The organism is Pseudomonas sp. GW821-FHT03E01, from assembly GCF_059420765.1.
Genome location: NZ_JBWKUI010000006.1, coordinates 201,183 through 311,309 on the forward strand (window position 1 = coordinate 201,183; position 110,127 = coordinate 311,309).

121 protein-coding genes and 3 pseudogenes (2 of these 124 running past the window's edge) are annotated in these 110,127 nt (G+C 58.2%); 52 read left to right on the top strand and 72 right to left on the bottom strand.

Annotation, left to right across the window (positions count from 1 at the left end):
* The 6 genes from AC07VO_RS12365 to AC07VO_RS12390 form a co-directional block, all read right to left on the bottom strand.
* Window positions 1–849: the 5' portion of a glycosyltransferase family 4 protein gene (locus AC07VO_RS12365; protein ID WP_310398223.1), read on the bottom strand. 255 nt of this gene lie to the left of the window's left edge; only the first 849 of its 1,104 coding nucleotides appear in the window; the start codon lies at window positions 847–849; its stop codon lies beyond the left edge, outside the window.
* A gap of 890 nt (window positions 850–1,739) precedes the next feature.
* A complete protein-coding gene (locus AC07VO_RS12370; protein ID WP_310398226.1) occupies window positions 1,740–2,978 on the bottom strand; it encodes a lipopolysaccharide biosynthesis protein in 1,239 nt (412 codons plus the stop codon).
* Window positions 2,979–3,040: 62 nt separating this feature from the next.
* Entirely contained in the window at window positions 3,041–4,378 is a 1,338-nt protein-coding gene (locus AC07VO_RS12375) for a hypothetical protein (protein ID WP_495007521.1), read from the bottom strand.
* Between the two features lie 81 nt (window positions 4,379–4,459).
* Complete coding sequence (locus AC07VO_RS12380) at window positions 4,460–5,785, bottom strand: UDP-glucose dehydrogenase family protein (RefSeq protein WP_310398230.1); 1,326 nt, start codon at window positions 5,783–5,785, stop codon at window positions 4,460–4,462.
* 308 nt (window positions 5,786–6,093) lie between these two features.
* Window positions 6,094–8,319, bottom strand: coding sequence for a polysaccharide biosynthesis tyrosine autokinase (locus AC07VO_RS12385; protein ID WP_310398233.1), 2,226 nt, complete (start codon window positions 8,317–8,319; stop codon window positions 6,094–6,096).
* A 45-nt stretch (window positions 8,320–8,364) separates the two neighbouring features.
* Window positions 8,365–8,805 (bottom strand): low molecular weight protein-tyrosine-phosphatase, encoded by a 441-nt coding sequence (locus AC07VO_RS12390; protein ID WP_172901207.1) that lies wholly within the window; start codon window positions 8,803–8,805, stop codon window positions 8,365–8,367.
* Here AC07VO_RS12390 and AC07VO_RS12395 point away from each other — a divergent pair.
* The 4 genes from AC07VO_RS12395 (at window position 8,719) to rfaH (ending at window position 11,282) form a co-directional block, all read left to right on the top strand.
* Window positions 8,719–8,994 carry a hypothetical protein gene (locus AC07VO_RS12395; protein ID WP_064621216.1) on the top strand — a complete coding sequence of 92 codons (276 nt, stop codon included), beginning with the start codon at window positions 8,719–8,721 and terminating at the stop codon, window positions 8,992–8,994. The two genes, AC07VO_RS12390 and AC07VO_RS12395, sit on opposite strands and share 87 nt — an antisense overlap.
* A 470-nt stretch (window positions 8,995–9,464) precedes the next feature.
* A complete protein-coding gene (galU, locus tag AC07VO_RS12400) occupies window positions 9,465–10,298 on the top strand; it encodes a UTP--glucose-1-phosphate uridylyltransferase GalU (protein ID WP_018928284.1) in 834 nt (277 codons plus the stop codon).
* A 49-nt stretch (window positions 10,299–10,347) separates the two neighbouring features.
* Window positions 10,348–10,779 carry a hypothetical protein gene (locus AC07VO_RS12405; protein ID WP_018928285.1) on the top strand — a complete coding sequence of 144 codons (432 nt, stop codon included), beginning with the start codon at window positions 10,348–10,350 and terminating at the stop codon, window positions 10,777–10,779.
* Window positions 10,776–11,282 (top strand): transcription/translation regulatory transformer protein RfaH, encoded by a 507-nt coding sequence (gene rfaH, locus AC07VO_RS12410; protein ID WP_019581966.1) that lies wholly within the window; start codon window positions 10,776–10,778, stop codon window positions 11,280–11,282. Before AC07VO_RS12405 ends, rfaH begins: the two co-directional genes overlap by 4 nt.
* Before the next feature lie 69 nt (window positions 11,283–11,351).
* On the opposite strand, the gene AC07VO_RS12415 is transcribed toward rfaH, so the two are convergent.
* The gene (locus AC07VO_RS12415) at window positions 11,352–12,188 is read right to left on the bottom strand and encodes an undecaprenyl-diphosphate phosphatase (RefSeq protein ID WP_019581965.1); all 837 of its coding nucleotides are present in this window, start codon (window positions 12,186–12,188) and stop codon (window positions 11,352–11,354) included.
* 380 nt (window positions 12,189–12,568) lie between these two features.
* Here AC07VO_RS12415 and AC07VO_RS12420 point away from each other — a divergent pair, with 380 nt between their 5' ends.
* A complete protein-coding gene (locus AC07VO_RS12420) occupies window positions 12,569–12,985 on the top strand; it encodes a hypothetical protein (protein WP_018928288.1) in 417 nt (138 codons plus the stop codon).
* Here AC07VO_RS12420 and AC07VO_RS12425 read toward each other — a convergent pair.
* The 5 genes from AC07VO_RS12425 to AC07VO_RS12445 all read right to left on the bottom strand — a co-directional run bounded on the left by AC07VO_RS12425 (window position 12,979) and on the right by AC07VO_RS12445 (window position 17,652).
* Window positions 12,979–13,881, bottom strand: coding sequence for a universal stress protein (locus tag AC07VO_RS12425; RefSeq protein WP_310398237.1), 903 nt, complete (start codon window positions 13,879–13,881; stop codon window positions 12,979–12,981). The genes AC07VO_RS12420 and AC07VO_RS12425 overlap by 7 nt on opposite strands.
* Window positions 13,882–14,070: 189 nt before the next feature.
* Entirely contained in the window at window positions 14,071–14,670 is a 600-nt protein-coding gene (locus AC07VO_RS12430) for a trypsin-like peptidase domain-containing protein (protein ID WP_018928290.1), read from the bottom strand.
* A 338-nt stretch (window positions 14,671–15,008) separates the two neighbouring features.
* On the bottom strand, window positions 15,009–16,229 hold the full coding sequence (gene arsJ / locus AC07VO_RS12435) for an organoarsenical effux MFS transporter ArsJ (protein WP_064616862.1): 1,221 nt from the start codon (window positions 16,227–16,229) through the stop codon (window positions 15,009–15,011).
* Between the two features lie 9 nt (window positions 16,230–16,238).
* Window positions 16,239–17,243, bottom strand: a complete 1,005-nt coding sequence (locus AC07VO_RS12440) for an ArsJ-associated glyceraldehyde-3-phosphate dehydrogenase (RefSeq protein WP_018928292.1) — start codon at window positions 17,241–17,243, stop codon at window positions 16,239–16,241.
* A 43-nt stretch (window positions 17,244–17,286) separates the two neighbouring features.
* Window positions 17,287–17,652, bottom strand: a complete 366-nt coding sequence (locus AC07VO_RS12445) for a metalloregulator ArsR/SmtB family transcription factor (RefSeq protein ID WP_086945530.1) — start codon at window positions 17,650–17,652, stop codon at window positions 17,287–17,289.
* Between the two features lie 222 nt (window positions 17,653–17,874).
* Here AC07VO_RS12445 and AC07VO_RS12450 point away from each other — a divergent pair, with 222 nt between their 5' ends.
* The 16 genes from AC07VO_RS12450 to AC07VO_RS12525 all read left to right on the top strand — a co-directional run bounded on the left by AC07VO_RS12450 (window position 17,875) and on the right by AC07VO_RS12525 (window position 34,173).
* A complete protein-coding gene (locus AC07VO_RS12450) occupies window positions 17,875–18,546 on the top strand; it encodes a GntR family transcriptional regulator (RefSeq protein ID WP_007935506.1) in 672 nt (223 codons plus the stop codon).
* Between the two features lie 105 nt (window positions 18,547–18,651).
* Window positions 18,652–19,584, top strand: a complete 933-nt coding sequence (locus AC07VO_RS12455; protein WP_192351439.1) for a 4-hydroxyproline epimerase — start codon at window positions 18,652–18,654, stop codon at window positions 19,582–19,584.
* Window positions 19,581–20,696: an NAD(P)/FAD-dependent oxidoreductase gene (locus tag AC07VO_RS12460; protein ID WP_192351442.1), complete on the top strand. Its 1,116-nt coding sequence runs from the start codon at window positions 19,581–19,583 to the stop codon at window positions 20,694–20,696. Before AC07VO_RS12455 ends, AC07VO_RS12460 begins: the two co-directional genes overlap by 4 nt.
* Window positions 20,689–20,925, top strand: coding sequence for a (2Fe-2S)-binding protein (locus AC07VO_RS12465; RefSeq protein ID WP_008074690.1), 237 nt, complete (start codon window positions 20,689–20,691; stop codon window positions 20,923–20,925). Before AC07VO_RS12460 ends, AC07VO_RS12465 begins: the two co-directional genes overlap by 8 nt.
* Window positions 20,922–22,175 (top strand): NAD(P)/FAD-dependent oxidoreductase, encoded by a 1,254-nt coding sequence (locus AC07VO_RS12470; RefSeq protein ID WP_192351519.1) that lies wholly within the window; start codon window positions 20,922–20,924, stop codon window positions 22,173–22,175. The genes AC07VO_RS12465 and AC07VO_RS12470 overlap by 4 nt, the downstream gene beginning before the upstream one ends.
* Window positions 22,176–22,246: 71 nt before the next feature.
* Window positions 22,247–22,996, top strand: coding sequence for an AraC family transcriptional regulator (locus tag AC07VO_RS12475; RefSeq protein ID WP_019581955.1), 750 nt, complete (start codon window positions 22,247–22,249; stop codon window positions 22,994–22,996).
* Between the two features lie 408 nt (window positions 22,997–23,404).
* Window positions 23,405–23,764 (top strand): DUF6124 family protein, encoded by a 360-nt coding sequence (locus AC07VO_RS12480; RefSeq protein WP_192351444.1) that lies wholly within the window; start codon window positions 23,405–23,407, stop codon window positions 23,762–23,764.
* Between the two features lie 426 nt (window positions 23,765–24,190).
* A complete protein-coding gene (locus AC07VO_RS12485; protein WP_018928300.1) occupies window positions 24,191–25,009 on the top strand; it encodes an ABC transporter substrate-binding protein in 819 nt (272 codons plus the stop codon).
* Window positions 25,010–25,019: 10 nt separating this feature from the next.
* On the top strand, window positions 25,020–26,798 hold the full coding sequence (gene lhpI / locus AC07VO_RS12490) for a cis-3-hydroxy-L-proline dehydratase (protein ID WP_192351446.1): 1,779 nt from the start codon (window positions 25,020–25,022) through the stop codon (window positions 26,796–26,798).
* A complete protein-coding gene (locus tag AC07VO_RS12495) occupies window positions 26,791–27,456 on the top strand; it encodes an amino acid ABC transporter permease (protein ID WP_018928302.1) in 666 nt (221 codons plus the stop codon). Before lhpI ends, AC07VO_RS12495 begins: the two co-directional genes overlap by 8 nt.
* A 10-nt stretch (window positions 27,457–27,466) precedes the next feature.
* Window positions 27,467–28,117, top strand: coding sequence for an amino acid ABC transporter permease (locus AC07VO_RS12500; protein WP_064616855.1), 651 nt, complete (start codon window positions 27,467–27,469; stop codon window positions 28,115–28,117).
* Window positions 28,110–28,832 carry an amino acid ABC transporter ATP-binding protein gene (locus tag AC07VO_RS12505; protein ID WP_018928304.1) on the top strand — a complete coding sequence of 241 codons (723 nt, stop codon included), beginning with the start codon at window positions 28,110–28,112 and terminating at the stop codon, window positions 28,830–28,832. The genes AC07VO_RS12500 and AC07VO_RS12505 overlap by 8 nt, the downstream gene beginning before the upstream one ends.
* A 25-nt stretch (window positions 28,833–28,857) precedes the next feature.
* Window positions 28,858–29,886, top strand: a complete 1,029-nt coding sequence (locus AC07VO_RS12510) for a trans-3-hydroxy-L-proline dehydratase (RefSeq protein ID WP_096480776.1) — start codon at window positions 28,858–28,860, stop codon at window positions 29,884–29,886.
* 113 nt (window positions 29,887–29,999) lie between these two features.
* Window positions 30,000–30,917 carry a dihydrodipicolinate synthase family protein gene (locus tag AC07VO_RS12515; protein ID WP_018928306.1) on the top strand — a complete coding sequence of 306 codons (918 nt, stop codon included), beginning with the start codon at window positions 30,000–30,002 and terminating at the stop codon, window positions 30,915–30,917.
* A 71-nt stretch (window positions 30,918–30,988) separates the two neighbouring features.
* Window positions 30,989–32,386, top strand: coding sequence for a fosfomycin efflux MFS transporter AbaF (gene abaF / locus AC07VO_RS12520; RefSeq protein WP_192351448.1), 1,398 nt, complete (start codon window positions 30,989–30,991; stop codon window positions 32,384–32,386).
* A gap of 206 nt (window positions 32,387–32,592) precedes the next feature.
* Entirely contained in the window at window positions 32,593–34,173 is a 1,581-nt protein-coding gene (locus tag AC07VO_RS12525; protein WP_192351450.1) for an aldehyde dehydrogenase (NADP(+)), read from the top strand.
* Window positions 34,174–34,284: 111 nt separating this feature from the next.
* Here the strand turns inward: AC07VO_RS12525 and AC07VO_RS12530 are convergent, their stop codons facing one another.
* The 7 genes from AC07VO_RS12530 to AC07VO_RS12560 form a co-directional block, all read right to left on the bottom strand.
* Window positions 34,285–35,292: an Ldh family oxidoreductase gene (locus tag AC07VO_RS12530; RefSeq protein ID WP_192351452.1), complete on the bottom strand. Its 1,008-nt coding sequence runs from the start codon at window positions 35,290–35,292 to the stop codon at window positions 34,285–34,287.
* Between the two features lie 103 nt (window positions 35,293–35,395).
* Window positions 35,396–37,174 carry an acyl-CoA dehydrogenase C-terminal domain-containing protein gene (locus AC07VO_RS12535; RefSeq protein WP_192351454.1) on the bottom strand — a complete coding sequence of 593 codons (1,779 nt, stop codon included), beginning with the start codon at window positions 37,172–37,174 and terminating at the stop codon, window positions 35,396–35,398.
* A gap of 7 nt (window positions 37,175–37,181) precedes the next feature.
* Window positions 37,182–39,698 carry an efflux RND transporter permease subunit gene (locus AC07VO_RS12540; RefSeq protein ID WP_064616849.1) on the bottom strand — a complete coding sequence of 839 codons (2,517 nt, stop codon included), beginning with the start codon at window positions 39,696–39,698 and terminating at the stop codon, window positions 37,182–37,184.
* A 31-nt stretch (window positions 39,699–39,729) separates the two neighbouring features.
* A complete protein-coding gene (locus tag AC07VO_RS12545) occupies window positions 39,730–40,803 on the bottom strand; it encodes a WD40/YVTN/BNR-like repeat-containing protein (RefSeq protein WP_192351456.1) in 1,074 nt (357 codons plus the stop codon).
* 150 nt (window positions 40,804–40,953) lie between these two features.
* Window positions 40,954–42,312, bottom strand: a complete 1,359-nt coding sequence (locus tag AC07VO_RS12550; protein ID WP_192351458.1) for a DUF1329 domain-containing protein — start codon at window positions 42,310–42,312, stop codon at window positions 40,954–40,956.
* 41 nt (window positions 42,313–42,353) lie between these two features.
* Window positions 42,354–44,366: a DUF1302 domain-containing protein gene (locus AC07VO_RS12555; RefSeq protein ID WP_192351460.1), complete on the bottom strand. Its 2,013-nt coding sequence runs from the start codon at window positions 44,364–44,366 to the stop codon at window positions 42,354–42,356.
* Window positions 44,367–44,493: 127 nt separating this feature from the next.
* Complete coding sequence (locus tag AC07VO_RS12560) at window positions 44,494–45,060, bottom strand: RBBP9/YdeN family alpha/beta hydrolase (protein WP_192351462.1); 567 nt, start codon at window positions 45,058–45,060, stop codon at window positions 44,494–44,496.
* Between the two features lie 356 nt (window positions 45,061–45,416).
* On the opposite strand from AC07VO_RS12560, the gene AC07VO_RS12565 reads away from it, so the two are divergent.
* Entirely contained in the window at window positions 45,417–46,469 is a 1,053-nt protein-coding gene (locus tag AC07VO_RS12565) for an AraC family transcriptional regulator (protein ID WP_018928316.1), read from the top strand.
* Window positions 46,470–46,584: 115 nt separating this feature from the next.
* On the opposite strand, the gene AC07VO_RS12570 is transcribed toward AC07VO_RS12565, so the two are convergent.
* The 7 genes from AC07VO_RS12570 to AC07VO_RS12600 all read right to left on the bottom strand — a co-directional run bounded on the left by AC07VO_RS12570 (window position 46,585) and on the right by AC07VO_RS12600 (window position 53,021).
* A complete protein-coding gene (locus AC07VO_RS12570; RefSeq protein WP_064616844.1) occupies window positions 46,585–47,595 on the bottom strand; it encodes a YeiH family protein in 1,011 nt (336 codons plus the stop codon).
* Window positions 47,592–47,918: a Rieske (2Fe-2S) protein gene (locus tag AC07VO_RS12575; RefSeq protein ID WP_026286598.1), complete on the bottom strand. Its 327-nt coding sequence runs from the start codon at window positions 47,916–47,918 to the stop codon at window positions 47,592–47,594. The genes AC07VO_RS12570 and AC07VO_RS12575 overlap by 4 nt, the downstream gene beginning before the upstream one ends.
* The gene (locus tag AC07VO_RS12580; protein ID WP_192351463.1) at window positions 47,915–48,595 is read right to left on the bottom strand and encodes a DsbA family oxidoreductase; all 681 of its coding nucleotides are present in this window, start codon (window positions 48,593–48,595) and stop codon (window positions 47,915–47,917) included. The genes AC07VO_RS12575 and AC07VO_RS12580 overlap by 4 nt, the downstream gene beginning before the upstream one ends.
* Window positions 48,592–49,923: an MFS transporter gene (locus AC07VO_RS12585; RefSeq protein WP_018928320.1), complete on the bottom strand. Its 1,332-nt coding sequence runs from the start codon at window positions 49,921–49,923 to the stop codon at window positions 48,592–48,594. Before AC07VO_RS12585 ends, AC07VO_RS12580 begins: the two co-directional genes overlap by 4 nt.
* 116 nt (window positions 49,924–50,039) lie before the next feature.
* Window positions 50,040–51,092 (bottom strand): beta-keto acid cleavage family enzyme, encoded by a 1,053-nt coding sequence (locus tag AC07VO_RS12590; RefSeq protein WP_192351464.1) that lies wholly within the window; start codon window positions 51,090–51,092, stop codon window positions 50,040–50,042.
* 88 nt (window positions 51,093–51,180) lie between these two features.
* Window positions 51,181–52,026, bottom strand: coding sequence for a TauD/TfdA dioxygenase family protein (locus AC07VO_RS12595; protein ID WP_018928322.1), 846 nt, complete (start codon window positions 52,024–52,026; stop codon window positions 51,181–51,183).
* A 14-nt stretch (window positions 52,027–52,040) separates the two neighbouring features.
* Window positions 52,041–53,021 (bottom strand): quinone oxidoreductase family protein, encoded by a 981-nt coding sequence (locus AC07VO_RS12600; RefSeq protein ID WP_192351465.1) that lies wholly within the window; start codon window positions 53,019–53,021, stop codon window positions 52,041–52,043.
* Between the two features lie 283 nt (window positions 53,022–53,304).
* Here AC07VO_RS12600 and AC07VO_RS12605 point away from each other — a divergent pair, with 283 nt between their 5' ends.
* The 10 genes from AC07VO_RS12605 (at window position 53,305) to AC07VO_RS12650 (ending at window position 60,941) form a co-directional block, all read left to right on the top strand.
* A complete protein-coding gene (locus AC07VO_RS12605) occupies window positions 53,305–53,757 on the top strand; it encodes an Ohr family peroxiredoxin (protein WP_086945290.1) in 453 nt (150 codons plus the stop codon).
* A 148-nt stretch (window positions 53,758–53,905) separates the two neighbouring features.
* Window positions 53,906–54,367, top strand: coding sequence for a MarR family winged helix-turn-helix transcriptional regulator (locus AC07VO_RS12610; RefSeq protein WP_192351466.1), 462 nt, complete (start codon window positions 53,906–53,908; stop codon window positions 54,365–54,367).
* 264 nt (window positions 54,368–54,631) lie between these two features.
* Window positions 54,632–55,408 carry an ABC transporter substrate-binding protein gene (locus AC07VO_RS12615; protein WP_096480788.1) on the top strand — a complete coding sequence of 259 codons (777 nt, stop codon included), beginning with the start codon at window positions 54,632–54,634 and terminating at the stop codon, window positions 55,406–55,408.
* Between the two features lie 91 nt (window positions 55,409–55,499).
* On the top strand, window positions 55,500–56,189 hold the full coding sequence (locus AC07VO_RS12620; RefSeq protein ID WP_192351467.1) for an ABC transporter permease: 690 nt from the start codon (window positions 55,500–55,502) through the stop codon (window positions 56,187–56,189).
* A gap of 14 nt (window positions 56,190–56,203) precedes the next feature.
* Window positions 56,204–56,902, top strand: a complete 699-nt coding sequence (locus AC07VO_RS12625) for an ABC transporter permease (protein WP_192351468.1) — start codon at window positions 56,204–56,206, stop codon at window positions 56,900–56,902.
* A 9-nt stretch (window positions 56,903–56,911) separates the two neighbouring features.
* Window positions 56,912–58,024, top strand: a complete 1,113-nt coding sequence (locus AC07VO_RS12630) for a succinylglutamate desuccinylase/aspartoacylase family protein (RefSeq protein ID WP_192351469.1) — start codon at window positions 56,912–56,914, stop codon at window positions 58,022–58,024.
* Between the two features lie 18 nt (window positions 58,025–58,042).
* Window positions 58,043–58,807, top strand: a complete 765-nt coding sequence (locus AC07VO_RS12635; RefSeq protein WP_192351470.1) for an ABC transporter ATP-binding protein — start codon at window positions 58,043–58,045, stop codon at window positions 58,805–58,807.
* A gap of 178 nt (window positions 58,808–58,985) precedes the next feature.
* Window positions 58,986–59,894, top strand: coding sequence for a MurR/RpiR family transcriptional regulator (locus AC07VO_RS12640; RefSeq protein WP_007940239.1), 909 nt, complete (start codon window positions 58,986–58,988; stop codon window positions 59,892–59,894).
* Window positions 59,895–59,981: 87 nt separating this feature from the next.
* Window positions 59,982–60,188: a hypothetical protein gene (locus AC07VO_RS12645; protein WP_192351472.1), complete on the top strand. Its 207-nt coding sequence runs from the start codon at window positions 59,982–59,984 to the stop codon at window positions 60,186–60,188.
* A 126-nt stretch (window positions 60,189–60,314) separates the two neighbouring features.
* On the top strand, window positions 60,315–60,941 hold the full coding sequence (locus tag AC07VO_RS12650; RefSeq protein ID WP_207238826.1) for a LysE family translocator: 627 nt from the start codon (window positions 60,315–60,317) through the stop codon (window positions 60,939–60,941).
* A gap of 163 nt (window positions 60,942–61,104) precedes the next feature.
* On the opposite strand, the gene AC07VO_RS12655 is transcribed toward AC07VO_RS12650, so the two are convergent.
* A complete protein-coding gene (locus AC07VO_RS12655; RefSeq protein ID WP_018930269.1) occupies window positions 61,105–61,512 on the bottom strand; it encodes a DUF3224 domain-containing protein in 408 nt (135 codons plus the stop codon).
* Window positions 61,513–62,021: 509 nt separating this feature from the next.
* On the opposite strand from AC07VO_RS12655, the gene AC07VO_RS12660 reads away from it, so the two are divergent.
* The 6 genes from AC07VO_RS12660 (at window position 62,022) to AC07VO_RS12685 (ending at window position 65,736) form a co-directional block, all read left to right on the top strand.
* Window positions 62,022–62,384, top strand: a complete 363-nt coding sequence (locus AC07VO_RS12660) for a DUF6124 family protein (protein ID WP_102668530.1) — start codon at window positions 62,022–62,024, stop codon at window positions 62,382–62,384.
* Between the two features lie 158 nt (window positions 62,385–62,542).
* The gene (locus tag AC07VO_RS12665) at window positions 62,543–63,058 is read left to right on the top strand and encodes a hypothetical protein (protein WP_086945282.1); all 516 of its coding nucleotides are present in this window, start codon (window positions 62,543–62,545) and stop codon (window positions 63,056–63,058) included.
* Between the two features lie 392 nt (window positions 63,059–63,450).
* A complete protein-coding gene (locus AC07VO_RS12670; RefSeq protein ID WP_192379279.1) occupies window positions 63,451–64,122 on the top strand; it encodes a hypothetical protein in 672 nt (223 codons plus the stop codon).
* 21 nt (window positions 64,123–64,143) lie between these two features.
* Window positions 64,144–64,641, top strand: a complete 498-nt coding sequence (locus tag AC07VO_RS12675) for a PAAR domain-containing protein (protein ID WP_192351478.1) — start codon at window positions 64,144–64,146, stop codon at window positions 64,639–64,641.
* A gap of 133 nt (window positions 64,642–64,774) precedes the next feature.
* Complete coding sequence (locus tag AC07VO_RS12680) at window positions 64,775–65,398, top strand: lysozyme family protein (protein WP_192351479.1); 624 nt, start codon at window positions 64,775–64,777, stop codon at window positions 65,396–65,398.
* A complete protein-coding gene (locus AC07VO_RS12685; protein ID WP_225609277.1) occupies window positions 65,395–65,736 on the top strand; it encodes a hypothetical protein in 342 nt (113 codons plus the stop codon). Before AC07VO_RS12680 ends, AC07VO_RS12685 begins: the two co-directional genes overlap by 4 nt.
* Before the next feature lie 215 nt (window positions 65,737–65,951).
* On the opposite strand, the gene AC07VO_RS12690 is transcribed toward AC07VO_RS12685, so the two are convergent.
* Complete coding sequence (locus tag AC07VO_RS12690; RefSeq protein WP_192351481.1) at window positions 65,952–66,476, bottom strand: hypothetical protein; 525 nt, start codon at window positions 66,474–66,476, stop codon at window positions 65,952–65,954.
* 224 nt (window positions 66,477–66,700) lie between these two features.
* Here AC07VO_RS12690 and AC07VO_RS12695 point away from each other — a divergent pair, with 224 nt between their 5' ends.
* Window positions 66,701–67,957: a hypothetical protein gene (locus tag AC07VO_RS12695; protein ID WP_192351483.1), complete on the top strand. Its 1,257-nt coding sequence runs from the start codon at window positions 66,701–66,703 to the stop codon at window positions 67,955–67,957.
* Between the two features lie 160 nt (window positions 67,958–68,117).
* Here the strand turns inward: AC07VO_RS12695 and AC07VO_RS12700 are convergent, their stop codons facing one another.
* The 3 genes and pseudogenes from AC07VO_RS12700 to AC07VO_RS12710 all read right to left on the bottom strand — a co-directional run bounded on the left by AC07VO_RS12700 (window position 68,118) and on the right by AC07VO_RS12710 (window position 70,327).
* On the bottom strand, window positions 68,118–69,140 hold the full coding sequence (locus AC07VO_RS12700; protein ID WP_192351485.1) for a P63C domain-containing protein: 1,023 nt from the start codon (window positions 69,138–69,140) through the stop codon (window positions 68,118–68,120).
* Window positions 69,141–69,511: 371 nt separating this feature from the next.
* Complete coding sequence (locus AC07VO_RS12705; RefSeq protein ID WP_192351487.1) at window positions 69,512–70,057, bottom strand: DUF4410 domain-containing protein; 546 nt, start codon at window positions 70,055–70,057, stop codon at window positions 69,512–69,514.
* Between the two features lie 61 nt (window positions 70,058–70,118).
* Window positions 70,119–70,327: pseudogene (locus AC07VO_RS12710) on the bottom strand (hypothetical protein).
* Window positions 70,328–70,505: 178 nt separating this feature from the next.
* On the opposite strand from AC07VO_RS12710, the pseudogene AC07VO_RS12715 reads away from it, so the two are divergent.
* Both AC07VO_RS12715 and AC07VO_RS12720 read left to right on the top strand, forming a co-directional pair.
* A pseudogene (locus tag AC07VO_RS12715) lies at window positions 70,506–70,724 on the top strand (tyrosine-type recombinase/integrase); the annotation flags it as partial.
* A gap of 294 nt (window positions 70,725–71,018) precedes the next feature.
* Window positions 71,019–71,178 (top strand): annotated as a pseudogene (locus AC07VO_RS12720) (DUF159 family protein); the annotation flags it as partial.
* 50 nt (window positions 71,179–71,228) lie between these two features.
* On the opposite strand, the gene AC07VO_RS12725 reads toward AC07VO_RS12720, so the two are convergent.
* Both AC07VO_RS12725 and AC07VO_RS12730 read right to left on the bottom strand, forming a co-directional pair.
* Window positions 71,229–71,381 (bottom strand): hypothetical protein, encoded by a 153-nt coding sequence (locus AC07VO_RS12725; RefSeq protein WP_495007522.1) that lies wholly within the window; start codon window positions 71,379–71,381, stop codon window positions 71,229–71,231.
* 2 nt (window positions 71,382–71,383) lie between these two features.
* A complete protein-coding gene (locus tag AC07VO_RS12730) occupies window positions 71,384–72,115 on the bottom strand; it encodes a zeta toxin family protein (RefSeq protein WP_495007523.1) in 732 nt (243 codons plus the stop codon).
* 432 nt (window positions 72,116–72,547) lie between these two features.
* Between AC07VO_RS12730 and AC07VO_RS12735 the strand changes: the two genes are divergently transcribed.
* Together AC07VO_RS12735 and AC07VO_RS12740 are read left to right on the top strand one after the other, a co-directional pair.
* Window positions 72,548–73,879: a pyocin-S2/colicin E7-DNase domain-containing protein gene (locus AC07VO_RS12735; RefSeq protein WP_310398254.1), complete on the top strand. Its 1,332-nt coding sequence runs from the start codon at window positions 72,548–72,550 to the stop codon at window positions 73,877–73,879.
* Entirely contained in the window at window positions 73,879–74,130 is a 252-nt protein-coding gene (locus AC07VO_RS12740; RefSeq protein WP_310398255.1) for a bacteriocin immunity protein, read from the top strand. Before AC07VO_RS12735 ends, AC07VO_RS12740 begins: the two co-directional genes overlap by 1 nt.
* Before the next feature lie 62 nt (window positions 74,131–74,192).
* Here AC07VO_RS12740 and AC07VO_RS12745 read toward each other — a convergent pair whose 3' ends face one another.
* The 35 genes from AC07VO_RS12745 to AC07VO_RS12915 all read right to left on the bottom strand — a co-directional run bounded on the left by AC07VO_RS12745 (window position 74,193) and on the right by AC07VO_RS12915 (window position 102,132).
* Complete coding sequence (locus tag AC07VO_RS12745) at window positions 74,193–74,735, bottom strand: lysis protein (protein ID WP_495007524.1); 543 nt, start codon at window positions 74,733–74,735, stop codon at window positions 74,193–74,195.
* Window positions 74,717–75,280, bottom strand: a complete 564-nt coding sequence (locus tag AC07VO_RS12750; RefSeq protein WP_495007525.1) for a glycoside hydrolase family 19 protein — start codon at window positions 75,278–75,280, stop codon at window positions 74,717–74,719. Before AC07VO_RS12750 ends, AC07VO_RS12745 begins: the two co-directional genes overlap by 19 nt.
* Before the next feature lie 54 nt (window positions 75,281–75,334).
* A complete protein-coding gene (locus AC07VO_RS12755) occupies window positions 75,335–76,384 on the bottom strand; it encodes a phage late control D family protein (protein ID WP_495007526.1) in 1,050 nt (349 codons plus the stop codon).
* 95 nt (window positions 76,385–76,479) lie between these two features.
* Window positions 76,480–76,686, bottom strand: coding sequence for a tail protein X (locus AC07VO_RS12760; protein WP_495007527.1), 207 nt, complete (start codon window positions 76,684–76,686; stop codon window positions 76,480–76,482).
* Window positions 76,661–77,506, bottom strand: a complete 846-nt coding sequence (locus tag AC07VO_RS12765; protein WP_436275278.1) for a phage tail protein — start codon at window positions 77,504–77,506, stop codon at window positions 76,661–76,663. Before AC07VO_RS12765 ends, AC07VO_RS12760 begins: the two co-directional genes overlap by 26 nt.
* 12 nt (window positions 77,507–77,518) lie before the next feature.
* A complete protein-coding gene (locus tag AC07VO_RS12770; protein WP_495007528.1) occupies window positions 77,519–80,017 on the bottom strand; it encodes a phage tail tape measure protein in 2,499 nt (832 codons plus the stop codon).
* Between the two features lie 147 nt (window positions 80,018–80,164).
* Window positions 80,165–80,476 (bottom strand): phage tail assembly protein, encoded by a 312-nt coding sequence (locus AC07VO_RS12775; protein ID WP_436275276.1) that lies wholly within the window; start codon window positions 80,474–80,476, stop codon window positions 80,165–80,167.
* 11 nt (window positions 80,477–80,487) lie between these two features.
* Window positions 80,488–80,991, bottom strand: coding sequence for a phage major tail tube protein (locus AC07VO_RS12780; RefSeq protein ID WP_495007529.1), 504 nt, complete (start codon window positions 80,989–80,991; stop codon window positions 80,488–80,490).
* Window positions 80,992–81,003: 12 nt separating this feature from the next.
* Window positions 81,004–82,170: a phage tail sheath subtilisin-like domain-containing protein gene (locus tag AC07VO_RS12785; protein ID WP_495007530.1), complete on the bottom strand. Its 1,167-nt coding sequence runs from the start codon at window positions 82,168–82,170 to the stop codon at window positions 81,004–81,006.
* 103 nt (window positions 82,171–82,273) lie between these two features.
* Window positions 82,274–82,828: a phage tail assembly chaperone gene (locus AC07VO_RS12790; RefSeq protein WP_495007531.1), complete on the bottom strand. Its 555-nt coding sequence runs from the start codon at window positions 82,826–82,828 to the stop codon at window positions 82,274–82,276.
* 7 nt (window positions 82,829–82,835) lie between these two features.
* Window positions 82,836–84,602, bottom strand: coding sequence for a phage tail protein (locus AC07VO_RS12795; protein WP_495007532.1), 1,767 nt, complete (start codon window positions 84,600–84,602; stop codon window positions 82,836–82,838).
* Entirely contained in the window at window positions 84,595–85,203 is a 609-nt protein-coding gene (locus AC07VO_RS12800; RefSeq protein ID WP_495007533.1) for a phage tail protein I, read from the bottom strand. Before AC07VO_RS12800 ends, AC07VO_RS12795 begins: the two co-directional genes overlap by 8 nt.
* Window positions 85,200–86,087 carry a baseplate assembly protein gene (locus AC07VO_RS12805; RefSeq protein ID WP_495007534.1) on the bottom strand — a complete coding sequence of 296 codons (888 nt, stop codon included), beginning with the start codon at window positions 86,085–86,087 and terminating at the stop codon, window positions 85,200–85,202. The genes AC07VO_RS12800 and AC07VO_RS12805 overlap by 4 nt, the downstream gene beginning before the upstream one ends.
* A complete protein-coding gene (locus tag AC07VO_RS12810; protein ID WP_436275270.1) occupies window positions 86,084–86,410 on the bottom strand; it encodes a GPW/gp25 family protein in 327 nt (108 codons plus the stop codon). Before AC07VO_RS12810 ends, AC07VO_RS12805 begins: the two co-directional genes overlap by 4 nt.
* Window positions 86,411–86,415: 5 nt before the next feature.
* A complete protein-coding gene (locus tag AC07VO_RS12815; RefSeq protein ID WP_495007535.1) occupies window positions 86,416–86,631 on the bottom strand; it encodes a hypothetical protein in 216 nt (71 codons plus the stop codon).
* Between the two features lie 56 nt (window positions 86,632–86,687).
* A complete protein-coding gene (locus AC07VO_RS12820; protein ID WP_495007536.1) occupies window positions 86,688–87,245 on the bottom strand; it encodes a phage baseplate assembly protein V in 558 nt (185 codons plus the stop codon).
* Window positions 87,242–87,754 carry a hypothetical protein gene (locus AC07VO_RS12825; protein ID WP_495007537.1) on the bottom strand — a complete coding sequence of 171 codons (513 nt, stop codon included), beginning with the start codon at window positions 87,752–87,754 and terminating at the stop codon, window positions 87,242–87,244. The genes AC07VO_RS12820 and AC07VO_RS12825 overlap by 4 nt, the downstream gene beginning before the upstream one ends.
* Window positions 87,729–88,088, bottom strand: a complete 360-nt coding sequence (locus AC07VO_RS12830; protein WP_495007538.1) for a head-tail joining protein — start codon at window positions 88,086–88,088, stop codon at window positions 87,729–87,731. Before AC07VO_RS12830 ends, AC07VO_RS12825 begins: the two co-directional genes overlap by 26 nt.
* Before the next feature lie 23 nt (window positions 88,089–88,111).
* Window positions 88,112–88,426 (bottom strand): hypothetical protein, encoded by a 315-nt coding sequence (locus tag AC07VO_RS12835; RefSeq protein WP_495007539.1) that lies wholly within the window; start codon window positions 88,424–88,426, stop codon window positions 88,112–88,114.
* Window positions 88,427–88,494: 68 nt separating this feature from the next.
* Complete coding sequence (locus AC07VO_RS12840) at window positions 88,495–90,519, bottom strand: ClpP-like prohead protease/major capsid protein fusion protein (protein ID WP_495007569.1); 2,025 nt, start codon at window positions 90,517–90,519, stop codon at window positions 88,495–88,497.
* Window positions 90,485–92,020, bottom strand: coding sequence for a phage portal protein (locus AC07VO_RS12845; RefSeq protein WP_495007540.1), 1,536 nt, complete (start codon window positions 92,018–92,020; stop codon window positions 90,485–90,487). The genes AC07VO_RS12840 and AC07VO_RS12845 overlap by 35 nt, the downstream gene beginning before the upstream one ends.
* Window positions 92,020–92,226: a DUF6148 family protein gene (locus AC07VO_RS12850; protein ID WP_495007541.1), complete on the bottom strand. Its 207-nt coding sequence runs from the start codon at window positions 92,224–92,226 to the stop codon at window positions 92,020–92,022. The genes AC07VO_RS12845 and AC07VO_RS12850 overlap by 1 nt, the downstream gene beginning before the upstream one ends.
* Entirely contained in the window at window positions 92,214–94,283 is a 2,070-nt protein-coding gene (locus tag AC07VO_RS12855) for a phage terminase large subunit family protein (RefSeq protein ID WP_495007542.1), read from the bottom strand. Before AC07VO_RS12855 ends, AC07VO_RS12850 begins: the two co-directional genes overlap by 13 nt.
* On the bottom strand, window positions 94,246–94,791 hold the full coding sequence (locus AC07VO_RS12860; RefSeq protein WP_436275260.1) for a terminase small subunit: 546 nt from the start codon (window positions 94,789–94,791) through the stop codon (window positions 94,246–94,248). The genes AC07VO_RS12855 and AC07VO_RS12860 overlap by 38 nt, the downstream gene beginning before the upstream one ends.
* A gap of 188 nt (window positions 94,792–94,979) precedes the next feature.
* Window positions 94,980–95,720, bottom strand: coding sequence for a hypothetical protein (locus AC07VO_RS12865; protein WP_495007543.1), 741 nt, complete (start codon window positions 95,718–95,720; stop codon window positions 94,980–94,982).
* Window positions 95,721–95,744: 24 nt separating this feature from the next.
* Complete coding sequence (locus AC07VO_RS12870; protein ID WP_495007544.1) at window positions 95,745–96,089, bottom strand: phage holin family protein; 345 nt, start codon at window positions 96,087–96,089, stop codon at window positions 95,745–95,747.
* A gap of 281 nt (window positions 96,090–96,370) precedes the next feature.
* Window positions 96,371–97,204 (bottom strand): DUF2971 domain-containing protein, encoded by an 834-nt coding sequence (locus AC07VO_RS12875; protein WP_495007545.1) that lies wholly within the window; start codon window positions 97,202–97,204, stop codon window positions 96,371–96,373.
* 93 nt (window positions 97,205–97,297) lie between these two features.
* Complete coding sequence (locus AC07VO_RS12880) at window positions 97,298–97,645, bottom strand: antiterminator Q family protein (protein WP_495007546.1); 348 nt, start codon at window positions 97,643–97,645, stop codon at window positions 97,298–97,300.
* Window positions 97,646–97,647: 2 nt separating this feature from the next.
* Window positions 97,648–97,971: a hypothetical protein gene (locus AC07VO_RS12885; RefSeq protein ID WP_495007547.1), complete on the bottom strand. Its 324-nt coding sequence runs from the start codon at window positions 97,969–97,971 to the stop codon at window positions 97,648–97,650.
* 2 nt (window positions 97,972–97,973) lie between these two features.
* Entirely contained in the window at window positions 97,974–99,269 is a 1,296-nt protein-coding gene (locus AC07VO_RS12890; protein WP_495007548.1) for a tyrosine-type recombinase/integrase, read from the bottom strand.
* Window positions 99,266–99,475 (bottom strand): hypothetical protein, encoded by a 210-nt coding sequence (locus AC07VO_RS12895; RefSeq protein ID WP_495007549.1) that lies wholly within the window; start codon window positions 99,473–99,475, stop codon window positions 99,266–99,268. Before AC07VO_RS12895 ends, AC07VO_RS12890 begins: the two co-directional genes overlap by 4 nt.
* The gene (locus tag AC07VO_RS12900) at window positions 99,468–100,256 is read right to left on the bottom strand and encodes a forkhead box protein (RefSeq protein WP_495007550.1); all 789 of its coding nucleotides are present in this window, start codon (window positions 100,254–100,256) and stop codon (window positions 99,468–99,470) included. Before AC07VO_RS12900 ends, AC07VO_RS12895 begins: the two co-directional genes overlap by 8 nt.
* Entirely contained in the window at window positions 100,249–101,112 is an 864-nt protein-coding gene (locus tag AC07VO_RS12905; protein ID WP_495007551.1) for a helix-turn-helix domain-containing protein, read from the bottom strand. The genes AC07VO_RS12900 and AC07VO_RS12905 overlap by 8 nt, the downstream gene beginning before the upstream one ends.
* A complete protein-coding gene (locus tag AC07VO_RS12910) occupies window positions 101,109–101,810 on the bottom strand; it encodes a phage antirepressor KilAC domain-containing protein (RefSeq protein WP_495007552.1) in 702 nt (233 codons plus the stop codon). The genes AC07VO_RS12905 and AC07VO_RS12910 overlap by 4 nt, the downstream gene beginning before the upstream one ends.
* Before the next feature lie 145 nt (window positions 101,811–101,955).
* On the bottom strand, window positions 101,956–102,132 hold the full coding sequence (locus AC07VO_RS12915; RefSeq protein ID WP_495007553.1) for a Cro/CI family transcriptional regulator: 177 nt from the start codon (window positions 102,130–102,132) through the stop codon (window positions 101,956–101,958).
* Between the two features lie 88 nt (window positions 102,133–102,220).
* Between AC07VO_RS12915 and AC07VO_RS12920 the strand changes: the two genes are divergently transcribed.
* Entirely contained in the window at window positions 102,221–103,084 is an 864-nt protein-coding gene (locus AC07VO_RS12920) for a S24 family peptidase (protein ID WP_495007554.1), read from the top strand.
* Between the two features lie 61 nt (window positions 103,085–103,145).
* Here AC07VO_RS12920 and AC07VO_RS12925 read toward each other — a convergent pair whose 3' ends face one another.
* A complete protein-coding gene (locus AC07VO_RS12925) occupies window positions 103,146–103,463 on the bottom strand; it encodes a DUF1654 domain-containing protein (protein ID WP_495007555.1) in 318 nt (105 codons plus the stop codon).
* Window positions 103,464–103,780: 317 nt separating this feature from the next.
* On the opposite strand from AC07VO_RS12925, the gene AC07VO_RS12930 reads away from it, so the two are divergent.
* The 4 genes from AC07VO_RS12930 to AC07VO_RS12945 all read left to right on the top strand — a co-directional run bounded on the left by AC07VO_RS12930 (window position 103,781) and on the right by AC07VO_RS12945 (window position 105,525).
* Window positions 103,781–104,164, top strand: coding sequence for a response regulator transcription factor (locus AC07VO_RS12930; RefSeq protein WP_495007556.1), 384 nt, complete (start codon window positions 103,781–103,783; stop codon window positions 104,162–104,164).
* 147 nt (window positions 104,165–104,311) lie between these two features.
* Complete coding sequence (locus tag AC07VO_RS12935) at window positions 104,312–104,725, top strand: hypothetical protein (protein WP_495007557.1); 414 nt, start codon at window positions 104,312–104,314, stop codon at window positions 104,723–104,725.
* The gene (locus AC07VO_RS12940) at window positions 104,722–105,036 is read left to right on the top strand and encodes a hypothetical protein (protein WP_495007558.1); all 315 of its coding nucleotides are present in this window, start codon (window positions 104,722–104,724) and stop codon (window positions 105,034–105,036) included. Before AC07VO_RS12935 ends, AC07VO_RS12940 begins: the two co-directional genes overlap by 4 nt.
* Before the next feature lie 81 nt (window positions 105,037–105,117).
* Window positions 105,118–105,525, top strand: a complete 408-nt coding sequence (locus AC07VO_RS12945; RefSeq protein ID WP_495007559.1) for a hypothetical protein — start codon at window positions 105,118–105,120, stop codon at window positions 105,523–105,525.
* Between the two features lie 94 nt (window positions 105,526–105,619).
* On the opposite strand, the gene AC07VO_RS12950 is transcribed toward AC07VO_RS12945, so the two are convergent.
* Window positions 105,620–106,219: a DUF6338 family protein gene (locus tag AC07VO_RS12950; RefSeq protein ID WP_495007560.1), complete on the bottom strand. Its 600-nt coding sequence runs from the start codon at window positions 106,217–106,219 to the stop codon at window positions 105,620–105,622.
* Between the two features lie 107 nt (window positions 106,220–106,326).
* Between AC07VO_RS12950 and AC07VO_RS12955 the strand changes: the two genes are divergently transcribed.
* The gene (locus AC07VO_RS12955; RefSeq protein WP_495007561.1) at window positions 106,327–106,635 is read left to right on the top strand and encodes a hypothetical protein; all 309 of its coding nucleotides are present in this window, start codon (window positions 106,327–106,329) and stop codon (window positions 106,633–106,635) included.
* 4 nt (window positions 106,636–106,639) lie between these two features.
* Window positions 106,640–107,002 carry a hypothetical protein gene (locus AC07VO_RS12960; RefSeq protein WP_495007562.1) on the top strand — a complete coding sequence of 121 codons (363 nt, stop codon included), beginning with the start codon at window positions 106,640–106,642 and terminating at the stop codon, window positions 107,000–107,002.
* A gap of 11 nt (window positions 107,003–107,013) precedes the next feature.
* Here the strand turns inward: AC07VO_RS12960 and AC07VO_RS12965 are convergent, their stop codons facing one another.
* A complete protein-coding gene (locus tag AC07VO_RS12965; protein ID WP_495007563.1) occupies window positions 107,014–107,199 on the bottom strand; it encodes a hypothetical protein in 186 nt (61 codons plus the stop codon).
* Between the two features lie 79 nt (window positions 107,200–107,278).
* On the opposite strand from AC07VO_RS12965, the gene AC07VO_RS12970 reads away from it, so the two are divergent.
* Window positions 107,279–109,192 carry a DNA cytosine methyltransferase gene (locus AC07VO_RS12970; protein WP_495007564.1) on the top strand — a complete coding sequence of 638 codons (1,914 nt, stop codon included), beginning with the start codon at window positions 107,279–107,281 and terminating at the stop codon, window positions 109,190–109,192.
* Between the two features lie 227 nt (window positions 109,193–109,419).
* A complete protein-coding gene (locus tag AC07VO_RS12975) occupies window positions 109,420–110,058 on the top strand; it encodes a phiTE_072 family protein (protein WP_495007565.1) in 639 nt (212 codons plus the stop codon).
* Window positions 110,059–110,123: 65 nt separating this feature from the next.
* Here AC07VO_RS12975 and AC07VO_RS12980 read toward each other — a convergent pair whose 3' ends face one another.
* Window positions 110,124–110,127, bottom strand: the 3' end of a protein-coding gene (locus AC07VO_RS12980; RefSeq protein ID WP_429543918.1) for a hypothetical protein. Its footprint extends 542 nt past the window's final position; only the last 4 of its 546 coding nucleotides appear in the window; its start codon lies off the right edge, out of view — the gene reads right to left on this strand; its stop codon occupies window positions 110,124–110,126.

A 110,127-nucleotide genomic window follows, 5' to 3' on the forward strand; every position in this document is an offset into this window, starting at 1 on the left:
TTCTATCGCTACTCGACCGAACGGCTCCGGCTTCGTAGAGGGGACAACAACATAGCTTGCCCATTGAAAGTGCTCGGTAGGGTCCGAGCAAAAAGGGAAAAATTCGACGTTGTCGGAGATCCCATATGATTTTACTTTTTCGATTAAATCCTTTTCCAGATATTCGTACCCCTCAAAAGGGCTACCCACTATCCTTATGCGAAAGTCATTTCTTGCGTTATTGGCCAATTTTCCAATGACATCAATGAAAAAGTCTTGCCCTTTCCAGGTGTTTATCCTGCCGATCAGAAGTAGATTCTTACAGTCTCTTTCAGTACGCAGCGATGGGACGTTGTAAAGGGGGGCTACACCATTATAAATTACTGTTCCCGGAAGATTAAAAGCGGATTTCGTAGCCTCGGAATTGAATATTAGTTTTGCACCTGAGAACCGTAGGAGTAAACGGAAGATCCCAATGAGTTTTTTGTCGGGAATTTCTCTGATATGGCAAAAGAAACTTTTCTTGGAAAATCTATAAAATCCGGCAGCGACCAGCGCGGACAACATAACGGTCGTATTTATGTATATTGCATTAAACGCCTTATATTTTTTTGCATAATACAAGGTCGCCTTGATGAGCTCCATGCTATAGCTGAATGGTTTTTTTAGCTTCTGCTTTCTCAGTATTCCATAGGGGTAATACTCTATTTCGGCCCCCATGCTATTAACTAGCGGAGAGAGGTCCCCAAGAAAAGGCAGAATGCAGTAAATTCTCTTTTTTACGGAGATCGACTCAATTGCCGTAAGGAAACTTCGATCTGAACCGTACAGCTCGGAGCTTTGATGAAGGCAAAGTATTTCATCTCGCATATGATTTCCTTGGACTCAGCACATGTAGCGCAAGTAACATCAGTGATAAATACCTGATATTTCTTTCTTTAAGGCATGTATTCAGGCTAAAGAACAACACATATAATGATATTTTAAATTTATGATATTTTACGTAATCGAAAACCAATGGCCTCGACAGTATGAGGTTTCGGAATCGCTGAACCTTTTTGGCATAAGCTTGTCCGCCCTCTCTGAGTGCCGAGCTATGGGGAATTGATGTCTTGAGAATAAATATTTCGTTATAGCAGTTCGCGTAGTCGATGAAAAATCGTGTATCAACCCCATAGAAACTCAAGCGCTCATCAAACTTTAGCCCTCGCGACAGCGCTTCTTTAGATATGACAGTCCCGCTCATCATTGCCACTATATTTTTAGATGGGACGGGACCTGTCGTCAAACTCTGTAAGTTCAATGCTCTGCCACGAACTCCCTTTATGGTTCCAGGTGATATAAGGCTGTGATTGAACAAAATTTGAGGCACCGCCACTGGCACACGGCTCCTGAAAAACAAATCCAAACTTGATATATAATCATTAGTTATGCTGGAGTCGTCATCCAACACTATAAAATAGTCCGAGCCTGCACTATTGGAGATCAGAGTGTTGTATACCTTCGAAAGGTGCTCGTTTTTTCCACTGTGGTGATACGTTATTTGGCCAGGCAATGTTGGGATTGATGCCTCTCCGAATCCCTGCTCAGAATTATCCCAAATTGAAAACTTTGGGATAATTCCTGCCGACTGAAAATCCAGGGTAGCTAACGATTTGAGCGTAGTGGTTAAACTAGGGTTGGTAGAGTAAACCACAACAAGGAAGTTAACTTGTACAAGCTGGCTCTGTGTGAGTGTCATGACAAACCTGAAGGTTTAGCTACGATTGAGTTGAACTAATGACATTTGTCGATGTGCGCCGATTAAGGTCTAGTGTTGCTAGAGGGAATAAGATTACATTAACGCATGCAATGGTACTCCCAATGGCAACTGCTGCACCCAACGTGCCCCAGCCCCCTAAAAGCCAATAAGTCACGAACGGAGATAGTGCGACAGTCAGATACAGCGCCACGTTAAGATGGTGAATATTTGAAGCGTTCTGGTAATAATATCCGCACACTGATGTAGAGCAATTTACAAAAAAGCCTAACAATACGATGTAGCATGCGACGTGGAAGCTTTCCGGTATTTGTTCACTAAACCTGACTAACGCCAGCAGCGAAACCAAATAAATGCAGGAGAAGGAAGTCAACTTCTTTGTATTGGACCAAAATATTTTTTTTATGGCTCGATAGTCTGATCGACTGGCAAGCTCTGAAAATCGAGGCGCAGATATAGAATTTATTGATACCGATATGAAGGTTGAAAGCATTGCCAGTCTTTGGAGTATGTTGAAGACGGAAGCAAATGAAGCTCCTAAAAGCAAGGAGGCCAACAGATATGGCAACCAACCTACTAGCTGCGTTCCTATTGTTGCGGATGCATACTTCAATTGTGAAGCTAGAATTTTATTGAGTGGCTTTTTAGATAGCGCAGATATCGGAGCCCACGTCATATTTGCTTTTCTTGCAAACACAACAGATATAATCAGGTAAATTAAAATGGAGGCGTAGAAGGAGACTACAATGGTTGTGTCGGGAGCTAACGATAGAAAATCAAGGTGGGTTGCGAGCTTAATCGCCAGATAAAAAGCCAAAAAAGCCCAGGGCTGAATGACATTTATACCCAGGATTTGGGTGACGGTCTTATGCCTTGCTTGATATATAAAAAAAACAGTATTAGCGGCGGAAAATACAGGAATCAGTATAAAAATAAGAAGTATTGACGAGTGATCACTACTAGCGCTTGATAGGCTACTCCAGTGCTGGACATAGAAATCTCCAAGGAAATATGTAATAGGGCTCAGTATTGACCCCATCAGAAGGCTAACTACTACTGATTGATTGAAGCAGTCCTGTACTGTCTCGCTTGACTGCTTATAATAATTTCTTACCAGATGGATGTCCGATCCGAAGCGTGCTATAACTGCGGAAATCTGAAATATAGTATAAGCAACAAGAAACAGCCCTGCCAAATCACTGCTTTCTATTTTCAGAATAACAATATTCGCAAGCAGCACGGCTATAGCGCCGACAATTCGAATGCATAGCAAGTGGAGTGACTTCGACTTTAGTATGTTCATTATGGTCTTGGCAGCCTATTGTTTAAGTAGTTGACTTCAATAGCCTGATCACTTTTGCGTCTGACCAAGTTGGCGGAGATGACCAGCAAGATCCAAGTCATATAGTAGTATACGGATCCAGACAGATGCTGGAACAGGGATATGATCGCAGCGGAGATAGAAATACCGAAAGCGAATATTATGATTATTTCATATTCTGGCAACCTGGGTGCAGGCCTGAATGCAGAACTGAACAACCTCGAGTAAACAAAAGGAATCATAAAAAATGCAATCCCGAAAGTCATTGTTCCATACACAAAGTACGAGTCAAACTGCCCTCTATACTTACCAAGACCGGCACCAACAATAGTAAACTCAGACATTGCTTTTAAATACTGAGGGGCTCTTCCTGCTGCCGAACTATCCAGCGCATTTCCCCCGTAAAAGAAAAGAACAAACAAAATTAAAGCATAGCTAGAAACTATTAAGAAAGCGGATTTTTTAATGTCAAATACTATAGAGCGCTTGGTTCTTTTGACAAAGAAGAAAAAAGCAGCAATGCATATCGCCAGTATCATGAGCGATGCTCGTACTTGGCTCACCACAATCCCAGCGGAAAGAACCATGAAGGCAGCTGTGTAGATGGCTCGCATTAGAAGTTTCTTTCTTTGTTCTAGAAAAAGCTTGAGGAACAGGTAGAAAGCAGCCATTGCGGCGATGTAAGAATACTGCAAGGCACTTACAAAGATACCCGACGCTCGAAGCTTATCATCCCGAACGATCTGATAATTTACGAAGCGCTCTTCAGTGTTCGACTCGTTATTTTGCCTGGCATCTATAAGGAAGTTGTATCGCCAAGATGATTCCGCATTCCCATCAAATGAGCTGTACTGGTAAATCGCCAACATGGAATTTAAGATTGTCAAGAGGCAGAAAAACTCTATCGCCTTGCGGGTGGTACGATGATCTAAAATATTACTATGTACAAGCAAGAAAGCTAACGCGATAGGGAGAATCGAACTACGCCAATCTAGAATAGCATTTAATGCTCCGTTTTTTGCTATCCCTACAATTAGAAACGCAATGGCAAACAACAAAATTAAAAGTGCGATTTTTTTTGCTTTTTTGCTTTTCGCGGCATGGGCTATATATCTTAGCGATGAAAACACAAAAAGAATCTCGATGTAAAGCTTTACGAGATATCCGGATACTGACGAGCCTATATTGAAGTAATAGTTCGTATAATCTAGCGTAAACAAAAACAGTATCAGAGCGCAAACTGGAAGTACTTTATATTTCCTGGAAAATACAAGAGCGGCAACCATTGTGCTTAATATGAATATGATAGCTTGAATCATTGGCTGCTGGTCTATACCCGTAACATTATCAGGAGGGTTTATTTGAAGCGGAGGCCAAAGCCTCCACTTCAATTTGTAATGTTACTGGCGGCCTATGGAGTAATATTTAATACCTTTATCTTTAAGCTTTTGAGGATCGAAAAGGTTTCTTCCATCAAATATTATAGGCTCGCTAAGTTGGCTTGCAATTTGATCCAGATCGGGTGCCTTGAAGGCTTGCCATTCAGTTATTATGATTAAGGCATCGCTTTCTTTTAAAGCTTCTTCTTTGGTTCCGCACAAACTCAAGTCATCACGATTATTGTAAATTCGCTGAGTTTCTTCCATCGCCTCCGGATCATACGCTCTCACCTTGGCGCCGTTTTTCCACAGTGCCTCCATCAGTACTCGACTGGGTGCTTCACGCATATCATCAGTATTGGGTTTAAAGCTCAAACCCCAAAGAGCGAATGTTTTTCCTGCGATATCCCCATTGTAGTGATTAATTATTTTCCTGAAAATTACACTCTTTTGCTCATTATTCCTTGCTTCTACGGACTTCAGAATTACTGCATCAAAGTCCAGTTGCTCGGATGTCTTAATGAGGGCTTGTACATCTTTAGGAAAACAAGAGCCACCATACCCGGATCCTGCATAGATGAAGTGGTAACCAATCCTGGGATCTGAACCTATGCCCTTTCGCACCATTTCGATATCAGCACCGAGCATTTCTGACAAGTTAGAAATCTCATTCATGAAGCTGATTTTTGTTGCAAGCATGCAGTTGGCTGCATATTTCGTCAGCTCAGCGCTGCGAACGTCCATGACGATTATTTTTTCGTGATTACGGTTGAAAGGAGCATAGAGGTCACGTATGACTTCTTCTGTACTCGCCTGTTCCGTACCAATAACTATCCGATCCGGACGCATGCAGTCCGATACTGCAGAACCTTCCTTTAAAAATTCTGGATTCGATGCAACGTCAAATGAGAGATCAGTACGGCCGCGTTGAGCCAGTACGCTCGCAACTCGATCCCTCACTTTATCGGCTGTTCCAACAGGAACGGTAGACTTGTTAATGATAATGCAATTGCTTTCAATATTATTTGCTATCGTTTCGGCAACAGCCAGCACATATTTTAGATCCGCAGATCCGTCCTCATCAGGCGGTGTGCCTACCGCAATGAATTGAACCTTTCCATGCTTCACTGCTGATGCAGCGTCCGTCGTGAACTTCAACCTTCCGGCGGTGTAGTTCTCTTTGACTAAAACTTCCAGTCCAGGCTCATAGATTGGAATAATCCCCTGCTCCAGATTTCTTACTTTTTGTTCATCTACGTCCACACAAATTACATCGTGGCCAATCTCGGCTAGCACCGCCCCTTGAACAAGGCCTACGTAGCCAATTCCGAATACAGTGACTTTCATGATGATTACCTTGGTACAAATGTTGGTTTTTGGCTCACGCCACCCACTTGGAAACCCAAGGAATCCTGGATTCCTTGCTAGCCTTCAAGTCCGGCGGCAAGAATGGCCGGTGAGGAGGGACGTGGCATTAAGCACGCTACCGCCCCAGGATTTTTCGTCATCTTCCTCAGGACGTGGTGCTTTCATGAACTATCGGTTTGATCATGCCTATTGGCTAGTGATCCAGCGCAGCAATAAACGACAAAAACTCAAGAACAACAGCAATACCGTAAAAATCTGAACGGATGACGCGACCTGTTCAATACCCTTTAGTTTTTGTCGGAGGCGTAGGCATAGTGGTAATAACCATAATCACTGTAGCCATACTTGTTGGAAGCCTTTCTCTCTACGCCATTAAAAATCGCACCTTTAATGGCAACTCCGTTCTGGGTGAACCGGCGCACTGTCAACTCGATTTCTTTCGCCGGGTTCAGGCCATAGCGCGTCACGATCAGATTGGTCCCGGACAGACGCCCGACAATCGCCGCATCTGTCACCGCCAGTAGTGGCGGCGTATCGAGAATCACCAGATCGTATTGCTTGCTCACCTGCTCCAATAGCGCGCTGAAATTGGCGTGCATCAGTAACTCGGAAGGATTGGGCGGAATCAGGCCTCGACTGACAAAATCAAAGTTATCGACCGGGGTCTTGTGGATGGCGGTGGCCATATCACAGCGCCGGGCCAGGATATCGGAGAGCCCGTTGTCTGAGGAGACACCTAACACTTTGTGCAAATAGCCTTTGCGCATGTCGACATCGATCAACAATACCCGCAGCCCGGTTTGTGCTATCACCGCCGCGAGGTTGACCGAGACAAACGTTTTACCGACCTGAGGGCTGGGCCCGGAAATCATCAGGCGGTTGTTGTCGGCCTCATGCATGGCGAAGTGCAGACTGGTACGCAAACTGCGCAATGCCTCGATTGCCAGATCGGTAGGATGAGTGACGGCCAGCAATGAAGTCCCATTGGAGCGCCCTCGTCCGCGGGAGACTTTATCTTCTTCGGCTTTCTGCAGAATGCTGTAGGGAATCGACGCATAGACCGGCAACCCAAGTTGCTCGATGGCTTCCGGACTCTCCAGCCCGCGGTTCAGTGCCTTGCGTACCAGCACCAGGGCCACTGCCAGGAAGCCGCCAAGAATAGTGGCGATCAATACAATCAGGATTTTTTTCGGCTTGACCGGTTTGAGGAAATTGACGTCCGCAGTGTCGATCAGGCGTACGTTACCGACGGTGCCCGCGCGCATCACATCCAGTTCCTGAGACTTATTCAGCAGCTGGGTGTAAATGGCCGTACCGACCTCTACATCCCGGGTAAGGCTCAGCAATTCTTGTTGGGTAGAGGGAAGGCTCTCCACTTTGGACGCCAAACTTTTCTGCTTGCTGCTCAACTCACCGATCTGGGTCAACAATGCGCGATAGGCAGGATGTTGACGGGTGAACTTGCGGTCCATCTCGGCTTGCTGCAACTTCAACTCGGAAATATTGGTATCGAGCCCGACTATCTGATCAAGAATGGCTTTGGTTTCGAGCGTGATGTCCACGGACTTGCTGCGCGTCTGGTACTCATTCAACGCATTTCCGGCTTTTTCCAGATCCTTCTTGACCTCAGGAAGTTGCTCTTTGAGAAACGCCAGGCTCTGCGCAGCCTCTGCTGAAGTGCGCTCTACGTTTTGCCGTACATATATAGCGGCGATTTCATTGAGTATTTTAATCGCCTGGTCCGGATCTGTGCTTTCCAGCGCCAGACCGATCATGCCCGACTCTTTTCCGCGCTCAACTACATCCAGGGCCTCTTGATAGTCGAGGATACTGGTCAGGCGGGAGTTACGGATAATGCGGAAGCGGGTACCAGGATTGGCGTGCAGTTCCTCTATTTGAAACGTTACGCCATTTTTTTCGAAAAGCTCTCCGGCCCGGCTGGCCGCCAATAGGTTGTCATCTTCATCCACCAACGTGAAATGACCATTTTCACCCGTGGTCAGGGTCAATTTCTTGCCCAGTTGCGAATCGGGGAGATCCAGTTTGAAGATCTTCAGCGACTCCCCTCCCCAGGCGAAACTGTTCAACCCCAACAAGGGCTCGGCTATTTCACCGGGATTATTATTCTGGAATCGACGCGCCAGGAACTCACCGAAAACCGGGAAATACTTTGGCTGTATGACAATATCAAGTTTCAAGTTATCGACAGTTTTACCAATCACGGAGCGGGACTGGATCAACTCGATTTCGGTGGCCGAAGGAGACTCCTTGCCCAGCATGCTGCCGATATCCGAGAAGCCCAATAAGTCGTTCTTCTTCGCTTCGACCTGCAACAGCGCATTCGCCTGAAATACCGGTGTCGCCAGCACTGCGTACGCGGCCCCTGCGACCATGAAGGCGCCTGTAACCGCGGCAATCAGCCATTTATGGTCGATGAGTGTTCCAAACAGGCCGAGAAGATCAATCTCGTCATTGTCGTCGTCCCGCACGTTGACTACCGGTGCTTGCTGCATAAGTCGGATTCTTTGCCTTGATTACGATTCAAAAAGGAGTGGCCATCAGCGTGCCAGACGCTGTGCCCATGCGTGTACGGCTTCTTCGATCAACGCATAAGCGTGCACAAAAGCAGGTTTGCCTTGACGGTAGGGGTCGCTGATCTCTCGATCGTCCTGCCATTTGCCCAACAGCAACACTTTGCCCCGCGCTTCAGGGGCAATGTTGAGCACGCCACTGACATGTCGCCGCTCCATCACCAGAATCAAGTCCGCCTCACTGACGGCTTGAGAAGTGAGCTGAACGGCCTGGTGCTCATGGGGCAGATGACCATGCTCTGTGAGCACGGCGTGTGCTGTCGGCTCGATGGGCTTGCCCGTCAGGGCGGCAAGGCCGGCTGAACTGACCTGAATATCGGAATGGACGAGTGCCCCACGCAGCAAATGCTCCGCGGTGGGACTGCGGCATATATTGCCAACACAGACAATCAAAACCCTTTTAAGCAAGATGACCTTCCCCGTCTTGTCAACATTGGCGGTGACCTAGCACTTGCCGAACATAAGAGCTTTAAATTACGAATGAGCCCGGGCATTTATAACGACCAGGAACTGCGACTGAAACTTTCAAACAATCAATGCGTATTTATTACCATGACGCTTGAACAGCCCTCAACTTTTTATCCAGACAAAAAATAACATCGCACTCTCCAGAGTACAAAAATAACAGTTAGTGAATTTATTCAGACAATTTCTAACGGTTGTCGTTTTCTGGCGACTGTTCAATCTAAATTATACTGAAATAGCGAATGACTAATGTATAGCCGTTCCGCTACTGCATTGCCAGGGTGTCGAACATTTGGTTAGTAGTTGGGTAAGGGACGCCTTGGGCAATAACTCTATTTACAGCGGGTTACGTCACGAGCATGCCGTGGAACAACCGGGCATGCTCGCCGGCCAATCGGCTGCTCGATGTCTCCCCTGCCCGCGCCTGGCGAGAAGCATGGCGTGCAGACCATTCGCAGCCCCTGGCGCGTTGCGAACATTGTTCTTGAGTGACCGGGCCGCTTCGAGCCCGCACTCCCCAGCGTGACCGGTTCGGCCAGCCTGGATCGAATCTTTCCTACTGCCATCAGCTATTCCATCAGTCTACTTTCAAGGACGCTTCCATGATTCGTAAATGCCTGTTCCCCGCCGCCGGTTATGGGACCCGCTTTTTACCCGCCACCAAGGCCATGCCGAAGGAGATGCTGCCGATCGTCAGTAAGCCGCTGATCCAGTATGCCGTCGAGGAAGCGCGTGACGCCGGCCTGCAACACATGGCCATCGTCACCGGTCGCGGCAAGCGCGCGCTGGAGGATCATTTCGATACCAGCTACGAGCTGGAGCATCAGATTCGTGGCACCGATAAGGAAAAGTTCCTGCACGGCACTCGCGAGCTGATCGATACCTGCAGTTTTTCCTACACTCGTCAGGTGGAAATGAAAGGCCTGGGGCACGCCATTCTCAGCGGCCGCTCGTTGATCGGTGATGAGCCATTCGCCGTGGTGCTGGCCGACGACCTGTGCCTGAACCTGGAGGGGGATGGAGTTCTGGCGCAAATGCTCAAGCTTTATGAGCAGTTCCGCTGTTCGATCGTGGCGATCCAGGAAGTACCCCGCGAGCAGACTCAGAAGTACGGCGTGATTGCCGGCGAGTTGATTCGCGAGGGGATTTACCGGGTCAACAGCATGGTCGAAAAGCCCCGTCCGGAAGACGCTCCGTCCAACCTGGCGATCATCGGTCGATACATTCTGACCCCCGACATCTTCGACCTGATCGCTGACACCGAACCTGGCAAGGGCGGTGAAATCCAGATCACCGATGCGCTGATGAAGCAGGCCCAGAACGGTTGCGTACTGGCTTACAAGTTCGAGGGTCGACGCTTCGACTGTGGCGGTGCCGAAGGTTATATCGAAGCCACCAACTTCTGCTTCGAGCATCTGCATCAAAACGCCCTGTGATGTTGCTGTCCCCCGATATGGTCTTTATCACCTTATGGACGAAGCCTCTATGAATACGTTGAGCGGTTTCAAGGCAGATGACAGTCGCCACCCGTATAGCGCTGACCTTAAGCACAACCTCGCGTACCGCATCGTGCGCGCCTATGCGTCGGAACTGATTTTCCCCCGCGTGCGAAAACCACCGGTACTGCTGGTGGAACGCATCGGCGCGTTCCCCTCCTCCGGGGAGATCCGCCGCCAAGTCAAGGATGGTCCGGCGCTGCTGGCGAGCATCAAGCAGCGTTATGCCCGCGACGCCCTTGACCTCAACGAGAGCAGCGGGCTGAACCTGGTCTTTGCCGACTGGCGCTTCAGCTTGCGCCTCTCGGGCGAGGGTTGCGTAGCTTGCCTGACCGTGGAAAGTCGGGGCGACAGCTCGCTCCTGCAGCGCAAAACCGCCGAGCTGCTGGGGCAGATCGATGCAGGGAGGGCATTTGAATGAACGCGATTGCCGAACACGCCACCAAAGCCTGGTACCTGGTCCAGTGCAAGCCCAAACAAGATGAGCGCGCCGAAGAACATTTGCAGCGCCAAGGCTATGCATGCTTTCGCAAGACTTACAGACGTGAGCGCATGTTGCGCGGGCAACGTCGAGTGATCAGCGAGTCGCTGTTTCCGGGCTACCTGTTTATTCAACTGAGCCTTCAGGACAGCTGGGGTCCACTGCGCTCGACCCGCGGCGTTTCGCGGGTCGTCGGGTTTGGCGGTCAGCCATTGCCGATCCGCGATGCGCTGATCGACGAACTCCAGGAACCGGACAGCCAGGCGATCGTGACCACGCTGTTGAAACACGGAGATGCGGTGCGCATCACTGAAGGTCCGTTCTGCGATCTCGAAGCGGTGTTCCTGGCCATGGACGGTGAAGAACGGGTACTGCTGATGATGAATTTGCTGCAGCGTGAACAGCAAATTAGCCTGCCACTGGCGCGGGTCAACAAGCTTTAGACGCTTTTAGCTGCTTACACAAAAACGCCGCTCAACAACAAGCGGCGTTTTTTATCAACACAGGAAAACCTACGCCCCTTCCGAGAGGTGATTCCAGTCCACCCAACCCAAAAACCACGTCGCCAGAATCAGTAAACCGAAGGCGATCCGGTACCAGGCAAACACCGCATAACTATGGTTGGCGATGAACTTGAGCAACCCGCGCACGGCAATCATCGCAAAGACGAAAGCGGCGACAAATCCCAGGGCAAACACCGGCAAATCTGCGGCCTGGAACAGGTCGCGATATTTATAGCCCGAGTACACCGCGGCCCCCACCATTGTCGGCATCGCCAGGAAGAACGAAAACTCGGTGGCCGTCTTGCGTGACAGGCCAAACAGCAACCCGCCGATAATCGTCGATCCCGAACGCGAAGTGCCGGGAATCATCGCCAGGCATTGTGCACATCCGACTTTCAAGGCATCGGTCCAGCGCATCTCGTCAACGTGATCGACCACTACCACGTGCTCGCGCTGTTCAGCCCACAACATGATGATCCCGCCGATCACCAGCGCCACGGCCACGGTGATCGGGTTGAACAGATATTGATGGATTTTGTCGGCGAACATCACCCCCAGCACCACCGCCGGCAAGAAACCGATCAGCAAATTCAGAGTAAAACGTTGCGCATTACGCTGGGTCGGCAAACCCGTGGTGATGTCCAGAATCTTGCGACGGAACTCCCAGACGACCGCCAGAATAGCGCCCAACTGAATAATGATATTGAACGCCATGGCTCGCTCACCGCCAAAGTCGAGCAAGTCCGCGGCAATAATCTGATGGCCTGTACTGGAGATCGGCAAAAACTCTGTGAGTCCTTCAACCAGCCCTAGAATCGATACTTGCGTGGTGGTCCAGAAGTCCATTAATCCCCCGTTAACCCCTTTCGGCTGAAAGGTCTGTTGTTGGTTCCGAGCAGCTGTCGGGTCAACGGAGAATTAAAACGCATTACCTGCCGGCTTGAGGCAAACGTTATAAAACGTCCATGACCAGGGCTATGACCACCTCGACAGCCCTACCCGCCTGCTACGCTTTGCGTTCATGACTGGAGGAATAACCATGCCGGACGATCCTCCCCCCGCCCTGCTCGACGCTTGATGGGCGCCTGAAGATGAAATTGACCTGGAAGACTGACACTTGTGTATCGCAAATCCATGGCTGCCACTCATCGTCAGCTCGTTGACGTTTTGAGTTTGGGCGCGCGCAATGTCTACCCCCAAAATGATCGCCCAAGAGAACATTCCACATGGCAAAGATCATAGTGCTCGCTGGTGACTTCCCGCAGTGCGACGGGGAATATCACTCGGGTACCATCACGCTCAAAACGGCCCTTAAGCCACGACTGGGGAAAAGCTTCCCGGTCTCGGAATTTAAAGATCTAACGATCCAGAACACGGACTCCAACAAGAATATAAAGAGCGCCATCGGCCTGGGCATTGCGGGCGCGATGTTGTTGGGGCCGGTCGGTGCCATCGCTGGCTATCTGCTCGCGGGCAACAACACGGAAGTGACCTTCATGGCCACCCTGAAGGACGGTGGCAAGCTCCTGGCGGCAACCGATAGCGATACCTTCGAGGACATCTCGGCACGTGCCCACAAAAAAAACCGCCCCGGTCGCCGAGGCGTCCCTCGCGAATCATTTAACAACGACTCCATTCACTGATCCGCTGCCCCCGTGACCGCGAAGATGTTGCAGGGCACTCGATACAGAACATGCTCCGTCGTACTGCCCACCCACTTGCCCAACCCCTTGCGATGCGCATTGCCCATGACGATCACATCGGCCCGGTGATGCGCTGCAAAGTCAGCCAGCGCTTTGCCGGGCGGGCCCGCAACGAAGTGTTGTCGCTCGGTGGGCACGCCAAAGTGGTCGGCCAATGCGATGAATGACTGATGCAGAGACTTGCGCAGGTCACTGTTGAAGCCTGGCATCGTCACTGCACCCGCGCCTGCGTCGGCTATATGCGTCAGCGACAGATCATAGGCATGCAGCAAATGCAGTTCTGCGTTGCATTGCATGGCCAGTCCGTTCGCTGCCTGGATGATGCGGTCGTTGATGCCGGTGATCTGCGTATCGGGTTGCGACGGATCGACCGCCGCCACGATCACCCGCGGCAGCGGACACCTGACTTCGCTGACCAGATGCACAGGCACCGGACATTCGCGCAACAGGTGCCAATCCAGAGGTGTAACGAAAACACGCTTGAGTGCAGACTCGTGCTGCACGTCCTTGATCACCAGATCCGGCTGCATTTCTGCCACGTGCCGAAGGATTTCTTGCAACGCGCTGCGGGTTACAAGCACTTCGGTGCTTACCGTGACCCCGCGCCCGCGTATCAGATCTGCTTCATCCTTCAGCCACTTTTCGTTCTCTTGCTGACAGGCCTCACGAAACCGCGCACCGGCGCTCATCAACCCCAAAAGGTGAGAGTCTTCGATAAACACCGTGATGTGCAGCGCTGCGCCAGTGGCTTCGGCGATGGCGACAGCTCGTTCCAACGCCGGGGTGTGACGCATGGCTGGGCCGGCTATCAGAAAGAGTCGTTGATATTGGCTCATGTAACACCTCCAAACGTTCCGGGATATCTAACTCCCCCCAACGCTCTCGCCTGTCACACCACCGACGATTGGCTATCGCCTCAACTAACGGGATCGACACTATCAATATACGCCTTGATTGAATAAGCGAGTGATAGACGCGCCACGTCACACCGAATCCGATGTTCCGGATTCGGTGATGACCCAACACTACTTCTGCGCGTATTTCGTGCCGTGCGAATCGTTAAGCTGTGCCTGCATCAGCCCCCACTCACGTTGAATGATCGAGTAAGGAATAAAGATACTGATCCGCTCAGCGCCCTTTACCCCAGGGTGAAAACTCACATCGTGAAGTGTGGTGGAGAAGAATCCGACATTAATACCGACAATGCTGCCGTCATTGGCGATAACCGGCCCACCCGACATCCCCTTGATCATCGGGGCATCATGGATGGCATAGCGTTCGCCGCTGCCTTCATCACTGTTGATGAAAGGCGCCGGATACACCTTGCCTTGCCCGCTGACCGTTGTCATATACGGGCTCGTTCCCACGGCAGTGATGTGCTCACCCACGCGCGGTGCGCGCCATGACGGATAATGGCCGTCAGCCTTGTGCTTGATGAAGACCAGGTCGCAACCGGTGCTGCAGCTGTATATCACGTTGCGAATGAGTGGGGTGTGGCGGGTGGTGACGGCGTAATCCTCGTTCCATTGCACGGCCGAGGCGGTGTACAGATAGGGCAAGGGAAAGCCTGAGAAGACTGAGAAATATGAATCGTTGGCAGGTCCCGACAAGTCGGGTTTTACCATACCGTTGCATCCTGCAATACCAGCTCCTATTAAAAAGTAGGCCATGATTTTAATCATGATGTTCACCGACTTATAAGGAGATTTTAGTTTTTGTTGTGTCAGGTTTTTAGTGATCAGGTTGTTGTAGTTGTTCCTCGCTGCCTGTTCTGGTGCGTAATGTATGGCTTAGGTTGTAAGCGTGTGTATGAATTTATTGCGCTAAGAACAATCGCTTTTCGTTACATATAAAAAACTTCAAATATTTGGCGCCTGAAAAATGTCACATGCGCCAAAATAAATATAAATGGAAGTTGCACTTAATAAGTGTAAAACGCGTGAAACAGTACTTTTAGAGCGATTTAGAGCACGTTGGAATGCCGCGGCAACCTAACAGAAATCAGTGCCGCGAAAATAACAAATGCGCTGGATATCCATAAACACGCTTCCAGCCCGAAGACCTGAAAAACCCAACCGGAGAGCACGGTGCCGATCAGCCGTCCCATGGCGTTGGACATGTAGTAGAAGCCCACATCCAGCGATACGCCGTCTTCCTTGGCGTAGGACACGATCAGGTAGCTGTGCAGCGAGGAATTCACCGCGAACAACGCACCAAAGATCATCAAACCACCCAACAGCACCCACTGCGGCGACAACCCGGTATTCAGCCCCAGCGCGATTGCCGCCGGCAGGCCTGCCAAGGCAACCGCCCAAAGAAACGCCGCGCGGCCATCCGGGACATGCCCTCGTTGCTTGCCGGTGATCCGCGGCGCGAGCGATTGCACGATGCCGTAGCCAATCACCCAGGCCGCCAGGAATCCACCGACCTTCCAGAAGTCCCAGCCAAAAACGCTGCTCAAGTACACCGGTAAAGCCACGACGAACCAGACATCGCGGGCACCGAACAGGAACATCCGTGCCGCCGACAAGATGTTGATGGCCCGGCTCTTGGACAGGATGTCACGGAACCTGGGCTTGGCTTTCGCCTTACCCAGGTCCTTTTTCAACAGGATCAGGCTGCCGAGCCAGATCAGCGAAAGAACGCCTGCCATGGCCAGCAGCGCCCCTCTGAAACCGATCAGGGCGAGCAATGCCCCGCCGAGAAAGAAACCGACGCCCTTGAGGGCATTCTTCGAGCCGGTGAGGATGGCTATCCATTGATAAAGCGTGCCCTGTTGCCCGTCGGGCACCAGAAGCTTGATCGAGCTTTTGGCGCTCATCTTGTTCAGGTCTTTGGCGATCCCCGACAGTGCCTGCGCCCCCATCACCCAAGGAATCGTCAGCCAAGCGACTGGCACCGTCAGCATCAACAGCGCCACCACCTGCATCCCCAGCCCGATGTTCATGGTCCGGTTCAGCCCCAGTCGCGCGCCGAGATAACCGCCCAGCAGGTTGGTGATCACGCCAAAGAGTTCGTAGAACAGAAACAACGCCGCGATTTGCAACGGGCTGTAGCCCAACCCGTGAAAGTGCAGCACCACCAACATGCGCAAGGCACCGTCGGTGAGGGTAAAAGCCCAGTAATTGCCCGTAACAAGCAGGTATTGCCGCACTGACGGCGCGAGGGCTGACAAGGCTTTCATCAACGCTCCTTAAACGGCCAGACCGACCATCCTGGCCAATTCGACGGTGCGGTTCGCGTACCCCCATTCATTGTCGTACCAGGCATAGATTTTGACCTGGGTGCCGTTGATGACCATGGTCGACAGCGCATCGATGATCGATGAGCGCGGATCGGTGCGGTAGTCGATGGACACCAGCGGACGCTCCTCGAAACCGAGAATACCTTTGAGTTCGTTCTCGGACGCGTCCTTGAGAAACCGATTCACTTCGTCAACCGTGGTGACGCGATCGACCTCAAACACACAATCAGTCAGCGAAGCATTGGCCAACGGTACGCGCACCGCGTGACCATTCAGACGTCCGCGCAGCTCCGGGAAAATTTCCGCGATGGCGGTGGCCGAACCGGTGCTGGTCGGGATCAGGCTCATGCCCGAAGCCCGCGCACGGCGCAGATCCTTGTGGGGTTGGTCGAGAATGCTTTGGGTGTTGGTCAAGTCGTGAATGGTGGTGATCGAGCCGTGGCGAATGCCTAGCGCTTCATGGATCACCTTGACCACTGGCGCGAGGCAATTGGTGGTGCACGACGCCGCGGTAACGATGCGATGCTCCGCCGGATTGAACAGTTGATGGTTGACGCCCATGACGATGTTCAGCGCGCCCTCTTCTTTCACCGGAGCGCTGACCACCACGCGCTTGACGCCCTGGTCGAGGTACGCCTGAAGCACCGCGACAGTCTTCATCTTGCCGCTGGCTTCAATCACCAGATCGCAGCCCGACCAATCGGTATCGGCAATCGCCTTGTTGGCGGAAACCTTGATGCGCTTGCCGTCGATGACAATGCAGTTGCCCTCGGCGCTGGCTTGATCATTCCAGCGACCATGCACCGAATCGAAGTTCAGCAGGTGCGCATGCGTCGCCGCGTCGCCTGCCGGGTCGTTGATCTGCACGAACTCAAACTCCGGCCAGTGCCAGGCGGCGCGCATGGCGAGACGACCGATGCGGCCAAAACCATTGATGCCCACTTTGATAGTCATGTTGGTGTGCTCTGTATCTGTTGTCAGGGATAGGCTCTTGAAATTATCGAACCGGACAGCAGGCGGCTGCCCGTTCAGGGCGCTCACCCATGTCTTCAAGACGTTTGGCATCAGCGCTTAGCCAATGCTGGTTGGTTTCAAGCACGACAGTCAGCATTTGAAGCACCCAGTCAGGAAGGCTCGGGTGCAACCGGTAGTAAACCCATTGGCCTTGTCGACGGTCCGACAGCAATCCACTGGTGCGCAACTGCGCCAGGTGCCTGGAGACTTTCGGCTGGCTCTCATCCAACGCACAGGTCAGCTCGCAGACACACAACTCTCCCTCGCGGGCGATGAGCAGCATCATGCGAACACGGTTGTCGTCAGCCAGGCATTTGAAAACAGTGGTCGGCGTCAGAGAGTCAGCCATTTCGGGTCTCGGCGTTTGGGTTTCATACAGCAACACGGGCTTCGCGACACAGGCAAGCCTCATCAATATGCGTTTTGCCGAATATATGTTTTTCCGTATATGCGGTAAAGCAGCAAATCTTCGACCAACACAACCAGCGTCCTGACGTTCGTGCGGTCCCGGGAAGATCAGCGAAAGGATTTCGTATACCCTATCGCTATCTCACTCCAAACGATCGCCGCCGTGAACCTACCCAAACTCAACGCTCCCGACCTTGGCAATACGCCTTCGACCTCGGAAATCATCACCCGTCATCTGCGCGACGCGATCGTCGCCGGGCATTTCGCCGAAGATGAGCCGATTCGCCAGGACGACATTGCCCGCCAGTTCAACGTCAGCAAGATTCCGGTGCGCGAGGCCCTCAAGCGGCTGGAAGCCGAAGGGTTGGTGATGTTCCAGCGCAATCGCGGGGCGATGGTCACGCGGGTTTCCGATGCCGAGCTGGCGCAGATGTTCGAAGTGCGCATGTTGCTGGAAGACAAAATACTGCGCCTGGCCATCCCCAACATGACCGAAGAAACCTTCGCCCGTGCCGAGCGCATCTGTCAGGAATTCATCGGCGAGGACGACGTGGGCCGCTGGGCCGAGCTCAATTGGGAGCTGCACGCCTGCCTCTATGAACCGGCGCAACGGCCGTTTCTGGTCAGCCTGATTCGTTCGGTCAACGACAAGCTGGAGCGCTACCTGCGCATGCAAATGAGCCTGTCGGCTGGCAAGGAACGGGCCGATCACGAACACCGTGAGATCCTCGCGGCCTGCCGTGCCGGCGATGTGGAGCTGGCGGTGAAGCTGCTGGACGAACACATTGCCGGGGTCTGCAAGACCCTGTTCGAGCACCTGCCTCACGCCCACTGACCGCTGTGCCGATTTCGTCATCGGCACAGGATAAATCCATCAAGCCGCCCCCCCGCTACACAGGCCACTCTTGCGTTCACTCATCTGAACGGACGTGGCCCTCCCATGAAACGCATCACCGTGATCGACTCCCACACCGGCGGCGAACCGACCCGCCTGGTGACCGCCGGTTTTCCTGACCTGGGCACCGGCAGCATGGCTGAACGACGTAAGTTGCTGGCCGACCATCACGATCAATGGCGCGCGGCCTGCGTGCTGGAACCACGAGGCAGCGACGTGCTGGTGGGTGCCCTCCTCTGCACACCGGTAGACCCGAGCGCCTGTGCCGGAGTGATTTTCTTCAACAACAGCGGTTACCTGGGCATGTGCGGCCACGGCACCATCGGCCTGGTGGCGTCGTTGGCGCATCTGGGCAAAATCGGCCCCGGCGTGCACCGCATCGAGACGCCAGTGGGGACGGTGCAGGCGACCCTGCACGAAGACCATTCGGTGAGCGTGCGCAATGTGCCGGCCTACCGTTACCGCAAGGCGTTGGTGTTGCAGGTGCCGGGCATCGGCCAGGTGGTCGGCGATATTGCCTGGGGTGGCAACTGGTTTTTCCTGATCGCCGAGCATGGCCTGAGAGTCGCCGGCGATAACCTCGACGCGCTGACTGCTTATACCTACGCCGTGCAACAAGCGCTGGAAGCCCAGGGCATTCGTGGCGAAGACGACGGGTTGATCGACCATATCGAACTGTTCGCCGATGACGATCACGCCGACAGCCGCAACTTCGTGCTCTGCCCCGGCAAGGCCTATGACCGCTCACCGTGCGGCACCGGCACCAGTGCCAAACTGGCCTGCCTGGCCGCCGACGACAAGTTGCAACCGGGGCAGATCTGGCGTCAGGCCAGTGTCATCGGCAGCGAGTTCGAAGGCTCTTACGAATGGCAAGGCGAGCGCATCGTGCCGACCATTCGTGGCCATGCCTTTATCAGCGCTGAAGCCAGTTTGATCATCGAACAAGATGACCCGTTCGCCTGGGGCATTCGCCCATGAGCGAGGGCCTGGTGGCCGATGTAATCGTGATCGGCGCCGGCATCATCGGCGCCGCCTGCGCCCAGGCACTGGCCCGTCGTGGCTTGCAGGTGTTGGTGCTGGACGCCGGCCTGCACGGTGCGACGGCGGCAGGCATGGGCCACCTGCTGGTGCTCGATGACAACCCGGCCGAACTGGCCCTGAGCCAATATTCCCTGCAACGCTGGCGTGAACTGGCGCCGGACCTGCCCGACGGCTGCGCTTACCGCAACAACGGCACACTGTGGCTGGCGGCCAACGCCGAGGAAATGGCGGTCGCCCACAGCAAATACCTGAACCTGAAAGCCCAGGGCGTGGCGTGTGAACTGGTCAGCGCCAGCGCCTTGCGTCAGCGTGAACCGGAACTGCGCGAGGATCTGGAAGGCGGCTTGCTCATCAATGGCGACGGCATTCTGTATGCGCCGGCGACGGCCCGCTGGATGCTCGACACACCGAACATCCGTCAGCACCGGGCGCGGGTCAGCGCGGTCGATGGCAATCGCGTTTACCTCGATGACGGCCATTGGTTGCGGGCCGAAGCCGTGGTGTTGGCCAACGGCATTCAGGCCAGCGACCTGTGCCCGGAGTTACCCATCGAGCCGAAAAAAGGTCACCTGCTGATTACCGACCGCTACCCCGGCACCGTCACCCACACCTTGGTGGAGTTGGGTTACGTCACCAGCGCGCACAACGCCACCGGCCCATCGACCGCCTGCAATATTCAGCCGCGCCCCACCGGGCAATTGTTCATCGGTGCCTCGCGGCAATTCGGCACCACCGACCCACAGGTCGAAGGCTGGATGCTGGCGAAAATGCTCAAGCGTGCCGCCGAGTACATGCCAGGCCTGGCCCGGCTCAACGGCATCCGCGCCTGGACCGGTTTTCGCGCCGCCAGCCCCGACGGCCTGCCGCTGGTGGGCCAGCACCCACAGCAGCAGGGCTTGTGGCTGGCGGTCGGGCACGAAGGATTGGGCGTCACCACGGCCCCCGGCACGGCCGACTTGCTGGTGGCGCAGCTGTTCAACGAAACCCCGCCACTGACCGCGCAACCGTATCTGCCCCAGCGTTTCCTCGGAGAACCTGTCTATGCCTGAATTATTGCTGGACGGCCGCGCCTTGAAGGTGGCCGAGGGCACCAGCGTCGCCGCAGCCTTGGCGCTGGGCAGCGACGGATGCACACGCACTTCGGTCAGTGGCCAACGCCGCGCACCGCTGTGCGGCATGGGCATTTGCCAGGAATGCCGGGTGACCATCGACGGCCGGCGACGCCTGGCCTGCCAGACTCTGTGCCGTGACGGCATGCAGGTGCAGACATGCCCATGAACGAATACGCCGATCTGCTGATCATCGGTGCTGGCCCCGCTGGCATGGCCGCTGCTCTTGCCGCTGCCCCCAGTGGCGCACGCATCGTCATGCTCGACGACAATCCGCTGCCGGGCGGGCAAATCTGGCGTGACGGCCCTCAAGCCAATGTGCCCGATCAGGCCCGTCGCCTGCGTGAGCGATTGCATGCGTGCAGCAACATTCGCCGTCACGCCGCCACCCGGGTGATCGCCAGTCCCGGTCCGAAACAGCTGCTGGTCGAAAATGACGATGACGGCTGGCTGATCAGTTATCACCGATTGATTCTGTGCACCGGCGCCCGCGAGTTGCTGCTGCCCTTCCCCGGCTGGACGTTGCCCGGCGTGACCGGCGCTGGTGGCTTGCAGGCGCTGATCAAGGCGGGCCTGCCGGTGCAGGGTGAGCGCGTGGTGATCGCCGGCAGCGGCCCGTTGTTACTGGCGACTGCCGCCACCGCGAAAAAACACGGCGCGCAGATCCAGCGCATCGCCGAGCAAGCCTCGCGCACCGCCGTCGCCGGTTTCGCCGCACAACTGCCCCGCTGGCCTGGCAAATGGCTGCAATCGTTCAGCCTGTTCGACCGCCATTACCGCACCGCGACGCATGTGCTGGCCGCCCTTGGCACTGACCGACTGGAAGGTGTGCGCCTGCAACAGCAGGGCAAAATCGTCGAACTGGCCTGTGATCGGCTGGCCTGTGGTTTCGGCTTGATCCCGAACATTCAATTGGGCCAGGCACTGGGTTACGCCATCGAGGGTCAGGCGTTGGCCGTGGATGCCTGGCAGGCCAGTCGCGTCGATCATTATGCGGCGGGAGAATGCACCGGGTTTGGTGGCAGTGAACTGGCGTTGGTCGAAGGTGCCATTGCGGGCCACGCGGCGGTCGGTGACCTTGAAGCGGCACGCCAGTTGTGGCCACGTCGAGCGCGCTGGCAGGGTTTTGCCAAGGCACTGAATCAGGCCTTCGCCCTCGACCCACAACTCAAATCCCTGGCCCGCCCCGACACCCTGGTCTGCCGCTGCGAAGACGTGCCCTACGGCGCATTGACCGGGCACACCGACTGGCGTGAAGCCAAACTGGCCAGTCGCTGTGGCATGGGCGCCTGTCAGGGCCGGGTGTGTGGTGGCGCGGTGCAGCACCTGTTTGGCTGGCAACCCTCGGCGCCCCGTCCGCCCTTCAGCCCGGCCCGAATCGAGACCTTGATGTGCCTGGACGACACCCCGCCAGCCTGAAACCCCCTCGGGGGTTTCAGCCGCGCTGTCGAGCCTCTATGATCCCGGGGTCGCCCTCAGACCCCAGCGCCATGTACCCCTCGCTCAGCACCTTCAAACCCTGCGACCTGCCCACGCTGTTGAACAGCCTGCAGCCGATTGCGCCGCTGCTCGACACCCTGGCGGACGTGGTGTTTTTCATCAAGGACCGCGAAGCCCGCTACGCCTTCGTCAACCAGACCCTGGCCCGGCGTTGCGGCTTCAAACATCGCGAGGATCTGCTGGGGCTCACCGCTGAAATGGTCTTCCCCGAACGCTTCGGCCCGCTGTACACCGAACAGGATCGGCGGGTGTTGTCCAGCGGTCGCGAGATGGCCGACCAACTGGAACTGCACCTGTATTACGGCAACCAGCCGATCTGGTGCCTGACCCACAAACTCGCCTTGAAGGATGAACAGGGTCACATCGTGGGCCTGGCCGGGATCTCCCGCGACCTGCAATCGCCGCAGTCCAATCACCCCGCGTTCCAGAAACTCGCCGCCGTGGACGCGCACATCCGCAGCCACTTCGCCCGCCCCATCAGCCTCGCCGAACTGACCGCCATCGCCGGTTACTCCGTGGCGCAACTGGAGCGTCACTGCAAGCGGGTGTTCCAGCTCACGCCACGGCAGATGATCAACAAGGCGCGCCTGGATGAAGGTTCTCGGCTGTTGCTGCACAGCGACCTGCCGATCACCGAGATCGCCCTGCGCTGCGGTTACACCGACCACAGTGCGTTCAGCCGGCAGTTTCGTGCGTTGACCGGTTTGTCGCCGAGTCAGTATCGCGATACTCAGCGCTAAGGATCGTTCCCACGCGGAGCATGGGAATGATCAACCCACAGTAAGACCAATAAACAGGCGATGTTTAATAGACATCTCCAGACACTCACCCAGGCTACACATCCTTGCGCCTCTGCCTACGACTACGCCAGAATCCGCCGGCTAGTGCGCCTGTGGCCCGGGCTATATCGTTTCCCTGTCGCTGAAAAAAACAGCGATCGGGTTTGGTAGCCCGCCGTTCACATGTCGCATAGCTTCACCTTATGCAGGTGCTTCTTCAGCATTTGTATTTATGGTGGCCATGCGTAGGGTGCCCTCGGGCACGCCGGTTTTGCCATGTGGGCCGGTCTACCAACCTTCGTATGGCCACCACCTCTTCGTTTGGTAGCGAGAGTGATGGCTCCTCTAATCACATATGGAGTTCCATCTATGTTCAAACCAACACCCAATCCACCGGCACCCGACGACGTTTCCCCCTACGAATCCCTCGATTCCAAAAAACTCCACGAAGCCGCCGACCGCGCCCTCGATCACTACCTCAAACCACCCATCCCCAAAGACACCCAGCGCAAACCCAGCACCATTTACCATGTCGGTGAAAAGGTCGATAACGAAACCCTGCTGGTCAACGCCTGCGAATCCCTGGCGTCAGCGAGCATGATGCTCAGTGAGTTCGCCGGGTTGATGGACATGCCCCATCGCAACATCATGTTGGGGATTCAATCGGTGGTCATGCTCGGGGAGCTGGCCGTCAACCGGGTGCTGGATAATTTCGATCCACAAGACTGACACTGGATCTGAAGTGATTGGGCATCTGTGGCGAGGGAGCTTGCTCCCGCTCGGCTGCGCAGCAGTCGCAAAACCGGCATATGCGGTGTGCCAGAAAAATGCGGTTGCTGGATTTGGGGTCGCTTCGCAACCCAGCGGGAGCAAGCTCCCTCGCCACATGGGTGTGTCAGAGCACGGGGTGATCGCAGGGCGCCGATGTTCCCTAAAGGGGCGCCCCGCACAACCATTGCTCCCATCTGTAACACCCACCATCGCGGCCCCCGCCCCTCACGGCGTCACTCTGACGCACCGCAACACCTCTACTCCAAGGTCTGCCAACAAATTCACGCCTCGGCCTGGAAACGGGCACGTTGATTGCTATATTTAATATCGTATACGAAATCCCCAATACGATATCCAACAGCACTTCACATCAACGAGGCCTCTATGAAAAACCCCGCATTTGCCGTAGCCCTCAGCGCTGTTCTCAGTACCTCCTTCATTGCCACCGCCCAGGCCGACAAGCTCGACGACATCATCGGTTCGGGCAAGCTGCGCTGCGCCGTGACCCTGGACTTCCCGCCCATGGGTTTCCGCGATGCCGGTAACAACCCGGCCGGTTTCGACGTGGACTATTGCCATGACCTGGCGAAAATCCTCGGGGTCGAGGCCGAAGTGGTCGAGACGCCGTTCCCGGACCGTATTCCGGCGCTGGTCTCCGGGCGGGCCGATGTGATCGTCGCCTCCACTTCCGACACCCTCGAACGGGCCAAGACCGTCGGCCTCACCGTGCCCTACTTCGCCTTCCAGATGGTGGTGCTGACCCGCGACGACACCGGCATCAACAGCTTCGATGACCTCAAGGGCAAACCCGTGGGTAACACCAGCGGCACCTATGAGGCCATCGCGCTAGAGAAAGACGTGAAGAACTGGGGCACCGGCACCTTCCGCGCCTATCAGTCGCAGAACGACACCCTGCTGGCGGTTGCCCAAGGCCATATCGACGCCACCGTGGTCACCAACACCGTGGCCGCCGCCACCCTCAAATCGGGCAAATACAAAAACCTGAAAGTCGCCGGTAACGCGCCGTACGTGATCGACTACGTCTCCCTCGGCGCCAAGCGTAACGAGTATGGCCTGCTCAACTACCTCAACCTGTTCGTCAACCAACAGGTGCGCACCGGTCGTTACAAAGAGCTGTTCGTCAAATGGGTCGGCACTGAAATCCCGCCGACCAACCTGACCGTGCCACAGGTCTACTACTGAGGTGTCCGGCATGCCTAGGCCCACTTCTCTGACCGGTCGCAGCCTGGTCGCGGGCGCCGCCGAGGGCGCCCTGCTGTTCGCCGATATCGGGTTGAGTTTCTGGGGCGGGGTCGATCCGTTTAGCGGCGAGATCATTGACCGTCACCACCCGCTCAGCGGCGAATACCTGGCCGGCCGCGTGCTGGCCATTCCCAGCGGTCGCGGCTCGTGCACCGGCAGCAGCGTGTTGATGGAACTGATCAGCAACGGCCACGCACCGGCAGCACTGGTGCTGGCTGAGCCCGATGAGATCCTGACCCTGGGCGTGCTCGTGGCGCAGACGATTTTCGAGCGTTCCCTGCCGGTGCTGTGCATCGGCCGGGAGGCCTTCGCCGCGTTGCGCGGCAAGGCCTTCGCTCGGGTCGACGGCGCCTCGGTAACCGTGTTCGAACACCTGCCGGGTGATGCCTGGCAGGCACTCGACAGCCCATTGCAAACGCAAGATCCAAGCGCCCCGCTCGAACTCACCGAACACGATCGGGCGCTGCTCGACGGCCAGCATGGCAAGGCTGCGCAAGTGGCCATGCAGATTGTTCTGCGCATGGCCGAACTACAAGGTGCCCGCCGCCTGGTGGATGTCACCCAGGCGCACATCGACGGCTGCATCTACACCGGACCTGCGAGCCTGCGCTTTGCCGAACAACTGGTGCAATGGGGCGCCAACGTGCGGGTGCCCACCACCCTCAATTCGATTTCCGTGGACCAGCGCCGCTGGCGCGAATTGGGCATCGACCCGGCGCTTGGCGAACCGGCCAGCGCCTTGGGCGATGCCTATATGGCGATGGGTGCGCAACTCAGTTTCACCTGTGCGCCCTACCTGCTCGACAGCGCACCCAAGGCGGGCGAGCAGATCGTCTGGGCCGAATCCAACGCTGTGGTCTACGCCAACAGCGTGCTGGGGGCACGCACCCTGAAGTACCCGGACTACCTGGATATCTGCATCGCCCTGACCGGCCGCGCCCCGTTGATCGGCTGCCACCTGGACGCACAACGCAAGGCCCGACTGCAGGTCGAGGTGCCCGCCCTGGGTGAACTGGACGATGCCTTCTACCCGCTGCTCGGTTACCACATCGGCGCGTTGGCGGGCAGCCGGATTCCACTGGTGCGCGGGTTGGAAAACCGCAAACCGAGCCTGGACGACCTCAAGGCGTTCGGCGCGGCGTTTGCCACCACCTCTGCCGCTCCCTTGTTCCATATCGCCGGGATCACCCCGGAAGCTATCGACCCGGCGCAGGTGCTGGAGGGAGATGTAGCCCTGCCCGTGGAAACAATCCGTCTGAAGGATCTATTGGTCAGTTGGCGCGAACTCAACAGTGCCCGCGACAGCCGGGTGGATGTGGTCTCGCTGGGTAACCCGCATTTCTCTCTCAGCGAGTTCGCTCACCTGGCGCGACTGTGCCTCGGTCGGCACAAACACCCCGACGTGGTCCTCGCCATTACTTGCGGCCGCGCCGTGCTGGAGCAGGCTCGCGAAGCCGGGCATATCGCCGTGATCGAAGCCTTCGGCGCGACCCTGGTCACCGATACCTGCTGGTGCATGCTCGGCGAACCGGTGATCCCGCCGGGTGCAAAAACCTTGATGACCAACTCCGGCAAATACGCCCATTACGCACCCGGCCTGGTGGGTCGCAAGGTGCATTTCGCCAGCCTGGCTGAATGCGTCGATACCGCTTGCAGTGCCACGGCCAGCGGTCGTCTGCCGGCCTGGCTGAACATTGCCACCCCTCAGGAGACGCTCGCGCATGTTTGATTACACTTTCCAATGGCGCGCCACCCTGCGCGCCCTGCCGGACATGCTCGCCGGCGCCTGGGTCACTTTCGAGACCGCCGCGTTGTCGATGATCTTCGGCGTGCTGATCGCCCTGGCCCTGACGGTGATGCGCGAAAGCAAAACCCCGCTGCTGCGCGGCATCGGCAACGGCTGGGTATCGATCGCGCGCAACACCCCGTCGCTGTTCCAGATCTACGTCCTCTACTTCGGCCTCGGCTCGCTGGGCTTGCACGTCAGCTCATGGTTCGCCCTGCTCGCCGGGATCACCTTCAACAATGCCGGGTATCTGGCGGAGAACTTTCGCGGCGGCCTCAAGGCCGTACCCGACACGCAAGTGCGCGCCGCGCGTTCGCTGGGCATGAGTGCCTTCCAGGCCTACCGCATGATCATCGTCCCGCAGCTGTTGCGGATCGTCTTCTACCCGCTGACCAATCAGATGGTCTGGGCGGTGCTGATGACGTCGCTGGGGGTGATCGTCGGGCTGAACAATGACCTGACCGGGGTGACCCAGGACTACAACGTCAAAACGTTCCGCACCTTCGAATACTTCGCTATCGCCGCCGCGCTGTATTACCTGATTGCCAAGGCGATCGTCGCGTCAGCCCGGCTGATGGCCTGGCGGTTGTTCCGTTACTGAGGGCTTGACCATGTTTTCCACCAGTTTTTCCTGGAATGACCTGCTGTTCCTGCTCGATGGCGCCTGGGTCACCCTGCAACTGACGTTCTGGTCGATCATCCTCGGCTCCTTCGCCGGGCTGTTGTTTGGCCTGCTGCGAGCGCTGTTGCCACGCGCCAGCCTGCCCCTGGCCTGGGTGCTGGATGTGTTTCGCAGCGTGCCGCTGTTGATCCAGTTCGTGCTGTTCAACTCGCTCAAAAGCATCGTCGGCTTGAACATCAGTGCCTTCAGCGTCGGCTGCATTGTGCTGGGGGTCTACACCGCCGCGTACTTCACCGAGATCGTGCGCAGCGGCGTGCTGTCGGTGCCGTTCACCCTGCGGCGGGCCAGTCGTTCGCTGGGCCTGAGCTTTTTGCAGGACCTGCGCTGGATCGTCCTGCCGATGGCCACCCGCGTGGCTTTCCCCGGCTGGCTGAACCTGGTGCTCGGTGTGATGAAAGACACCGCGCTGGTGATGTGGATCGGCATCGTCGAACTGCTGCGCGCCTCGCAAACCATCGTCACCCGCATTCAGGAACCGTTGCTGGTGCTGTGCGTCGCGGGCCTTATCTATTACGTCATGAGCCTGGTGGTTGCACGCCTGGGCGCTCGTCTGGAAAGAAGGTGGCAAGAAAATGATTGAGATCGACAACGTACATAAATCCTTCGGCGATCTGGCCGTGGTCAAGGGTGTCAGCCTGACGGTGGACAAGGGCGAAGTGGTGTCGATCATCGGCGGCTCGGGCTCCGGCAAATCGACCCTGCTGATGTGCATCAACGGCCTGGAGCCGATCCAGAAAGGCAACATCCGCGTCGATGGCGTCGAGGTTCATCACAGCGCCACCGACCTCAACCGCCTGCGGCAGAAAATCGGCATCGTGTTCCAGCAATGGAATGCCTTCCCGCACCTGACCGTGCTGGAAAACGTGATGCTGGCACCGCGCAAGGTCTTGGGCAAAAGCAAGGCCGACGCCGAGGCGCTGGCGGTGCAGCAACTGACCCACGTGGGCCTTGGCGACAAGCTCAAGACCTTCCCCGGCAAGTTGTCCGGAGGCCAGCAGCAACGCATGGCCATCGCCCGCGCCCTGGCCATGTCACCGGACTACATGCTGTTCGACGAAGCCACCTCGGCCCTCGACCCGCAACTGGTCGGCGAGGTGCTGGACACCATGCGCATGCTCGCCGAAGACGGCATGACCATGGTGCTGGTGACCCACGAAATCCGCTTTGCCCGCGATGTGTCCGACCGTGTGGCGTTCTTTCGCAATGGCCTGGTGCACGAGATCGGCTCGCCGGATCAGGTGATTGGCAATCCGATACATGCGGAAACGGCGGCGTTTCTCAAATCAGTGAAATAACGACCGGCGATAAAAGGAGTCAGCCATGCGTTCATCGAAAGTCATTCATGTGGTCAGTTGCCACGCCGAAGGCGAAGTCGGCGATGTGATCGTCGGCGGTGTCGCCCCACCGCCCGGCGCCACCGTGTGGGAGCAATCGCGCTGGATCGCCAAGGATGAAACCCTGCGCAATTTCGTCCTCAACGAACCCCGTGGTGGCGTGTTCCGCCACGTCAACCTGCTGGTGCCGGCCAAGGACCCTCGGGCGCAAATGGCCTGGATCATCATGGAACCGGCCGACACGCCACCGATGTCCGGCTCCAACTCGCTGTGCGTCGCCACGGTGCTGCTCGACAGCGGCATCCTGCCGATGACCGAACCGCAAACCCGGCTGGTGCTCGAAGCGCCCGGCGGCTTGATCGAGGCCGTGGCCGATTGCCGCGACGGCAAGGTCGAACGGGTGGAAATCAAGAACGTGCCCTCCTTCGCTGACCGCCTCGACGCCTGGATCGAAGTCGAAGGCCTCGGCTCGTTACAGGTCGACACCGCGTACGGTGGCGACAGTTTTGTCATCGCCGACGCCAAACGCCTGGGCTTTTCCATCCGCCCTGACGAGGCGGCCGAGCTGGTCGAGGTCGGGTTGAAAATCACCCGCGCGGCCAATGAACAACTGGGCTTCGTCCATCCGCTGAACCCCGAGTGGTCGCATATTTCCTTCTGCCAGATTGCCGCGCCCATCGTGGTTGAAAATGGCATCGCCACCGGGGCTAACGCCGTGGTGATTCAACCCGGCAAGATCGACCGCTCGCCCACCGGCACTGGTTGTTCGGCGCGTATGGCAGTGTTGCAGGCCAAGGGATTGATGCAGGTTGGCGAGCGCTTTATCGGCCGTTCGATCCTCGGTTCCGAATTCCATTGCCGCATCGATTCGATGACCGAAGTGGCCGGCCGCCCGGCGATCTACCCGTGCATTTCCGGCCGGGCCTGGATCACCGGCACCCACCAATTGCTGCTCGACCCCAGCGATCCCTGGCCACAGGGCTATCGCCTGTCAGACACCTGGCCCGGCGCCTGAAACTCCCCCAGACCAACGGCTATAAAAAACCCTGATTGATTGAAAAAACCACTGGCCGAGTATCGGCATTTAAAATATCGTATACGAAATACAAAAACGAACCGGAGGCAACAATGAGCAAGCGCATTAACTGGAGTGGCGTCTTCCCCGCGGTGACCACTCAATTCAACGATGACTTCTCCATCAACCTGGAAAAAACCCACCAGGTGATTTCCAACGTGATCCGTGACGGCGTATCGGGCCTGGTGGTGTGTGGTTCGGTGGGGGAAAACACCTCATTGACCGCCGAAGAAAAAATCGCCGTGACCGAAGTTGCGGTCGACGCTTCCCGCGGCCGCGTGCCGGTGATTTGCGGTGTGGCCGAGTTCACCAGTGTGCAAGCGGCCAAGGTGGCCAACGCGGTGCGCAGGGTCGGTGTCGACGGCGTGATGCTGATGCCGGCGCTGGTCTACGGTTCCAAGCCGTTCGAGACCGCCGAGCATTACCGCTACGTGGCGAAGAACGCCGACGTACCGTTGATGGTTTACAACAACCCGCCGATCTACAAAAACGACGTCACCCCGGACATCCTGATTTCCCTGGCCGACTGCGACAACGTGGTGTGCTTCAAGGATTCCTCCGGCGATACCCGCCGTTTCATCGACGTGCGCAATGAAGTCGGCGACCGTTTCGTGCTGTTCGCAGGTCTCGATGACGTGGTGCTGGAAAGCATCGCGGTGGGGGCCGAAGGCTGGGTCTCGGGCATGTCGAACGTATTCCCGAAAGAAGGCGAGACCATCTTCCGCCTGGCCAAGGCCGGTCGCTTCGCCGAAGCCATGCCGATCTACGAATGGCTGATGCCGATCCTGCACCTCGATGCCCGTGCCGACCTGGTGCAGTGCATCAAACTCTGCGAAGCCATCGCCGGTCGCGGCAGCGCCCTGACCCGTCCGCCACGCCTGGCACTGCCGCAAGCTGATCGGGAGTTCGTCGAACAGATCATGGCCAAGGCCATGGCCAACCGTCCGGAATTGCCGGACGTCGGTCTCTGAGTGATTGCCGGGCGGATCCTCGCGGGTCCGGCCCGGCTACCTGTTTTCGCGCCTCTACAGGAAACGTCAGCATGTCCAATCCTCACAGCACCTCCAGCGCAACCACACCCTCGGGACTCAAACGCGTGGTGGCCGCCGCCATGGCCGGCACTGTCGCCGAGTGGTATGAATTCTTTCTCTACGGCACCGCCTCGGCCTTGGTCTTCGGCCAGCTGTTCTTCCGTCAGACCGACAGTCCGATCGACGGCATCATCGCCGCCTTCGCCCTGTACGCCGTCGGCTTCCTCGCCCGTCCGTTGGGCGGTCTGGTGTTCGGTCACTACGGTGACAAATTCGGCCGCAAGCGCCTGCTGCAACTGAGCCTGGTGGTGGTTGGCATCACCACGTTCCTGATGGGTTGCCTGCCCGGCTTCGACAGCATCGGCTATGCCGCGCCGGTGTTATTGGTGCTGCTACGGCTGATCCAGGGCTTTGCCTTCGGTGGCGAATGGGGTGGCGCGATTCTGCTGGTGTCCGAACACTGCCCGGACAATCGCCGGGGCTTCTGGGCCAGTTGGCCGCAAGCCGGGGTGCCGGCCGGTAACCTGGTGGCGACCGTCGCCCTGCTGCTGTTGTCGTCAAACCTGTCGGAGCAACAATTCCTCGCCTGGGGCTGGCGCGTGGCGTTCTGGTTCTCGGCGGTGGTGGTGCTGATCGGCTACTGGATTCGCACCAGCGTCGATGACGCGCCGATTTTCAAGGAGGCCCAGGCCCGGCAAGCGCAGACCAAGCAGCAACAACTGGGCGTGGTAGAAGTGCTGCGTCATCACTGGCGTTCGGTGCTGGTGGGGATCGGCGCGCGGTTTGCCGAGAACATCCTCTATTACACAGTGGTCACCTTTTCGATCACCTACCTGAAACTGGTGGTGCACAAGGACACCTCAGAGATTCTATTGCTGATGTTCGGCGCGCACCTGCTGCACTTTTTCCTGATTCCGTTGATGGGCTATCTGTCGGATATCGTGGGCCGCAAACCGGTGTACCTGATCGGCGCGGTGCTCACTGCGTTCTGGGGCTTCATCGGCTTCCCGATGATGGACACCGGCAACAACTGGCTGATCATCGGGGCCATCACCCTGGGCCTGGCCATCGAGTCGATGACCTATGCGCCCTACTCGGCGCTGATGGCCGAAATGTTCCCGACCCACGTGCGCTACACCGCCCTTTCGCTGTGCTACCAGGTGGCGCCGATCTTCGCCGGATCCCTCGCGCCGCTGATCGCCATCACCCTGCTCAACAAGTACCACAGCTCGACACCGATCGCCTGGTACCTGGTGGGCGCTGCGCTGATCTCCATCGTGGCTGTCGGCCTGACCCGGGAAACCCGTGGCAAGTCGTTGCACCAGGTGGATGCCGAATCCGCTGCGCGTATTGCTGCGCTGGATAACGCCGTGCCGGCCGCTGCACGCCGGGGTGATTCGCTGGCTTGAACCTGACACACCCCACACCCTGTGGCGAGGGAGCTTGCTCCCGCTCGAGTGCGCAGCACTCGCAAAATAGGCAATGGTTGCCACTATTTTGGGGCCGCTACGCAGCCCAACGCGAGCAAGCTCGCTCGCCACAAAACAGCGCACGACTCCATACCCTTGATTGACCTACAAGGGGCCTGCCCCACCTTTTTCGACAGGAGTTTTCCATGCCCGAGATCATCGGCCACAACTACATCGGCGGTGCCCGCAGCGCCGCTGGCAACATCGCGATGCAGAGCCATGACGCCAGCACCGGCGCAGTACTGCCCTATTCGTTCATGCAAGCCACCGCCGAGGAAGTGCACGCCGCAGCCCAAGCCGCCGCTGCCGCTTACCCTACCTTTCGTAGCTTGCCGGCGACACGCCGTGCAGAATTTCTCGAGGCCATCGCCGCGCAACTGGATGCCCTGGATGACGAATTCGTCGCCCTGGTCACCCGCGAAACTGCCCTGCCGACCGCACGCATCCAGGGTGAACGCAGCCGTACCAGCGGCCAGATGCGCCTGTTCGCCCAGGTGCTGCGCCGGGGCGATTTCTATGGGGCGCGTATCGACCGCGCGTTGCCCGAACGTCAGCCTCTGCCACGGGTCGACCTGCGCCAATACCGGATCGGCGTCGGTCCGGTGGCCGTGTTCGGCGCCAGTAACTTCCCGCTGGCCTTTTCCACCGCTGGCGGTGATACCGCGGCTGCTCTGGCCGCCGGTTGCCCGGTGGTGTTCAAGGCCCACAGCGGACACATGGCGACCGCTGAACACGTGGCCGACGCAATCATCCGCGCCGCCGAGCAAACCGACATGCCTAAAGGCGTGTTCAACATGATCTACGGCGCGGGCGTCGGTGAAACGCTGGTCAAGCATCCGGCGATCCAGGCCGTCGGTTTCACCGGCTCGCTCAAAGGCGGTCGCGCCCTCTGTGACATGGCCGCCGCACGGCCACAACCGATTCCCGTATTCGCCGAAATGAGCAGCATCAACCCGGTGCTGGTATTGCCTGAAGCCCTGCGCGCAAGGGGCGAAAAAATCGCCGGTGAACTGGTGGCGTCGGTGGTTCAGGGGTGCGGTCAGTTCTGTACCAATCCGGGGTTGGTAATCGGTATTGGCTCACCACAGTTCAGCGCGTTCACCGCTCGGCTCAGTGCCTTGATGGCCGAACAGCCGGCGCAAACCATGCTCAACGCCGGCACCCTCGCCAGCTACGAAAAAGGTGTGCAGGCGTTAGTCGACCATCCAGGGATAAGCCATCTGGCAGGCCAGGACCAGCACGGTAATCAAGCCCGGCCGCAACTGTTCAAGGCCGACGTCAGCCTGCTGCTCAAGGGTGATCCGCTGTTGCAGGAAGAAGTGTTCGGCCCGACCACCCTCGTCGTCGAAGTGGCCGATAAAGCCGAGTTACAACAAGCGCTGAACAGTTTGCACGGTCAACTCACCGCCACTTTGATTGGCGAAGAACAGGACCTGAAGGAACACGCCGATCTGCTGGTGCTGCTGGAACAAAAGGTCGGCCGGGTACTGTTCAATGGCTACCCCACCGGCGTTGAAGTGTGCGATGCGATGGTGCATGGCGGTCCTTACCCGGCGACCTCCGACGCCCGTGGCACGTCGGTCGGCAGCCTGGCCATCGAGCGTTTCCTGCGCCCGGTGTGCTACCAGAACTGCCCGGATGCCTTGCTGCCCGACGCCCTGAAAAACGCCAACCCGCTGGGCATTGCCCGCCTGGTTGATGGCAACATCCAGCACGCCTCGCTGTAACACAATCTGTAGGAGCGAGACTTGCCCGCGAAGAATGCACCGCGATTTTCAGGTATTACGCGTCGTCGTTCTTCGCGGGCAAGCCTCGCTCCTACAGGATTTTCATCGCATTCAAGTCAGCAGTGCTTTCAGATCGTTGTACAGCGCCTCGGGAATCTGCACGCCCTCCACCAAACTGTGCGCCCGTGCCGCATAACGCCGTTGCGACGGCAAGCGCGCGCCCTGCCCTTCAATCCCTTGAAACAACACCTCGGCCCGGGCCAAGTGCTCTTCAGTGGCCGCTCCCAGAAAACGTCGCGGATCCAGCGCGATGATCAACTCGCCATGGTAGGGCGATGACTTGCTGCCCGCGTCGTAAGCCAGTGACTCGGCACTGGTCAGGTCACCGATCAAAGGCCCGGCAATCAACTCCACCATCGCCGCCAGCGCCGAGCCCTTGTGCCCACCGAACGTCAGCATCGCGCCGCTATCGAGCACCACGTTGGCATCGGTGCTCGGCCGCCCCTCGGCGTCCACGCCCCAGCCCTCGGGAATCGCCTTGCCGGCACGCCGATGCAACTCGACATCGCCACGGGCAATTGCACTGGTGGCGAAGTCGAACACAAACGGATCCTGCCCCACGCGTGGCCAGCCAAAGGCAATGGGATTGGTGCCGAACACCGGCACCCGTCCCCCGGCCGGCGCCACCCAGGCATGACTCGGATTACACGCCAGCGCCACCAGCCCGGCGGCGGTCAACTGTTCGATCTCCACCCACAGCGCCGAGAAATGCACGCAGCGATTGATCGCCAACGCCGCAATCCCGTTGGCCCGGGTTTTCTCCGCCAGTAACGGCAGCCCCGCCTGGAACGCCAACTGCGAAAAACCACCCCCGGCATCCACCCGTACAATCGACGGTGCCTGGTCGATCACCCGTGGCTCGGCGTTGGCCGACACCTTGCCGGCCCGCAGGGAATTCACGCAGCCCAGAATCCGGTACAAACCGTGGGACGCACAGCCATCGCGCTCGCCAGCGATCACCGTCGCCGCCACCGCTTGCGCATGGGCCAGGTTAAAACCGTTGTGCAACAGGATCGATTCGGCCAATTCACGGGCTTCGATCAGGGTCAGTCGAATCATGGTCATCTCCTTGGACAGACCGTTCAGCGTGGTCTATCCAAGGAGCGGTGGCTTGATCGGTTTAGGGACGGAGGGTGACGAAATGGGCACAGTGCCCTTTCGATCAGAACTGCGCTGCTTCCAGTTCAAAGAGGCATTCGCTACCGGCCCTGGCCGATGCACTCAGCGAGTGGATGCGCGGCAGCAGGCGGGCGAAGTAGAAGCGCGCGGTGGCCAGTTTACTGGCATAGAAAACGTCCTTGGAGTGCGTACTCATCGCAGTCTTGGCCATTCGCGTCCACATGTAGGCGTACGCGGTGTAGCCGAACACATGCAGGTACTCGACCGAGGCCGCGCCGATTTCATTCGGGTTGCTCTGGGCTCGATCCAGCAGCCACGCGGTCAGTTCGTCAAGGGTGTCCATCGCGGCGTTCAACGGTTTGGTGAACTCACCCAGGTCAGCGCAGGCGTTGGCGGTGTAGTGGCGAACTTCGGCGGCGAACAAGCGGTAGAGCGCCCCGCCGCTGGCGACTATTTTGCGCCCGACCAGATCCAGCGACTGAATGCCGTTGGTGCCTTCGTAGATCTGAGTGATGCGCACATCGCGAACCAATTGCTCCTGGCCCCATTCGCGGATGTAACCGTGGCCGCCGAAGATTTGCTGGCCGTGCACCGTGGTTTCCAGCCCCATGTCGGTGAGGAACGCCTTGGCCACAGGTGTCAGCAGCGACACCAGTTCCTGGGCACGGGTGCGGGTTGGCGCGTCATCGCTGTACCTGGCGGTATCCAGTTGCAGGGCCACGTAGCTGGAAAACGCCCGCCCGCCTTCGTTCAAGGCCTTCATGGTCAACAGCATCCGCCGTACATCCGGATGCACGATGATCGGATCGGCAGACTTGTCCTTGCTCTGCGCGCCCGTCGGCGAACGGCTTTGCAGACGGTCACGGGCGTATGCGACGGCGTTCTGGTACGAGCGCTCACCCAACGCCAGGCCCTGGATACCCACACCCAGGCGTTCGTAGTTCATCATGGTGAACATCGCCGCCAGCCCCTTGTTCGGCGCATCGACGATCCAGCCAGTGGCGCCGTCAAAGTTCATCACGCAGGTCGCGGACGCCTTGATGCCCATCTTGTGTTCGATTGAACCGCAGGACAGTGCATTGCGTTCACCCAGCGAGCCATCGGCATTCACCAGCACCTTGGGCACCAGGAACAGTGAAATGCCCTTGGGGCCGGCGGGTGCATCCGGCAGTCTGGCCAACACCAGGTGAATGATGTTTTCGGTCAGGTCGTGCTCGCCGCCGGTGATGAAAATCTTGCTGCCACTGATCTTGAAACTGCCGTCGGCCTGAGGCTCGGCTCGGGTGCGAATCAGGCCCAGGTCGGTGCCGGCATGCGCCTCGGTCAGGCACATGGAACCGGTCCAGGTGCCGGCATACATGTTCGGCAGATAGCGTTCCTTGAGTTCCTGGCTAGCGTGGGCATTGATCGACAGGCACGCCCCGGCGGTCAACATCGGGTACAGGCCGAACGATAGACTCGCCGAGTTGACCATCTCCTCGACCTGAGCCGAAATGGCCTTGGGCATGCCCATGCCACCGAACTGTGGATCACCGCCGACACCCACCCAACCGCCTGCGGCGAACGCTTGATAAGCCGCGACAAAACCTTCGGGAGCGATGACGATGCCATTGCTCCAGGTGCAGCCCTGCTCATCGCTGCTGCGGTTCAGTGGCGCGACCACCTCGGCACTGATCTTGCCGGCCTCTTCAAGGATCGCGGCGGCCGTTTCTTCATCGATCACCTCGACCAGGCCAGGCAATCTGGCCCAGAGCCGGGACACCTGGAAGACCTCGTTGAGTACGAAGCGCATGTCGCGCAAGGGAGCTTTGTAATCAGACATAGTTGGCTTACTCAGAAGTGGTCAGGGCATGCGACATGGCCTGACGTTGGGTTGTATCGGTTTCAGCGGTTTGCGCCACATCAGCTTGCGCAACGGGGTGACGCAGCAAGAAGTACGACAGGGCCGGGATCAGGATCAGCGCGCCGAGCATGTTCCACAGGAACATGAAGGTCAGCAGGATGCCCATGTCGGCCTGGAACTTGATCGGCGACCAGACCCAGCACACCACGCCCGCCGCGAGGGTGATGCCCACCAGGCCCACCACCCGGCCAGTGAACGACACGGCGCTGCGGTAGGCCTGGCTCAGCGGCAGGCCCTGGCGCTGGAAATGCAATTGCACGCTGAGCAGGTACAAGGCGTAGTCCACGCCGATGCCCACGCCCAGTGCGATCACCGGCAGGGTCGCGACCTTCACGCCAATGCCCATGGCCACCATCAACGCCTCGCACAGGATCGAGGTCAGGACCAATGGCAACAGGGCGACCAGGGTTGCGCGCCAACTGCGGAAGGTGATCAGACAGAACAGCGTCACCGCCGCATAGACGTAAAGCAGCATGGTGCGATTGGCCTCGCGCACCACAATGTTGGTCGCCGCCTCAATCCCGGCCGACCCGGCCGCCAGCAGGAACTGGCGATCGTCGCTGTTGTTCTCCTGGGCGAATTTTTCGGCGATGCCCACCACGGCATCCAGGGTCTCGGCCTTGTGGTCCTTGAGGAAAGTGATCACTGGCATCAGCGAACAATCGGTGTTGAACAACTCCGGGGAGTTGACCGAGGCTTGCTGCGCGGCGTAATTCAATACGTCCTGATTGCGCTGGATGCTGTTGAGCTTGGGGTTGCCTTCATAGGTTCCGGCGGTGATCTGGCGCACCGCGTTAACCAGCGAAGTCGTGGCCTGTACGCCCGGATACTGCTGCAGCTCCCAGGCCAGGCGATCGGCGAGAATCAGCGTCTTGTAGCTCAGGCAGCCTTCCGGCGCGGTCTTGATCATCACCGCGAACAGGTCGCTGGACAGCGCGTAGTGGCTGGTGATGTAGGCGTTATCACGGTTATAGCGAGAGTCGGCACGCAACTCCGGTGCGCCACTTTCCAGATCGCCGATCTTCAGCTGCTGGCTGATCATGAAACCGCCGATGCCCATCAGTACCGCGACCACTACCGCCCCCGTGGCCCATTTGGCCGTGGTGAAGCGGTCGAGCAAGTCCCACAGTTTGCCGAAGCCTTTGTGCCCTTCGGCGCGCGTGTCGATGTTCAGCGCACGCTCGGCAGCCCTGGCGCCCACGCCGACATAAGACAGCGCCACCGGCATCAGCAACAGCGAAGTGAAAATCAGCACCGCCACACCGATACTGGCGGTGATCGCCAGATCCCGGATCACCGGAATATCGATCAGCATCAGTACCGCGAAGCCGACGGCGTCGGCCAGCAGCGCGGTAACGCCGGCAATGAACAGGCGGCGGAAGGTGTAGCGTGCGGCGATCAGTCTGTGGGTGCCACGGGCGATGTCTTGCATGATGCCGTTCATCTTCTGCGCCGCGTGGGACACGCCGATGGCGAAGATCAGGAAAGGCACGAGCACCGAGTACGGGTCGATGGCATAGCCGAGCCAGGCGACGATGCCCAGCTGCCAGACCACCGCGATCAGCGAGCAGCCGACCACCAGCAAGGTGCTACGCACGCATCGGGTGTAGGCGTAAATGATGATCAGCGAAGTGACGACGGCCAGGCCAAAGAACATCATCACCTGGATCAACCCGTCGATCAGGTCGCCCATCAGTTTGGCGAAACCGATCACCCGGACTTTGTACGGGCCCTTGCCCTCCTCCCCGGCCTTGCGTGCAGCACTATCTCCTGCAAACTCGATCTGGTCGCGCAACTGTTCTTCGAGCATTTGCGAAAAGGCGTGGTAGTCGATGCGCTGACCGCTGGCCGTGGCCTTGTCCAGCAGCGGCACGATCAGCATGCTCGATTTGTAGTCGCTGGCCACCAGACTGCCGACGATACCGGCGCGGGAAATGTTCTGGCGCAGCTGTTCTATTTCTGCCGGCTTGCCCTGATAGGTATCGGGCATCACCGGGCCGCCCTGGAAGCCTTCCTCGGTGACTTCGGTCCAGCGCACCGCCGGGCTCCACAACGACTTCATCCAGGCACGGTCGACACCCTCGGCAAGGAACAATCGGTCGTTGACCTGTTTGAGCACGTCCAGGTAACCGGGGTCGAAGATATCGCCCTGAGTGTTCTCCACCACCACCCGTACCGAGTTACCCAAACCGCGCAGCGACTGGCGGTTTTCCAGGAAGTTCTGGATGTACGGCTGGCTCTGCGGAATCATCTTTTCGAAGCTTGGACGCAGCTCCAGGCGAGTCGCGGCCATGTAGCCCAGCATCAGGGTGACCAGCGCCATCAGCAGCATGAACAGCGGACGATAGTTGAACACCAGCCGCTCCAGCCGGTTGCCGGAATGGCGGTCGAAATCCCGCAGATCGCGGATCACCGGCATGGTTTCTTGTTTGGTATGGCCCATGTCTGGGTTCTCGCTCTAAGGGTTCGAGGACTTAATCAACGGACAGCGTCCGTGCACCACGGCTGCCAACCAGCACCAGCGCACCGTCGGCGGACTGAGCGGCGCCGGTCACCGGGGTCGATGCCGGTTGCTGAACCAGGTGCAATTGCGCGCCTGTGCCCTGGCTGACCAGCATCTGCCCGCCCTGGGTGAACAAGCGATAGTTGCCACGGTTATCGACGAGGCCGGCGGTGATGCTGACGTGCAGGCCACTGTCCAGCGGGGTCCAGTTGAGGCCGCCGTCGGTGCTGCGCAGCACGTTGCCGCGCAGGCCGTAGGCAATCACTTCGCCGGGTTTGCCGAGCACGCCGAAAAAACTGCCCTGATAGGGTGTCGGCACGGCGGTGAAGCGCTGATCGGCGTTGTTCCATTTGAGCAACAGGCCCTGCTCACCGGCGATGTACAACGCATCGCCGGTGGAGGCGATGGCGTTGAGGTGAAAGCCCTGCGGGTTGTCGGTGCGATCCTGAAACGGCGTCCAGCTCTGGCCGCCGTCTTCGGTACGCAGGATCAGGTTGAACACACCGACCACATAACCGAGGCGGTCGTTGGCGAACCAGACATCGAGCAAGGGTTTGTCGGCGCCCTGCGCCACCAGGCGTTCACCTTCGGCGACCAGCAGCGGCCATTGTTCATTGCCCGGTTCTGCACCGGCTAACGCCTGGTAATGCTTGACCAGTAAGGCGCCGATCTCGCGGCCGTCCAGTTGCTTGCGCCAGGTCGCACCCGCGTCACTGCTGTGCAACACCACACCGTCGCCGCCCACTGCCCAGCCTTGGGTGGCGGAGGGAAAACTGACGGCATTGAGGTCGGCACTGACCGGCACGGCGGCCTGCTGCCAGTGTTTGCCGGCATCATCGGAATACAGAATGTGCCCACGCTGCCCGACTGCAACCAGACGATCGCCGGCGCGGGCCATGCCCGATAGCGGGCTGTTGATAGCCAGGGCGCTGACCCTGGCCGGCAGATCCAGCACGTCGACATAACCGGAGGCCTGGCTCAAGCCCTGCAACATTGCAAGCAGTGCGCCGAGCGCCAGCCGCAGATAATTTTTGTACGAACACATACCGCGTCCTCTTCGGATAACCGCGCCGGGACACACATCCGTGTGCCTGACTTTCAAACCTGGCGCCCGAAACGGTCGGCATACGCCGACCGTCGTGCGCTCCCTTGCCTTGCGGGCAACGGAACGCACGGACGCGTTGTCACGGTTTGCTTAGCGAATCCCGCTACCTGCCAGGGATTCCGACGACCACTGCGCCTTGGAGAGCGGCTCGATGTACTTGATCCCGCCGTAAGGGCCCACCACACCGTTGATGTTGTAGGAGCCACCCACCAGGTCGTAGATCATGAAGGGCGTGGAGTCCGGGACTTGCTTGTCGTAGCTCTGGCTGAGGAACGCGAAAGAGCCACGGTACAGCTGACCACGGGCGTCGTACTGGTCAGAGGCCAGAGCGGTCCAACTGTCTTCATCGAGGTAGAAGCGACGCTTCTGATAGATGTGGCGGGCGCCAGCCTTGAGATTGCCCTCCACCACCCAGACGCGATGTTTTTCCCAACGCACATAATCGGGTGCCAGGTGATTGGCAGTGGTCAGGGACTTGGGGTCCTGGGCGTAGGTCAGCTTGTAAGTGTTGTAGGGCACGATCATTTCCTGCTTGCCCACCAGCTTCCAGTCGTAGCGGTCCAGTGCACCGTTGAACACGAAAACATCGTCGTAGGTGCCCGCGCCGGCGGTGCCGGGGTTGGGCGTGTCGTAAGCCAGGTTCGGTGCCAGCTTGACCCGACGCTGGCCAGGCAAGTATTGCCAGGCACGGCGCGGTTGCTGCAGCGGGTTGGCGGCGTCCTTGAGCATCACCGCTTCACCGGCCCGGCGCGCAGGGCCGGTGTAGGACAGCTTCATCTGGTAGTACACGTCGGCGCTGCTGATCGGCTGCGCCAGGTTCTCGTAGATCGGATAGGAAATGAACGCCTGCCCGGTGGTCGCCAGGCTCGGAATGCCTGCGGAGTCGACGTTCCAGGAGTCGTACTTGGAGTTGATGCTGACGCCCTGATAATGCAACAGGAAGTTCCACATCGCCTCGTTACCCGTCTGCGGAATCGGGAACGGTACGCCGGGCAGCACGTTATCGACGGCCAATCCGCCCTCGAGGGACTTGGCGCCGGTGGCATTTTTCACCCCGTTGTCCAGCACCGCCTTGGGCAAAGAGACGGTACGGTGGGTCGGGTAGACATTGACGTGGAAACTTGGGAACCGCTTGGCCAGCTCCGCGGTGGTTGCACTGAGCAAGCCCTTGTACTGATCGACGTTCTTGCCGTCGATCACCAGCAGCGGCTTTTCGTTGGCGAAGGGATCCGGGCGCATGCTGTCACCGGATTTGAAGCTGGCCGGCGGCGTGGTCAGGCCACCGTCATAGGCGGGGATGGATCCGTCGGCATTCCCGGCCTTTTCAGCCCCGACCAGGGTCAGGCTGGTGCCGAGCCTGGCGGCTTCCTGAGCCGATACAGCGGCCTGTGCCTGGGAGGCAATAACCATCGCCAACGAGGCGGCTAACACGGTTTGCACACATTTCATCTTGTTATTCTCCTGCTTACTTTGCGTAAGCCAGTGGTGAATCAAAAAGTGGTTTTCATCGTCAGGTAAACGGCGCCACGGTCCTCAGTCGTGGCACCACCACCGGAGAAGGCCGAGTAGCCACCGCCGTAACACGCGTAGTTTTCATTGCCGCTAAAGGCATTGGGTGTGGAGCCGTCTCCGCTGCCGGCATTGGCCGCGCCGGTGCTCAAACCACTGACGTCGCACTTGTCGGTCTTGCCGAAGGAGTCCACGTACTTCAGGTCGATGAAGTATTTGTTGTACACAACAGCACCCACGCCCAAGGCATAGTTGCCGGTGTCTTTGGCACCGCCACCGGACACCGGTGACACGCCGGCGAGGCCGACGTTGATGGACATCGGGGCGTTGAGATCGACCCCCGGGAATACCTGGTACCAGGTCGGTGTGAAGTTGACCGCGATGCCCCAGTTGTCCCGGGTCGGCTGGTCGATGCCGCGATAGCTGTCCTGGCCCTTGTAGAGCGCTTCGTTCTTGCTATCGAGCTTGAGCAGGTTGCTGTAGTACAACTCGGCGAGCAGGCTGGCCGAATCGAACACCGGTGTTTTCGGGAATGTCATCAGGCCGTTGAGCGTCCAGTGCAACGTGTCACCGGTGGCACTCAGGCTGTCGCCCTTTTGCGGGGTGTCATAGATCACACCGGTGGCCACCGTACGGGCCGGCAGCAGGCCCAGACCGGCGCCGAAACCCTGCGGCCCGGTCGAGCTGACAATCGCCGGAATACTGGCCAGCGGCATGTTGTGACGAATGTTCAGGTCCGAACCCACACTGATACCGCGCACATCCTTGGACAGGCTCAGGCCAAAGATCTGAATGTTGTCGGCATAGGCCAGTTGATAGGTGCTGGTGCTCAACGAATTGAGGGTGTTGACCACCGCCGGCACCATGCCGGCAGGCGGGGTGCCGTTGGGATTGGCCGACGTCAGCCCGGTGGCGTTCAGCCAGGCTTGCGGCAGGATTTCCGAGGTATTGCGGTAATAAACACCGAGGGTGCCATCCAGCCAGGCCGGCGACCACTTGGCCATTACCCCCCAGTCGCCGCGCTTGTCCGGCGTCAGGTCATGACCGCGACGCACATTGGTCAAACTGTTGCAGGGTGCCAGACCGCAACCCAACGGGCTGCCCGGCACCACGCCATTGGTGTTGCCCAGCAGGAACGACTGCGCACCGAAGCCGACCAGATCGGAGCCGCCATAGTAAGTACCGGCTTCCGGCAGGCGGGCGGCATCCCAATCGAGGAAATACTGAGCGGCCACGGTCAACTCGGGATTGACGGTGAACGACATCGACAGCTGGTTACGCGGAACGAACAGTTCCTTGGCTTCGGTTCCCGGCGAGGCGGCCAGTTTGGCCAGGTCCAGCCCGGACTGGCCGTAGCTGATCGAGTGCACCGGGTTGAGGATGGTCTCGCCCCAGAACACGTTGTGTTGACCGGCCTTGACGCTCAACAGCGACTCCTCGCCCACTTCGGTGCTGTAGAACACGAAGGCATCGAGGATTTCGCCGGAAGGACCGGTGTAGTAACGCTCGGCGTAGTGGCTCAGGTGGGGGCTGCCATTGCCGACATTGTCGCCCGTGACCCCGGCCAGGCGCGGATCGTTGGCGACCAGACCCGACCTTGCGTCATTGCCATTGACGAACGGGTTGGAATTGGAGCCGGTGTTCTCGTAGGCCTTGTCATACCAACTGGCGGCGCTGACGCGAAAGCCCATGTGGTCCTTGTAGACCACATCCATTTCGGTCAACAGGTCAACGCGGTTGGTGATGTTGGTTCCCGCCTTGCGGAAGTTGTAGTCGCCATCGTTGTTGTTCGGCGTCGCCAACAGGCGCTTGTCGGCGCTTTCGGTGCGCACACCGTAGTTGTACTTGACGGTGTTATCCAGGCGCGCGGTCCAGTCCGGGTTACCTGTGTCCAGCTCGACCGCCTGCGCGACCGGCACGGCGGCGCCCAGAATGGCCGAGGCCAACAAGGTGCATCGCGAGGGGGCGAACCCGTGACTCTTATTGTTGTGCATTGCGTTGTCTCCGCCTTTTTGTATTTGTTTTAAGCGCAGCCGCCCTCACACCCCCTTGTTCCAGGGGTTTGCGTTTTTCAGGAATGAGGGCAAATGCCGGATGACTGGGGGCCACCCGGCGCCTGAACTAGCGGTCCAGCTCCAGGATGAGAGCTTCGGCTTGAGGCCAGTGGCCAAAGCCTGCAGCCGGATTGAGATGACCTGCGTCGCCCACGTTGAGCAGTTCACTGCCCCAGCCTTCAGCCAGCTGAGTGACGGCGGCCAGGCTGGCGAGATGGTCGTTGGTACTGGCGGCCACCAGACTGCGGAACGGCAGCGGCCCTTTTGGCAGAGGGTTCCAACCCTGGGTACGCAGGGTTTCAGCGGATGGGTAGCCTTGCGGCCAATCAGCATCGAGATCCGGAGGAGTGACCAGCAGCGCGCCCTTGATCGGCCGGCTGTGTTGCGCAGCCCAATGTGCGACCATCAACACGCCCGCGCTGTGGGCCACCAGAATCACCGGCCCATCGATCTGCTCCAGCTGGTGTTGAATCGCTTCGACCCGCTTGGCGCAATCGAGCTTGTCGGTTGCCTGCGGCGGCACACTGCGCACCTTGCACAACCTGGCTTCAAGCAGCGTTTGCCAATGCTCGGCAACGTGCTCGCGCAGGCCCGGTACGATCAGAACGGTTGCGGCAGTTTGCAGTTTGTCCACGTCAACACCTTCGCTTTCTCGATGACTCGACTGGCTCTATTGGCCAGGGGCTTTTTGTAGGACTGACATTAAAGAGCGCCCACCCGAAGCGCTTTTCATTGGACGTCAGGCACTTTTCTTTTCATGACAAATTTCCAGGGATCGGCACGCGGCGACCATTGGTCGTAAATCCCCTCAGGTTCCCTGCGGGTCACTGTAATCAACGGGTGAGCGTCGATTGCGCCACGACAACGGAGGTGATCCTGGACAGATTTGAGCGAGCGCCCTCGACAACCTCGCAACTGTTCAATTGCTGATGTGCTGGATATAGTCGCCACGCTCATTTGAATCGCAACCGGCCCAGGAAAGACTTTCGCATGCCCAAGCTTGTTCGCGCCGCCGTCTTGACCAACTACCTGGAAGTCACTCAATACCTGGGGTTCAACCCGCGCGATGTACTGGCCGGCGTCGGCCTGAGCAAAGCCCTGCTGCAAGCGCCCGAACACCGCATTCCCATTGATGCCGCCGTACGCCTGCTGGAAGACTCGGCCGCCGCCAGCGGCTGCCAGAATTTCGGCCTGAGCATGGCCGAGTCGCGCCAGCTCTCGGACTTCGGAGTGGTCAGCCTGCTCCTCAGCCACCAACGTACGCTGCGTGATGCCTTGCAGGTCGTGGTGAATTACCGTCACCTGATGAATGATTCGCTGGCCATCTTCATTGAAGAGGCCGACAAGATGGTGATCATTCGCGAGGAGGTAGTCACTGAATCGCCAATGCCTTCCCGCCAGGCCACCGAGCTGGCCATCGGGGTCATGTTCCGCCTGTGCGCTGCCTTGCTCGGTACACACTGGCACCCCTACAGCGTCAACTTCACGCACCAGCCCCCGGACAACCTGCAACTGCATCGCCGCCTGTTCGGCTGCACGCTGGAGTTCGGCAGTGAGTTCAATGGCATTGTCTGCTCCGACGCCAGCCTCGACATGACCAACCCCAATGCCGACCCGGCCATGGCACGCTACGCCCAGAGTTACCTCGACTCGCTGCTCAACCACGAAGGCCCGTCGATACTGTTCGAGGTGCGCAAAGCCATCTACCTGCTGCTGCCGATGGGACGCGCCACCATCGAGCAGATCGCCCAGACCCAGGGCATGAATGTCCGGACTCTGCAGCGCCGCCTCAAAGACGACGGCTGCGCCTTCAACGACCTGATCAACGACGTGCGCCGCGACCTGGTGCTGCGCTACCTGGACAATCCGAATTACTCGCTGGGCCGGATCGCCGACATGCTCGGCTACTCCATGGCGAGCTCCTTCACACGCTGGTTCATCACCCAGTTCGGCATGCCGCCCGCTACATGGCGCAGCGCACAAAAACACACCGTCAAGTCACCGACTGCCCCAACCACCCTGCCCGCACCGCAAAAAACCTGAGCCAAAAAAAACGGCGACTGCTGGCACAGTCGCCGTAAAAGAACCGGTATCAGTGACACCGGCCGAGAGTCCTGTGGCGAGGGAGCTTGCTCCCTCGCCACAGGATTTTGTGTGCCTACAGCCCCCAGCGCAGCAACAGCAACACCAGCACGACCAGGAACACCGTCTCCCCCACCATCAGCAGAATGGGTTTGATACCGACCGCCGCCAGCTCCTTGAGCTGAGTCTTCATACCCAGGGCGCTGATGGAAACCACCAGGCACCAGCGCGACAGTTCATTGACCGAACCTTGCACCACCGGGGCGATCCAGCCGGTGCTGTTGATACAGGCCAACAGCAGAAAACCGACGGCGAACCACGGTAGCAGCGGTGGTCGCTTGCCGGTCGGATCGGCACCCTGCATGCGCGTGACCATCGCCGCACAAACGATCACCGGCAGCAGCATCGCCACCCGCATCAACTTGACCACCGTGGCGGTATCGCCAGTTTCGGTCGACAGGCTGTAACCAGCGCCGACGACCTGGGCGACATCGTGGATGGTCGCCCCCAGGAACACCCCCGCCACTTGCGGCGACAACGACAGCCAATTGGCAATCATCGGGTACACGATCATTGCCAGGGTCGACAGCGCCGACACCCCGATCACCGTGAACAACGTCGCACGTTCTTTCTGTGGATGATTGGGCAACGCCGCCGCCAGCGCCAACGCCGCCGAGGCACCACAAATCGCAGTGGCCCCGCCGGTGAGCATGCCGAACAAGCGCTGAAACCCCATCGCCTTGGCCGCGATCACCGAGACGCCGATCGTCACCACCACCAGAATCACCACCAGCGCCACAGGCTTCCAGCCCAGCGCGGCAATCTGCTCAAGGGTGATGCGCATGCCGAGCAAGGCCACGCCAATGCGCAACACAGTGCGTGCAGTGAATTCGATACCAGCCTTGCAGGCACCCTCACTGGCCAGGAAGTTCAGCGCCATGCCCAACAGCAAGGCAAACAGCATCACCGGCGCACCGTAGTGCTCGGACAAAAAGGACGCGGCGGCCGCCACGATCAAGCTGACGATAAAGCCTGGCGCCAATTCGCGCGTTCGGCTGTGGATACGGGTAAGCGCGATAGCGTTCATGGTGCGGGCTCCTCGCAAGCGATGACGATGAATGCCTGGCCGTCAATTGTCTCGACCGGATAGTTGGCAACTTTGACCTGGGTTGAATTGAGCAAGTAACCGCTGCGCAGATCGAAGCGCAGGCCATGGGCGCAGCACTGGATCACCCGCCCCTCAAGGCGCCCGCCACACAACGAGGCGCCCTGGTGCGGGCAACTGTCGTCAATGGCGAACAGGTCTCCTTCGATGTTGAATAACGCCAGGCTTTTACCATCGCATTCGAACAGCGCACGACCGCCTGCCGGCGGGAGTTTTCCAGCGGGCACGGGGATTCGAAGACTCATGCCGATTGCCGCGCACGATGACTGTCGAGCAAGGCTTCGCACATGGCGTCAAATAGCGCCTCGGCAGGCTGAGCGCCCACCACTGTCAGGCGACCATCGAACTGAAAACTGGGCACGCCGCTGGCGGCTCCCGCCTCGTTGCCAATGTAAGGATCGCCGTCGCCTTGCAGGCAGGGGGCCATGGCATCAGGGTCGAAACCACACGACCGGGCGATGGCAAGCAAGGTCTCCTGGCAGCCCAGATCCTCACCGCTCTCTGATCCCTGGAGCTGGAAGTAAGCAGCGAACAAACGCTCAAGCAAAACATCGCATTGGGCGCTATTGCCCAGCACCCTCGCATGCTCCAGCAAGCGATGGGCGTCGGCGGTATTGGGCATGCGGACGATACGACTCAAATCGATGGGCACGCCCACCGCCATCGCAGCCTGCTGCACCTGGGCCAGGCGCATCGCTACGGCTTTAAGACTGCCCAGGCGCTTGAGGTAAAAATCGACAAAGGGTTCACCCTGTGCCGGCAGCTGCGGCAGCAATTGCACCCCGTGCCACACCGTGGTGATTTCCACGCCGGGTTGCCGGACACGCAGCAGGTCTTGCGCGCGCGCAAGTTGGCGCTTGCCGATCAGGCACCAGGGGCAGATGAAATCGAAAAACACATCAATACGTAAACGACCACTCACAACTTCACCTCTAACACCGCTTTGCCAATCGAATCGTGGACTTGCTCGCCCTGAAGCCGGGCCATGTCCTTGTGGTAATGACACTTGGCGTAAAAGAACACGGCCGCTGCCGCGATACTGACCAGTGGCACCATTTGAAAAGCCGCCTGCAAGCCGATGAGGTCGGACACCCGGCCGGTGATGAACGGCCCAGGCGCCAGCCCCAGCATGTTGTTGGCCAAGGTCAGCGTGGCGAAGGCCGTGCCATGGACCGAGTAATGGGTCAGGTTGGCAACCATGGCTCCGCAAGGACCGGTCGTGCCGGCGGCAATCAACATCCCCAGGCAGATCAGCACCAATTGCACAGGCCCTGGCGGCAGGGCGAAGGCCGTCGACAACAGCAGACAACTGCCCAGGCAATAGGCGATGGCCAAAGCGACTTTGCGCTCCGGCGAAGGGCGACACAGTCGATCACTAAGCATGCCGCACAGGATCATCCCCGCGCCGCTGCACAGCACGATGATCGCCGCGACGCCGCCCGCCTTGTCCGTGGCCATGTCGTAATAACGATTGAGGTAGCTGGGCATCCACACGATCACGGTGCCGCCGACGAACAGTTGCAAGCCACTGCCGATGTAGGCAGCGATCACCGAGCGGCTGGAAAACAGCGTACGTAGCGGACGCTTGACCGCGGCAGCCGCCTTGTTCGCCGCCTGCGCGGCACGTTGCGGAGCAATGCGTGCTTCCTTGACGATGATCGGGTAAAGCACCGCCAGCAGCAGGCCGAACAGCGCCATGCCGGCGAACGACCAGCGCCAGCCCAGTTTGGCGGCGATGGCACCGCCCAGCGCCATGCCTAATACCGAGCCAAACATGCCGCCCGCCATGAAGGCACTGGCCAGCGTTGCACGCATGTGTTTGGGAAACACCGAAATCACCACCGCGATGCCGACGCTGCCATAGGCCGCCTCACCGACCCCCACCATGAAGCGGGCGATAAACATCTGCTGGTAGTCCTGCGCCAACGCGCAGCCCAGTGTGGCCAGGCTCCACAACAGCGCCATCAACGCCAGGCTCTTGACCCGACCGAAGCGATCCGCCAACAACGACAAGGGGAAGGTGAGCAGGCCGACCATCAGGGCGACAACGCCACTGAGCAGACCGAGCTGACCGTCGCTCAGGGCCCACTCGCCCTTGAGCATCGGGAACACCGCATTCAGTACCTGGCGCGACATGTAATCGGAAATCAGCAGGCCGAACGTCAGTGCGAAGACGATCCAGGCATACTTGCGCGCAACGCCGACGCCACTGCCGTCGTCATCGTCTGCGGCGATTGGGTGAAAGGCCATGCAGCCTCCTCAAAGCTTCGTTTTATTGTTGTTATCAAGCGTGTTGCCATGCAGCGAGCGGGAGGCGTTTAACCGCCCGCTTCGTCTGCCGATCAGTCGATCAGTCGATCAGTCGATCAGCCGCGTTGCGGCACACCCTTTTGTCCAGCCTTGCGGTTGGGGGCCATGCCATTGGCCAACAGGGTTTCTTCGATGCTTTGGTACTGCACACCGATGCGATAGATCTCGCGGGCTTCTTTACCGGTGGCGATTTCGCGACCCAGTTCATGGGCAATGCGTACGGTTTGCTCGATTTGCTGCACCGAGCTGAAACGCTTGCCCTTCTGATCAATGATCGTGTCTTCAATCCCCACGCGAGGGTGCAGCCCCATCGCCAGCGCCATGGTATTGAACGGCAGTACGTTCTTGAGCAGCGATTCAGCGGTCAGGGTGCAACCGTCCGGCGCGCGATGGATGAAGTTGAAGAAGTTGAACGGATTGGGGCCATCGAAACCGCCGCCGATGCCGATCCAGGTCAGGTTCAACGGCCCCCTGTACACGCCTTTGCGTACCAGGCGTTCAAGGGTCTCCATGGCATGCATGCCGGTCAGTTGGAAATGCGGCTGGATGCCGTTGTCCATCAGACGCTTGAGGTGTTCGGCGACCCAGGCCGGGCCTGCCGGTACGGTCATTTCGCTGTAGGCCGCCTGATAGGCAGGGTTGGCCAGGGACGTACCTTCCAGGTATTCCGGATACAGCAACTCCATGATGTTCATCTGGGTGGTGTTGATAGCCACCGTCACCTGATCCGGTTTTGGCGTCAGCTCCGCGAGCATGTGGCGCGTATCGTCAGACAGCCACTTGGCCGCTTCACCATCGCTTTCGGGTGCGAAAGAAATCGAACCACCAACCTGAATGATCATGTCCGGCACGGCTTCACGCACACCGGCGATCAACTCGTTGAACTTGGACAGACGCTTGGAACCCTTGCCGTCCAGTTCGCGCACGTGCAGGTGCAAAACCGTGGCACCCACCTCATAACAATCGACCGCTTTCTGCACCTGCTCATCCATGGTCAACGGGATGTCTTCGGGAAAGTCTTCCGGCATCCACTCGGGGCCATACGGGGCCACGGTGATGACTACCTTTTCCATGTTTTCCGGGTGCAGGGAATCGTCGAAGAATTGCATGGGTTACTCCTATTATTATGGTTGTCCACACGCCCGGATCGCGCCGGGCGGACGTGTCTGTGAGAGCGAATGCAGCTGCGGTCGATCGTTAAGTCTTGTCGCCGATGATGCCGGCGCGTTCCATCTTGCGATGGCATGGCGGGTAATCCATGACGGCGTAGTGCTGGGTACTGCGGTTGTCCCAGATGGCGACGCTGTTGGGTTTCCAACGCCAGCGCACCTGGTACTCGGGGATGTAAGCCTGGCTGATCAGGTAGCGCAGCAACTCACTGGCACCCGGGTTGGCGTCCTGGCCGAAGCGCACCCGCTCGGGGGTGTGGTAGTTGCTCAGGTGGGTAGTAAAGGCGTTGACGAACAGCACCTTTTCGCCAGTCTCCGGATGAGTACGGACCACCGGATGCTCGGCATCCGGGTACATCGCCTTGAGCGCCAGACGCTTTTCAATCGGCATCGCGGCACCGAAACTCGCTTCGATGCTGTGGCGCGCACGCAGGTCGGCGATCTTCGCCTTTACGTCATCCGGCAACCGCGCGTAGGCCTCCACCATGTTGGCCCACATGGTGTCGCCGCCAACTGGCGGGCATTCCACGCAACGCAACACACAGCCCATTGGCGGCGCTTCGCGCCAGGTCGCATCGGTGTGCCAGGCGTTCTCGTAACGGTCCATCGGCTGGTCCGGGCGCTTGTAGATGCGCACCAGCCCTGGATGATCCGGGTCACTGCCGGCCACCGGGTGATCCTCCAGTTCGCCAAAGCGCCGGGCGAAGGCCACGTGCTCGGCCCGGGTGATCTCCTGATCACGCAGGAACACCACGCGATGCGTGAGCAACTGAGCACGGATCTCGGCAAAAAGACCGTCGTCATGCACCGCATCGGCGAGGTTGACGCCCAGCAGTTCCGCGCCAATGCTGCAAGTCAACTGTTCGACTTTCATGGAAGACGACTCCCTTAAATGACGAAAATCGATGAGCCCGTGGTCTTGCGTGATTCCAGGTCGCGATGGGCCTGGACGGCATCCTGCAAGGCATAGTGCTGGTTGATCTCGATCTTGATCCGGCCGCTGCCGACATGGTCGAACAACTCATTGGCCAACGCGTTTTTTTCCGCCGGGTCGGCGATGTAGTCGGCCAGGGCCGGACGGGTCATGAACAGCGAGCCTTTCATCGCCAGCAGTACCGGATCGACGGCCGGGATCGGACCGGAAGCCGTGCCGACGCACACCATCAGGCCGCGACGCTTGAGCGAATCCAGGGAACCCATGAAGGTGTTCTTGCCGACACTGTCGAACACCACGTTGACACCAACGCCGTCCGTCAACTCGCGCACACGCTGGGCGACGTCTTCATGGCTGTAATTGATCACATGGTCGCAGCCATGGGCCCGGGCGATTTCGCCCTTGACCTCGGTGGACACGGTGCCGATGACGGTCAGGCCGAGCAGCTTGGCCCACTGCGCCACGATCAGGCCCACACCACCGGCGGCGGCGTGCAGCAGAATGCTGTCGCCGGCCTTGAAATCGTAAATGCGCCGCATCAGGTACGACGACGTCAGGCCGCGCATGGTCATCGCCGCGGCGGTCTCGAAACTGATGGTTTCCGGCAACTTGATCAGCGGTGCGGCCGGGATCAACCGTTCGGTGCTGTAGGCACCCAATGTATTGAGAAAACCGGTGTAGGTGACGCGATCCCCCACGCGCACGTTGGTAACCCCCTCGCCGATCGCCTGGACCACGCCGGAGGCTTCGACCCCCATGCCATTGGGCATCGGGATCGGATAAGTGCCATTGCGAAAGTAGGTATCGGCATAGTTCAGGCCCACCGCCACATGACGCAGACGAACCTGGCCTGGACCGGGCTCACCGACTTCGACCTCCTCATAACGGAGTACTTCGGGACCACCGGTTTCGTAGAAGCGTACGGCTTTGGCCATGTTTTCTTATTCTCCAGTCTGCAAGGTTGGCGTGCAGCGTCGATTTGCGCTGACTGGACTGTAGGACGCCGCCTGACGAGCCGCTTCTCATCAGACGACAATGGCTTTTCATTTCATGACAGTAAGCCGGCAGGCAGGGGTGGCATCCACAGGCCACTCGTCGGGCGACGCAACCCGACTGATTGACAGCGATGGGTGCCTGCGCAATTATTATTACATCGCATGCGATACAAACGTATACGACACACAAATCACATCATTCGAAACGTTGAGGATCCACCCCATGAGCAAGATCGAAAAAGTCCTGATGACCGGCAAGACTCACACCACCGCCAGCGCCGCTGGCAACACGTCGCGTGGCCATAACGGCAGCCTCGACATCACGCTGTCGTCGCCTGGAAGCGCGAAACCGGCGCACGTGTTCGCCGCTGTTCAGCCACACCCGACCGCCGAGCAACTGTTCGCCGGTGCATGGTCGGCCTGTTACACCGCCGCTGTCGGGCTGGTGGCCAATGACATGAACGTGGTGCTGCCGTCTGATCTGTCGGTCGACATCGAAGTCGATCTGGGCCAGACCGGTGCGGCGTACTTCCTTCAGGCTCGATTGACGCTCCGCGTGCCGGGGCTGGCGCACGACGTTGCGACGACACTGGCGCACACCGCCGATCAGATTTGCCCGTACTCGAAGGCGACGCGCGGCAATATCGACGTGGCCCTGAACGTCCTCACGGTTTAACGCACCGCGATTGGCATTTTTTTTACTCACATATATCGCATGCGCTTTAAGCGCATGCGAATAACAAGGCCAACCCCATTCCGACACAATCGTATACGAGGTATATTTTGCCTTTGCGAGCCTTCTACTTTGGCCAACGAGGAAGCACATGAAACGCACTGACAAGACCGTCCCCGCTGATCTGAAGCTCTCCGACTTTCTGTGTTTTGCGGTCTATTCCACGAACCTGGCCTTCGGCAAGGCCTACAAGCCGATACTCGAGCACTTGGGGCTCACCTATACGCAATACATCACCATCGTTGCGCTATGGGAGGAAGACCACCAAACCGTGGGCAGCCTGGGTGAGAAGCTGTTTCTCGAATCGAACACGCTCACACCGATCCTGAAAAAACTGGAAGCGATGGGTTATCTGCAGAGGCAACGTGATCCCGAGGACGAAAGACAGGTGCGGATCAGCCTGACGAAAAGCGGTCGACAGCTACGCGAAGACCGCCCCGAGAAGGGCCTTTCCCACGCAACGGGTCTGGAACCGGAAGAGTTCGCACAGTTGCAGAACGCGATCGTGAAACTGCGCAACAACCTCATCAAATCGACGAAAGCCGAGGGATGAGCAAAACAAATACCTTGATACCGGAATGAAAAAACGGGCGCCCTGATCGGCGCCCGTTTTTTATTCAAAGGCTCGCTGGCAGGGCTGCGGTTACTGCCCATGAGTACTCCGCTTGTCGTCCTGCACTGATATGTTTATTTTCACACAGTTGATTTGTGAAATATTTTATGTCATTTATAGCCTCGCAAATCATCAGGACAGTCCACCTCGCCAGACCGGACGGCAGCCCCGTATCACCAACGCCCCATCCAAGGAGTCAACAATATGAACAAGACAGAACTTCTAGGTGCTCTGGCACTGTGCGCCGCAAGCTTGCTGGCGCACGCCGACGAGGACAGCCTGCGTATCGGCATCGAAGCCGCCTACCCGCCCTTCTCCTTCAAGACGCCGGAGGGCAATGTCAGTGGTTTCGATTACGACATCGGCAACGCGCTGTGCGCAGAGATGAAGGTCAAATGCGAGTGGGTCATCCAGGAATTCGACGGCATGATCCCATCGCTCAAAGTGCGCAAGATCGACGCTGTGCTGTCGTCGATGTCGATCACTGAAGACCGGATGAAGTCGGTCGACTTCAGCAAAAAGTACTACCACACGCCAGGCAAGTTCGCGATGAAGAGCGGCAGCGTGATCAACGACCCGCTGGTCGATCTCAAAGGCAAGAAAGTCGGCGTGCAACGCGCCTCGACCTACGACCGTTTCGCCACCGAGCAACTGGCGCAAGCCGGCGCCCTGGTGGTCCGCTACGGCTCACAAAATGAAGCCTTCCTCGATCTGGCATCAGGTCGCCTGGACGCCACCCTCGCCGACATCGTCAACACCGATGAGAGCTTTATCAAAACCCCCATAGGTAAAGGTTTCGCTCTGGTGGGGCCGGACATCAACGACCCGAAATACTTCGGCAGAGGCGCCGGGATCGCGGTGCGTAAAGGCGACAGTGCGAACGTTGCACGCCTGAGCGCAGCGATTGACGCCATCCGCGCCAATGGCAAGTACCAGCAAGTGATGGCCAAGTACTTCGCCTTCGATATCTACGGCGAATAAGCCGTTACCCGAAACCCTGGCGCCGGCGTTTGCGGGTGCCACTTCTGGCTTGTCTCGCGCGCCTCCCGGCGCTCGCTTGAGGAACTTCATCATGCTTCACGGCTACGGATCGAGCATTCTCGATGGCGCCTGGCTGACCATTCATCTGGCCCTGACTTCCATGACCATGGCGATTGCCCTGGGTCTGATCGGCGCCGCCTTTCGCTTGTCACCGTTTAAATGGCTGGCGGTGCTGGGCGAAGGCTATACGACCCTGATTCGCGGTATTCCCGACCTGGTGTTGATCCTGCTGATTTTCTACGGCGGCCAGGATCTGGTGAACCGCATTGCCCTCGCGCTCGGTTACACCCGCTACATCGACATCAACCCCTTTATCGCCGGCGTCTGCACCATGGGTTTCATTTTCGGTGCCTATCTCTCGGAAACCTTTCGTGGCGCCTTTATGGCGATCCCTAAAGGTCAGGCCGAAGCCGGTGTGGCTTATGGCATGAGCGGCGCTCAGGTGTTCTGGCGGATTCTGGTGCCGCAGATGATTCGTTTCGCCATTCCGGGGTTCACCAACAACTGGTTGGTGCTGACCAAATCCACCGCGCTGATCTCGGTGATCGGGTTGCAGGACATGATGTTCAAAGCCAAAAACGCAGCGGACGCTACCCATGAGCCGTTCACGTTTTTCCTCGCGGTTGCCGCGCTCTACCTGATGCTGACCAGCGTGTCATTGCTGGTGCTGCGCTATCTGGAAAACCACTACTCGGTCGGCGTCAAAGCCGCCGAACTGTGACGGGGAGCACAGCCATGATTCTCGACTACAACCTGATCTGGGAAAACCTGCCGCTGTACCTCAATGGCGCCTTGTTGACCCTCAAAGTTCTACTGATTTCCCTGGCCGTTGGCCTGGTGCTGGCGATTCCTTTAGCGCTGATGCGCGTCTCCCGATCGCCGTTGATCAGCTTCCCCACCTGGCTCTACACCTATGTGATTCGCGGCACCCCGATGCTGGTGCAATTGTTCCTGATCTATTACGGCTTGGCGCAGTTCGAAGCGGTACGCCAAAGCGCGCTCTGGCCTTACCTGTCCAGCGCAACTTTTTGTGCCTGCCTGGCCTTCGCGATCAATACCAGCGCCTATAGCGCGGAACTGCTGGCCGGCAGTTTGAAGGCCACGGCCCACGGCGAGATCGAAGCCGCCAAGGCCATGGGCATGTCGCGCTTTACCTTGTACCGCCGCGTGCTCCTGCCGTCGGCCTTGCGCCGGGCACTGCCGCAATACAGCAACGAAGTGCTGATGATGCTGCAGACCACCAGCCTGGCGTCGATCGTCACCCTGGTCGACATCACCGGAGCCGCTCGTACGGTCAGTTCGCGGTTCTATCTGCCATTCGAGGCGTTCATCACCGCCGGCCTTATCTACCTGGCCCTGACCTTCATCCTGGTTCGTCTGTTCAAGCTGGCCGAGCGCCGCTGGCTGGCCTATCTGGCACCGCGCAAGCACTAAGGAGCTGTTATGGAGCACATTGAATACCTGTTGCCGTGGGGGGCCTCGGGCACAGAACGACGGCTGTCGCTGTTTCGTTTTGGCAGCGGGCCACGCAAGGCCTACATCCAGGCCTCCCTGCATGCCGACGAGCTGCCGGGGATGCGCGTGGCGGTTGAACTTAAGCAGCGTCTGCGCGTGCTGGAAGAACAAGGTCGCCTGAATGGGGTCGTCGAGTTGGTGCCGATGGCCAACCCGATCGGTATCGCCCAGATGTTCCAGGCCACCCATCAAGGTCGTTTTGAGTTCTCCAGCGGGAAGAACTTCAATCGTGATTTTCCAGAGCTGGCCGAAGCTGTGGCGGCGCTGGTGAAAGGTCAACTGGGCGCCCACGCCGACGTCAACACCGGGCTGATCCGCCGCGCCATGGCCGATGTTCTCGCCGACATGCCACCGCCGACCTCGGAACTCGATGGCCTGCGCCACCTGTTGCTTTCACATGCCTGTGACGCCGATGTGGTGCTGGACCTGCACTGCGATTTCGAGTCGATCATGCTGCTTTACGCCATGCCGCAACACTGGCCGCGCCTGCGCTCATTGGCCGCTCGACTGGGTGCCGGCGCCGCATTGCTGGCCGAGGATGCGGGCGGCAGTGCCTTTGATGAAGCCTGCGCGATTCCCTGGTTGCGCCTGGCCGAACTCTTTCCTGAAGCCGATATTTCTTTGGCCTGTGTGGCGACCACCATTGAACTGCGCGGCATGGCCGATACCGAACGCGAGCCCTGCATCGACAGCGCGCAGGCCATTCTCGGCTATCTCGCCGAGCAAGGCCTGATCAGCGGTGACTGGCCCGCCGCGCCACCGACCGAGTGTGAAGCGACGCCATTCGCCGGCGCGCAGTACGCCTATGCGCCGCACCCCGGCGTGGTGAGTTTTCTGCAACCGCTGGGTGCCCGCGTCAAGGTCGGCGACCCGCTGTTCGAAGTGATTGATCCGCTGACCGATCGCCACAGCATCGTGCGCGCCAGCACCGACGGCATCCTCTATGCCCGTGAACGTCTGCGCTTTGCCCAGCCCGGTTTGTGGCTGGCCAAAGTGGCCGGTACTCGCCCTATTCGCCAAGGCCGCTTGCTCAGCGACTGATTCCAGAGAGTTGAAACCATGTACAAACTTGAAATTCAGGATCTTCACAAAAGCTACGGCAGCCACGAAGTGCTCAAGGGCGTGTCCCTGGAGGCGAAGGCCGGTGATGTGATCAGCATCATCGGCTCCAGCGGTTCCGGCAAAAGCACCTTCCTGCGTTGCATCAACCTGCTGGAACAGCCCAACGCCGGCAACATCGTGCTCAATGGCGAACCGCTCAAGCTGGTGACCAACAAACTCGGCGGGCTCAAGGCTGCCGAGCCCAAACAGCTACAACGCATGCGTTCGCGACTGTCGATGGTGTTTCAGCATTTCAACCTCTGGTCGCACATGAGCGCCCTTGAAAACGTCATGGAGGCCCCAGTGCATGTGCTGGGCATGAACAAGAAAGAAGCGCGGGAAAAGGCCGAGCATTACCTGAACAAAGTCGGCGTGGCACACCGCATGGACGCCTGGCCGGCGCATATGTCGGGTGGTGAGCAACAGCGGGTGGCGATTGCCCGGGCGCTGGCCATGGAGCCGGAAGTGATGCTGTTCGATGAACCGACCTCGGCCCTCGACCCCGAGCTGGTCGGCGAAGTGCTGAAAGTCATGCAGGACCTCGCACTCGAAGGCCGCACCATGGTGGTCGTGACCCACGAAATGGGCTTTGCCCGCGAGGTCTCGAACCAGCTGGTGTTCCTGCACAAGGGCCTGGTCGAAGAGCGCGGCAATCCGCGTGAAGTGCTGGTCAATCCACAGTCCGAGCGGCTTCGGCAGTTTCTGGCCGGCAGCTTGAAATAATCATACACTCCAGCCAACTTATGCCCCCGCGCAAAACCCCGTAGGAGCGAGGCTTGCCCGCGAAGCGAACACCGCGGTTTTTCAGGCATTGCGCGTTATCGTTCTTCGCGGGCAAGCCTCGCTCCTACAGGTTATGCGCCTGCCCCATCTCCAACCCTCAGGAACTGTAGAGCCGGACATGCCGACCCCTTCGAAAGACACCACGGTCTATGCCGCGCCGGTGATGCGTAAACTGGCGGAAATCGTTTCCGATCTACAGCCTTCACTGCGCAAGGTGGCGGATTTTATCCTGCGTCACCCGCTAAGGGCCGCGACGCTGACCATCGAAGAAATGGCCCATGAAACCTCCACCTCGCCGGCCGCGGTCAATCGTCTGGCCAAGGCACTGAACCTGGGTGGCTACACCGGCATGAAGGCCGAGCTGGTCGCGACGTTGCAGCAGATGGTGTCGCCGGTCGACAAACTGCGCAACGAACTGGCGCATCGTCCTGGCGGTGCATTTGGCCTGCATGAGCAAATCCAGAGCGCCACCAGCAACCTCGCCACGGCAGCCACCAACAACCACGCCGACACCTTTGAAGCGTTCGTCACCCGCCTGATCGAAGCGCGCAAAATTTACATCCTGGGCTTTGGCAACAGCGTCTACTTCGCCGGCCTCGCCGCCTCGACCCTGATGCCCTTCTGTGCCGACGCCACCGCCATCAGCATGGAGGGCGGCAACGAAAATGCCGCTTACCGCCTGGCCGCCATCACCGATCAGGATGTGTTGCTGGCGATCTCCCTGCCGCGCTATTCCCTCGACACCCTGCAACTCGCCCGCTTCGCCAATGAACGCGGCGCCTCGGTGCTGGCAATCACCGACTCACCCGCATCGCCGCTCACCAGCATTGCCGAACACGTGCTGTTTGCCCCTGCCGACCATCCGGTAATGACCAGCTCCAACATCGCCGTACTCGCCTTGATTGAAGGTTTGGTGGCGGGTGTGATGGCGCGTAATAAAGAAGCGGTCAAGCTGGCGACCGAGCTGACCGAGAGCGTGATGTCTTATTTGCATATTCCTGCCAGCAGCAAATCGTCGAAGAAGTGATATCTGGCGAGGGGTAGTTGTCCCTGGTGGCCGATACTCTTGGGCTAGAAACTGAAGGCAAGTACTGCCCTGCAGAAAGGTTACTCAATGCCGAAGAAACAACCGGAAAGCAAAGCGGCGACAGCTGCTGAAATTGAGCGCTCCATCCAGGCCCTGAACAAAATGGCAGAACGCCTTTGGGGGGATGGCCGGGAAGCTGAGGCGAAGGCCCTCCTTGATGCCTTGGACGCACTAAACCGGGCGCTTGACCGGATCAGGATTGGAGAAAGTCGAAGGATTGCGACTCTGCATTAAGACGCACGAGTCAATCGGCGGTTGAAGTTACTCTCCAATGCAGTGGCTTTGACTTTGCAGCCTGGTACGGGCACATTCTGGCGCTACGTGAGGATGGATGCCTCGGTGAGGCTTAAGGAGAATGCCGTGTTTCCGATCAATATCTGGCTTGCCTATACTGCCGCGTGCTTACTATTGGTGCTCGCCCCAGGCCCGGACAATCTGCTGGCCGTAGGCCGAGGACTCAGCCAAGGCAAGATCGCCGCTATCGTGTCGGGGATGGCATCCGGGGCGGGAATTCTCTTTCATGTGGCAACCGCTTCGCTAGGACTGACTTTGCTGATGCAGACGTCCGCAGTTGCCTTCTGGGTCGTCAAGCTTATCGGTGCCGGTTATTTGCTTTGGCTTGGCATAAAAGTCCTACGCTCCCGTAGCCTGATCAGCTTCCAGCCAGCGACTCGGCAATCACTGCCGAGCATTTTCCTCACGGGATTACTCTCGGCAGCACTCAATCCGAAGCCTGGGTTTTTCGTCCTTGCGTTCATCCCGCAGTTCGTCGACCCACAACGCGGCTCAGTGAGCGTGCAGATGCTGGTGTACGGCATATGGTTCGCTGTACTTACGGCAGTGGGATTCGCGCTTATGGGCGTATTTGCCACTGTACTGTCCCGTTTTTTGCGTCAGAGCCCACGGCTGGTAAATGGCCTGAACGTAGGGGCAGGACTCACCTTCGTCGCTTCGGGAGTATCGATAGCGGCGCTCAGCCAAAAATAGGATCAATGTCTTGGCGCTGCGGGGCTGGAATTCCAGCCTCGCAGGGTTTCTGTGATTATGAGGCTGACGACTTTAAGGCTGATCTTTCGTAAGCAATGGGATGGACACCCCCCACCCATAATCGCATCGCTGTGCCAGAGTGGATGCGTCCAGCCAATACACTTTAGCTGTCAGGTTCAAACGAATATTCAAATGACACTTGTGCCGGCTCACCATGACCAGCAACGTAGTTACCATTACCGCTAAGATTGACTAGATCCCCCGTGCCTGCCCCCTTCACGACACTCCAAGTGCTGCGTGCCTTTCCCTCCGAAAATGATCCCGAATGCCGAACAACAAATGTTCCGCTCTTACCTGCTACCACACCACAAATCCGCTCAAAACCAACAAAGCTAGCTGTGCCGTCGACGCTATAAGACATGAGGTATTCGACGCTACTTGTTCCCTCGATGGCGCCAGAATAGGACTGCGTGACTTTGGCGTGTGAGAGTTTCGGAGTGCCCTCAAGTTCTTGAGACGGCTTCTCGTCCCAGCCAGTAATCTGAAACGTGCAGCTAACAGTCATTTTCATGGGGATTTAGCTCTTTCGTCGTAGTAAGGGAATGTGGTGGTCTGATGTGCCGGGAACACCGTTCTGCCTAATGATACCCGTTGCCACCTATGCGGCGGCAGTTGCTGAATATTACCAGCCTGGTGCGTAGGCAGGCCGTAGCTCTGTATATCCGCTCGCCTTACCCTGGATGTTTAGCTGCGTGTTTAAGTACACCCGGTGTTACTTCATCGAGGCTACAACGCCTTGCGTCGTTGCCTACGCCTGCGCCAGAATCCGCCGGCTTGTGCGCTTTGGCTGCGGCTTTTATCGTTTCCCGGTCACTGAAAAACAGTGATCGGGTTTGGTAGCCCGTTCGTATCACGGCGCACGGCATCACCTATTATGGTGGCCATGCGCGGGGCTCTTTCGAGGGCGCCGGGTTCCTGATGCGACCGGTCTACCAACCCGCGTATGGCCATCACCCTAATTCGTTTGGTAGCGAATGTGATGGCTCCCATTTAAATAAACTCGCATCAGGAGTTTCATCCATGTTCAAACCTACACCCAATCCGCCTGCCACAGACCCGACATCCCCCTACGAATCCCTCGATTCAAAAAAGCTCCACGAAGCCGCCGAACGCGCCCTCGACCACTACCTCAACCCGGCCGCCCAGATCATGGCCACGGCCAACGAACCCGAGCCCATGTACCTCGCCAACCCGAAGTACAACACCGAATCCCTGCTGGCCAACGCCAGCGAAACACTCGGTTCGGCTACCGTCATGCTCAACAATTTCGCGGCGCTGCTGGAAACCTCACATCGCAAGACCCTGCTGGGCATTGCGCAAGTGGTCATGCTCGGTGAACTGGCGGTGAACCAGGCACTGGATCACGTCGAATTGAAGGAGTAATCGTCGTGCCCTGTGGCGAGGGTGCATACCATCGCCACGGGGAATATTCTCAAAATCAGTGTCACCCGATCCGTATACAGACACTCTGCACCCGTAGAGTTGCATGTCGGGGCGGACCTACCTATGCAAGTAGAGGACTAGCGATGTATTTTTGACCAATGACCCTACATCGCAGCCTCATTTACGCATCGACACTCCTATGCACCGCTTGCGCAAAAACAGCCGGCATCCCGCCAACCGACCTGACCCTGTCGTCTTTTGGGCTTGGGCCAAATAATCTTTACACAATCATCTTCACGTCAAACATCGATTTACTGAACGCCTTCAACACATACGAAAACGCCAACCAGTTAACGCCGATGTTGACCTGCTCTCTGGACAATGACTTGGACTTCTCGGTGGATCACTCCATCAACGTGAAAGCAGAGGGACGAGTGACCTCAGAGAGAAAAAACAAAACCAACCATACCTTTCTAGCAGATCTTGTTTTTTATCATACCAATCGTGATGGAACCCAACTTGATCTAAATAGCTATGACGTAATCAAGCTGCTAATTGCAGCCCAAACAGAAATTCCTTGCAAGGTCCGCATAACGGCGTATGGCTATAAAGCCTATTACACCAACACCTTACTCATCCCATCTGCACTCATGATGGATCAGATGAGTCAATAAGCTCGCCCACCGTTACGCCGTGTGAGCATCGACATCTGACGGTGCCAAACCCATCATCGAGTGTCCGCCTACGGACAGAAGCAACTCAATTAACAAGCTGGGGCGGGACAAATACCGAATTGGTATCACATTCGAAAAATTCATCCAGAACCAGCCGTTCTGTGAGGGTAAAACACCCATGCTTGCAGGGGCGCCAAAAAGCTATACGGACCAGTCATTGGGGACGGTGCCCACTGCAATCGAAGCCATACCGTGACTAACTATGGCACTATGGCTCACGTAATCAGCTGTCAACTTAAACATTGTAAATATTGTTGTACGCAGTTTCTGCCTGGGGCATCCTTCGCGACGCAAATTTACATGGACGGTAAAATTGGATGCGCTCTTCACCTATGGACGTGCCTGCCCCCTGCGCCTGCACGCTCGATACCTCGCATCATCCCAGCGGCCTGAAAACCTCATTACGTCTTTATGGGTTAGTTCGCATCCTCGGGTTCAGCGACATACCTGCGAGCACACCGGTTGAAATTCTTTGCACGATGTCCGGCGAAGGCAAGGCGATCCAGGCCTTCATTTCCAGACTGGACGCTGAGTTGGTCGTCAGGTCTATGCCCGGCACGGGCTATCACGTCGTACCGCTGGCGCAATTCGACCCCACTGGATTTATCCAGCAACACCAGGGCTGGCTGACCGTCCACATTACCTGTGGTTTTTCCTCGCAGCACGGCACGTTACGACTCGCCAATGGTGACTTGCCAAGCTTGGGCTGGTTTATCCATGTCCAGACAGGCCCCTGGAGCCCGGGGCGCTTCATCCACTGGGGCGAAGAAGTCGCCGAGATACTGATCGACGCCTTCCGCAGCGTTGGCATGCCCAATTACAACGCCTGGCTCAACCAGCTTGATGGCTATTCCATTCAGGCCATGGACAACTGCGTCGAAATCGCCTGGCAGACGTTGTTGGCCTGCCGCCCCACGCACGAAAACCACCGAGCGCTGTTCAACCCCACAGATGAGTGCTGGCGCTTTTCCGACTCGCCCATCGACCACTATTACCCCATTTGAAACCTTGAAAAGGAACTTCCCATGAGTGGCAAACCTGCTGCCCGAGTGACAGACCCCACCAGTTGCCCACTTCCGGGACATGGCACAAATCCGATTGCCAGCGGCTCCCCCAATGTGAACTTCGATAGCCTTGCCGCCGCTCGTATGACCGACAAGTCCGCATGTGGTAGCCCGATCACGGGTGGCGTCAGCGCTACGGTTCTCATCAATGGGCTGAATGCCGCGACTCAAGGCAGCACCGGTAGCCACGGCAGCGTGGTTACGGCTGGATCCGGCACGGTCATTATTGGCGACACCTTCGTACCCGCCCCTTTCAGCGGCCTACTGCCGATGCCTGTGCACTTCAGCGACAAGTTCAGACTAGTTGACCAAGACTCGGGCGAGCCTCTACCCAATCTTGATTACGCCATCCAGCGCGCTGACGGCAGCATGGAACACGGTGTAAGTGATCCGATGGGGTATACGCATGTAGTGAGTTCGCACCTGCCCGAAACAATCAAACTGTTTCTCGAGGACTAAGACATGGCCGCGGATGCTCTTCATACAACCGACTGCACACAATCCTCCCCAGACCAAAGAACAAATTTCATTATTTCTGTTTCCCCAGAGGGACAAACAGAGAGCGTCAAAATCTCTACTGGTGACTTTCATCATGGCTGAAGTGGTTAGCAAGAATGGCAGAAAAATGTCTCCCGTAGCCACAAGAACGGTGACACCCGTTAAAGACTCCACCCCAAAAACTGTATCTCTGGACGCCAAGCAACAGGTAAGACGGGCCGAGAATGCTGAGTTTCTAAAAAACAAAAATGTGAAAGCCTTTTTGGATACCCTCGCACAAGTCGAAGGTGGCGATTATCACGCAAAATTTGGATATGGTTGGGCACAGGGCTGGAAAACCGGAAAGTGGACATTCAGTGATGAGTCTACCCACCCCGGAGCAGGTTATGGCGGTTCAACGACAGCGTCCGGAAGGTATCAAGTTACGAAAGCCACATGGGCGGAGCTCTGCGTTAAAGCAATGGGATTATCCGACTTCACACCAGGAACACAGGATTTGATTGCAGTTGAACTGCTGCGCAACGTGAACGCAATCGAACCATTAATCAATGGCGACTTAAAAGTTGCAGTGGAAAAAGCCTCAAAAAAATGGGAAGCCTTACCCATGGGCCCTGGCTTGGCGAATCGGCCAATCAAAGGAAAACCATCGGGCCAACCATATACTGAGTACGGCGAAGTAGAAAAAATATATAAAAACTTTGGTGGTACTGTTAAATGAAGCTGCAAACATTCCTCATCAGCCTTTTTTGCTGCGCCAGTTTTTTTGCCAACGCAACAGACGTCCCTATAAAAGAGGGGATGCCCTTTTTAAAAGCCAGAAAAGCATTAATTCAAAATGGCTGGAAGCCGAACCCAACCTATTCAGGTGAGTTTGGGGTCGAGAACATCATCATGAGAAATGGTTTCAAAGAGATCGAATCTTGCACGGAGGGCGTCCGGTACTGCAGCTTCAATTACATCAAGAATGAAACCTGCCTTGGTGTGGGAACTGTCGGCGAAAAGATTAAAGAAATGAAGATTTATTCCTGGAACTTCAAATGCCCGGAGAAGGATTGAGGGCTGACGCTATGCCATGGGACAGGGCGTTCAGGGTCACAGGCAGAATGCTCGCTCATGTCGGCGACCCGCCCCGCACGCGGCTGAAAATGAAGCAGTGATCAAGCGGTACGCCTGGAGAGCGTCAGTGTGAGGAGGTGATGCAGATTACCTCCTACTACAAGCCCAGTAGAAAGCCCGGCGCTGAGCCGGGCGAGGAGTTGCTGCAGCGAGGCTCACTGGACTTTCTGCACCTTGGTAAACTTGAAGAGAAAATCAGGATCAGTCATCGTTCCATTCTCTGTCATGTTTTTTGGCTTGCCGATGGCGCCGGAGAACACCACCAGATCATCTTCCTCCAACTCTGCTATCGCGTCATACAAAGGCGATCCGCTTTTGATAAGAGTCTTCGAGCCGGTATCAGAAAAACTGTTGTTCCAAGTACCCAAAGTCATATCGTCTGTCATTGGGTGAATGATTAGATACGCATCACCGTCGCCGGTGGTACCCATTTTTTCGACCGTCCCATACCAACCATCAACCTTGTTCGATTTCCCTGGCAGCTTTGAAATAGCTTCCAAGCGCTTCTTCACGAGAGCTGACTTCTTTAGTTCGTTGGGTGCCTGCTCGTACTGTGCTGCGTAGTCTTTGACCACATCGATAAACCCTTGCTGGAACGGGCTAACCGTAACCGGTTTCGTTTCTGCGCCGGCGTGAGAGCTTAGGAGGATTGCAAATAGAACACCCGCAACTCTTTTCATGACAAATCCCTGTTCAATTGTTGGATACGGCACCGACTGAGGAGCTCAAAAAAATGATCAGACTCTGCTCCATTGCCATCAGTGATGGCTAGATGCCGTCTCACTTTAGCTGCATAACCCGGGATGTGGAACGGCTGTATCGTCTGCTAATGGTGAACTGGCTACTCGGAATGATACGGTCAAGCTACAAACCCTCCCCGGGCGCCCCTTGTAGAGGTGAGAACATGGCCGTACTCGAAAAGCGCTCCCCCCGCGAGTCGTTCACCAAGAAGCTGGAGCAGATCTGCCAGAGGCTGGACGAGGCATCGACCCGCACCATCGCTCACAAAGACTTCTTCAGCAAAGCAGCAACATCCCAGGTCGAGATCACCTCGCTGTGGGTGGTTGGCTCGTATGCCCGAGGCGCGATGATTTGCGGAGACTTGGACCTTGTTCTTGAGTACAGGGTCGTTGAAGGACAGCATCCCTCGCCTCGGACCATGACCAGGACTTTCTTCGGCACGCCTCAGTACGTTAGCTATTACTTTGGGACACCGGAGAGCAGCACGTCTGGCGTCGTGTTCACGAGCGCGGTTCAGATCTGGACCGGACCTGGCTGTGATTGGAGAGCTGCTATTGATTTGATAACGCCGGATCCCAGCGCCAGCCGCGCGGAACGAGAGACTGACTCGATCCCCTTACGACCAGAACAGCTCTACATGGAGCCTGAACGCCTTCAGGAATTAGTTGCGTTGGAGAAACGTGGAATTCTCGAATGGGAGTTTATAGAGATCACCGCGGCAGACCTCGAGCCGGCACCGACAGAAGAGATCAGCGAGCGGGATAGAAAGCTCCTTCGGATCGCCCCCATGATGGCGAAGAAATCCCAGGTGCTGATACCCGCGATAATTCGACTGATGACAAAGCACGAACGCTTTGGAGTCTGGGACTCCTCAGACAGCTATCGCGTAACGTTAGGATGCGGGGCCACAGCTCTACTCCTGGGGCGCCCTGCCTTGCCATACAACCCGTTCGACGATGAACCGACCATCAAGCAGTACGCGCTCATCCCGCATATCAGCCGGAAGGGCCCTAACGGTGCCTGGATAATTCGGCGCGGGCCCAACCATCCAGACGCTCAAGCTCTCGCAAACAGGCATGCCTATTATCTCGTTAGCTCAGGGTCCCCAGAGACCGTGATGCATCGGGATCGCTATAAAACTTGGTCGACGGAAATACTGGAGCTATTCCGCACGCAAGAAGAAGCCAGAGAGTTTGCTGTCATGTTGGATGAGGAGGATGAGTCGCCAGAGACAGAGATTGGTAGAGCCGAAGGGCTAGACCTGATCTCGCTCTTTGCATTGGTGGACGTCGTCGAGATTGGGGAGCATCAGCTAGCGATGACACACGCCGGCGCAGCCTACTTTGAACGAGACAAGGCAACGATGAACGAGATCGTGGTAGCCCTTCCTTTGTCCAACCAGATCAGCTCTGAAGCTTAAGCCGAGAGAGATCAGACAACAAAAAGCCCGCGTGTTGCGGGCTCTCTGTATGGGGTCAAATCCTTTTGTCCGTTCAATCTGCGCTCCGTTCTGTGAGTGCTTGGTGAAAAGCATGTTGCAGATACGAAAAAGCCCGGCGCTAGGCCGGGCATCTCTCCAATTACTTATCGTTTTCTTCCAGTTCCAGAGCCAATGTTTCGCCATAACGAGGGTGGATTGTGTTCAATTTCTCGATGAAATCCTGGTAGTCCCTGCTTAGCTTCATAATCGTCACAGAAGATGCTAAGTGCTCGCGCAGCTTTGGGTGGCCCATATCAGGAGTCAGTCTTTGAAAGAGTTTTCCTTTCTTTTCGGCCTTGGCATTCTGATTTTTGAGCTCGGTGAGCAAGCTCGGAGCAAGACGTTTGTAAACAATGTCGTTGGTTAGGGTTCCGAAATATTGAGGGCGATACTTAGCGTTCTCCGGAGGGTATTGGAGACCTCTCAGGCGGAAAAGCTGTTCGTAATACTCTGCGGGAAATGTACGTACGTAAGGCTGCAGTTCTTTCGCTACAAAGGCTTCTAAGATTTGGGCGAGAGCATCTTTCGCACGATCTTTTTGATAGCCGGTCGCTTCGTCGACCAGTGCAATAATACCAATGCGTGCAAATCCTCTAACGAGGATTTCACATTGAGCTGCAATGTGTGCTTGTTGGTAATGAAGTGCATCACTTTTTCTTGCGGCCAATACCGCTTCACAAATATCTGCGAGTACTGTTGCAGGGTATCCAAACGTCACAACGCCACCCGTAGTGCCGGATAAGAATCTGATTGGCTCTTTGATCGCCGCCATCAAGCCCTCAGAAACAAAGGGCTTCACACCTTTTGAGTCCAGAAAAGTGACCATTCGATCGCCACCTTGGGTGCTGGTTCCTCGACTCATCCCCAAGCCAGAAATCAACCCCCTCTGAGAAAGCACGCGCGTTCCATTGTCAAGTACATAACACGAAATTTCCGCATCTCCAATTTTCAAAGGATGTTCGGAAGATCCGTGAGTTGCTCTAGGAAGTTTTGCAATCTCAGCCTTTGCAAGAGCCGCATTTCTTGCGATCTCCTGTCTGCGTTCAGCAGTTAACGATTTCGCACGAGCCTCACCGCCTTTAGCTTTGCCGCTTGCTGGTTTTTTGGTCTTTTCGTCGGCCATTGCTGGGAACTCAAATGATGTTTGAGCATGCAATATAGCCATCGCCCCTATAAATGCAAGCAGATACTTGCATTTATAGGGAGAGGGAGGAGGTAGTATTTGTTTGAGTTGCGTACTGATAATCAGGCATTCTCTATTATTGGAGCTTGCTCTACGGCGTCTTTCGCACGCACAATCCTTCCCGCCTTCACCTCATCAGCGTAACCGACCAGCCGATCCTCGACTCTTGGAGGCTTGCTACGATCTTCAGAAGCTCCTTAGCCGTTCGCCTGCCCAGCTTTCGATAGCTGCATCAGATCAACACCTGACAACTTCAGCAGGGCAGTTGGTCAACCTCATGCCAGTCTCCAGCACTCGCCAAGAACATCAGATTACCTAGCTTTGGCGCTCTTGATATCGCTGATGATTTGCTGAGCGATGGCTTCCACCTGCTCCTTAGTCATGGCCGACATGACTCCCTCCCAAGCAGACGAAGAAGTGTCATATGTCCGGGTACCGATCAGGCGTCCCGACTTCAGATCTGAATAGTCCGCACTCGAGTTAACCCAAGCATTACCGACCATCACGCCAGCACCATAGCGAGCGCCTGGAGTGAGGTATCGAAAGTTAGTTACGTTGATCTTGATGCCTACGCCGTCTTTGTCAGCGGGGCTTAAAGCTTGTGCTTCAGCAAGACTATAGCCGGCACGGGTTGCTTCGTTGTGCAGAGCTTCACTCCACTCTTGCTTCAAACGAGGCCAGTCCTCGTTCTGTTGAACCTTGCTGTTGCCTTGGAATTTTACGACCAGGTTGTGTTTGGCTGACTCAGGAATAGCAAGCGTTTCGGTACCGCCGCTTTTCACTGAGGCCGCGCAGCCGCTCAGAAGCGATATGGCAATAAAGCACGAGGCGACGAACACAGACTTAGTGGTTTTCATAGAATTTCCATATCCCAAACAGTGTGCATGCACACAATAAAATGAGTTTTAATGGATCGGCTCAGTGGAGAGTTGAAGCCCTGCGACTTTCGCCAATCCTGATTCGATCCAATGCCCGATTTAACGCATCCAAAGCATCGAGGAGGCTTTCGCTTCGGCTTCTCGACCATCCCCCCATATACGTTCGGCCATTTTGTTCAGCGCCTGGATGGACCGCTCGATATCAGCAGCAGTCGCTGACGCTATGTCTTGAGGGTGTCTCTTTAGCATTGTCAGAGCTTCCGCAAGACGTTGTGTTGTCTCCATCTGGCGCGAACACATCGCCCAAACAGGAAACGAGGTGCGCAATGGCTAAAACAGTCCTGCAAGCGCACCTAGACGGCGTTCACTTCTACCTGAACACGGAGAGCTCATCACCCAACACCGGGCACAGGAACCGTTCACCAAGATCCAGGTTCACGACCTGAAGCACACCTTTGACAGAAGGCTGTGGGCAGCAGGCATGACCGAAGAGGATCGAAAGGCATTGCTCGGACACAAGAACGGCAGCATCACCAGTCACTACTCGGCCGCAGAGCTGGACCAACTGATTGAAGCTGCGAATAAGGTATCAGTAACCGATTCGCGCGCACTAGCGCTGACGATTCTGAAAAGGAAGCAGACGTGAGAACTCGAGAAATCACGCAAATGTCACGCGCATGAAAAAGGCCAATGCTGTGAACATTGGCCTAAATCATTGAAAAATATGGTCGGGACGGAGTGATTCGAACACTCGACCCCTAGCACCCCATGCTGGGGCTTGTAGACGTGTAAGCTATTGATATTAAAAGGATATTACACCTTTTCACAGGGACAAATCATCCGCTTTTTTGTGTTTATGCAAACGATAAACCGGGGTCTCCAGAGTAGGTTTTGCGCAACGTCCGTGCCGACGAACACCTCAACCTAAATGATTCATCCCAGGGAATGGCTCGACCCGACAATACCCAAGGAACGGACGGAGCAGATGGTGATGCTTGAGGGAGAGCCCACTGAAGTGTTTGAGTGGTTCGAGGCCGCAGGCCGTTGGGAATGTAAAAAACCAGGGCGCGGAACTGATCCTCCCCGTTTCTCACATCTAATGCTGCATAAAAAAAGCCGCGTTAAGCGGCTTTTTTTATCGTTCTCTTTCTCAGCGTGCTTGAGCTGCAGCTGCTAACACTTTGAGCTGACGCTCTGTGGAGCGCTGCAACACTGACTGATAAACGCGCTTTGTCTGCTCAGCTGGCGCGTTACGGAAGAAGTCCGAAAAAGGTGTGGAAGCTGCCACTTTTGCTTTGCTCATTGCTATACCCCAGCTCTGATTAGCTTCAATAAACCTTCACGGTCATACGCATCGTGGAGGTTATCTTCAATTTTGTCTACGTTCTGCTCCTCAGTCTTTGGAGAGCCATCAGTATTTTTTATCAGGATGTCAACCCTGATTTTCTTGCCATATTTCTTTTTTAGGTCATTAACGACCTGCGCGGTAACGAAAAACTGCTCAACAAAGATTTCAGCAGCAATTCTTCGACCTTCGATCTTTTCCCGAGCTTCTACAAATTTCCATGCAAGCTCAGGTTTCTGATAGACAAAAATAATGACGCAATTCCTATCGCGCTTGAGAGACCTTGAAATATTGTGGTCAGCTCTGCCGAAATTGCAGAGCGTGCCATCCATAACAAAGGACTGGCATTGCTCAAGAGCATTGTCGTGAATCTTATCAACCAATATAGATACGGGATGCTGAAAAAGCCAAGAATTGGTCCCGTTGTAGCTTTCAAAATGGCTTCGCAGCTCATCAGGATCGATTCGCATCGTTGGAGTACCGAAGGATGCGATCAGCTCAATAGCCGCCTCGGTTTTTCCAGCACCAGCGCAACCAGCCATAAATACAGACACGGGCTTCTTCTCAGACCTATAAACGGCAGGATTGGTAAATTCTTTAGCAATCTGCTTTTTATTGGCCTTGGCATGAAGCAGAGCAGCTTCAAGGATAAGAGCCTCATGGTGATTCATTATCACGGCTGGCTGATTCATGTCCGTATGATCATAAAAGGGGACGGATTCTATACATGAAGTGACGAACCATGTACACCGCATGTCGGTTTTCTGAATTCCCGGTGCACGCCTTGGAGACAAGCCAGCTCAATGAAGCCCCGGACGGTCTCATGCCGGCGTCACACATTCGGCCGACGACGACGCCACCCCTCGTAAGTGATCCGCTGCCGACGCTCAGCCAGAAGCCATCGCTTGTAATGATTGCCGTGGCTGTAGCAACCTCAAAATGCCACCATTCAAACCCTCGTGCTAGAGCGGTTACCATTCGCCCCCCAGTAGTGACATGGAACACAGGGAAAGCGGAGCTCAGCTTTTAGGATAAGTCCTACAGCCAGCGCCTGAGCTTCCCGGTAACGTCATTCTGTCCCTGCCTCAAGCTGGGATTTCCCCAAGGACGAACAAGGATGCTGCATGAGTGGTTATGTACCCAACCCACCGAAGGGCTACCGCAACAAGGGCGTTGAACCTGTAGATATTGGTGCTCAACGCTGGGCGGAATACAAAGACCTTCCACCGAAGGCAGGCGCGAAACCCAATGCGGCTGGCTGTACCTTTACCAAACCCTGCAAGCTGCCCGACGGGACCATTAACTACGTCAGTCCTGGTGGATCGATCCCCACGGATGCTGTCAGCGAGTACGGTGAATTCTCCCTCCTGGGTGGTCGTGAAGCGGATACAGAGGGGAACATCCCTCTCAAGAAAATCAGCGGTAACGCGTTACCCACAGCACTGGGAACCCTCCTACTAGGCGGAACGACTGTTGCTACTGCCGGGGCGTCTTGTGGCGGTCTCTGCACCGCTGGGGCTGCGGTTGCAGGGGTAAGCACCGGGACTGCCACAACGGGTGGTGCTGGTGTAGTTACTGCGGGGGTTGCTGCTGGAGCGTTGGCGGGAGTGGTTGCGCTACTGTGGCCGTCGAGCTTGGGCGACAGCTCCCTGTACACAGAAGAGCAGCTCAAATCACTCAAGGAAGGCCGCACTCGTGTTCGATTGCATGTCGAGCAACAAGCAGACGGCACGTTGAAGGGGTACGGGTACAACACCCAGAAGCGCCGCGACTGGGAAATGATTCCTGTAGTCCAGTTCAAGGCACAGGGCTCTCGGCAGGTGGCCGACTTCGGTGACGGGATAACCCTGATATGGACGCCAGCTGTTGACCCATCCAGCACCTCAGGCATTCCCCCATTAGAGGGCGCACCACAAGCCCCTCATATCTGGATTTATCCGCCTACCGAACAGGCAGATAACATCATCGTCAACCCGATTTACCCGCCGGAATACAAGGATTTCATCCTTGTGTTCCCGGCTGACTCGGGTGTGCAGCCGCTGTACATTGTGATGAGTGTCAGGAACTCACCGGGTGTTGCTACGGGACAAGGTGAAGACCTGACGGGCATTTGGCTTGCTGGAGCCGGTACAGGACTCGGAGCCTCTGTGCCCTCGCAGATTGCCAATCAGCTCCTGGGGCAGGAATTCAGCAGCTTTGATGCCTTCAGGAAAGCGTTCTGGATCGCTGTAGCGAATGACGCAGAGCTGAGCAAGCAATTCAGTTCACGCAATCTGTCCGGTATGGCAAAGGGCCTGGCTCCTGCGGCCCCCAAAATCGAGCATGCAGGGAAGCGAATTGCATTCGAGCTGCATCACGTAGAGTTAATCAAGGACGGTGGCGCCGTGTACGATTCCGACAATTTGCGGGCTGTTACTCCAAGGCGCCATATCGACATACACAGAGGGGTTGAATAATGGAATTGAAGAGCAATCTTGCCGAGTACACCGAACAGGAATTCAAAGCCCTGATTGAAGCTATCGACGATGCGGACACAGAAGAGGGTCGAGGCGAGCTGGTAGAACACTTCAACAAGCTCGTACCTCATCCAGCAGGTAGCGATTTGTTGTTCTATCCAGAAGATGGGGCGGATGACTCACCAGAGGGCGTAGTGCAGACAATCAAAGACTACTGCCTTGCCAATGACTTACAGGGCTTCAAAGTGTAGAGATGAATCTGCAGGGCCGGCGGTCGAGCTGATTGTTGTCGCACTCAGACAGACCGGCCCTTTTACTTCGATGTTGAAACCTCTTTGACGTAGGCCTGACACGCCGCGAGCGCTATCAATCCCCTGTCACCGTCGTCGATGATGCCGATAATTCGTTGAGCATGCGCCGGGTCAAGTTGGGCTCTTGTGGTGCCATGAACCATGCCGCCGGTTGCGGTGGTGGCTGACACTGTGTGGCCACTGGCTGCAGCGGTGGCGTCGAGTAGGACTGACAGGCGCAGATCAGCAGTGGCAAGGCGGTCGCGCAGGCGACCTTGATCACGTTGGGCATCGCTCAGAACTCGGTAATGGGTTTGTTCACTGGCTGAGAGCCGCTGCTCCAGGGCCAGACGTTTGGCCTGCTCGGCTTGTTGCTGCGCGGCAGCGGCCAGGGTCAGTTGGTTGAGAGTTTCAGTCTGCAGACGGGCTTGCTGCTCCAGCTGCCGGCCGTAGCGCCAGTCCTGCACCTGCCAGGCCACGGTGGCAGACCCACCCGCAAATGCGGTCAGCAGCACACCGATGGCCAGCAGCCGATACGGCGCCGGGATCAGGTCGACGAGACGCATAGCACCGCCCTCGTCCGCTCCCACAATTGCAGCCGATCTGCCAGGCCATTGAGGCCGCCGTTGATCTTGCGGGTAATCGCCTCGAACTCATCCCGATCCGCTAAAGCGTTCAGCTCGCGCACCCACCAGAACCAAGCGGCCGACTCAGCAGCCCATTGCGGCAGCTCGAGCAGCTCCGGGGTGCGCAGCAATCGCTCGTCGCCGAACAAGGCCAGGCTGCACCGCAGGTAGTTGTTGCGGCCGGTCACCTGGATCAGGCCGCGACCGCGATAGCGCTGGCCATCCCCGTCCGCTTCCGGGGTGTTGCCCAGTTTTTCGGCCAGTTTGCCGGTGTCGTATTTACTCAGGTACTGATCGCCGCCCAGCTCCCGGACGTACTGCAGCTGACCCGACTCATGGCCGAGCTGCGCCAGGAATGCGGCCTGCCGCTTCGGTGTGTTGATTAGCCGGTGGGCCATCGCGGTATTCAGGGCGGATACAAAAACGCCCGCTTGGCGGCGGGCGTTCGGCATGATGAGTTGCAGCTGTTTCTCGGTTAAGGACATACAAACTCCAGGCATAAAAAAACCGCACTCGGCGGCTATGGATTCGTTTTCGCGTTACTTCAGGGACACGACTTTGACCGGCTTCGCCTCCTTCTTCTTTTTCTTGCCCTTGGCGCTGGCCTTGCCATTCTTGCCACCGTTGCATTCAACGGTGGTCGACCAGCCGGCTTGGGTGTAGGTCTGCTCCACCGATTCGGCCAGATAGTCGCCATCGAGTCCGACCTTGAAGCCCTGGGCAACGATTGGCCGTTCGGCAAACAGGTCTGTACGGCCGGGCATTTCCAAGCGCACGCCGGCGGTGGAACGGTTGAACGCCGCCAAGCGTGCCTTGGCCGCTGCTTCGGCCGCCGTCTTGTTCGGATGAATGTGCCGATCGGTATGCACCGCCGGCAGGCCGGCCGGAGCGTCGTCGTTCTCCAGCGACACCACGGCGAGCTTGCCGGTCTTCTTGTCCTGATGCTTGGCCCCGACCGTCTTGTGCGAGTCGCGATCGCCCAGGTGGAACTGCCAGCGGCTGACGTCGCGGCGCGTGATAACGATCGGTGCGAATGCCTTGCCGCTTGCGCTCTGCCCGCCCTGACGCGGCATCACCAGCAACTTGCCGTCGGCGACTTTCGCCGTGCAGTCGTACTGCTTAGCCAGGCGCGTGATGAAATTGAAGTCGGATTCATTGAGCTGATCGGCCCGCGCCACCTTCGTATTGACTGGGCACACTGGCGCCCAGCCATTGCGCGCGGCGACGTCGGCCACGATCTTCGACAGCGGCACGTCTTCCCAGCTCCCGCTACGGGTGGTCTTGCCACTGCCGCGCATGTCGCTGGCCTTGCCCTTGATCACGATGGTATCCGGCGGGCCGGACACCGTGACTTCGTCGACCACGTAGCGGCCCAGCCGCGCCAGCGACGTCTCAAGGTAGCCCAGATAGACCTCAATCCCCACGCCCTTGCGCGGCAACGTCACCAGCCCGTCGCGATCGTCAATGCGCAGTTCGAATTCGTCGGACTCCATGCCGACCTTGTCGGTGACACTCAACTGAATCAGCCGGTCATTCAACAGCGCCGTGATGTCGTTGCCGTCGGCAACAATGCGGAATCGGGGGGTCATGGATTTTTTCCAAAAGAAAGCCCGCACGGGGCGGGCCAAGTAAGCGGAGCGTTACGCGTAACGCGAGAGGTCGCCGGCAGCGCCTGCGGATGGGATCAGTCCCACAAGGTGATTGCCTCGGCCACCGGGTGCGCCAGATCCGGCAGGACGATCACCACGCCGGCACGGTAGGGCTGCTCCTCATCGGCCAGCCCCTGATTGACATCCAGCACCGCCTCGACGCAGCCATTCAGGTGCCCGTAAAAGTTGTGACAAATGGTATCCAGCAGATCCCCGTCAGACGTTCTGCATGTCGTCGCCATAGCGCACAAACTCCAAGGTAAAGGCCTGCTTGCGCGGAATGCCGCCGGCCATCAGCGAACTCTGTTCCTCGTCCACGCTCTTCAGGCACCACGTTCCCAGCACGTCGCCATACCCCGTGGTCAGGGTCAGCGGCTGAAGCTGGGCGCCGAGTGCGCGCAGGGTGTCGAGCTGCTTTAGCCCGCCCTTGAAGCCCGGGAAGATCGCCCCCTTGAGGGTGATTTTCTCGTCGCCGATGCCCACCGCCTGCTGCGCCGGACGCCGCGACAGGCGCTCCTGCGAGGCCCAGCGGAATTCGGTTGACCGGCGCAGTTCGTCAAAGGCGGCCGTGTCCAGGTTGAAGGTGTACTGCGGCGCCTTCGGGTCTTGCGGCTGGATGATCAGCAGGTGCGGGAACGGCTTCACCGCTTCCGGCGCCGGCGTCTGATCCGTGGCAAAGGCCCCGGTGGGCACGATGTTGGCCAGCGCCGGGCTGGCCTTGCCGGCAATCTTGTTGATGGCCGTGGCAGCCCGGCCGGCCTGTTCCTTCAGCACGCCCAGGCGCTCGTCAATCTGTGCGGCCGCACGGGTGGCCGTGCCGTACATAGCCACCACCCGGCCAACCTGCGCCTGTGCCGCATTGACCCCACGCATGACGCGCTGAAGCTTGGCCCCGATCGCCGGCCCGACAAAGGGCAACCCCTCCAGCTCGGACGCGGCGCCGGTGATTTCTCCGATCGCGCCATTCACCGGCGCCATCATTCCGTCAAGGCTGCGCCGGCCCGTCTCGCCGGCCGTGGCCAAGTACTTCATCCCCGATTGCAACTGCCCCAATGCTTCCATGAATCCCCCTGATTAAACGTGCGGCGCATCAAACAACTTGCGGCTTTCCTGCGCCTTGGCCAGATCGCGATAGTGCTGATCGAGCATCGGCTTGAGCTTGTTGTAGAGCGCGTTGGCGTCCTGTACGTCGCCCTGCACGGTCAACGAAAACGGCGCCTGAATGTCCACCCTGGCTTCGATGTTGGCCGGCGGCGTAGCGGTCGGCGCTGGCTTGGCCAATGGCCCGGCCTTGGCGTCGACACTGGCCTCCGGCAGCATCATCGAACGCCCGGCATCGCCGATCTGCGCCGACGCGGCCGGTGCTGGCGACTGACCCGGCGGCGCCATCATCAGCGGTGCCGACCCCGGCGGCTTGGTGAACGATTTGGCGATGTCGCCCATCACCGGCGCAATGCCCTTGCCGGCGTTGGTCATCATCAGCGGACCGGCGTCGGGCATCTTCTTCGTGGCATCGTTCGCGCCGAACAGCGCTTTGCCCACGTAGCCGCCCAGGGCGTCGCCGCCCATGTTGCCGATCACACCCCCGATCAGCCCGCCGATCGCCGTACCGATCACCGGCAGGATCAGCGTACCGAGGGCCGCACCCGCCGCTGCACCGGAGAGCGACCCGGCCAAACCACCGGCGGCCGCGCCGTAACCCACGGCCTTCTCGTCCTGCGTCTCGGCGTTCTGGTAGGTGTCATAGGCCTTGAACCCGGCGTCAGCGACAGCGACTACCGCCGCCCCCTTCACAACGTTGCCGACACCGCGACCCATGCCGCCACCCCGGCCTCCCTTGCCGCCACCCTTGCCTTTCCTGCCCTTCTTGTCGTCGCCGGCATCCACGTCGCCGACGTCCAGCCCATCACCGACGCCACCACCGGCCGGTAGGTTGGTCACGATCACTTTTTGCGGAATGTTCGGATTGCCTATCAGCGAGCCGCGGCCGATGTTCATCAGCCCCTTGGCCATCTTGAAGCCGCTCACCGCCGCCGACAGACCGATCAAGCCGGCAGTGGCCAGACCGATGCCCGTCACCAGCCGGGGCGATTCGTCCGCCAGCTTGGCCAGCCCGCCAGCCACGGACGTGATGCCGTCCACCACCGCATCCGTCACGGGCCGCATGGCATCGCCAATGGCACGCATGGACTCATCGAGCCCTTGCACCATCTCGGCCTGTTTCTGCGCCGAGGACTCCCGACGCTCAGCCAGGTTCTTGTCCAGAATCCCGGTCGCGCTGGCCGACTCCTTTTTCAGCTTGTCGTACAGATCCTTGTTCTGCATGTACGCGGTCAAGGCGCCCTTGACCTGCATGTCAGCGAACAGGTCGCCAGTACGCAGCGCCGATTCAAGGGCGGCGATCATGGCCTTGGCTTTCTCGGGATCAGACTCCTTACTGATCGCGGCCGTGGCTTTCGCCATTTCGGCGGCCTTCTTCGGGTCGGTCGCCTCAATATACTTTTGGGCCAACGCAAAGCTGGATTCCAAGGTGGACTTGCCATTCTGCAGGCCGGTATTCATCGAGCCTTGATAGTCGATGCCGGCCTTCTTGTACGCCTCGACGGTGTCACCGGAACCGATTTTCTCCATCCAGTTCTTGAGGTTGTTGGCCGCTTCGTCCGAACCGCCGGCGGTCTTCATCTGCACCTGAAGCATCGCGCCCAGTTGCGTCACCGAGTCCATCCCGGTAATGCCCAGCTTGCCCATGCCTGCCAGCAGCTCGGGGAACCAGCGCGCCATGTCGGCCGCCTCAAAGCTGCCCGCCTGTCCTTGGTAGGCGATCGCCTCCAGCGCCTTTTGCATCACCTCGGGGTCGGTGATCTTGGCGTTCTGCCCCAGGGCGTTGATCATGCGGGCGGTTTCGCCGCCATCCGAGCCTTGGCCCACGGCGAACTTGGCTGCCGTCGGGGCATACGACAGTGCCTTGTCCAGCTCCATGCCGGCGCCCACCAAGGCGTTGACCACCTCGGCCACCCGATTGCGCGCCATGCCGGTGTCGCGTGACGTGTCGATCACCGTCTTGGATAGCGCCGCCTCTTTGGGCGTGTTGGCAATGTTGGCCTTGATCGCAATGTCACGAATGATCGCGCCATAGTCCGCGCTGATCTTCGCCGGAATGATCATCGCGGCCGAGGCCGCCGTGGCTTGCCCGATGCTGCTTTTCATCTGCTGCTTGCCGGCATCGAGCTGCATGTGCCCCTTGGCCTTCAGCTCGGCGGCCCGCGCCGCTTTCCCCATCTGGGTGTAAGCCTTGCCCAGATTGCGAACCTCGACACCCTGTTTCTTCAGCGCGGCCAGATTGGCTTCCAGCTTCTTGCGCAGCGCATCGGCGCCCTTCTCGCCCGCCCTGTGCGCCTTTAGCCATTCGTCGCGCAGGCGCATGGTGTCGCCAATGGTCTTTTCCAGCACCCGGGCTTTTTTCCCGGTGTCCTCCAGCTTCTTGATGCGACTGGTGACGTCCTTGAACGCCGCCCCCACCGTGGAGCTGACGGCGCCGCCAATGACCAAGCCGAGCGCGAGTTTATTGCTCATGTGCGTGCCCTATTCGTCGTCGAGTCGAAAGCGGCTCAATCCGTGAGCCACCACAGCATCCGGTCAAAGGTCATGGCCTCAATCTCGGCGGCAGAGAAACCGGTCTCTCTCGCCAAGCGCTTGGCCGCGATCCTTTGGGTCTCGGCGTTAAAGTTCGTCCTCTTCGACCAGGCGAAAATAGCCTGCCTGCAAGCGGTTGTAGTTGCGCACACTGAGGGCCGCAATCTCCGCCTCGGTCGCCGTCAACAGGCTGCACAGCATGTTGATTTCGATCTGTTCGTAATCGTTGTTTGCGGTCGCAGTGGCGGCGCGCTGATCGCGCACCGTCGGCGCGCGCATGGTCAGCTTGTCCACCAGAAGCCCGCCGATATTGACGGCGCCTTTCATGGTGACGATCACGCTGTCATCGCTCACTTTCAGCCACGACGGCACCACTTTGTTTGCACTTGCTTGAGTCATTTTCTAAGTCCTTACAGGCCGAGGGCCGAACGTTCAGCAGCCAATTGGTCAACGCCATCGACAACCATGATCATGTTGAGCGGATCGATCTCGTACATCAGGCGCCCATCGACTTCGAGCTTGTAGTAGGTGATCTTCACGCCATGCTTGATTTCACCCACGGTGGACGGCTTCCAGTCGCCCATGTCCACCTCTTTCACGCCACCGCGCAGGGTGACAATCACCGGCACCACGCGGCCCTTGAGGTCTGCGAAGGCGCCACGGAATACCAGACTGGTCGCCGTCTGGTCAGCCAGACCGAAGAACTTCAGCGACTCGCGGCGCACGCCGTTGGTGGTAAACGCCGACTCCAGCTTTTCCATTCCCACGGCGAATTCGATCGGGGCGAACATGCCGCCGCCCTGATAGTCCTCGACTTTTTGGGTCAGCTTGGGCAGCGACAGGGTCGGCACGTCGCCGGAGAAACTGACGCCGTCCACAAACAGGTTCATGTTCTTAAGAACTTGAGGAATCATCGGTTAGCCCCCTTAGGCTTCAAGCACTTCGGTCAGCCACTCGTTGGTGACCTCGATCAGGAAATTCGGGTTTTCGGCCGGCGGCACGTCGGTGAAGCGGATACGCCAATACACCTTGCCCTGCTCGATCTGGCTGGCCGTGTTCATTTCGGTGTCCGGGTAGACTTCGAAGTTGATGACCGCGCCGGCGTTCTTCTGGTCGCGCATGAACGCCTGTAGACCCTCGGTCACGTCCTTGACGTAGGTCTTAGTGATCGAGCGGTCGACTGCCCACTTGTGGCCCGCCTGAATCGCATCCATGAGGATGTCGCAGGTGCGCACACGGGTGACGAACGCCCATTTCGGATCGCTTGACAGCGTGCGGTTGCCCCACAGACGGAAACCGCCGTCGCGAATGATCGTGGTGATATTGGCGTTGTTCAGCAGGTTGGCTCGGCAGGTGGCGTCGCCGTCCAGGTACTCGACCGGGCGACTCGTGCCGGTGATGCCGACAAACTCCTTGTTCGAAGGCGACGCCCAATAGCCGTAAGTGGCATCGGTCCAGGCAAACAGACCCGCCGTCCACGCCGAACCCGGCGCGTCGATCGTCGCGCTCTCGATCGTGTCCCAGAACTGCACACCCGGATCGACCAGAAACAGCCGCTTGCTGCCGAAGTTCAAGGCATAGGCCATGGCGGCCTCATCGGTTGTGTTCGGCCCGTCGATGATCGCCATCGCGCGCAACTTGCCGGCCAGGGCATCCATGGCGGTGGCCACGGCTTGGGTCGCCGAATGCCCCGGGGCGATCAGCAGCTTGGGCTGGGCGTTGTGCTTGCTCTTGCCGTCCAGCAGCGCCTGAAGGCCGGTACGCTGACCATCGGCAAGAACGCCACCAATGATGGCGGAGGTTTGCAGCGCGGCGTCCTCGAGCTTGGGCACGCCGACAGCGACGATCACCGCCTTGGCCTTGGCGTAGATCGCCTGGCAGGCCTTGGTAATCGCCGCACCGGCGCCGAACGCGGCAATCGCTTCGCGCTCGGTGGTGATCAGCTTCAGCTCGCCGGCTTTGGCCGTGCCGCCGCCGAGGATGCCCGGGGTAAAGGTGTCGCACAGACCGATGATCGCGGACGACGGCAGCGAGATAGTGCGCACACCGGTATCAATCAGCGTGGTCGTGACGCCGTGAAAAAAACCACTCATAAGGGTCAATCTCCAGAAACGAAAAAAGCCCCGCATAAGCGAGGCTGTGAGGGTGTTCGTGTTACGCGTAACGGAAAAGAAAACGCCCCGTCAGTGCGGGGCGTTATTGGGCCAAGCTGGCAATCCATGCCGGGGGCTGGGGGCGGCCTGACTGATCAGGGAACTGCGTCACATCCGGCCAATCGCGCAACGCCTGGCGGTAGGCATAAAGCTCGGATCGCTGCTCAGCGGTGATCGGATAATCCGGCATTACCAGATAGTCAGTCGCGGCAACCTGTACATTGCGCCATGCTCGCTCGCCCGCTTGCGCCGCTGCAATCTGCGCCGACTCATCCAGAACCCAATCCCCACCAGCCCACACATAGAACTGACCTGGCCGGCGCTTGGCGGTCAGTCCTTCAGGCAGATCGCCAAGCTCGAAATGCTCTTCCTCGGCGCCGGTGTCCGTGTGGTAAACCATGCCGCGATAGTCGGCCAATAGTTGCGGCTTCCCCTCGACCAGCGCCCATACGTGGCCAGCCTCGGCTTGGCTCAGAGGCTTTTCCAGCTGGACGGCATTGCCCGGCAGATACTGGCCAAATCCCGGGACCTTTGGAAACGCTGACAACTCAAACGGCCCGGCCAGGATGCCGAGCGGGTCGAACAAATAGATATTCATTAGAACCTCAGATCACTTTAATTCGGCCCGGATAGGCGATGTGTTTCGGGACCGTCTCAGCGCCGCCAGCGGCGCCAGTGCTGCCACCAGTCGGGGTGGCATAGGTGATGCTCCCGCCGCCCATCGCCTGCGTGCCGTAGCCTGTGGAAGCTGAATAGTGGGCGTGACTCTTGAAATCATCGAGCCGATAGCTGCCCGCCACACGGCCCGGATCGATCCCGGCAGACTCGTCAAGGTTTCGGAAGAATTTACCGCGCACATCTGGACAGCGGAACGTGGTCGCGCCATCGCCCGAGGTCCAACCGCCCTCCATACCCCCACGAGCGGCTTCCGTAGTCAGCATTCCCGACTGTTGAGCGTGGTCCCACAACCATGGCCAATCGGCACGAATCAAGACGCCATTGCCCAACGGAGCGTGACCACCCGGATTCAATACGGTGGTCGTTTCAAACACGGGCCGACCGAGTGCCGTACCGTCTAAGCGAGCAATCAGTATCCAGTTGCCCTTGCCATCACTGCGCAAATGCCAATAATCCCCGGCCCCCATCAGGACAAAAAACTGATAACCCTCGGCCCGCAAGTGCGTGTGGAACTTAATTTTATTGCTACCGGCGGCCTTGATCATCAACCGGTTGCTGGTGTTGTCGACGCGCCGCACCACCACACCACGAACACCCAGCGCCGAGTTGGCGTCGGGCAGCTCAACCGTCAACGCCCCTGCGCTGGCATCAATCAAGACAAGCCCCAACTCGGCCGCCACCAAGGACTTGGAGGTGTTGACCTCCACTAAAGGGATTTGGCCCGCGCCGTTAATCAATTCGATTGTTTCGGTTTTGGTGAAGGCGTCCGTGATCCCATAACCGGCCAGCGTGGTCGGGTTGGTCCCGCCCACCACCCGACCGTATTTGTCCACGGTCACACTGCGGTACGTTCCGGCATTGACACCAGTGCGCCCGGCCGCCATTTCAAACAGCAGATCCGTCACGCCCAGGACAATCGGCGCATCCGTCACCAACTGCCAAATGCTGTCGCCGTTGGTTGTGCCGCGCTCGACATGCACAAACAACCCGGGCGTGACTTCCAGACTGCTATCGGCATCCGCGCTACGCGTCCACACACCCGCCGCAGACACGCTATACAGGCCGTTGTCCTTGGCTGTGGACTGGTTTTTCACCAACACGCGATCACCGGCAACCAGGGTGACCCCGTCAATAGTCTGAAGCCCCGCCAACGCGATGTTGACCGTAGTCGCCACCCGCACCGAGTGCTTAAAGTCCTGCTTGCCCAGCTCCTCCAACACCTTTTGATCGACGTAGTCACGCGTCGCTAACACCACGCTCGGATCGATCTTAAGCGTGATGTTGCCGGTACTGGTGACAATGAAGTTCATCCGCACAATCTGCGTGCGCCCCGATCCTTGCGACAGGATCGGCTTGAAACTCGGTGCGCAGTTGGCCACAGCCACCAGATCGCCGTCGATGTCGTACAGACCTATTTCGCGAATCCACTTCCCGCCTTCATCGGCCGGGATAATCTGCTCGGCGATCAGCACCCTGGGGTCGGCCGGGTCAGTCTTGAGCTGATTCAACGGCCGGCGGCGCCACTCGCTGATCAGTTGGGTTTGCGTTGCGCTGGGGATCGGGTCGGTGCCGTTGGCATCCCCCACGCCCATTTCGGTGATCTTCCAGGGAATGCCGAGCGCGTCGGCGTTCGCCTGTTTGGCCATCCCCACGTTTGTGAGGATCGCGAAAAACTGCGAATTCGCATCAATCATAATAAACGTCCAGGGTGTCTATGGAGTGTTCGCGGCCGACCACACCGAAGCGGCCCGTGACCTCGATGTCACGCATCACCGGCGGGTAAACGTCGATTACGTCGCCTTCGGAGAGGGACACCGCAATGTTCAAAGCGCCTTGGGTTTCCAGGCTGATCGCCAACCCGGTCAGGTGCCGGGTGACGGGTTTGGCATCGTCGATCAGGCGCTCCAGCTCCTGATACATTTCTTCGGTGATCCCGGTGTCGAGCACGCCGACCTTCAGCGCGAAGGTGCCCGGCACGCCTTCGGGCACGGTCTTGAACCACTCGACAATCTCGATCAGATAACCCAGCGGCTCGACCACCCGACGCAGCGCGCCGATCGTGCCCTTGTGCTTGTGGATGTAGAACGATGCCTTGATCGCGGCGCGCTTGGTCGCCTCAGACCACCGGTAATCCCAGCGGTCAACCGACCATGCCCACGCCAGATGCGGCAGCAGATGCACCGGACAGGTGTCGGGGTTGTACAGCGTGCGCAGCGGGACAATGGTGCGTTCATAGAAAGCCGCCTCAATTGCCCGCTCCAGTGGCGTGCTATTGCTCGGCAGCAGGCTTCTCATGTCGCCCCCGCCATCGCCACGCTGTAACCCGTGCAATAAGCCGCCTGCGACTTGGTCGGTGCCAGATCAGCCCATCCGGTCAGCTCGACCCGCGAAACGCCGGCAATGTGCAACTGGGCGTCCACGGCCGACCGCGACACCTCGACCCCCAGCCGTTTGCGCGGATTGATCCACGCTGCGAGGCGCCGGGTGGCTTCCGCCAGACTGGCATCCCCTTCCGGGCCGGCGCTGCTCATGTGCAGAATCGCGTCAATGCGGTAGTCGAGGATTTCCGCACTTTGTACCTTGACCCGATCACCGAGCGGGCGGGTGTCTTCGTCGTCCAATGCCTCCGCGACGATGGCCAGCAGCTCGGCGCTGGCCTCACCCTTACCCTCGGTACTCAGCACCGTTACCGTAACGTTGCACGGCGCCGGACTTTCGGCGGTGGCGTCGGCCACCATCCCCGAGGCGTTGCGGGTGTGCAGGATGTAGCTGTTACGCGGCCCGGCCGTGGTCAGCCCCTCATAGGCCAACTGAATGCGCTCGCGGTAGGGGTCGTGTTCTTCCATGACCTCAGGCACTGGCGGCACAGCCGTCAGATCCTCGGCCTGAATCACCAGGCGCGGCAGATTGACGTTGGCCCCAAGCTGATCGAGGTCACTCCCGGTCGCATAGGCCAACAGTTGCGCCTTGGCCGCGTCGTTGACCCGGGCACGGTTGCCGAGCTTGATATAGGCCCCGACCTCCAGCAGCTTGACCACCGGATCGGACTCCAGGCTAGCCGTCCAGTTGTCGCCCATGTGCCCGCGAAAGATGCTCAGGCAGTCGTCATAGGTCAGCTCATACTCCAGCGGTTCCAGCACGTCCGGTGCCGGCAGCGCTGACAGATCCAAGATACTCATGCGCTCACCTCGACCACAAAGCTGTCGCCCAGGTACTCGCCGGCAACAACCAAATTAATTTTCCCGCCCAGCACGGCCACCACGCGGACACTCTTCAGCCTCACGCGCGGCTCCCACATGCCGATCGCGCGCGCCGCCTCAGCCTGCACCGAGCTTTTCCAGCCGGCGTTTACCGGCAAATCCACGTAGGTGCGCAGCTTGCTACCGTAGTCCGGGCGCTCCCGACGACTACCCAGCGGCGTGCCGAGAATGTCCTGGATGGCCTGAAGCACATGCGCGATGCCGGAAATGGGCTGGCCGGTGTGGCGATCCATTCCGATCATCTACGTCACTCCAGGGCTTCAAGTTCGGGATGAGTTTTCAGGTAGCTGACAGCCTGCTCATCGGACGCCGAGACCTCGACAACGGCCTTGGCCACCGCCAGCGTGCGCTCCGTTCCGGGGATGCACAGGGTGCGCGAGGTAAAGAGTGTGTCGCGGAACTTCAGCAGCAGATCCGCCGCCGGCGCTTGATCGTCGACAGGTGTTGCAGCGGCCTTGGCCATGGGTTTCCTCCGGGCACAAAAAAGCCCGCACTTTGGCGGGCCGGATGAATGATTGATTAATGCGTGTGGTGGTTGTCGCTCTTGCCGGCGGCCATGATGTTCGCAGCCCCGTCGATGTTGCCTGTTACGCGTAACGGGCCTTTGATGTTCACAGCCCCCTCAAGGTCGATCGTTCCAGACTTCACCGTCACCGCGTTATCCGTAACGACGACCTCCGTACTACCTACCTTGATCGTCACCGTGCCGGTCGGCAGGGTGATGGTGTAACTCTTGGCCTGCCAGTCGTAGACCAGCGAACCACCATCATCAAAACGCCAGACCTCGACGTGGTCGCGATTGTCCGGCTGGGCGCCGGCGTTGCCGTACAGCCCCGGAATGAAGGTGCCCATACCAGCCTGACCGCTGGGGTTGAACAGCACCCCCTGCTCGCTCAGGCTCGGCGATCGCCAGTGCCGCGCCTTACCAGCCGCGAGGCTGTGCCAGCGCACCCAGGCACTTGTCCACTCGCCATTCGACACCCGCACAGCCCCCGCCGCCAGATCCACCCCCACTACCACGCACGGCATCAGCATGGCCGCGATCATGCGGTCATGCTCACCCAGGGCGAAACTCATGGCGGCGTCTCCGGCGGGAAAAACTCGCCTTCCGAATCGCCACTGAGGCCAAACATCAGCGATCCCGGCGGCTCGTCCGGCCACGGCCACTCAAGCTCTCCGACTTCGAAGTTTTGCGTCCACTGCACCGACCACATGACGAACTGTTCAAGGTCTTGCGTCGGCGCCTCGGGCTGGGCGTGGATGTTCTCCGGCGGGCCGGTGACAAAATCCAGATCCCACATCTGGTAATTCAGAATCGCGACCATCTGAGACGCCAGAATGGCCGCCTGTAGCGACGCCTTTTTGCGCGTCGCATCGACCAGAATGCACGACTGAAAACGGCCGATCAGGGCCGTTTTCCCTTCACCGCGATCGGTGCCAAGGGTCATGTCCGTCAGCCCGTACAGCAGTGCCGGCGTCTGCACTTCAGAACCCAGCTCGGGGAATTGCTCGACGTGCAGGAACCTCGGCATGGCCGCGCTGATCGTGCGTGTGATGGCCTCATGTAATGTCGTCAGTTCGCTCATTGCCCACACTCAACACCAGATCGACCATGCCCGTACCGTCAGGCTTCAAGCGGCTGACCTTGTAGCGGCCACCGCCCAAATGGGCCGGCAAGTCGATGGTAAGAAAGTCGCCCTTTTTGACGCCCTGCACGTCGACCGTCCGCGCATTCAGATTCGGCTCAAGCACCGCATCGGCGTTGATGGCCGCCCCCAAGCGCGCAGATCCTGCCTTGCCGCCGCCAATCTCGGCGCCGACAAAAGGCGACGTGAAGTCGCCGTAGACCGTGCGGCCATCGTCAAGAGTCGCCTTGTCGCCCAGACGCGCCACCAGCAACGCGTCAGTGCGATCAGCCAAGGCCCGAAACCGATCGAACGGCATTACTGAACAATCAACACGTCGGCCAAACCGCCGACCGAATCAGACTGCATCTTGCCGTAGGGGACCGAATCAGCGGTTCCGGCCGGCACCAGCGCGCCGGCCTTGACGCTGGCGTTCATGCCAGCTTTCAGCGCGGCATCTGCCGGGACATTCCAGACGCCACCAGTGCGGTAAACGATGATCGTGCCCTTGGAGCCGGTGCCCATCGGCATCACCGCCAGATCGTTGATCACCTGCGGGACGCCAGCGACAGATCCGCCGGTGGGTGCCGGCAGCGTGACGGTTTCGCCGGTGCTTACATAGTTCGTGGTCATAGCCAGTTTTCTCCTGTCCAGAAACAACAAACCCCGCACTGGGCGGGGGTTTGGGGGTGGGTGACGCGTTAAGCGCCGTTGGACTTGTTCAAGCCGCGCGCATCGAGCGCGGACACTCCGGCGTCGATACGAACCTTGGTCGCGATACCGTCGCTGGTGAAGCCTTCCATCTGGTCGATGTACGGCGTATCAACGCCATCCAGATAGGCGACCTCGATCGTGTCGCTACCTTGCTTCGCGGCCAGATACCAGGCCGACGACGAATTGTCGTCAAGACGCGGCTCGCCGATCACCTGGGCAAAGTTCTGGATTGGGTTCACTACGCCGGCGTTGACTTGCGCGGCCGGCACCGACGTCGAGCGGATCAACTGATTGGCCTGATCTTCCAGCGCGACCGGGCACAACAGGAATGCAGGGCGCACATTCAACGTGCGGGTTTTCTCGCCCTCCTTGGCCGGCTTGCCCTTCTGCAACGCCATGGCGGTTTTTGCCGCGCTCATGGCCGCGATCGACAGCGCCGACCCGGCACCAGTGAACAGGTTTTTGCGCGAGGCGTCGAACAGCGGTTTGCCGTCCTTCATCTTGCCGTTGTTGATCAGGGTGTCATACACCAGATCACCGATCGTTGCGCGAGCCGCGGCCCCCATCAGACGCGGAATTGCGCTCAGGGCGTCGAGGTCGTCATTGATGATGGCCTGACGGTTGATGCTGAAAATCTCGCCGTAGGTGGCCAGACGGATCGTCTCGCCGGTATCGCCGAGGGTGATGTACTTGTATTCAGCACCTGGGCGAACTTCGCGCAGGGTCGACATCGAACCCAAGCCGACGCGGTTGGCCACCTTGAAGTCGCTCAAACGGCCTTGGCGCGTCCACAGGTGGTAGGTTTCTTCGGCGTCTTCCCAACCCGCCAACAGCGAGCGATGCGAAGCATCCAGCAGGATATTGCCGAAGTCACTGGCATCATGGGTAAACGCCAGACCGACCATGTCCATTGGACGCAGGGTCGCCACACCAATGCCGCGATCGGCCAGGGACGCACGGGCCAGCTCGCGCAGGGTCATGTGGTTGTAAGCGTTGTCCGCTTGGTTGTCTTCGATGCCGAGGCGGCCCAACAACGACGCCTGCACCGAATCCCCCACCAGATTGCCGTTGCCGACATGCCCCGGGTGCCGCGCGCTGGTGGTCGGGGTGGTTGCTGCGCCGATCGCGGCCAGCAGCTTGGCGTTAGCGCCCTCCACGGTGCAGGCAATGTCATTCAGGCAGGTGTCACGCAGCGCTTGATGCGCCGCAAACGGGGCAAAAGCCGCGCTGATCGCGGTACGGCGAGACGCCTCGGCCGCCACGCCCTGCGCCATGATTTGCTCAGGTGTCAGTGCAGTCGGGGCCGGAGCGTTTGGCGCCGGTACGATCGGAGCCGGTGGAGTCGTCGAGCCGCGCGGATCGAACAGGTTTTTTAAAGATTCGGGCATTTTCTGGAAGTCCTGCATGCGTTGTGAATTGAGTTTGGCGAAGGTGTCCATCGACTCGACCAGCTCGTCAGCGAAACCCAGCTCGACCGCCTCGGCGCCGGTCATCCAGGTTTCAGCAGCGAGCAAGGCCTTGACCTCGTCGGCAGACTTGCCGGTCTTGCTGGTGTAGGCCGCCACCAGTGAGTCCTCGACCTTGTCGAGCAAGTCGGCATAGCGGCGCATTTCGTCGGCATCACCGCCCTGAATCCCCCACGGCTTATGCACCATGACCATGGCGTTGGCCGGGATTCGGATCTTGTCGGCCGCCATCAGCACCACACTGCCCATGGAAGCGGCCAGACCATCCACCGTCCCTTCCACATACGCCGGATGGTTTTTGAGCAGGTTGTACATGGCCATGCCTTCGAACACGTCCCCGCCGGGGGAATGAACGTGCAGATTGATCTGTGACACGTCACCGAGGGCTTTCAGATCGCGGGCAAACTGGTTGGCCGAGATACCCCAGGCGCCGATATCGCCGTACAGCATCAGGTCAACCACGCCACGCGCAGCAGCGCGGAGCTGATACCAGCTCTGCCCTGCGCCCGGCTCATCCTTCGACGGGGTCGCTCCCCGTGGCCGCATCAGCGGCTCTTTGCTTTGCATCGTCATTGGGCTGATTCTTCCCGTAGATTTGGTGGTAAAAGTCCGAGCTGAACACCAGCCCGCTCTCGCGGTTCGCGGCGATTTCCGCCTTGCGCGACGCCTTGAGTTCTGAAGGGTTGCGCTGCCGCGATCGGGCCACCTCGGCCTCGTCTGCAAAGCCGGCCTCAACCAGAAGTTTCCACGCCGTGGCCTCATGCACCGGATTGATCCAGGGCATTACCGGGCCTTGATAGAACGCGCCGTAGATCGTTCGCGGATCGACGTCGACCGGCACGACCAGTTGGCCGCTCATAATCGCCAGTTGCAGCCATTGGCGATAAACCGGACGACACCAGTAGTCGATGAATTCGTGTTGCAGCAGGTCATAGCCCAACTGGCCTTCGACCAGCTCCTGACGCTGCGCCGAGTAGGTGCCGTCATAGCTGCGCGCGACACTGGAATAGGTGCCGCGCGTACCCGCCGCGACCGCCTTGAGCTGGCCATTGCGGAACCCTTCAAGGAACGGGTTCGGGCGGTTGCTTTCGATCATCCCGACGTCTTCGCCGGGCAGCAGCGTGTCGATCACGATGCCCGGCGCGATGGGGAAGGTTCGCTCTGCGCGCACCTGACCTTCTGCCGGCGGAATGTAATCGTCAGGAAGCCCCTTCTTGATGTACATGGCCAACGCGGCACTGATCCGCGCGGCGACCCGCTCGCTTTCCTCGTAATCCTTGATGTCCGCCAAGCGGATCAACACCGCGTGCAGCAACGGCTGGCCACGGTTCTGACCAATGCGTTTACGATGCGCGATGTGAATCATCTGCTCGGCCGGCACGCGCTTGGTGTTCTGTGCGAGAACCCCGCGCTGATCCCCCGGGTGGGACTTGAGCAGGTGGTAAGCGCGCTTGCGCCGCCACGCATTGCGCTCGATGCCCTGGACGATGCCCTTGGACAGATCGGTGTATTCAATGGGCAGGTAGTCCGGCTCCAGCAGCTCCAGCGCAAACGGCACACCGTGCAGATGGTCGTAGCCGGGCACCTTGCCCATCAGCATCTGCGCCAACGCCTCGCCGTCACGCAGCCAGGTGCGGCACACCAGTCGCTCCATCTGCGGCCGGCTCAACTCCCCGGACGCTTCAGGCTTGAGCGACCATTCCCCCCATAGCGCCTTGATCTGCGCGGCAAACGCCACGTTGATCGTGCCGTCATACCCCAGCGGAATCGGCTCCACCGCAATACCCGGACCACCCACCACCCGTTCTTCCAGACGATCAAACAGCCCCGTGACAATGTCGTGGTCTTCGTCCAGCTTGCGGCACTGCTCACGCAACGATTTCAGCGTTTTGTTCAGTGAGGCATCAGCGCTTTTGGTTTGCTTCTTGGCCCTGTGCGTGCGGGTCACCGTGGCGGCTTCAAACGCCATGATCACGTTACGCGCACGCAACCGCTCAGCGACAAAACCCGGGAACAGCGGCGCAAGGGCCTTATCCAGCAGGTTCATTAAAACGACGCCAGGGAATACGCCGGGCGGCCTCCGCGCTGTGCCTGGGCCACGCGGCGCTCCCATTCCACCCTGCCCTGTCTGATTTGCGGCAGATCCGCCATGACGACACGCCGGCCGTTGAACTGCACGTCCTTGCCGGCCAGCACGTCCGCCTCGGCTTGCAGGTACTTATCAAGCATTTCCTGAGGTGTTAACGCAGCCATGCGCTCGCTCCTGTATCAATCCAGCCGCCGGCGGCAGGCTGGTGGTCTGGTTGAGATTGGATCGGGGCCGGGGCTGGCTCAGGCTCCGGCGCGGGGGCCGGTGCTTGTGGCTCGTCAAGGTCGATCGATTCGTCTGGCTCGTCCTGCTCGTCTGGTTCGTCCAGCTCGCCCTCATCACTCGCTGCCGAGTTCTGCCGAGCCAGATACTCCAGATCGAGGCCGAATTTCTCCTGACTGATGCGCAGCGCCGCCAAGGCGTACACAAAGCAGTCGAGCGCCTCGTTGCGCTTCTTGCTGGCATCCCAGCGAAGCACGCGGCGCCCTCGGGCCATGATCCATTTCTTGGTTTCACTGGTGAGCTGCTTCAGCTCGTCGCCGTCGCAGATCTGGTCGTCGGCAGGGAAATGCACCAGACCCGGCACCGGACGATGGCCGTCCGGCTGTAGCTTGAGGCGGTTGTAGATCACCTCTTTGGCGTTGTCGGTACCAATTTCCGTCAGGTAGGTTTTGGACTTCTTTTCCTTGCGACGCGGGAAGCTCGCAATCGGCTTGCCGTAGGTGCTTGCCCCGAAAATCGGGATCACCCAATGAACGCCATGCTTGCGGCTTTCGGCCCGCACAGCGTCCGAGTGGTGGCCGCCGGAGTCCCAGCACCAACGCTCTACCCGCATTTTTGCGCCGTCTGCACGGGTGTACATGCGGTGCAGCTCGCGCCCGACTTTGCGCTTGAGAACCGCGCTGTCAGGGTCGCCGTACAGAATCTTGCGGTCGATCAACCACGCCTCTTCGCCAGCCCCCCAACCCCATACACGCAGCTCGTATCGGTCGTCTTGGGTGTCGATCGAGCCAGTCAGCGCGACAACGCGCGGCGGCACCTGGGCGGCGTAAACCTCACGCCGAGCGTGCAGCAGCTCCCAGTCGACTTTCTCGGTCTGGTCTTCTTCCCATGTCTCGCCCAACGTGGTGTTGGTAAACGTCTTGATCTTGCCCCGATCCTTACCGGCCTTGACCCGCTCGTCGGCGATCTTTACCCACGTGGTGAAGGTCGAATACACCGTCCAGATATGGAACGTGAGACGGCGCGGCGTGCGCATCGGCGCGTTATCCGCCTCGAACCACTCCATGCTGTCGCGCGTCCAGATGCCGGTTTTCTCGCAGATGTAACGGCCCGAACGTGACGCCTCGATCATCTCGTGATGTTCGAACGTGCAGCCGTGACCGGACTCGCACAAATACCAAGCCTTGACGACTTCGCCGCGCTCATCCTTCAGCCACTTGATGCCATACGGCTCATCCGGCCCGCCCCACTTCAGCGTCTGTTCCGTGCGGCAGTGCGGGCAGCGGATGTGAAAGCGCATCAGGTAGGCCGATTCCTCGGCCGCCCGGGTGATCTGGCAGGTTCCAGCAAGCTTGGGCGTGGAACCGCGAATTGACTTGGGGTAGGTCGCCCCTTCCAGGCGCTTATCACCCAGGAAGGTCGGCGACCCCTCGCCGTCGATATCCTCATCAAAGTTCGACAGCTCGTCATAGCCGACTTCATCCGGGCTTTTCTCCCGGTAGTTACCGCCGGCTGTACCACCCAGCCACCACAGCACCTTGCGGTTTTCGAATACCTTGGATTCTTGGGTGTTGTCGCCGTGTTTCTTTCCGCACCAAGGCGCCAGAGCCTTGATCACCGGCACGTCGCGAATCATCGGATCGACGTGCTTTTTCATGATGTCTTTGGCGTCGTCGTCGGTCGGACTCCACATGCAGACGCTGCGTTTCTTGTGCTCGATCTTGTAGGCGATGTTCGCTACCAGCATCTTGGTGTAGCCAACCCGCGCCGACTTCAGCAGGTTCAGCTCTTCGATCAGGTCGTTGCCCATGGCGTTAAGCAAGGGCACCTGAAAAGCCTCGGTCGTCCACTTGCCCTCCCCGTAGGAGGACTCCGACGACATGTAGAAATATTCGTCTGCCCACTCGACCGCCGTCATGGGGGCATCTTTGTGAAGGCTTTTCAGCCCGCGCCGGACAGCGTCAACCAGTGGCCTCATCCAAGGAGGCGATGTACTCATCCAAAAGCTCCGGTATGCGGTCAGCCAACCCGACAGCAGCGTTACGCGTAACGGCAATCTCGTTCTCGACCGCATCAAGGTGACGCACGGCGATATCGGGGTGCTTACGCTTTACGCTCTTGGGGATGGTGTTCAGGGTTGAGGCCAACTGCGCCGACAGGCTGGACAATGCAAAGATCATGAATCCGACCGGGACAAGCTCCTTGTCGCCGACCTTGTTTTTGCGTGCCTGGGCGTCGGCCTGCTCTCGGGTCAATCGCAGTCGCTCGCAATCGATCTTGTAACCAATGAGCGGATCGACTTCTTCAGAGCCAGGTTGTTGCTTTCCGGTTTGGTGTTGAAGGCGATTATCGACCACTGACCGGACGTCATAAAAGGACTCGCGACCGATCTTGGCAATCGCCACGACCCCCCATTTATCGAAGGCCTGCGTGGTGATACCCAGGCTTTCAGCCATGCGGGATTTGTTTAGCCATTCAGGCTTACGGGTGATCGATGGATTAGCCATAACTACACAACAACCAACCTCTGAAAATGGGTCATACATAGCGATGAAGCGGGGCCCGAATTACCCCCTATGGGGGTGGGGTCCGGGAGTACCTTTTGGTTTTGCCCTCCCCCCTACCTGTCAAGCGAAAACCGCACGAAAACCAACCTTTTTCGTCCTTTTTCGTCATTTCCTCGACCTCCACGCGGTCAGGGCTTCGCGGTGGCCGTGGCGTAGGCGAAGGCGTCCGCGAACTCAGCCGGATAGTTGGCTTTCACAATGTTCTCGGCGATCTTGAAGAACGGGAAGATCGTGCGGTACCGAGGCGCCGAGGAGCTGAAGACAAAGACGGGCCGGATCGCATCACCCATGCCCATCGCCTTGCGCTCCCACACACCACGACCGCCGTCTACATCTCCCGAGAAGAAGCGATGAGCATTGCCTTTGCGCTTGCTTCGGACGCTATCACTGGCATTAGCTTGATAGCCGCGCCCTGTCTCGGCAGCGCCCAAGCCCGAAAGGATCTTGGTCATGGTGCCGCGCGACACGTTGCCGTATTGGTTCATGAACGGCGCGGTGGGCACGGCGTACTCATTGGCCTGCATGACGCCCCGGGCAATCAGCGCTTTCTCAAAACGCTTGTGAGGCCGAAGCCCGCCCCCTACCGCTTGCTGGAGATAGGTGTCGGCCGGAACGCCTGACGCCCATGAATCCTTGAAATAGACCTCTGCGGCCTTGCTCCTGGTCGCAGCCTTCACGAACAGGCTATTGAGCGTCGTCGGGGTCGGCCGATCGAGCCGATCCCTCATCACCTTGATCTCGCCCTTCTTGACCCGCTGGGCCAGCCGGGTCGCCGTCAGGACCAGCACGAAGGGTAGGTGTCTCTGTTCCAGCTCCCGCATGCCCGCCGTGATCGGTGCGGCATCTAACGCCAGATCAAGCTTGAACATGCTGTCACCGCCTGAGTCCGGGATTTACTGACCGTTCGTGTTGGGTCCTGCCGATGATTCGCTGACGCCTGCTCTCTTCGCCAGGAACTGTGTATACAGACCACCAGCAACATCGGCGCCAATGACCGCGATAACGATGCCCAACCCGGCAGCCAGATACAGGTTGTTCCACAGAGCCATCGCGAGCAACAGCGTGGCCATACCCAACAGGCCTGAAGCTAGAAACCGCAGAGCCACGCGCTGCAAGATCTGCCGAAGACCAAGGTCACTGCCTGATGCCCTCAACATCTCCCCAGATAAACCAGCCATGCTCAACAATACCAATAGCCAAAGGGGCACATCGGCGAGAGCCTGATGCTCTGTGTTCATCTGTAGTCCTCGAATAGGTTCGGCCACCATGTCACTGTCATCCGCTTGGAGCAAAGAGCCAGGCATGTGGCCAGAAACGAAAAAGCCCCGGCGTATGCCGAGGCTCTAATAACGGTAGAAAGCAAAAAGCCCGACTCGAAGCTCGGGCTTTGCTCGCGGAAAAACCGCAAAGTAAATGAAATCTACTTATTGGGACCGGGCATGTCAAGCGCAACGTATAGATCAAACACCATTACATTCGCTGAGCGAGCGTGACAACCAACTCTAGACGCAACTCCAGATCACCTAGGGCTCAGCAGTTTTTTTTCAACATCGAAAGAAGAACTAGAAATTTTTGTCTCATATGCCGGAACACCAAGTCGTTTCGATGCTGAAATGATTTGCTCTCTGACTTCATCGCTAGCCCTATGTCCGACTATTAATTCATCAATAGCCTGGAATGGAACCTTAAATAAATGAACATTGAACGGAGCAAACTTTTTCGTTACGTCCGCAACATCCAAGAAACTAACAAGCCTTTCCTCCTCCTCATAAGACCAATCTATCGACTTAGTAAGCAGCACATTTATCGACTCATCATGACCTAGTCGCTGCTCTCGAATTAATGTTCTATGCTCCGAGTATCTTACGGCTGAGAGTGGAAAGCGTTCTCCCTTTGTATCAGGCACACCCTCAAAAAAAAGATGATCCTTGTTAAATCCAACGCAAAATCCTGCGTATGATGAAGTATAGTGCGACCACATTAGCGCACTATTCCAACGTCTTGAAAGAGACAAAATCCCGAGATTATTATCAAGGCGACTGCTTGTATGTCGATAAAATTCATCCCTAAAAAATCCCGGATTTTTCTTTAGATTGCTATCCAATCTTTTCATGGCCGATTTAAGCTGTGCCGCTTTAGCCCTACGGGTATTTCTATCATCTATAGATGACGGCTTTAGATCATCAATAATGCTCTGTCTTAGTTTAATAAGTGCGAGCTGCTCTAAATCATCAGGCAGTGCAGGCAGGCATTCATATGGATCATTTAGAGCGCCCGGAGGAGTAAATCTAATTAGCCCATCCACCAAAAAACTTGATCGATCAGGGGGAAGATACTTGAAGATGGAGGCCATGATTATCCTTTCTCAGAGTGTTCTTACTCCGTCAAAGATATCAAAAAGCCACCTCGCAGATACAATTTCCTCATTAACATTTCGGACTTAAACCTAGGCACGACGAAAATCCAAAGCACCGTCGACCCAGGCAATCCCGGCTTTCCAGAGCTGCCGTGTCTTCTCTTCGCCGAAGCCCAGCTTCTTGCCGACATCGACCAGTGCCATGTCCCGAGTGGTGTAGTACTTCATCAATACGCTGCCACATTCGGGGTAGCGCTTGAGAAGACGACCCATCAACCCATCAATCATCAGCGCGTCGTCATCCGTGATCATCGGCGTGTGCAGAGTATTCTCGCGGGATGCGCAACAGGACACACCAGACCCCAGCACGACCCATCGGCCCCAATGCTCCAGCAGATCTTCGGCGGTGCGCTCGGTGAAATGCTTCATTCTTGCCATGATCAATCCCCCGTGAAATTCGATGCGCCGGCACCGCGGCGGTTGTTCTGCTCGTATTGCTGCTGTGCTCCACCATGTGGGAGCGAACTACGCAAAAAACGCACTTCTTCGCTCGCTTGACGAAGCCGCAGGCCAAGCTGCATCAGCATTTCACCCTGTGGGAGCGGGCAACCGGTTGCGGCCTCCACCCAGCCGGATGCGTGACAGTGATTGCAGGCGATCTGATGAAACACGCCCTCAATGAACGTTTTGCCGAGGCACACCTGGCACTGATTAAGCGGGATCGATTGCACCCGGAAGGCGGGGCCGTGAGTCCTTTTGTCCATTTTTAAACCTCGCCTATGGTTGATTCTTGAATGGCCTCGCAGACCTTGTGTTCTGGCGCTTCCGGGGCATTACCGAAATCTCCGGATCTAACGCCGGTCAACCCGTGGATCAGGGCAAAACCCTTCTGATCTAGATGGGCGTGCCACTTCTCCAGAGCATCGCGCTTGCGTGCCATTACGTCCGACTGGATGTACACCTTCACGTTGTGGCCCATGGCGTGGTTGATCAGCAGCTCGCCAATCAGATGGTCGATGCCGATGTCTGCCCAGCCAGTGCGGGCCACCTTGCGCAGGTCGTGGCTTGTCCACTCGCCTTGCCCCAGCCGGGTGAACACGGCGCTGGCCTGCCCTTCACTCAAAGGCTTGCCGTTGCGTGCCGGGAACAGGTACTGACCGTCATAACCTCTGGCCCGCTGAATCTCGCGATAGCAGATCAGCACCTTGCATACCTGTTCGGTCAGCGGCAGGTGATGCTCGACTCGAGTCTTAGCGTGCTCGGCCGGAATGAACCACTCGCGCTCAGCCGGACTGATGTGCGACCAGCGAGCTTGCCGGGTTTCACCGATGCGGGTGCCATGGCAGAGCATCATCAGAGCCAGCAGGCCGTCCGAAGGGTTGTTCGCCATGGCGCAGAGCAAGCGCGTCATCAGGTCTTGCAACTGGGTGCCACGCAACCGAGAAGGCTTGATCCCGACCTTGGCTTTCGAGAAGTCGTTGAATTTGATGTTCGCCATCGGGTTGAGCGAGATCAGGCCAAGCTTGTAGGCCTGGCGGAATGCCAGGGCCAGCAACTGGAACGCCGAGCGCACATAGTCGATGCCGATCCTTTCCTGCGCCGGCCACATGAGCTCGCTGTCGAGGGTCGCCTTGTCGATACCAGTCAGAGGCAGATCGCCCAGGCACGGGGCCAGGTGGCACTTGATCAACGATGCCCCAGTCTTCTTGCGCTTCTCGGACAGGTTGCGGTCACGGGCCATCCGCGCGGCGTACCACTCCAGCAACTCGCCAGTGGTGACCCACTTGGAAAGGCTTGAGCTTTCATTGGCAGCGACTCGCAATCGGACGCTCGGAAGCGCGGCGACAACCTGCTTGGTGCTCAAGCCTGGAAACCCACCGATCCGGTGCCAGTCGCGTTTGCTGAGCAGATACCAAGTGCCCCGGGAACGGTTCTTCCAGTAGCGAAAGTGAAGCGCTGGATGACTGGCGTCCCGCAGGTCACGCACGTGCTCAAGCTTGGCGTTGCGCTCGATCTCGGCGTCTGACAGCTTCACGGTCAGGGTTTTGATTTGAGTGCTCAACGGTCACCCTCCTTCTGGGCAAGTAGATCGACCACCTCGAACGTTGAAGGCCACATCCACGCGCCATACCGATTAGCCATCGCCTCATCAGCGAAAAGCGCCAATGCGTGATCAGGTGTTCCGCCCAAATCCATTTTGAAAGAGCAGCAATGGACCGCGTACCGGTAGGCTGCTGGATCTGGCGGCGCGAAGCGTGCGTCAGGCATGGATTGCCTCCTGTGGCATTGCGTCAATTGCCTGTTGGGACAAAAAGGCCCGACGGGCTGCGAATTCTTGTTCAGCCTTTTCGCGGACTTCTCTCTTCTGCTCAGCAGACGCGGCACGCATTTCCAGCATGCTTGCCTTCACGCCCTTCAGCCGCTCTCTCATAGCAGGGCTCGGCTGCGCAGGAGAACCAGTGATAAGCCCGGCAATGGCGCGACCGTCCTCAGTTACCGGCTCATGCGTCAAGTCGGCCAAATACTTATGGCCATGCTCTTGGGGGATCCGCTGCATTTGCACTGCGTTCGTGATCGCAGCAATGCGGCGGGCGGCATCGAAACCGATAGAAACGTGCCAGGTGGCCGGTCTTGCCTGGCTGCGCGCCTCAGCGACAAATCGCTCGTAAGCGCTGATGAAGGCCATGCGAGCACCAACCTTGTCGCCAGCAGAAAGAATCGGGCGCGCAGCTCCGAGCGCCAACTGGACCTCGTCCGTCAGCACTACGGTGTCGAACTCATCGTTCGAAGACAGCGCGATTGCCCACGCCTCGTCTTTTCCGGGACGACCATCAGCCGACTCGATGCGTGACAAGATGTCAGACAAAGTCAGCTTCCCGCGGACCTCTCTCCGGCAAGCTTTGAGCGCCTTTTCGATCAAGCCCAGTGGATGCTCACTCAGGTCTACCGCCATGATCGCCGCAGCATTGGGGCTCAACGTCACCCCCATCGCCTCAGCGGTGCCGCAGAGAAGATCAATCGCAACGTCCATTTCGCTCTGGTTAAGCATTTCCGGCTCTCCGGTTACGCAACATTGCCTTCGCCTGCTCTGCCGTCGACATGTTGGCCTGGGTGTTTTCCATCTGCTTCGCGGTAGTGCCATTGACCTGGCTGTTGGTCGCCCACTGGGTCCGGTAAGCCTCTGCCTTGGTCAGCAGCGAGCCGATGTCGTGGCATGAGCGGATCAAGTAGGCGTCATTGATCGAGACGTAGTACTCAGCCACGTAGCGAGCCTCGTCAGCACCGAGGCGCTTCAGGAGGTTGTTGATCTGGGTATTCACCGTCGCGTTGCGAACCGGGTCGGTCTGGTAGCGATTGAAGTACGCTGCGGCGTAACTGGTCCAAATCCCCCGGCAGGCTTCCTGGCGATCAGCTTCGACTTTCGCTTTGCTGCGACCGTCCTGAACCTTGGCAATCTCCCCACCACTGCCCTGCCCGATCAGGGCCGGGAAAGGAGATGGCGGTTCTACTGATAGTTCAGTGGCGGTTCTATTACGGTTCTGGGTGCAGCTGCTGCGGGGGGGTGGCGCAGCATCTGCGGGGGTGGGGTGCAGCTCTTGCGGGGGAGTCCCCGCAGCATCTGCGGGGTGCATTTCCTGCGGGGGTGCATATGTCGCGGGGGTGATGGTGTACATGGTCGAGCGACCCATCCGCTCACGGATGGACAGAACACCGGCCGAGCACAACCATTTGATCGCGCTCTGAACAGTTCGCTCAGCAAGGCAGGTTCTTTGACCGATCTTGGCAATGGAAGGCCAGCAGACACCCTCATCATTTGCGTTATCAGACAGGGAAATCAGCACAGACTTTTGCGCAGGGCTCATGCCCTGGAGCGGCCAGCAGGCGCTCATGATGATAGTGCTCACAGGGTGTTTCCTTGGATTTTTTCAGCCAGTGCAACGATGCCCTGCCGGGTCACCATCACCTGTTCGATGACTTTGAGCTCCTGCCCTTCCCCGTCGCCGACCCTAACCAGCTTGTGCTCGAGCAAACCTGAAGACAGCCGAGGTTGGTAGGCGGACCAGCTGGAGAAGCTGGTGCGGCGAAAGATCCAGCGGTTATCGCTCAACCACTTGAATAGCTTCTGCGGACGGATGCCGAGCTGCTTGGCGGCACTGGTGATGCAGGTGGAGCCTTGGGTATTGGCCAATCGATTGAGCGCTTCGACCTTGGGGGCCTGCTTGTCGATGACCTGTTGCAGTTGCAGGTTCTGTTCGGCCTGAAGAGCGGCGAAACGCAGCGCGCCGGGAAGGTCCTGCGGGATCGTGACAACCTGCCGTGACACGTTTTCAAGTTCACGCAAACGTGTCACGACACGGAAACGAAGCGGCGCGCTGTAACCCGAAAGCAAGGTGATGACCAGGTCCTGGCCGAGCACGTACTCGGTTTGCTGGCGGTTCAGACTGTCCAGGTAGATGCGTCCAAAAGTGGACGCATCGAAACCCAGATCGCCGAGCATGCGTTTGGTGTCGCGCATGACGTGCTGGTGTTGTTTGCCGGTGAGATCGGCGATCTCCCGGCTCGACATGGTGACCGTATTGCTTGGAGCAACGATCGTGTTCATAATGGCTCCACATGTTGTTGTGCTGTTGAAGAAGCCGGTCTAGCCACCGGCTTTTTTGTGTCTGCGATTTGGGTACTGGATGAATCAACAGCCAACCTGCATCACTACTGGTGCGATGCCAGGCAATAGATAATTCGTTCCATGCTCAAGCAGCGTCGTCTTGCTGCTTGGCTTTCAGAGCGCCTTTGGTGATTCGCTCGATTTGGTACTGGCGCAACTCCGGCACCTCATCCCACTGACGGACAGCCTCGTAGGTAACGTTGAGAGCCTTGGCCAGCGCGGAGATAGAACGGAAATGCTTGATTGCTTGGGCTTTGGTCATGCCGACCTCCTTTGCGCTTCCAGATATTCAAGCATGCTTGTGTATTCAAAACAAGCATGCTTGACAAGCACTCTTGTAGATTGCACCCATGAAAACCACTGATCGAATTACAAAGCTCGTGCTCACACGGAAGCCCGCCCTCGGCGTCCGGAGCGTAAAAAGGGACATTGCTACTACCTGCGGGATTAGCTACGAAGCCGTTCGCCAGTGGTTTGCCGGCGATACCGAGAACATCAAAAACGAGAATCTCGTTGCCTTGTCCGAGGGCTACGACACGACTGTCGATTGGCTACTGTCTGGTAAGGGCGAGCCGCCTAGAAGAAAGGGATCAGTTGCAAACACAGAGGATCAGGTTTCCGACCCCACTGGTGCAGCAGACATCGTCCAGAAAATGCTGGAGAAGCATGGGAAGGCGCTGTCAGAAGAAGCTCGCAAGAGGATCGTTGATGCGGTCACGGTCAACTCCGATGGAGCCACCAACAGCAGCAATGTGATCTCCGCCGATTTCTCTGGGCTCCGACTGAAGGAAGGCGACATATCGATCCCGCAGTACGATATTCGGGGCGCGATGGGGCATGGTCAAGTTCCGGCCGACTACTCCGAAGCAATCCGAAACGTGGTCATGAGTCAGGATGTACTGCGCGATAAAGGCGTCCAGTACACTGCGCCGGCCAGCCTGGCCATCATCACTGGCTGGGGTCAGAGCATGGAAGGAACAATCAATGACAAGGACCCGATTATCGTCGATCGCGGTGTTACAGAATTCGCGGGCGATGGTGTCTACGTCCTCACCTGGCACGACCTGCTCTACATTAAGCGGCTTCAGGTGTTCGATGCAGATAATTACGAACTGATTTCGGACAATCCAAAACACAAGGACCGTGTGGTGCCGATGAATGAAGTAATCATCCACGCCAAGGTTCTCTTAGTCTGGAATGCGCAGAAGCTGTGACGGGTACCGTCCTCCTATAGATCCAGCAAAAGCCCGCAGAAGCGGGCTTTTTTATGCGCGCTCAAAAAGGCGCTGGCTCCTCCACTAAGCCTACATCCTCCACCTCGATCACTCGGTCATCATCGGTCTGGCGATCCCATTGCAACGTCACAGAGCCGTCATCATTGAAGGTCATCTCAAGACCGTCCGTCTCGGCCAACAACTCCATTACTGCATCCCACGCGTCGTCTTCATCCGTGTCCATGCGGTGAATCAACACCCTGCGCCCCAACTGAGCAATCGGCGAATTGATCATCGCTGACACCCTAAGTCCGAGCCTCTCGAGCCCCGTCATTTCTTGGTGTTCCTGCGGCTTCGACTTCTTCTGTTGCTTACTCATTAGTCCTTTCCACGAATACTGTACGTACATACAGTACATAAATTTCGCACAAGCTTGCTTGCATTAAATACACAAGCATGCTTTTATTAATGCAAGTCTGCTTGTACTTAAGCAGCTCCAAGAAACACCTCGCCGGATAACTACCGGTCAAGACAAGCCAGAGATTCACTGGCTACCACGATCAGGGGGAAACCTGATCCCAGCCCCCGATAAGGGGACCGACTGGCTCAGTAATGAGATCGCTCTTTAGAACGGAAACTTTCACTGATGCACCTGGTTGGCCGGGTGCATTGGGAAAACAACCGGGAGTCACGACGATGGAAACAGAAATCGTAAACGGCACATGGAAAGGCCACCTCGGTCGTGGCCTTGCACCGCGAGAGCTTCAGTTCCTACTTTCAGTAGCCCAGGGCATGACGGCAAAAGAGATCGCCCGGGCGTTCGGCGTTGAGCCTGGCACGGTAGTAAAGCGCCTATCAAACGCCATGTTCAAGCTGGGCGTGCATCGCCAGACTGCGATGATCGCCGAGGCAATGCGCCGCCAAATCATTTCCCCGATGTGCATCATCTTGGCCGGCTTTATCGCCATGCACTCGATGATTGCCGACGACTCAATGCGACGTGATCGCCGGATTCCTGAGCGGCGCACATCTCAGGTCCGGATGGTGCGCCAGGCTGAAGCGCCCGCCCTGTTCGCTTGATTCGATATCACTGATGCGGACGAATCCCCGGCTTATACCGGCCACCTGCATTGATCAGCTCATTCAGCACGGAGGATTGGCAATGAAATAGCTCATAACACAGCGCCTTCCAAACGAAGGCATCAGTGCTCACATAGGGAGGTCTGTGTGACGCACAACAATAGCCCGGTTCCGATCGGGCTTTTTTACGCCTGCCTTTATTCGTCAGCACTCTCTCCTGCACCCAACGGCAACCAGCAGGCGGTCAGAGCGCTGACGAATACACGCAACCAGCATCGAGGATCAGCCATGCATCCATCATTTCAAGAGCGCGTCGACGAACTCGGTGCGCTGTTGCAAAAAACTCATGCCGCCAGAGCCGAGTTTTTCGGTCGAGTTGCTCGCCGGACACCACCCAAGCCGGTGCGCTTCCAAGTTGCCGGCGAAAGCGTTGGCATGTTCCAGGTGATCGACCTCACCAGCGGAAAAACTCGCGCCTTTCGCGAGAATTACAAGGCCGCCCATGACCTCGCAATTCAGTTCGAAGAAAAGGTTAATCGCTTGCAGGGAGGTGCGAAGTGATCGCCGTACCAATGCCCCACCCGCGTGACGCGGTCATTGCCGATCTGAACCGGCAGATGGATCAGTTCTTCGCCGCCGGCAAGACGCCTGAGCAGATCGCAAGTGGTGTCGGTACCTATGGACCTTTCCACGGCACCACCGCTCACCACGAACGCCTCCGCATCGAACGGGACAAGTTAGCCCCAAAGGTCAGGAAGCAGGCCGAAGCAGGCATGACCGCCGCCGAGGCAGCCAAGGCACTGAAGATGCACATCAAGCGCGTTCAGCTGATCGCCCAAGAAAACAACTTCAAGTTCGCCGAACCCTCATGAGGCGGATCAACAAGATGGTCAGCACGAGGCGCCGGCCTACCTGGCTGGACTTACCAGTGAGCGGAATCGAAGAGACAGGACATGGCCGAGCAAGAACAGTCGACAGCGGAAGCACTGAAGCAGAAGAGAAAGCGCGAGAAGAAGGAAGCGGACGACGCAGCAAAGAATGTCGAGCGCGTTCAGGATGAGCTGGCCGGCGGCTTCAAAGCTGGACTGAAGCAGCTCATGAAAGCCCACGGATTCAACAATCAGCAGGAGGTTTACCAGAACCTGCTGCGTAACGTGCTGGCCGCCGACTTCGAAACGGCGGCGCGGATGCTGAAGTGTGTCACGATACCTTATGAGATTACCGAAAAGGTGTCGCAAAGTTTCCTCAGTAAAAGCCTTGCAGCCTTGAGTGCAGATCCCAGCGATACAGAAGACGAAATTGTCGAGCCGAAATCAATCACTTTTTCAGTGGGGGCGGAGCCGAAGGCGCCTTTGGTCTAACGTCGGTTGGACGAGGTTTACTCTTTTCGTCTTGAGCGATAACTTTTCTTGCGATGCTTGCCGGCATTGGCTGGGGGGCTCTGCTGGTCATAATTTACTCCGGAATATCGTTACTGAACTCAACCCATTGTACTTTTGAAGAGTCTATCACCAAGAACTCGGCGCCGAATGGTTCTTCAGTGCCGTCATCCTTTAGCCAGCTCGGATCCTGAATCATAAATTGACCTTGGGTTGGCTCGGCTGGCCATTCTAGAGGCCAACCATAAAGGCGTCGCTCGTCTACAAGGTGAAGTACGACTAGGCGGTCGTAGCTAGCGAAAGCGCTGTACCACTCTGTCGGGTATGAGGTTTGCTTCGTAATGTTCTTATCCCGAAGCCATGCATGAAGCTTGTCATTCGTTGCGAAGTAGCAGGAAGCAAGCCCTATCGATACCGCTATCACAAAAGACCACGCCGCTTCAGCTTTTGCATCCCAATAGCCAAACGAGTGAACGTGATTTCCGACCATTAGAAAGAAAGCCTCTAAGGTCACCACACACCCATGAATCACAAGCGTAAATATGAGCGCCTGAACAATTTGTCCGAAAGTATCGGGTCTCTTGAAGGCGGTGAGCGAGTAAAAAATCCACGCCGTCAGAAATCCCGGAATCAGATATTGAAGCAGCGGTATTACTTCCTTAACTAATCCGTCCAAAGCTGCACATCCCTAAGCGCCGATATCGGAAGCTTGTAATACATCATCTAAAACAAACACGCCACCGCATCCGCTCACGGAGGGCGGCGCCTGACTGGAGATAACCCATGAGCATTCCAGCAAATGCTTTGAGCGACGAAGAGTGCCTGCACTACGCGGCGCTCGATCCGGCGGCCGCCGCCGAACTGACCCGACGCCTCACCGCGCAATGCATCGATCCAAGCGCCGAGCGCGATGAGCTGCAAGAGAATATTCGTCAGCTGGAAAGCGCGAATGAAGACGCCGAGGAAGAGGCTGAAAACCTACGCGATGGCGCAGCGGAGGCTTGCGAGTGGATCAAGCGAGCCATGGACCCGAAAGATCGGGAGCTGTCACTGAATGCGCTGCTGCAGAAAGCGCTCGACTGCCTGGAGTGATGCCATGAGCACCTTTGCTGTATTCGGAATGAATGAGCACTTCGCCCGCGAAGAGGCGAAGCGCAAAGTTCGCGACTTCAAGATCAAAGATGGCCGCCGGATCGATCTCTCGATGAGTCAGTGGCTTGAGGCGGTCGAGGATCGCGTCGTCAAGATCATGGACGGCAAGCGCATCGCCCAGCTCAGCAGTATGTTCGACGCCCCTCAGTACGCTGCTGACTATGCAGAGCGTATCCGCAAGCTGGGGCGGTGCCGAGATGTAGTCATCAGGGCGAAGGTCAAACTGCCGCAGAATGATGTGAGGCGGAAGTCGGCGACGAAGCTTTCGTGGATGGACTACTCGCCGGAATCGACAGCGGCGGCCTGACCCACCCTCGCCTACTGCTCTGAATGGTCTGTATATAGGTCAATCGCCTGCCTGTAGGTAGCAAGATCAATTATCTGCCGCAAGCAAATAACGACCTCAAGCTTCTGCTTGTCGTCGGGAATTCCTATTCGCTTCAGCATCGCTCGGGCGTCTTCCTCGATCGCCGCGAGTGCATCGATATCGCTTTGCAGTCTCATGTCAGTCTCCCGTCGGGCTGCATCGAGCATAAACCAATAGCCCACTTCTACGAATCACGCCAGCCGGCGAGGATCCTTTATGTCCGCACAACAGATGTTTCCCAAGTTCATCCATGGTCAGCCAACCATGGGCCTGCCGTTCGAAAAGGAACTGGTGGTGGACCTGTTCGCCGGCGGCGGTGGCGCCAGCACCGGTATTGCCCGGGCGTATCGGGAACCGGACGTAGCGGTAAACCACAACCCAATCGCCCTGGCCGTGCACCGCGCCAACCACCCACAGACAGAGCACTATGTCGCCGACGTGTACGAAGTGTGCCCTCGCAAAGCAACCGGCGGCCAGCCAGTGGCGATTATCTGGGCATCCCCTGATTGCCGGCATCACAGCAAAGCTAAGGGTGGCGCGCCGCGTGACCGAGGCGTTCGCGGGCTGGCATGGGTGGTGATCCGCTGGCTGTTCATCACAAAATCACGGCTGCTCTTCCTCGAAAACGTCGAGGAGTTCTGCGACTGGGGGCCGATCGACGACGAAGGCCAACCGATCAAGGCCGAACGCGGGCGCACCTTCAAGGCGTTCATTGCTGCTATCAGCGTCGGGCTGCCCGCCGATCACCCGGATATGCCGGAGATCATGGGCGCCATCGGCGAGTTCGTTCCGATGGAAGCGCTGGTGCGCGGCCTGGGCTACAACGTCGAATGGCGCGAACGCATCGCGGCGAACGCTGGCACCCCAACTATCCGCAAGCGCCTGTACCTGGTGGCACGAAGTGACGGCAAGCCGATCGTTTGGCCAGCGCCGAAGCGCCACAAGGTGCCGACCGCCAAACAACAGCCATGGCGAACCGCCGCTGAGTGCATCGACTGGAGCAATCTTGGCCGCACCATCTTCCGCGAGAAGCCTATGGCTGAGAACACCATGCGCCGCGTTGCCAAAGGCTGCTGGCGTCATGTGCTGACCAGCGCCAAGCCGTTCATTGTCCCGATGCGGGGCACCTCGGAATCACACACCAGCACCCACGGCACGGACGAAGCCCTGTCGACCATCAGCGCCGGCGGTACTCACCACGCCCTGGTGCAGCCAGTCGCCGCGCCATTCCTCACCGAGTGCGCCAACGGCTCTGCACAACGCAACTTCGATGTGCAGGAACCATTGCGCACTCAGGTCGCCCAGGTCAAAGGCGGCCACTTCGCCATGGCTGCTTGCCACCTGACCCACCTTACTCACCATGGTGAGCGAAGCGGTTACTCGCCTAATGACCCCTTCCGTACAGTCACTGGCGCCAACCGCGGCGAGCAAGCGCTTGTCTCGGCGAACATGGTCACCCTTCGGAAAGGGTCAGTTGGGGCAGACGTTGCCAGCCCGCTCGGCGTGGTTGCTACCAGTACCGGACACCATGCGGTATCGGCTGCGTTCTTCGAACAAGCAAACGGCGGGTTCTACGACGGTGATGGCCGCGCCGCCGACTCGCCGCTCTCGACCATCTGCCAGTCTGGCGCCAACCAGCGCTTGGCAAACGCATACCTGGTGAAGTACTACGGCAACGAGAAGGACGGTATTTCGCTGACTGAGCCGATGCACACCCTGCCAACAAAAGACCGGGTTGCGCTGGTCGAGGTTGTGCAGGTGCCGAACACGCTGACGCCAGAGCAACTGGAAGGCGCCCGTCGTTGCGCTGCCTTCATGCACGAATACCTGCCGGAACACTTCAAAGACCCGGCCGAGATGGTCATGGTCGGCGGCTATGTGTTGGTGGACATCACTCTGCGCATGCTGCAGCCGCCTGAGCTGAAAGCGGCCCAAGGCTTCGACAAGGACTACATCATTGATCGCGGACTCTTTGTCGACCCGGTCACCGGTGCCGAAGAGTGGCAAGACATCAGTAAGACCGACCAGGTACGGTTGATCGGCAACAGCGTTTGTCCGGACGAAGCGGAAGCGCTGGTTGAGGCCAACGCCGCCGACATCATTGAGCTCTACCAGCGGCTCGCGGCATAGCTCAGCTAAACAGCGCATGCCACGGAAAAGCGAGAAGCCATTCAACGCAACGACTTAAGAGTTCTCCAAGAAGATCAGCAATAACGTTACAGAGCAGGTCAATCAAAAACTTATTCATGAGAATCACCGGGTAGGTTTTCACATGCCGAATGGCACGTGGCCGCCTTTAGCCGATTGATTTCACTTCTTACAAAATCCTCGAAAAAATTTTTCGAGGAGGTATCCCCATGCCCACAGAAAACAAACCGACCGAGCCGCTGAAGGTTGAGCGCTCGACAGTCACGAAGCTGGTGATCACCGGCGCACCACGGCTCGATCCGATCACCGTGTTCCTTGAGGACTTCGGCCGTCGCGATTGTCCGATCGAATCCAACCCAAACTATCAGACTGCCCAAGGCAAGATCACCATCAACTGCTGGGACAACAGCTGGAACGCTTACTGGGGTGGCATGGGGCCGCGCACAGTCGCCGAGTTTGTCGCCGATTGCGGCTGGGATTACGTTCTGAACTGCTTAGATCGAGGTATCAGCAACACGCGATTCAGCGGTGACGCGCTGCATGCCTTGGCCAAGAAGTGCATCGCCCAGCGCAGGCGGCAACAGACAGGGCGCCACGACTGGGAACTGGGCGAGCTGAGCAAAGGCGAAGCCCGCGAGCTTTGGCATGACATCGATGCATTGCGGAGCATCGAGAGCTCAAACGAATGCTGGCATCACAGCAAGCTGCTGACCGAGCTGTTCGGCGAGGAATGGCATTACCCGCTGGATGGCAAGGCTGTAGAAGAAAACCACGAATACACATACATGCGTCGAGTCGTCGAAGCGGTACAGGCTGCGCTTCGCCAAGAACAACAGATGGCGGTATGAAGCGCATCAACCCCAGCGGCCCAATGACTGGCCTGCATGAAATCGAATTACAGTTTGCATAGACATTAT

Excerpts from the sequence above, each read along its gene's own strand:
- AC07VO_RS12375 (WP_495007521.1), bottom strand. The coding sequence starts at position 4,378 with ATGATTCAAGCTATCATATTCATATTAAGCACAATGGTTGCCGCTCTT.
- AC07VO_RS12380 (WP_310398230.1), bottom strand. The coding sequence starts at position 5,785 with ATGAAAGTCACTGTATTCGGAATTGGCTACGTAGGCCTTGTTCAAGGG.
- AC07VO_RS12385 (WP_310398233.1), bottom strand. The coding sequence starts at position 8,319 with ATGCAGCAAGCACCGGTAGTCAACGTGCGGGACGACGACAATGACGAG.
- AC07VO_RS12395 (WP_064621216.1), top strand. The coding sequence starts at position 8,719 with ATGGACGAGTGCCCCACGCAGCAAATGCTCCGCGGTGGGACTGCGGCA.
- galU (WP_018928284.1), top strand. The coding sequence starts at position 9,465 with ATGATTCGTAAATGCCTGTTCCCCGCCGCCGGTTATGGGACCCGCTTT.
- AC07VO_RS12405 (WP_018928285.1), top strand. The coding sequence starts at position 10,348 with ATGAATACGTTGAGCGGTTTCAAGGCAGATGACAGTCGCCACCCGTAT.
- rfaH (WP_019581966.1), top strand. The coding sequence starts at position 10,776 with ATGAACGCGATTGCCGAACACGCCACCAAAGCCTGGTACCTGGTCCAG.
- AC07VO_RS12415 (WP_019581965.1), bottom strand. The coding sequence starts at position 12,188 with ATGGACTTCTGGACCACCACGCAAGTATCGATTCTAGGGCTGGTTGAA.
- AC07VO_RS12420 (WP_018928288.1), top strand. The coding sequence starts at position 12,569 with ATGGCAAAGATCATAGTGCTCGCTGGTGACTTCCCGCAGTGCGACGGG.
- AC07VO_RS12425 (WP_310398237.1), bottom strand. The coding sequence starts at position 13,881 with ATGAGCCAATATCAACGACTCTTTCTGATAGCCGGCCCAGCCATGCGT.
- AC07VO_RS12430 (WP_018928290.1), bottom strand. The coding sequence starts at position 14,670 with ATGGTAAAACCCGACTTGTCGGGACCTGCCAACGATTCATATTTCTCA.
- arsJ (WP_064616862.1), bottom strand. The coding sequence starts at position 16,229 with ATGAAAGCCTTGTCAGCCCTCGCGCCGTCAGTGCGGCAATACCTGCTT.
- AC07VO_RS12440 (WP_018928292.1), bottom strand. The coding sequence starts at position 17,243 with ATGACTATCAAAGTGGGCATCAATGGTTTTGGCCGCATCGGTCGTCTC.
- AC07VO_RS12445 (WP_086945530.1), bottom strand. The coding sequence starts at position 17,652 with ATGGCTGACTCTCTGACGCCGACCACTGTTTTCAAATGCCTGGCTGAC.
- AC07VO_RS12455 (WP_192351439.1), top strand. The coding sequence starts at position 18,652 with ATGAAACGCATCACCGTGATCGACTCCCACACCGGCGGCGAACCGACC.
- AC07VO_RS12460 (WP_192351442.1), top strand. The coding sequence starts at position 19,581 with ATGAGCGAGGGCCTGGTGGCCGATGTAATCGTGATCGGCGCCGGCATC.
- AC07VO_RS12465 (WP_008074690.1), top strand. The coding sequence starts at position 20,689 with ATGCCTGAATTATTGCTGGACGGCCGCGCCTTGAAGGTGGCCGAGGGC.
- AC07VO_RS12470 (WP_192351519.1), top strand. The coding sequence starts at position 20,922 with ATGAACGAATACGCCGATCTGCTGATCATCGGTGCTGGCCCCGCTGGC.
- AC07VO_RS12475 (WP_019581955.1), top strand. The coding sequence starts at position 22,247 with ATGTACCCCTCGCTCAGCACCTTCAAACCCTGCGACCTGCCCACGCTG.
- AC07VO_RS12480 (WP_192351444.1), top strand. The coding sequence starts at position 23,405 with ATGTTCAAACCAACACCCAATCCACCGGCACCCGACGACGTTTCCCCC.
- AC07VO_RS12485 (WP_018928300.1), top strand. The coding sequence starts at position 24,191 with ATGAAAAACCCCGCATTTGCCGTAGCCCTCAGCGCTGTTCTCAGTACC.
- lhpI (WP_192351446.1), top strand. The coding sequence starts at position 25,020 with ATGCCTAGGCCCACTTCTCTGACCGGTCGCAGCCTGGTCGCGGGCGCC.
- AC07VO_RS12495 (WP_018928302.1), top strand. The coding sequence starts at position 26,791 with ATGTTTGATTACACTTTCCAATGGCGCGCCACCCTGCGCGCCCTGCCG.
- AC07VO_RS12500 (WP_064616855.1), top strand. The coding sequence starts at position 27,467 with ATGTTTTCCACCAGTTTTTCCTGGAATGACCTGCTGTTCCTGCTCGAT.
- AC07VO_RS12505 (WP_018928304.1), top strand. The coding sequence starts at position 28,110 with ATGATTGAGATCGACAACGTACATAAATCCTTCGGCGATCTGGCCGTG.
- AC07VO_RS12510 (WP_096480776.1), top strand. The coding sequence starts at position 28,858 with ATGCGTTCATCGAAAGTCATTCATGTGGTCAGTTGCCACGCCGAAGGC.
- AC07VO_RS12515 (WP_018928306.1), top strand. The coding sequence starts at position 30,000 with ATGAGCAAGCGCATTAACTGGAGTGGCGTCTTCCCCGCGGTGACCACT.
- abaF (WP_192351448.1), top strand. The coding sequence starts at position 30,989 with ATGTCCAATCCTCACAGCACCTCCAGCGCAACCACACCCTCGGGACTC.
- AC07VO_RS12525 (WP_192351450.1), top strand. The coding sequence starts at position 32,593 with ATGCCCGAGATCATCGGCCACAACTACATCGGCGGTGCCCGCAGCGCC.
- AC07VO_RS12530 (WP_192351452.1), bottom strand. The coding sequence starts at position 35,292 with ATGATTCGACTGACCCTGATCGAAGCCCGTGAATTGGCCGAATCGATC.
- AC07VO_RS12535 (WP_192351454.1), bottom strand. The coding sequence starts at position 37,174 with ATGTCTGATTACAAAGCTCCCTTGCGCGACATGCGCTTCGTACTCAAC.
- AC07VO_RS12540 (WP_064616849.1), bottom strand. The coding sequence starts at position 39,698 with ATGGGCCATACCAAACAAGAAACCATGCCGGTGATCCGCGATCTGCGG.
- AC07VO_RS12545 (WP_192351456.1), bottom strand. The coding sequence starts at position 40,803 with ATGTGTTCGTACAAAAATTATCTGCGGCTGGCGCTCGGCGCACTGCTT.
- AC07VO_RS12550 (WP_192351458.1), bottom strand. The coding sequence starts at position 42,312 with ATGAAATGTGTGCAAACCGTGTTAGCCGCCTCGTTGGCGATGGTTATT.
- AC07VO_RS12555 (WP_192351460.1), bottom strand. The coding sequence starts at position 44,366 with ATGCACAACAATAAGAGTCACGGGTTCGCCCCCTCGCGATGCACCTTG.
- AC07VO_RS12565 (WP_018928316.1), top strand. The coding sequence starts at position 45,417 with ATGCCCAAGCTTGTTCGCGCCGCCGTCTTGACCAACTACCTGGAAGTC.
- AC07VO_RS12570 (WP_064616844.1), bottom strand. The coding sequence starts at position 47,595 with ATGAACGCTATCGCGCTTACCCGTATCCACAGCCGAACGCGCGAATTG.
- AC07VO_RS12575 (WP_026286598.1), bottom strand. The coding sequence starts at position 47,918 with ATGAGTCTTCGAATCCCCGTGCCCGCTGGAAAACTCCCGCCGGCAGGC.
- AC07VO_RS12585 (WP_018928320.1), bottom strand. The coding sequence starts at position 49,923 with ATGGCCTTTCACCCAATCGCCGCAGACGATGACGACGGCAGTGGCGTC.
- AC07VO_RS12590 (WP_192351464.1), bottom strand. The coding sequence starts at position 51,092 with ATGCAATTCTTCGACGATTCCCTGCACCCGGAAAACATGGAAAAGGTA.
- AC07VO_RS12595 (WP_018928322.1), bottom strand. The coding sequence starts at position 52,026 with ATGAAAGTCGAACAGTTGACTTGCAGCATTGGCGCGGAACTGCTGGGC.
- AC07VO_RS12600 (WP_192351465.1), bottom strand. The coding sequence starts at position 53,021 with ATGGCCAAAGCCGTACGCTTCTACGAAACCGGTGGTCCCGAAGTACTC.
- AC07VO_RS12605 (WP_086945290.1), top strand. The coding sequence starts at position 53,305 with ATGAGCAAGATCGAAAAAGTCCTGATGACCGGCAAGACTCACACCACC.
- AC07VO_RS12610 (WP_192351466.1), top strand. The coding sequence starts at position 53,906 with ATGAAACGCACTGACAAGACCGTCCCCGCTGATCTGAAGCTCTCCGAC.
- AC07VO_RS12615 (WP_096480788.1), top strand. The coding sequence starts at position 54,632 with ATGAACAAGACAGAACTTCTAGGTGCTCTGGCACTGTGCGCCGCAAGC.
- AC07VO_RS12620 (WP_192351467.1), top strand. The coding sequence starts at position 55,500 with ATGCTTCACGGCTACGGATCGAGCATTCTCGATGGCGCCTGGCTGACC.
- AC07VO_RS12625 (WP_192351468.1), top strand. The coding sequence starts at position 56,204 with ATGATTCTCGACTACAACCTGATCTGGGAAAACCTGCCGCTGTACCTC.
- AC07VO_RS12630 (WP_192351469.1), top strand. The coding sequence starts at position 56,912 with ATGGAGCACATTGAATACCTGTTGCCGTGGGGGGCCTCGGGCACAGAA.
- AC07VO_RS12635 (WP_192351470.1), top strand. The coding sequence starts at position 58,043 with ATGTACAAACTTGAAATTCAGGATCTTCACAAAAGCTACGGCAGCCAC.
- AC07VO_RS12640 (WP_007940239.1), top strand. The coding sequence starts at position 58,986 with ATGCCGACCCCTTCGAAAGACACCACGGTCTATGCCGCGCCGGTGATG.
- AC07VO_RS12645 (WP_192351472.1), top strand. The coding sequence starts at position 59,982 with ATGCCGAAGAAACAACCGGAAAGCAAAGCGGCGACAGCTGCTGAAATT.
- AC07VO_RS12655 (WP_018930269.1), bottom strand. The coding sequence starts at position 61,512 with ATGAAAATGACTGTTAGCTGCACGTTTCAGATTACTGGCTGGGACGAG.
- AC07VO_RS12660 (WP_102668530.1), top strand. The coding sequence starts at position 62,022 with ATGTTCAAACCTACACCCAATCCGCCTGCCACAGACCCGACATCCCCC.
- AC07VO_RS12665 (WP_086945282.1), top strand. The coding sequence starts at position 62,543 with ATGACCCTACATCGCAGCCTCATTTACGCATCGACACTCCTATGCACC.
- AC07VO_RS12670 (WP_192379279.1), top strand. The coding sequence starts at position 63,451 with ATGGACGTGCCTGCCCCCTGCGCCTGCACGCTCGATACCTCGCATCAT.
- AC07VO_RS12675 (WP_192351478.1), top strand. The coding sequence starts at position 64,144 with ATGAGTGGCAAACCTGCTGCCCGAGTGACAGACCCCACCAGTTGCCCA.
- AC07VO_RS12680 (WP_192351479.1), top strand. The coding sequence starts at position 64,775 with ATGGCTGAAGTGGTTAGCAAGAATGGCAGAAAAATGTCTCCCGTAGCC.
- AC07VO_RS12685 (WP_225609277.1), top strand. The coding sequence starts at position 65,395 with ATGAAGCTGCAAACATTCCTCATCAGCCTTTTTTGCTGCGCCAGTTTT.
- AC07VO_RS12690 (WP_192351481.1), bottom strand. The coding sequence starts at position 66,476 with ATGAAAAGAGTTGCGGGTGTTCTATTTGCAATCCTCCTAAGCTCTCAC.
- AC07VO_RS12695 (WP_192351483.1), top strand. The coding sequence starts at position 66,701 with ATGGCCGTACTCGAAAAGCGCTCCCCCCGCGAGTCGTTCACCAAGAAG.
- AC07VO_RS12700 (WP_192351485.1), bottom strand. The coding sequence starts at position 69,140 with ATGGCCGACGAAAAGACCAAAAAACCAGCAAGCGGCAAAGCTAAAGGC.
- AC07VO_RS12705 (WP_192351487.1), bottom strand. The coding sequence starts at position 70,057 with ATGAAAACCACTAAGTCTGTGTTCGTCGCCTCGTGCTTTATTGCCATA.
- AC07VO_RS12725 (WP_495007522.1), bottom strand. The coding sequence starts at position 71,381 with ATGAGCAAAGCAAAAGTGGCAGCTTCCACACCTTTTTCGGACTTCTTC.
- AC07VO_RS12730 (WP_495007523.1), bottom strand. The coding sequence starts at position 72,115 with ATGAATCAGCCAGCCGTGATAATGAATCACCATGAGGCTCTTATCCTT.
- AC07VO_RS12735 (WP_310398254.1), top strand. The coding sequence starts at position 72,548 with ATGAGTGGTTATGTACCCAACCCACCGAAGGGCTACCGCAACAAGGGC.
- AC07VO_RS12740 (WP_310398255.1), top strand. The coding sequence starts at position 73,879 with ATGGAATTGAAGAGCAATCTTGCCGAGTACACCGAACAGGAATTCAAA.
- AC07VO_RS12745 (WP_495007524.1), bottom strand. The coding sequence starts at position 74,735 with ATGCGTCTCGTCGACCTGATCCCGGCGCCGTATCGGCTGCTGGCCATC.
- AC07VO_RS12750 (WP_495007525.1), bottom strand. The coding sequence starts at position 75,280 with ATGTCCTTAACCGAGAAACAGCTGCAACTCATCATGCCGAACGCCCGC.
- AC07VO_RS12755 (WP_495007526.1), bottom strand. The coding sequence starts at position 76,384 with ATGACCCCCCGATTCCGCATTGTTGCCGACGGCAACGACATCACGGCG.
- AC07VO_RS12760 (WP_495007527.1), bottom strand. The coding sequence starts at position 76,686 with ATGGCGACGACATGCAGAACGTCTGACGGGGATCTGCTGGATACCATT.
- AC07VO_RS12765 (WP_436275278.1), bottom strand. The coding sequence starts at position 77,506 with ATGGAAGCATTGGGGCAGTTGCAATCGGGGATGAAGTACTTGGCCACG.
- AC07VO_RS12770 (WP_495007528.1), bottom strand. The coding sequence starts at position 80,017 with ATGAGCAATAAACTCGCGCTCGGCTTGGTCATTGGCGGCGCCGTCAGC.
- AC07VO_RS12775 (WP_436275276.1), bottom strand. The coding sequence starts at position 80,476 with ATGACTCAAGCAAGTGCAAACAAAGTGGTGCCGTCGTGGCTGAAAGTG.
- AC07VO_RS12780 (WP_495007529.1), bottom strand. The coding sequence starts at position 80,991 with ATGATTCCTCAAGTTCTTAAGAACATGAACCTGTTTGTGGACGGCGTC.
- AC07VO_RS12785 (WP_495007530.1), bottom strand. The coding sequence starts at position 82,170 with ATGAGTGGTTTTTTTCACGGCGTCACGACCACGCTGATTGATACCGGT.
- AC07VO_RS12790 (WP_495007531.1), bottom strand. The coding sequence starts at position 82,828 with ATGAATATCTATTTGTTCGACCCGCTCGGCATCCTGGCCGGGCCGTTT.
- AC07VO_RS12795 (WP_495007532.1), bottom strand. The coding sequence starts at position 84,602 with ATGATTGATGCGAATTCGCAGTTTTTCGCGATCCTCACAAACGTGGGG.
- AC07VO_RS12800 (WP_495007533.1), bottom strand. The coding sequence starts at position 85,203 with ATGAGAAGCCTGCTGCCGAGCAATAGCACGCCACTGGAGCGGGCAATT.
- AC07VO_RS12805 (WP_495007534.1), bottom strand. The coding sequence starts at position 86,087 with ATGAGTATCTTGGATCTGTCAGCGCTGCCGGCACCGGACGTGCTGGAA.
- AC07VO_RS12810 (WP_436275270.1), bottom strand. The coding sequence starts at position 86,410 with ATGATCGGAATGGATCGCCACACCGGCCAGCCCATTTCCGGCATCGCG.
- AC07VO_RS12815 (WP_495007535.1), bottom strand. The coding sequence starts at position 86,631 with ATGGCCAAGGCCGCTGCAACACCTGTCGACGATCAAGCGCCGGCGGCG.
- AC07VO_RS12820 (WP_495007536.1), bottom strand. The coding sequence starts at position 87,245 with ATGAGTTTCGCCCTGGGTGAGCATGACCGCATGATCGCGGCCATGCTG.
- AC07VO_RS12825 (WP_495007537.1), bottom strand. The coding sequence starts at position 87,754 with ATGAGCGAACTGACGACATTACATGAGGCCATCACACGCACGATCAGC.
- AC07VO_RS12835 (WP_495007539.1), bottom strand. The coding sequence starts at position 88,426 with ATGACCACGAACTATGTAAGCACCGGCGAAACCGTCACGCTGCCGGCA.
- AC07VO_RS12840 (WP_495007569.1), bottom strand. The coding sequence starts at position 90,519 with ATGCGGCCACGGGGAGCGACCCCGTCGAAGGATGAGCCGGGCGCAGGG.
- AC07VO_RS12845 (WP_495007540.1), bottom strand. The coding sequence starts at position 92,020 with ATGAACCTGCTGGATAAGGCCCTTGCGCCGCTGTTCCCGGGTTTTGTC.
- AC07VO_RS12850 (WP_495007541.1), bottom strand. The coding sequence starts at position 92,226 with ATGGCTGCGTTAACACCTCAGGAAATGCTTGATAAGTACCTGCAAGCC.
- AC07VO_RS12855 (WP_495007542.1), bottom strand. The coding sequence starts at position 94,283 with ATGAGTACATCGCCTCCTTGGATGAGGCCACTGGTTGACGCTGTCCGG.
- AC07VO_RS12860 (WP_436275260.1), bottom strand. The coding sequence starts at position 94,791 with ATGGCTAATCCATCGATCACCCGTAAGCCTGAATGGCTAAACAAATCC.
- AC07VO_RS12865 (WP_495007543.1), bottom strand. The coding sequence starts at position 95,720 with ATGTTCAAGCTTGATCTGGCGTTAGATGCCGCACCGATCACGGCGGGC.
- AC07VO_RS12870 (WP_495007544.1), bottom strand. The coding sequence starts at position 96,089 with ATGAACACAGAGCATCAGGCTCTCGCCGATGTGCCCCTTTGGCTATTG.
- AC07VO_RS12875 (WP_495007545.1), bottom strand. The coding sequence starts at position 97,204 with ATGGCCTCCATCTTCAAGTATCTTCCCCCTGATCGATCAAGTTTTTTG.
- AC07VO_RS12880 (WP_495007546.1), bottom strand. The coding sequence starts at position 97,645 with ATGGCAAGAATGAAGCATTTCACCGAGCGCACCGCCGAAGATCTGCTG.
- AC07VO_RS12885 (WP_495007547.1), bottom strand. The coding sequence starts at position 97,971 with ATGGACAAAAGGACTCACGGCCCCGCCTTCCGGGTGCAATCGATCCCG.
- AC07VO_RS12895 (WP_495007549.1), bottom strand. The coding sequence starts at position 99,475 with ATGCCTGACGCACGCTTCGCGCCGCCAGATCCAGCAGCCTACCGGTAC.
- AC07VO_RS12900 (WP_495007550.1), bottom strand. The coding sequence starts at position 100,256 with ATGCTTAACCAGAGCGAAATGGACGTTGCGATTGATCTTCTCTGCGGC.
- AC07VO_RS12910 (WP_495007552.1), bottom strand. The coding sequence starts at position 101,810 with ATGAACACGATCGTTGCTCCAAGCAATACGGTCACCATGTCGAGCCGG.
- AC07VO_RS12915 (WP_495007553.1), bottom strand. The coding sequence starts at position 102,132 with ATGACCAAAGCCCAAGCAATCAAGCATTTCCGTTCTATCTCCGCGCTG.
- AC07VO_RS12920 (WP_495007554.1), top strand. The coding sequence starts at position 102,221 with ATGAAAACCACTGATCGAATTACAAAGCTCGTGCTCACACGGAAGCCC.
- AC07VO_RS12925 (WP_495007555.1), bottom strand. The coding sequence starts at position 103,463 with ATGAGTAAGCAACAGAAGAAGTCGAAGCCGCAGGAACACCAAGAAATG.
- AC07VO_RS12930 (WP_495007556.1), top strand. The coding sequence starts at position 103,781 with ATGGAAACAGAAATCGTAAACGGCACATGGAAAGGCCACCTCGGTCGT.
- AC07VO_RS12945 (WP_495007559.1), top strand. The coding sequence starts at position 105,118 with ATGGCCGAGCAAGAACAGTCGACAGCGGAAGCACTGAAGCAGAAGAGA.
- AC07VO_RS12955 (WP_495007561.1), top strand. The coding sequence starts at position 106,327 with ATGAGCATTCCAGCAAATGCTTTGAGCGACGAAGAGTGCCTGCACTAC.
- AC07VO_RS12960 (WP_495007562.1), top strand. The coding sequence starts at position 106,640 with ATGAGCACCTTTGCTGTATTCGGAATGAATGAGCACTTCGCCCGCGAA.
- AC07VO_RS12965 (WP_495007563.1), bottom strand. The coding sequence starts at position 107,199 with ATGAGACTGCAAAGCGATATCGATGCACTCGCGGCGATCGAGGAAGAC.
- AC07VO_RS12970 (WP_495007564.1), top strand. The coding sequence starts at position 107,279 with ATGTCCGCACAACAGATGTTTCCCAAGTTCATCCATGGTCAGCCAACC.
- AC07VO_RS12975 (WP_495007565.1), top strand. The coding sequence starts at position 109,420 with ATGCCCACAGAAAACAAACCGACCGAGCCGCTGAAGGTTGAGCGCTCG.